Genomic DNA, 115,343 nt, shown 5'->3' with positions numbered 1-115,343 from the left:
ATAATAGAAAAATATATGATGCTATGTATTACAGTCTCAATTTAGGAGGAAAAAGAATAAGACCTTTATTATTTTTAATTACATATGGTATGTATAAAAATAATTATGATGAAGTTATTCCAGTGGCAGCTGCCATTGAAATGATACATACTTATTCTTTAATTCATGATGATTTACCTTGTATGGATAACGATGACTTTAGAAGAGGAAAGCTATCAAATCATAAAGTCTTTGGAGAAGGTATTGCTGTACTTGCAGGCGATGCTTTGTTAAATGAAGCAATGAATATAATGTTTGAATTTTGTGCAAAAAATGGTAAAGAAGAACTTTTAGCTTGCAGCAAAATAGCATTAGCAGCTGGAGCTGATGGAATGATAGGAGGACAAGTAGTTGATATATTAAGTGAAGGCAAAAATATTTCTAAAGATGAACTATTTTATATGCATAGTAAAAAAACTGGTGCTCTTATTACAGCATCAATAATTTGTGGTGCAATGCTCGGAAAAGCTCCTCATGATGAATTAATAATTCTTGAAGAATTTGGTGAAAAATTAGGTTTAGCATTTCAAATTAAAGATGATATTCTAAATGTAGAAGGAGATAAAGAACTTTTAGGCAAGAGCGTTAATAGTGATAAAAAAAATAATAAGACTAATTTCATATCTATTTATGGAATAGAAAAAAGTAAATATATGTGTATTACTCTTACAGAAGAATGTATTGAATTACTCAATAAAATTAATAAAGATACATCTTTATTAAAAAAACTTACATTATTTTTACTTAATAGAAATTTTTAAAAACAAATAAAACAACATTTTGAAAAAATTTTTTTATTATGATATACTATATTTGATAGGCTACTAATATTTTGAAATTAGTAGCCTTTGTTATGCTAAAATTTTGAAAAAAACTTTACATATACTATTTTTTAGTGCTAGTATAATAAAGAATATTAAATGAATATTATAAAAGGATAGATATTTATGTATAAAATATTAGATAATTATAAAGATTTTAATGATATAAAAAATATGAATTTTACTCAATTAGATCAATTTGCTCAAGAAATAAGACAATTTCTTATAGATAAAGTTTCTAAAACAGGAGGTCATTTAGCCTCTAATTTAGGAGTAGTAGAACTTACTTTAAGTTTATATAATGTATTTGACTTTAATAAAGATAAACTTATTTGGGATGTAGGGCATCAATCTTATGTTCATAAAATTTTAACAGGAAGAAAAGATAAATTTGATTCACTTAGAAAATTTGGAGGAATTAGTGGATTTCCTAAAAGAGAAGAAAGTATATATGATATGTTTGAAACAGGTCATAGTAGTACTTCTATATCTGCTGCTTTAGGTATGGCTAGAGCTAGAGATTTGTATGGCAAAAAATATGAAGTTATAGCTGTAATTGGTGACGGTGCACTTACCGGAGGAATGGCTCTTGAAGCCTTAAATGATGCTGGATATAAAAGAACTAAAATAATAATAATATTAAATGATAATGAAATGTCTATAGGCAAAAATGTAGGCGGATTATCTACTTACCTTAGCAAAATTCGTATAGATCCTAAATATAATCGATTTAAGCAAGAGATTGATTCGACCTTAAGAAAAATACCAAGTATAGGAAAAGGAATGGCAAATTCTATTGAAAGAATAAAAGGAGGTATAAAACAAGTTATAGTACCTAGCATGATTTTTGAAGACATGGGCATAAAATATCTTGGACCTATTAATGGACACAATATTAAAGATTTATCAAAAGTTATGTCTATGGCAAGAACTATAAATGGACCTGTTATAATTCATACTGTTACGCAAAAGGGTAAAGGATATAAACATGCAGAAGAAAATCCTGATAGATTTCATGGTATAGGTCCTTTTAATTGCGATAGCGGAGAAATATGTTCTAAAAATACTCCTACTTATTCTAGTGCATTTGGTAATTCTATAGTAGAGTTAGCTTCTGATAATAAAAATATTGTAGCTATTACCGCTGCTATGAAAGATGGAACTGGATTAAGTAAATTTGCTATGAATTTCCCAGATAGATTTTTTGATGTAGGAATTGCTGAACAACATGCAGTGACTATGGCTGCAGGAATGGCAAGCGAAGGGCTTAGGCCTATTTTTGCAGTATATTCTACATTTTTACAAAGAGCTTATGATCAAATATTACATGATGTGTGTATACAAAAACTTCCTGTAATATTTGCTATAGATAGAGCAGGAATTGTAGGAGAAGATGGTGAAACACATCAAGGTATATTTGATCTATCATACCTTTCTCATATTCCTAATATAACAATTATGACGCCTAAATGTATAGATGAAATTAGATATATGCTTAAATGGGCTTTAAATCAAAATTATCCTATTGCTATAAGATATCCACGTGGTGGAGATAATTATAATGTAAAATTAACGGCAATGAAAGATTATATAAAAGGGAAATGGGAAATTGTTTCAACTGTGCAAAATAAAAATATAAATAATACTAAAATTGCAATTATTGCTTCGGGTAAAATGGTTCAAAATGCAATATTAGTAAAAGAAAATTTAAAAGAAAAACCTATAGATATAATTATAGTAAATGCGTGTTTTATAAAGCCAATAGATAAAGGATTAATAAAAAAATTAGTTGAAAATAACTATAATATTGTTACAATTGAAGATAATATAGTTCATGGAGGATTGGGATCTTTAGTGATTGAATATATAGCTACTTTAAGTAAAGATAAAAATATAAAAATTTTAAATCTTGGATTTAAAGATGAATTTATTACTCACGGTAGTGTAGATATATTGTATAAATTATATGGATTAGATGTTGATGGGATAACAAAAAGTATATTAAAAATTATTTAACTATATAAAGAGAGGTTAAAAATGTCTGAAATAAAAGAGAGATTAGATTTACTTCTTGTAAATAAAGGAATATTTTCATCTCGTGAAAAGGCTAGAGCTAGTATTATGGCGGGAGAAATATTTGTAGATGGTCAAAGAATTGACAAATGTGGAGAAAAGGTAAAGCAAAGCTGTAATATAGAATTTAGAGGTGAAAAACTTCCTTATGTAAGTAGAGGAGGATTAAAATTAGAAAAAGCAATAAAAAATTTTAATATAAATTTAAATAATAAAATATGTCTTGATATAGGAGCGTCTACAGGAGGATTTACTGATTGTATGCTTCAAAATGGGGCTAAAAAGGTAATCGCTATAGATGTAGGATATGGTCAATTTGCATGGAAACTTAGAACTGATCCCAGAGTAGTTTGTTTAGAAAGAACTAACATTAGGTATGTAACTTTAGAGCAAATTGGAGAAACTAGTGATTTTGCAAGTATAGATGTTTCTTTTATATCTTTAAAAAAAGTAATAGATCCAGTTTTAAAATTATTAAACAATAATGGTGAAATAATGGCTCTTATAAAACCCCAGTTTGAAGCAGGTAGAGAAAAGGTAGGGAAAAAAGGTGTAGTTAAAGAGCCATCAATACATAAAGAAGTAATATATTCTATTGCAGAATTTATATTAAAGAATAAATTAAAAATAATTAATCTTGATTTTTCACCTATTAAAGGTCCTGAAGGAAATATAGAGTATCTTATTTATTTTACAAAAAATGAAGATTATGAAACAAAATTTGAGTTAAGCTATATAGATAAAGTAGTTGATTCAGCACATAAATTTTTAAGTATCAAATAAGGTGAATAATTATGAAAAATATAGGTATAAATATAAATAAAATTAAAGATAATCAAGGAATTATTTTAGATTCTTTGATTAATATAATAAATAGAATAATGATACAGACTAATATTAAAATTTTTAATAACACAGAAAGTCTAGACGAAAAATTTGTAAAAGATTTGGATTTTATTATTTCATTAGGTGGAGATGGAACATTATTAGGTACTGCAAGAGAAATAGCTAAATATGGTATACCTATATTAGGTGTAAATATAGGTAACTTAGGGTTTTTAACTGAAGTAGAAAGTTCTGAATTTGAATATGCTATAAACCGTATTAAAAATAAACAATATCGTATAGAAGAAAGAATGATGCTTAATTGCAGTGTAAAAAGAGGAGAAAAAGAAAAGAGTTTTTTATGCTTAAATGATACAGTTTTATCAAAAGGTACTTTAGCAAGAATGGTAAACTATGATATATATATTGATAATATGTTTTATTCTTCATTTACAGCTGATGGGGTAATTGTTTCTACTCCCACGGGATCTACTGCATATTCATTATCTGCTGGAGGACCAATAATATTTCCAACATTAAAGTTAATTTCTATAACTCCAATATGCCCACATTCTTTAGGAATGAGAACTATTGTTGTAGATAGTAAAAGCAAAATAAATATTTATATTAAAAAAAAGCATGAAAGTGTTTTTCTTACAGTTGATGGTCAACAATCTTTAGAAATAAACAATAATGATATAATTGAAATTAGTATGGCACCCTTTCAATGTAAACTTATAAAACTTGATAAATACAATTATTTTGATATATTAAGGAAAAAAATTACTTTAAGAACTAAAGAATGCGAAGGTGGTATAAAATGAAAATTTCACGTCATTCTAAAATATTGGAAATAATAAATACTAAAGATATTGAAACTCAGGAAGAATTAGCAGAAGAATTAAAAAATATAGGAATAGATGTAACCCAAGCTACAGTATCAAGAGATATAAAAGAATTGAAATTAATAAAAGTTTTATCAAATAACGGTAAATATAAATATGCGTCTATAGCTCCAGTAGAAAATTTTATATCAAATAAATTAGTAAATATATTTAAGCAAACAGTTGTTTCTGTGGAAAATATAGATAAATTTATAGTTATTAAGACTATTTCAGGTTCAGCTTCTGCAGCAGCAGAAGCAATAGATTCTCTTAATTTCCACGGGATTGCAGGTACTATTGCTGGAGATAATACAATTTTTATTTTAGTAAGAACAATTGAACAAGCTAATGAATTAGTTCAAAAAATAAAAAAAATGATTAATGAGGAGGAAGTATAATTATGCTCCTTCAATTAAACATAAAAAATTTTGCACTTATTGAAAATTTAAGTATTACTTTTGATAAAGGATTTAATGTATTAACTGGAGAAACTGGTGCTGGAAAATCTATTTTGATTGATGCTATAAATTATGTTTTAGGAGGTAAATTTAGCAAAGATTTGATTAGAACAGGAGAAGAAAAAACTTATGTTGAAGCTATTTTTAGTATTGAAAATAGTAAAACGGTAGAAGTACTTTCAAATTTAGATATAGAATTTGATGATATTATAATAATTAGTAGAGAAACATTTCAATCTGGTAAAAGTATAGCTAAGGTTAATGGAAAATCTTTACTTTTATCTAATATAAGGACTATTGCTTCTACTATATTAGATATTCATGGGCAACATGAAAATCAAAATTTATTAGATGTAAACAATCATATTTTTTATTTGGATTATTTTGCAGGAGAAACAATAAATAAATTACTGAAAGATTATAAAAATAAATATAAAAATTTTATAGAAATAGAGCAAAAAATACAAAAAATTCAAGGAAAAGAAGAAGAAAAAGATAAACTTATTGATTTTTATAAATATCAAATAGATGAAATTAATAAAGCTAATTTAAAGGAAGATGAAGATATTATATTGGAAAAAGAATATTCAATATTATCAAATGCAGAAAAAATTAACAGAGTACTATCAACATGTTATAAAATTTTAAAAAACAATAATGATAGTTCTTTTTCTGCATATGATGCCTTAAGTATAGCTATTAAAGAATTAAGAGGTATCGAAAAACATGCAGAAAAAGTTAAATTAATTGCAGATAATTTAGAAAGTATTTATTATAATCTTGAAGAAAATATAGAAGAAATTAGAGAACTTAAAGATAAAATTCAATATGATGAAAAAAAATTAGAATTTATAAATAGTAGAATTTATCAAATAAGTTTATATAAAAAAAAATATGGAAAAACAATAAAAGAAATTTTAGAATATAAGTGTAGAATTGAAGATTTATATAATGATTTAATAAATAGTACTGAAATTGTTGAAAAATTAAAAAAAGAAAAAGATATTATATTAGAAGAAATACAAAGTTTATCTGATAAAATTCATGAAATAAGAAAATCAGCATCTATAGAGCTTGAAAAAGCTGTAAAAGAAGAATTAAATTATGTAGGTCTTGAAAAAAGTACGTTTAAAATAGAAGTTATAAAAACAGATAATTTTACAGATATTGGAAAAAATAAAGTTCAATTTTTAATTTCTACAAATCCTGGAGAACCATTAAGACCATTAGAAAAAATTGTATCGGGCGGAGAATTGTCTAGAATAATGTTAGCTTTAAAAACTGTATTTATTGATAAAGATATGATTCCTTCAATAATTTTTGATGAAATAGATGTAGGTATTAGTGGAAGAGTTGCTCAAAGTGTTGCTGAAAAAATGTACATACTTTCTAATAAACATCAAGTATTTTGTGTAACACATCTTCCTCAAATAGCTTGTATGTCAGATGTGCATTATTTAATTTCAAAAAAAACCAAAAATAATAAAACTTATACTTGTGTTATTAAAATGAATGAAAGTGAAAAGCAAAATGAAATAGCTAGAATGATTGGTGGTGCTGAAGTTACCAAACTTACAATAGAGAATTCAAAAGAATTAATTAAAATAGCTGAACTGAAAAAAATGGAATTGAAAAATTTATAAATAATTTTATTATTTATATGAAAAAATAAAGCTATGGTTTATAAACCATAGCTTTATTTTTATGATAATTTATATTTTAAATTCAAACCATTAACTTTATATGAAATTTTATAATAGCATAATTAAATATTTAAAAGGGAAACTTAAAGTTAGATAATTAATTAAAAGACAGGAGGTAAAAGCATGAGAAAAAAAAGAATAGGACTAATATGCTCTTTTTTAACTCCTATCATTTTTTTAACTTTAAGTATATATCATATTGTTGGAAATATTCCTACAACTATTTTTATAAGAGAAGGTGCTCAGTTACAAAGTAATCATCTAATAAAACTTAAAGAAGAAGATAATATAAAAGTAAATAATTTGTTTGAAAATTCTAACACAAGAACAGCTAAAGCGAGTTTATTAGGAATAGTACCATTAAAATCTATATATGTAAAATCAGTTCCTTCAGAAATTTCTGTATATCCTGGAGGCCAGCCTATAGGAGTAAAACTTAATACCAAAGGAGTATTAGTTGTTGCTTTATCTGATATAGAAACAGAAAAAGGAAAATCTAATAGTCCTGCTGCATTAGCAGGAGTACAAATAGGAGATAATATTATAAAAATTAATAATATACCTATAAATAGTGCAGAACAAGTATCAAGATTAGTAAATGAATCAGATGGGAATGAACTTAATATTATTATAGATAGAAAAGGAAATGAATTAATGAAAAAAATTAAACCCATAAAAAGCATAAAAGATGATAAATTTAAAATAGGTCTTTGGGTAAGAGATTCTACTGCTGGAGTAGGAACATTGACTTTTTATGATAATGTATCTAAAAAATTTGGAGCATTAGGTCATCCTATAACAGATTCAGATACTGGGACTACATTAAATATAAGTTATGGAGAAATAGTATCTTCATCCATAGTATCTGTAAGAAAAGGAACAAGAGGGAATCCAGGTGAATTAAAAGGAATATTTGTTAATGAAGATGTAACTATTGGTAATATTTCTAAGAACACTGATTGTGGAATATTTGGAAGTAGTAATAAAGATTTAATAAACAAAAAATTTAATAAACCTATAAAAATTGGATTAAGAAATGAAATAAAAGAAGGCCCCGCTAAAATAATAACTACCATTGATGGAGAAGAACCTAGAGCATATGATATAAAAATTGAAAAATTGCTTGAGCAAGATATACCTGGTCCAAAGAGTATGCTTATTAGAGTAGTAGATCCAGAACTTTTACAAAAAACTGGAGGTATAGTCCAAGGAATGAGTGGAAGTCCTATAATACAAGACAATAAATTAGTAGGTGCCGTAACTCATGTTCTAATAAATAAACCAGATACCGGTTATGGGATTTATATAGAATGGATGTTAAAAGATTCTGATATTTTGACAAAATAAGTAGTAATTATATTAATATAATAGTATAATAAATAATAAATGAACATAAAATTTATTAAAGATATTTTATGTTCATTTATTATTTATTTTGCCCATATAAACCAAAAATTATAATATATAAACAAAAAATTATAATATAAGAAGGATTTATTTATTTCTTGTCGAATTTATTATTTGTTAAGATATGGAATTCAGTATGAGGGGAGTATTTAAATATGGAAGAATCAAAAATCAATGTAGTCATTGCAGATGATAATAAAGAATTTTGCAGTATTCTTAATGACTATTTATTAAACCAAAAAGATATAGTAGTTACGGGGATTGCAAAAGACGGGGTAGAAGCATTAGAATTAATTCAACTAAAAAAACCAGATTTGGTAGTACTTGATATTATTATGCCTCATCTTGATGGATTAGGAGTATTAGAAAGACTTAATAGCATGAATATAAATCCAATGCCTAGAATTATTGTACTTTCTGCAGTAGGTCAAGATAAAATAACACAAAGAGCTATAACTCTTGGTGCTGATTATTATGTTGTTAAACCATTTGATATGGATGTATTTATTAAAAGAATTAGACAAATGTTTAACAATACTATTTCTAGTAATGATTCAAAAAAAACAGTATCTATTTTGGATAATACGGATATTAAATTAAATAAAAACGAGTTTACAGATTTAGAATCTGAAATAACATCGATTATACATGAAATAGGTGTGCCTGCCCATATTAAAGGATATATGTACTTAAGAGAAGCAATAAACATGGTTGTAAATGACATTGAACTTTTATCAGCTGTAACAAAAGAGCTTTATCCATCTATAGCAGAAAAATATAATACTACAGCAAGTCGTGTGGAAAGAGCAATAAGGCATGCTATAGAAGTAGCATGGAGTAGAGGACAAGTTGATACTATAAATAAATTATTTGGATATACCATACATAACGATAAAGGTAAGCCTACAAATAGTGAATTTATTGCAATGGTGGCTGATAAACTTCGTCTAAAAAATAAGGTATCTTAAATTTAGAAAATTAATGTTTTTTATAGTATAATTGGTTAACTTTTATATAAAATAAAAATTTATGTACAAATATATAGAAATATATAGAAAAAACATGTAAACTTTCTTCATTTACTTATTAATGAAGAAAGTTTATTTTTTTATAAAAATTATTATTAAGGTATTTAATAAATTATTTAGTATAAATCTTCCTTTAAGTAATATGCATAATTAATTTTTAAAAATTAATTATGCATATTCTTTTTTTTTATATCATAAATATTAAAAGATGATTAACAAAGGGGGATAAAGTTATGTCCAACGGGAAAAAAATATTTGATTTTAACAAACACCTTCAAGATAATTTTTGGTTATACATAATAAGTATACTTTGTATATTTACTGGTATTGTTTTAGGAATATATGCCGTTAAATATATGGAAAATTTTGAAAATGAAAGTTTACTTAGTTATTTAAATAGTTTTACTCAAAATATATCTCAAGGTAATTTTAAATATAAAAGTATGTTCAATGATATATTAAAAAATAATTTTCCTATAATTATTGCTATATGGTTTTTAGGTTTAACGATGATAGGAATTCCAATAATATTAATTATAGATTTAATGAAAGGATTTACTGTTGGATTTACTATTAGCTTTGTTATAAAAGCATTTGGGGGGAAAGGTATAGAGATGGCTATATTAGGAATTTTACCTCAAAACATTATATATATTCTATGTATAATAATTTCTTCAGTAATAGCTATGGAATTTTCTTTAAACATAATTAAAGATAAATTAAATAGACAATGGTCAAATAGTATTTTTATAAAAGTATCATCATATTCATTAGTATTTATAATTATTTTTTTTATTCAATGCACAGGTTTTTTAATTGAAACTTTTATTATACCTAATATAATGAAATTAATTATGGTATAGGATGTGAATTTATTTGGATAATAACAATTCTTTTATTAAGGCTATAATTTTATTTTTCAAATGTTTTTTTATTTTAATTATTTTTGCTGACTTATTACCTAAAATAATTGATAAAATTTTGTATAAAATTTACTATTCTAATTTTTATTATAATAGTATTTTTGTAAATTATATAATAAACACCAATAGTAAAATAATATATAATTATATTTACATATTTAGATTATTATTTAATTTTTAATCTAAGTATAAAAGCGTGCAAGTTTAAAATAAATGCACGCTTTTATTATGTAGTAAAGGTAAAATATAATACAATTATAAAATTAAAATTTATATGGAAATAAAAATTTTAATATATGATAAAGAAAATAATTCCTATAATTTTATAATATAAATATGTGATAATTTTAGTTAAAGAGGTAAAACTATCTTTAGAAAGGAGGATTCTACATGAAAAAAAATATAAAAATAACAAGCATTTTAATGTCAATATTATTTACTACTCAAATATTTGTGACAAAAGTTAGTGCAGCGGATAATGATGAATTAAATATAGATGCAAAATCTGTATTACTAATGGAACCAGTATCTGGAAAAATAATTTATGAAAAAAAAGCTCATGATAAATATGCACCAGCTTCTGTAACTAAAATTATGACAATGCTTCTTGCTATGGAAGCCGTAGATAATCATAAAATTAAACTTTCAGATAAAGTTACTATAAGCGAAAATGCTAAAAAAATGGGTGGAAGTACTATGCTTCTAGATACAGGTGAGATTAGAACTGTTGAAGAACTTTTAAAAGGTATTGCAATTGCTTCAGGAAATGATGCCGCAGTAGCTATGGCCGAATATATAGCAGGAAGTGAAGATTCATTTGTAAAACTTATGAATGAAAAAGCAAAAGCATTAGGAATGAATGATACTACATTTAAAAATTGTACAGGATTAAGTGCAGAAGGACATTTAACTAGTGCTTATGACATATCAATAATGTCTAGAGAACTATTAAAGCATCCTACTATTTTAAAATATACTGGAACATATATGGAAACTATATCAGAAGGTAGAAAAACACCTATAGAACTTGTAAATCATAATAAGTTAGTTAGATTTTTTAAAGGGTGTGATGGATTAAAAACTGGTTTTACAAATGAAGCTAAATATTGTATTTCTGCTACAGCAGTAAGAGATGGAGTAAGAATGCTTACAGTAATTATGGGCTCACCTACTTATAAAATAAGAAATAAAGATGCTAGTATGCTTTTAAATTACGGTTTTTCAAAATATGAATCTAAAAAAATTATATCTAAAGATGAAGAAATAGAAAAAATTCCTATAAACAAACAAGGAGACAAATATTTTATAGCTAAAGCTGCAAAAGATTTAGAAATTATAATTGAAAAAGGTGTAAATAAAAAAATAGACAAAAAATGTATATTAAACATTGATAAAAATAAGAGAGAATATAAAAAAGGTGAAATTATAGGTTATTGTGAAGTGTATATAGATAATACTTTAGTAGGTAAAATAGAAATATATACTGATAGAGATTTTAAAATAGGAGGATTACTAGAGAATTTTAAAAGTAATTTAAAAAATATGTTTGAAAAAGCAATATAAATAAAAATAGAAGAACATAAATATTTTAATATTTATGTTCTTCTATTTTTATTTGTAAAATGTAGCATAAAGCTATAAAATATTTATATATTATTAAAACATTTATTAGGGGAGATTTTTATGGCTTTAAATATAAAAGTTGGTGATTTTGAAGGACCATTTGATTTGCTTTTACATTTAATAAAAAAAAATCAGATGGATATATATGACATAAAAATATATGACATAACTAATCAATATATTGAGTACATAAATCAAATGAAAGAATTAGATTTAGAAATTACATCTGAGTTTATATTAATAGCTGCTACATTATTAGAGATTAAATCAAAAATGCTACTTCCAAAATTAAAAGAAGAGGAGCTATCAATAGATGAAGAATCCGATCCTAGAAAAGAATTAGTTTCTAAACTTATAGAGTATAAAAAGTTTAAATATATAGCTAATTATTTAAAAGATAAAGAAGAATCTAGAAAAATAGTTTTTACTAAAAAACCAGAAATAATTGAAGATAAAAATAATAAAAATGATAATTTAGAAATACTTAATAGTTTAACTATAATTGATCTTTATAATATATATAACGAATTAATAGAAAAATATAATAATAAAATAAATAAAGAAAATGTTATAGAAAGGCAAATATCTTTAGATGCTTATAAAATAGAAGATAAAATAATTTATTTAAAAGAAAAAATATTAAAACATAATCATTTACTTTTTTCTAATGTAGTACAAGAGTGTAAAAATAAAATAGAAATAGTAGTAACATTTTTGGCTATGTTAGAGTTGATAAAACTTAAAGAAATAAAAGCAATACAAGAAAAGAATTTTACTGAAATTTATTTAGAAAGGATATATGACAATGAATAGTAAAACAGAAGAAAAAAATTTATCAAAAAAACAAAAATATTTTTCTATTATTGAATCTTTAATATTTGTATCAGGAGAGCCATTAAAGCTTAAAGAAATAGCTTCAATTATTGAACTTGATATCGAGTCAACAAAAGAAATAATGAAAGAATTGATTAAAAAATATGATAATTTAGAAAGAGGGATAGAATTAGTTAATATTGAAGATGGATATCAGTTTGTTACTAAATCTGAAAATAGTAATTATATTCAGAAACTTTTAAAAACAAACACAAGACAATCTTTATCTCAAGCAGCATTGGAAACATTGTCAATTATTGCATATAAACAACCCGTTACTAGAATTACTATTGATGAAATTAGAGGTGTTAAAAGTGATAAAGCTATTTCAACTTTGTTAGAAAAAGGACTTATTAAAGAATCAGGTAGATTGGAAGTTGCAGGAAGACCTATATTATATTCAACTACCGATAAATTTCTTTTATATTTTGGTTTAGAAAATTTGCAACAAATGCCTTCTTTAGATGAATTTCTAAAATTAGAAGATATAAATAATATAGATATATAAAAATAAAAACTAAGGAGAAAGTCCTTAGTTTTTATTTTGTTTAGATTTATTTGAAATATTTTTAATACTTTCTATTAACTGAGGTATAGAATCTATTATTTTATCTAAAGAATTATCGTATTCTACAGGAAGTAGTTTAACAGAATCATTTTTTAATACTAAAAAAGCTATTGGTCTTACAGTAACTCCAGCTCCAGAGCCTCCTCCAAAAGGAAATTTTGAATTTTCAGATTTACAATTAGAAGATGAAAATTCACTTCCTCCCCCAGCAAATCCAAAAGAAACTTTTGATATAGGAATAATTAAAGAACCATCTTTAGATTCTATTGCATCTCCCACTATTGTATTAACATCTACCATTTCTTTAATATGTGACATAGTAGTTTTCATTAAATTATCAACAGGATGATTTTCCATTATTTTCCCTCCGATTTGTTATATATTAAAATTAATATTTTTAGAATTATTTATATTATCGATATTTTTCTTTATTAAAATAATAATATAAATAATTTTAGCTAAATTTACAAAAACTATACTACTTAAATCAATATTTATAACATCATTTTTAAAATCCGGGTCTATATCTAATTTATAATAATTTATTTTAAATATTGTATTTAAAGAAGTATATATTAATGAAGATATAGAATTAAGTATTCCATAGATTAATGCAGTAGTAGATGCATCAAAAAATCCTATTTTTAATTTAATTGTTATATTTAATTTAGGTTTATATTTAAAAAAATTTATATTATTAAGTATATTTTTTATATTATCTGCATTATAATCAAATTTTTTTAAAAAATCTAAATTGTATTTTTTTTTATTTTTTTCCCTTTTTCTAAAGTTAATTTTAAAATTATATAAAAATAAATTTAAAGAAGAATTTTTATAATTTAAATTTATTTTTATTGGAATAGGTATAAACATTATTAATATTATTAATATAAATATGAAAAATATCCATAACATAACAAAATCCTCCAATATATAAATTATTATAACCTAATAAATATATTTTATTTATAAATATAAATTTTGTTTTTGATTAATCTATAATGGGTAAAATTTTCTTGATTAATAAAATAAAAAATGAAAAAAATAAAATAGAAGGGAGTGAGATTATGAAAAGTTTTAAAAAAAATAAACTTATTTTTTTAATGACTTCTTTTTTTATATTTATTAATATTTTTAAAATAAATACTAAAGCACAAGAAATAAATGTAGATGCTAGAAATGCTGTTGCGATTGACAGTAAAACTAAAATTATATTATATGAAAAAAATGCACATATGTTAGTTCCTATGGCTAGTACAACAAAGATAATGACAGCATTAGTAGCAATTAATTATGGAAATTTAGATAAAAAAATAGAAATATCAAGCAAAGCCGCCTCGATAAAAGGTTCAACAGTAGGATATAAAAAAGGAGAGTTGATTACTTTAAGAGAGCTTTTATATGGATTAATGTTGAGATCTGGAAATGATGCTGCTATTGCTATTGCTGAGGGAATAGCTGGAAGTGTAGATGAATTTGTAAAGCTTATGAATACTTACGCTGTTCAAATAGGTGTACTTAATACTCATTTTGAATCACCACATGGTCTTGATAGTGAAGAACATTATTCAACAGCTTATGATTTAGCTGTTATCACGTCTAAAGCAAAGGAAAATGAATTGTTTAATGAAATAGTAAAATCAAAAGATGTAGATGGGAATAGTCAAAATTTTTCTAGAAGCTTTCATAATATAAATAAAATATTATGGCAGATTCCTAATGCAAATGGAGTAAAAACAGGTTATACAGGTAAAGCTGGAAAATGTTTAGTTTCATCAGTAAATATTCAAGGGAATGATGTAATTATTGTTGTGTTAAATTGTCCTAATAGATGGAATGAAACTCAAAAAATTAATGATTATATAAATAAGAAGTATGAATTTAAAAAAATATTTTCTAAAAATGATATAGTAAAAGAAATTTTAATAAAAAATGGAGAAAATCCATTAAAAATTAAAGTTAATAAAGATATAATTTTACCTATAAAAAAAGATTCTGATTACAAAATTAAAATTAATATACCTAATTACAATTTATATGCTCCAATTAACAAAGGAAGTAAAATAGGGAATATAACTATATATTTAGATGATAAAAACATATATAAAGAATCTTTGGAATCTAATAATTATGTTAAAGACAAAAATATATTAAAAAAATGGCTTTTTAAAAAATAAAACCAAAAAACTCTAAGTTTAAATTATTATATATAGACTTAGAGTTTTTTGGTTTTTATTAAAATTTTTTAGAAATAGATTAAAATTTTATTTTAAATTATTGTAACAATTTTTTAATTAATAAATATTCTAATAATATAAGGATTTTTTAGTCAAAAGATAGTCTTAGGAGGTATTAATATGAATTATGAAATACGCGATTGTATAGATGCAGGAACTGAATATTGTCCTTGCCATTTAGCTGAAACTGGTGACTGTATATTGTGTTCTCAACTTTCTGGCAAAAATTTTTGTGATTGTATAAATTGGAAAGGAGTATGTATTTATCAAGAATATATATGGAATAATGGCAAAGCAAAATCAGGGAGAAAAATTTATAACTGTAAAATAGTAAAAAAAGAATATTTAGAAAAAAATGTAATATTATTAACAATATCTATACCACATAGTTTAATCAAAAATTTAGTACATCCTGGTAGTTATGTTTTTTTGCGAAATCCTAAAACATCCCAATTTTATGATGTTCCTATATCTATTATGGATTTAAATACTGAAGAAAATATTATATCTATTGTCATTGAATTAAAAGGAATAAAAACTAAAAGTATTAATATGTTAAACGAAGGTGATAGTGTTCTTATTAGAGGTCCTTATTGGAATGGTGAGCTTGGACTTAGGAATATATATAAAAGTAAAGAAGGTACTTCTATTATAATTACTAGAGGAATAGGTATGGCTCCTATGGTTCCAGTATTAAAAAAACTTTATTCAAATGGGAATAAAATTATAGTAATTATAGATAAAGTAAACTATAAAAATATATTTATAAAAAGTTATTTAGAAATGTGTAATTGTGAAGTAATAAATTGTAATACGTTGCAAAATGGCGATATTTCTGAAGAACTAAAAAAAATAATTGATAATTTTTTATTAAAAGAAAATATAAATTTAATCCATAGCTCAGGACCGGATATTCTAAATTATAAAATTTTAGAATATATAGGTGAAAAAGTAGATTTTTCTTGCTCTAATAATGCTAAAATGTGTTGTGGAGAAGGAGTATGTGGAGCTTGTGCTACAAGATATAAGGGACATAAAGTAAAAAAACTTTGTAAAGTACAAATAGAACCAAAATATATTTTTGAAGGAAGAAGACTAATATAAAAAATTGCTTGGAGGAATAATTATGAAAGTTATTGTTATAGGTGGAGGATGGTCAGGATGTGCTGCAGCTATTAGTGCTAAAAAAGCAGGAGCACAGGTTACATTATATGAAAAAACAGATATGCTTTTAGGTCTTGGAAATGTAGGCGGAATAATGAGAAACAATGGAAGGTTTACAGCAAGCGAAGAATTAATTGCTTTAGGTGGTGGAGATTTAATAAAAATAACAGATTCATGTACTAGGCATAAAAATATTGATTTTCCAGGTCATAAGCACGCATGGCTTTATGATGTAAACAAAATAGAACCTAAAGTAAGAAATTATTTAGAAGAACTTGGTATAGAAATTAATTTTATATCAAGAGTTATAGATATAGAAAAAGATGGCAATAAAATAAAGGGTATATATTTATCAGATGGCTCTTATATAGAAGGAGATGTATTTATTGAAACTACAGGATCTACCGGCCCTATGGGGAATTGTTTAAGATATGGGAACGGATGTTCAATGTGCGTACTTAGATGTCCTGCTTTTGGCCCAAGAGTAAGTATAAGCTCTAGAGCTGGAATTGATGATTTACAAGGTGAAAGAGATGATGAATCTTTTGGAGCGATGAGTGGTTCATGTAAACTTGCAAAAGAAACTTTATCAAATGAAATTGTAAAAGAACTAGATGAAAAAGGAGTTGTTGTTCTAAAAGTGCCTCCTGAAGATGTAAATTTAGATAAATTAAAAATTAAAGTTTGTCAGCAATATGCATTAAAAGAATTTGCAGAAAATATAGTACTATTGGACACAGGTCATGCAAAACTTATGACATCTTATTATAATCTTGAAAAGCTTAGAAAAATACCAGGACTTGAAAATGTAAAGTATATAGATCCTTATGCAGGAGGGAAAGGAAATTCAATTAGATATTTATCTGTAGCACCAAGAACTGATGATATGAAAGTTAAGGGATTAGAAAATCTTTTTTGTGCCGGAGAAAAAGCTGGATTATTTGTAGGACATACTGAAGCTATATGTACTGGTGCTTTAGCAGGACATAATGCAGTAAGAAATGCATTAGGTATGCCTCTTTTGATTTTACCTAAGAGCATTGCTATTGGAGATATAATTTCTTATGCAAATTATAAAATGATGACGAAAGAAGGCCGTAGAAATAGATATACATTTGCTGGAGCAGAATATTTTGAAAGAATGAAATCTTTAGAATTATATACTACTAATATTGATGAAATAAAATCAAAAATTGATAAATTAAATTTATCAAATATTTTAAGCGAAAAATTAATTTAAATAAAAAACACTTAATTACAATTTAAAAGAATTTATATAAATCCTTTTAAATTGTAATTAAGAAATATTATTATGTAGATAATTTTTGAACATCATTATTGTTTGTTTATTTTAATAAATTATATATAGCTTTAGTATATATTTCAAAAGCAGTAAATATATCTTCTAATATAATATGTTCATTAGGTTGATGAGCTGTTTTAACTTTACCAGGCATAATTGCACCAAAAGCCACACAGTTATCTATTGCTCTTGCATAAGTAGCTCCTCCTGAAGAAATAGGTTTAGATTTTATATCATGTGTAACTTCTTGATATACATTTGTAAGAGTACGAATTAAAAAGCTATCTTTAGGAATATAAATAGGTTTTAACCAATCATATTCTATGTAATCAAGTTCATACTTACAAGCTGTTTTAATTATTTTGTCTACTATATCAGATTTATTTATAGTTACAGGTATGCGTACATCTATAAATAAAGATTCACGTTCTTTTAAGCTTATTTTACCTATATTAAATTTAAGTTTTCCAGAATCTTCATCTTCACAATTTCCAAAAATATTTACAGCAAAAGGATCTTCTTTAATTTCATTTGAAATAAAGTCAATAACTTTTGAAGTAACTCCTATATTTTTTAAAGCTATAGCAAGTCGATTTATTGCATTAATTCCATTTTCAGCAACTTGAGCATGAGCAGATTTCCCTAAAATTTTTATTCCTGATTTTAAAATTTTATAATCGTATTTTAGTCTATTAAGTTCATTTTCTAATTCAAATTGTTTTTCTCCATTATATATAATATTATCAGGTACAGAATTAAAGGTAGTTCCTCCTTCTAAAAAAATTCCACTATCATTTTTACATTCTAAAATAAATTGAAGAAGTCCTTTTTCTGCATAAATAACAGGAAATACAGAATCGGGAGAAAATCCTATATTAGGCCTTTCCTCTTTTTTTATATATTCTTTCATATCTCGCCATAAATTTTCTTCATCAGTTCCAAATATAAATCTTATTCTTTTATTAAATACTATTCCTAAATTCATAAGGGCTTTAACTGCATATAAAGCGGTAAGAATAGGACCTTTATCATCTTGACTCCCTCTTCCATATAATTTACCATTTTCAACTACAGGGTAAAATGGATTATAATTCCAAAGATCTAAATTACCAGGAGGAACTACATCTATATGTCCCAATATTCCTATTATTTCTTCACCTTCTCCAACTTCTGCATATCCATAATATCCCATTGGATCATAATAAATCTTAAAACCTAAATTTCTACATATTTCAAGTGTTTTTTTTAATGCTTTATCAATATTTTCACCAAATGGATATTTACTTGAATTTTCGCTAAGTATACTAGGTATACTCACTAATTCCTTAATAGAATCAATTAAATTAACTTGTAATAATTTTAATTCTTTTTTTATGTCTTCATTTTTTAACATAAAAAACATCACCAACTTTCATAAATATAATTATATTTTGTTCATTAATAAAATTTTTATATTATTATTTTATACTTATTTAAATAAATTTGGATATTATATTTTTATAGTCTATAATGTAAATAAGTAAAATTTTTATAAACAATAAAATATTATTATTTATATTTGTAGGAGGATACTATGCTGGAAAGATTACAAAAATATATGGCTGAATGTGGTATAGCTTCAAGAAGGAAATGTGAAGAAATTATAATTTCTGGTAGAGTTAAAGTAAATGATAAAATAATAACACAATTAGGATATAAAATAGACAGAAAAAAAGATATTATAGCTATAGATGGAAAAATAATAAAACCTGAACAAAAAAAAATTTACATAGCTTTAAATAAACCAACAGGTTATTTATCTACTGTAAAAGATGATAGAGGGAGAAAAACTATTTTAGATTTAGTAAAAACAAAAGAAAGGATATATCCTATAGGTAGATTAGATTATGATACTTCAGGACTCATTTTACTTACTAATGATGGTGAAATTTATAATAAAATTATTCATCCTAGGCAAATAATAAAAAAAACATATATTGCAAAGCTTAAAGGTATACCTACAAATTTAGAAATAAATAAATTTAAAAATGGAATTGATATAGGAGGATATATTACAGCTACTGCAGATTTTAGATTAATTAATATACTGGGAGAAAATTGTGAAGTAGAAATAAAAATTCATGAAGGTAAAAATAGACAAATTAGAAGAATGTGTGAAAAAATAAATCATCAAGTAATTAGCTTGAAAAGAATATCTATAGGTGAAATTAAACTTGGAAATTTGGAATTGGGTAAATTTAGAAATTTAACTCAAGAAGAAATTCAATATTTAAAAACTTTATAAAAAATATACAGAATCAATTATTAGTGTTTTTATGCCATTTATTAATATAAAATGATAAAAATTAACGAATACTTATGTTGAATAAATGAAAGATATGTTGATTAATTTTTCATTAAATGATAAAATGAAATAAATTATTCATTTATCTGTCAAATATGAAGAAAGGATTGGAGTAAAATGGATGAAAACAAACAAGATTTGATGAGAATAATACAAATGAAGTTTCCGCGGCTTAGTAAAGGCCAAAAATTAATAGCAGAATATATTTTAAAACATTATGATAAAGCTGCTTTTATGACTGCAGCTAAACTTGGTACAAGTGTTGGGGTTAGTGAATCAACCGTAGTACGATTTGCAAACGAATTAGGATTTAGTGGTTATCCCAAACTTCAAAAAGCACTACAAGAACTTATCAAAAACAAATTAACTACAGTTCAAAGAATAGAACTTTCTAATGATTTTGTAAGTCAAGAAACAGCTCTTAAAGGAGTATTAAAATCCGATATGGAAAATATAAGAGCTACTTTAGAAAAAATAAATCACAAAACTTTTGAGGAAGTTGTAAATAGCATTTTTAATGCTAAAAAAATTTACATAATAGGGCTTAGGAGTTCAACTGCTATTGCAGAATTTTTAGGATTTTACTTAAATCTTATTTTAGATAATGTTAAAGTTGTTACTTATGGAATTAGTGATATATTTGAACAAATGATTAATATATCAAAAGAAGATTTAGTAATTGGTATTGGATTTCCTAGATATGCAGCAAGAACTATAGAAGCACTTAATTTTGCGCAAAGCAGAGGTACAAAAGTTGTAGCAATAACTGATAGCTTACTATCACCATTAGCTTCAAGAGCCGATTACACATTAATTGCTCAAAGTAATATGGCCTCTTTTGTTGATTCCCTTGTAGCACCTTTAAGTGTAATTAATGCTCTTATTATTGCTGTAGGATTAAGAGAAAAAGAAAAAATAGCTTCAACTTTTAATGAATTAGAAAATATTTGGGGAGAATACAGAGTATACTCTAATAGAAATAAAGATGAATAATAATTTATAAAAGAATCTAATATTTTATATTTTTAAAATTGCAATAATACATGCATTAAATATATTTTAAATAAATTGTTGTTGCAAATATAAAAAATAAAGAAAAGTTTATTAAAAGCTTTTTCTTTATTTTTTATATTTGTATTGAATAAATTATAGTAATATATTAAATTTATAATATAATAAATACAAATGGTGGTGGTGCTATGGCCAAGGTTATAGTTATTGGTGGCGGACCTGCAGGAATGATGGCAGCAATAACAGCTGCTAAAAAACATGATGTAATATTAATTGAAAAAAATGAAAAGTTAGGAAAAAAATTATTTATTACAGGTAAGGGAAGATGTAATATTACTAACGCAAAAGATATAAGTGATTTTTTTGATTATATACCAAGTAATCCTTATTTTTTATATAGTTCGTTATATTCTTTTACAAATGAAGATACTATTGAATTTTTCAATAAATTGGGAGTTAAACTAAAGATAGAAAGAGGAGATAGAGTTTTCCCTGAATCAAATAAATCTTCAGATATTATTAATGCTTTTAATAATGCAATTAATAAAAATAATGTGAAAGTATTATTAAATACTAAAATAAAAGAAATAATTGAAGAAAATAAAGTTATAAAAGCAGTAAAGCTTCAAGATAATTCTATCTTAAAAGGAGATTATTTTATTATTTGCACTGGAGGATTATCCTATCCTAAAACTGGATCTACTGGAGATGGATTAATTTTTGCTAAAAAATTAGGACATAATATAATCCTTCCTAGACCTTCTTTAGTACCAATAGTAATTGAAGAAGAATGGATTAAAGAATTACAAGGCTTATCATTAAAAAATATAGAGTTTAATGTAAAAAACGAAAAAAATATAACTGTATTTAATGACTTTGGGGAAATGATTTTTACACATTTTGGAATTTCAGGACCGTTAGCTTTAAGTGCAAGCAGAATGATTTGTGAAAATGGTAAATTTAAAGTAATCATTAATTTAAAGCCAGCTTTAAATTCAGAAGAATTAGATAAAAGGGTTCAAAATGATTTTTCTAAATATATCAATAAAAGTTTTAAAAATTCTTTAAATGATTTATTACCACAAAAATTAATTCCTATTATTGTAAAATTATCCAATATAAATCCTGATAAAAAAATTAATTTAATTACAAAATCAGAAAGAAAAGCTCTAGTTAATCTTCTTCAAAATTTTACTTTAACAGTAAAAGGATTAAGACCAATAGAAGAAGCTATAATAACTTGTGGTGGAATTGATACTAAAGAAATTAATTCATCAAATATGAAATCAAAGATTATTAAAAATCTTTCTTTTGCTGGAGAAATTATAGATGTAGATGCTTATACAGGAGGCTTTAATATACAAATAGCATTATCCACAGGGTACCTTGCTGGTAAAAAAGTAGATGAAATATAATTTAAAATTTATGTATAGTTTTTAAAAGAAGGTGAATAAAACATGAAATTATCTGTAGCAATTGATGGACCTGCTGGAGCAGGTAAAAGTACTATTGCTAAAATGTTAGCAAATAGATTTAATTTAATATATATAAATACTGGTGCCATGTATAGAGCTATAACACTAAAAGCTATAGAAAAAAATATTTTGCCGCAAGATAAAATTAAGTTATTAAATTTAGTAGAAAATTTAAATATGATTTTTAAAAATGATGAACTTTTTATTGACGGAGAAAATGTTAATAATAAAATTTATTTGCCTAATATAAGTAATAACGTTTCTAACTATGCGGCAATTCCAGAAGTTAGAGAAAAATTAGCTGCTATGCAAAAAAAAATCGCTGAAAAATATAATGTAGTAATGGATGGAAGAGATATTGGAACTGTTGTTCTTAAAGATGCTCCAATTAAATTTTATTTAACTGCTAGTTGTGAAGAGAGAGCCAAAAGAAGATATAATGAATTATCTTTACAAGGAATATCAACAAATTATAATGAAATATTAAATGAGATTATAAAACGAGATTATATGGATTCAAATAGGGAAAATAATCCATTAAAAAAAGCAGATGATGCTATTTTAATAGATTCATCTAATTTATCTATTGATGATGTTGTTAATAAAATGTCATATTATATACAAGAATTTATAAATAAAAATAATAATATAGATATCTAGCATAAAAACTAAATGTGATATATCAATCAGTAGTTTGTTTTTAACACAACAAGAGATAATCAGTATTTTACTAAATCTCTGAATTAAATTTTGAATATTGATATCTATAATAATTTTTAATATAAAAAAATAAATGAATTTTTAGGAGAGTGTAGAATATGGAAAAAAATAGAGATATGGAAATTAGTGAGCAAGTTGATTTTATGAATAAAAATGATTTTATAATTTCAGTTGGACAAATTGTAAAAGGCAACATAATTTCAATTAATGATAAAGAGATATATATTGATTTAGGAACAAAAACAGAAGGATATCTTCCTATAGAAGAAGTTACTAGTGAAAATGATGTAAAGCTCATAGATATTTTTAAAGTTGGTGAAGAAGTAGAAGCAAAAGTAATTAAAATAAGGAATGAAGATGGATACATAGTTTTATCTAGAGTAGAAATTGAAAGGGAAGAAGCTTATAAGGAAGTAGAAAATGCTTTTAATAATAATATTTCGTTAAAAGTAAAAATTGTTCAAGTGGTTAATGGAGGATTAATTACAAACTATAAAGGAGTTAAAATATTTATACCAGCTTCTCATGTAGAACTTACTCATGTTGATGATTTGGAAGAATATATAAATAAAGAATTCAATATAAAAATTATAGAATATATTAAAAATAAAAAAGGATTTAAAATTGTAGGTTCAAGAAAAGAATTACTTATAGAAGATAAAAATAAAAAAGAAGAAGAAATATGGGAAACGTTAAAACCCAATACTGTTATAAACGGAAAGGTAAAAAGACTTACAAATTTTGGAGCTTTTATAGATGTTAATGGAATTGATGGGCTTTTACATGTATCCGAAATATCTTGGGGAAAAGTTAATAAAGCTAGTGATATACTAAACATAGGAGATGTAATACAAGTATATATATTAGATGTTGATAAGGATAACAAGAAATTATCTTTGAGCATGAAAAGACTTGTAGAAAATCCATGGAAAAATGTTGATATAAAATACCCTGTTGGCAATATAGTTTTAGGAAAAATAGTAGGACTTACTGATTTTGGTGCATTTATTGAATTGGAACCAGGTGTTGACGGATTAGTGCATATATCTCAAATAAGCAATAAAAAAATTAATAATCCAAAAGATGTTTTAAATATAGGACAACAAATAAAAGCAAAAATTATAGATGTTAATAAAGAAAGAAAAAAAATAGAATTAAGTATAAAAGAAGTTGAAAATATTTAAATAAGAATAAATTCAAATAAAAAAGGCTATTTTAAAAATAGCCTTTTTTATTTGAAAATAATATTGGTGGAGGAAGATGGATTCGAACCATCGAAGTCAGAGACAACAGATTTACAGTCTGCCCCCTTTGGCCACTCGGGAATTCCTCCTTATAAAAAAATACTGGAGCTGGCAATAGGAATCGAACCTACAACCTGCTGATTACAAGTCAGCTGCTCTACCGTTGAGCCATGCCAGCATACATGGTGGACCTTCAGGGACTCGAACCCCGGACCAACCGGTTATGAGCCGGTTGCTCTAACCAACTGAGCTAAAGATCCAAATTACAATATTTATTATATATTTATTTAAGTATATTGTCAATAAAAAATTATTAAATTATGATTTAAGATAATGTTTTAATATATCACAATTTTTGTTGGTAACTGTACAAAAATAATTAAAAAAAGCAGAAATAAAACTGGTGCTAATATTTTAAAAATTCTGAAACATTTTTTAAAAATTGGTGACATAAAAAATATTAAATTTGATTTATTTTATTTGACTTAATACTTTACAAGAATTATACTAATAATGGAAGTAAGTATATAAATTTATGAGGATTATTCTATGAAAAATTATGATTTATTAAATAAAAAAAATATAAAAGACTTTTTAATATTGAATGATTTGAGAAAACATTTTAATGTTTTAAATGAAGATTTTTATGAATGTTATACAAATAAAAATTTTGCAAGACAAATTATAATGCGTAAAAATATTAGACTTTTAAAAAAATATGATAATGTAGTAGGATATATATGGATATCAAAATATAATAAAAAATATTATGTAATCAATTCTATGTATGTAAATGAACAGGAAGATATTGTAAATAAATACAAAGATCTTATTAATTTAATACCTTATAAAAAAATTTTTATATATACATGTGAAAAAAATGATTTTAATTATGATGTATTAAAAAGCATAGGTTTTAAAAAATTAGATGGTACTTATGAAATGAATGTAGACATTTCTTCTATTTTGATACCTTTTATTACAAACGATTTACAATTTGAAACATTAGAAAAGGGAAAACATGAACAAATTAGATGTAATATTCAGAATGAAGTATTTAAAAACGATACTAGAACACCATTGAATGTAAATGATATATATTTTGATGAAATGCAAAAATACTATTTTAAAGATGGAGCAGTTTTAATGAAAAAAAATAATAAATACATAGGATATGGCCAAATAATTATAAATAATAATATTCCAACCATAGTTAATGTTGGTGTATTAAAAGAGTATAGAGGAAAAGGTTATGGGAAAAATTTAATATATTATTTATTTAAAATTCTTAAAAAACACAATTTTGAGCAAGTAAATTTAAAAGTTTCTTCCACTAACTATGTTGCTATAAATCTTTATAAAAGTATAGGATTTACAATAAAAAAAGAAATACATAACTGGGAATACGAAAAATAAATCGACACAAATTAGTGGCGATTTATTTTTCATTTTTTTTGTAGAATTAAATATTTTTCAAGTCCAAGTGATAATATATTTATTGCTTTTTTCAAATCTTCACAATTTATACAATATGATAAACGTATTTTATCTTTTCCAAGCTCTTTAGAAGCATAAAATCCTTCAGCAGGAGCTACCATTATTGTTTCATTATTATAGCTAAAATCAGTTAAAAGCCATTTTGCGAAATCTTCTGCATCTTGAATTGGAAGCTTTACTATTATATAAAAAGCTCCAGATGGTTTTTTGCAGACTACTCCTGGTATTTTAGAAAGATTATTATACATTATATTCCTTCTAGTTTCATATTCTGCTTTTACTTCATTAAAATAACTTCTAGGAGTATTTATCAAACTAGCTGCAGCTAATTGTTCAATAGTAGCACAACTTAATCTAGCCTGACATAATTTCAATATTTCTTTCATTAAATCTTTATTTTTTGAAGCAATTAAACCAATTCTAGCCCCACAAGCACTATAGCGTTTTGATATGCTGTCTATTAAAATTACTCGGTCTAAGATGTCTGACATAGATAACATAGATGTGAATTTCAAATCATCATATATAAATTCCCTATATACTTCATCTGCAATAATATATATATTATATTCTTTTGCTATATCTGCAAGCATTCTTATTTCATCATAACTATAAACAACACCGGTAGGATTTCCAGGATTTGAAATAAGTATGGCTTTAGTTCTATTTGTTATTTTATCAGTTATTGTTTTTTTATCAGGCAGGTGAAACCCATCTTCAGGATTAGTAAGAAAAGAAACAACTTTTACATTAGCAATACTTGAAAAACTGTTGTAGTTAGTATAAAATGGTTCCGGAATTATTATTTCATCATCTACATCACAAATTGACATTAATGCAAAAGTTAATGCTTCACTGCCACCGTTAGTTATCATAATTTCATCTTCCTCAAAATCAATATTCAAAGTTTTATAATATTTTATAAAACTTTGAATAAGTTCTGGTATTCCTTGAGAGTTAACATAAGATAAAATAGATTCATTAAAATTCTTAATGGTTTTTAAAAAAATATCTGGAGTTTTTATATCAGGCTGACCTATATTAAGATGATATATTTTTATGCCTTTTTTTTGGGCAGCTTCAGCAAAAGGTGCTAATTTTCTAATTGGAGAAAATTGCATATTTTTAATTCTATTAGAAAAATCCATAATTATCCTCCTAATTATTAAGGTATGTATATTATATTCATATAGTGAAATTTAATTTACAGTTTATTGTGATTTAATCATAATATAAATTCATAAAAATACAATAAGATTTGAATGAAAATATAATAATAAATTCAATATTCAAATAATTTGTTCTTTTAAAATTAACTGAATATATACCGTTAATTTTACAACAATTTTTTATTTGTGTCTACTATTTTGTGGATGTAAATAAAAATTACTTTTAAAAAAATAATAAATTATATATAATATTACTTATGGTATATTGCTTAAAAATTATATAATACACATTATAAAAAAGGAGAATTAAAATGAATAAATCAAATATTCTTAAATATTTTATAGAAACTTGGGGATGTCAAATGAATGAAGAAGATTCTGAAAAATTATCAGGTATGCTTAAGTCATTAGGATATATAAGAACAAATAAAAAAGAAGAAGCTTCTATTATTATATTTAACACTTGCTGTGTTAGAGAGAATGCAGAACTTAAAGTTTATGGTAATCTAGGAGCGTTAAAAAATTTAAAGCAAAAAAATCCAGACATAATAATAGCCGTTTGTGGTTGTATGATGCAACAAGAAGGTATTGCTAATAATATAATAAAAAAATATCCTTTTGTTGATATTATATTTGGAACTCATAATTCATATAAATTCCCAGAATATTTAAATAGAGTTAAACAAGAAGGAAAATCAATAATTGAAGTTACTAACAAAGAAGAAGGAATTATAGAAGGAATTCCTATAGATAGAGAAAGTAATATAAAAGCTTTTGTTACTATAATGTATGGTTGTAATAATTTTTGCACTTATTGTATAGTGCCTTATGTAAGAGGGAGAGAAAGAAGTCGAAAGCCAGAGAATATAGAAGCAGAAATAAAAGATTTAGTTTCTAATGGATATAAAGAAATTACTTTACTTGGCCAAAATGTAAATTCTTATGGTAATGGACTTACTGAAGATATAAATTTTGCAAAATTATTAAAAAGAATTAATAATATTGATGGACTTGAAAGAATTAGGTTTATGACTTCTCATCCTAAAGATTTATCTGAAGAATTGATAGAAACCATTGCTCAATGCAATAAAGTTTGCGAACATATACATCTTCCAGTTCAATCTGGTTCATCTAATATATTAAAAAAAATGAATAGACAATATGACAGAAAGCAATATCTAGATTTAGTAAAAAAAATAAAAAAAAGTATTCCTAATATATCTTTAACCACAGATATAATTGTAGGATTCCCTGGAGAAACCGAGAAAGATTTTGAAGAAACACTTAGTTTAGTAAAAGAAGTTGAGTTTGATTCAGCATTTACTTTTATATATTCTAAAAGGAAAGGTACTCCTGCATATGATATGGATAATCAAGTTGATGATGAAATTAAACATGAAAGATTTAACCGTTTAATAGAAGTTGTTAATGAAATTAGTTATAAAAATAATAAATCTTATTATGGTAAAGTTGTTGAAGTTTTAGTTGAAGGACGAAGCAAAAATGACATAAATAAATTAACAGGTAGAACTAGGACCGGAAAATTAGTTAATTTTACAGGAAGTTTTGACAGCATAGGTAAATTAGTAAATGTAAAAATAACTGAACCGCTTTCATTTTCATTAAATGGTGAGCAAATATAATTAATTTTATAAAAGTAAACAAAAGAGGTGATACCATGGCACTAACTCCAATGATGCAGCAATATTTAGAAGTAAAGGATAAATGTAAAGATAGTATTTTATTTTTTAGATTAGGTGATTTTTATGAAATGTTCTTTGATGATGCTATAATCGCATCTAAAGAGCTTGAACTTGTTTTAACAGGAAGAGATTGTGGCTTAGATGAAAAGGCACCTATGTGTGGAGTGCCTTTTCATGCTGCAAATTCATATATAACCAAGCTTATCGAAAAAGGATATAAAGTAGCTATTTGCGAACAGTTAGAAGACCCTGGTTTAGCCAAAGGAATTGTAAAAAGAGATATAGTAAAAATTATTACTCCTGGAACTTATACAGACTCAAGTTTTTTAGAAGAAAGTAAAAATAATTATATAATGAGCTTATATGTAGATAATGATAAAAATGAAATAGGTATATGTTTTGCAGATATTTCTACTGGTGATTTTTATTGTACTGAAGGTGAATTTAAAATTTCTTCTATAATAGATGAAATTTCAAAATACTTTCCAAAAGAAGCAGTGGTTGAAAAAAACATAAGCGAAGATTTAATAAAAATTATTAAAGATAATTTTGGTATATTATGTACACTAAAAGAAAATGATTTTTTTACAGAAAATTGTTTTTATAATTTAGAAACTAAATTCAATAATTTTAAAAGAGATTATTATAATTTAAGTTTAATATATGCTAGTAATGGATTGTTAAATTATATAATGGAAACTCAAAAAACGAATCTTTGTAATATTAATGATATGCAATATTATAATATTACTGACTATTTAAGTATTGATGTAAATTCAAGAAAAAATTTAGAAATTACTGAAAGTTTAAAAGATAAAAGTAAAAAAGGGTCTCTTTTATGGGTGTTAGATAAAACTTCTACTGCCATGGGAAGTAGACAACTTAGAAAATGGATAGAACAACCTTTAGTAAATAAAGATAGAATTGAATTTAGGCTAAATGCTGTTGAAGAACTTTCTAAAAATATGGATCTTCAATTAGATTTAAAAGAAGCATTAGATAAAATTTATGATATTGAAAGAATTGTAGGTAAAATAGCTATAAAAAGTATTAATGCAAAAGAATTAATAACTTTAAAAAATTCTATACAAAAGATTCCTAATATCAAAAATATATTAAAAAATTTTAATTCTCCTATGTTAAATGAAATATATAATAATTTAGATGAATTAAAAGATATATATGAACTCCTTGATAAATCAATAAATGAAAATCCATCAATTTCATTAAAAGAAGGGAATATTATAAAAGATGGATACAATTCTGAAATAGATGAATTAAGGAATATAAAGTTAAATGGCAAACAATGGATATCATCTTTAGAGAATAAAGAACGAGAGATTACAGGGATTAAATCTTTAAAAGTAGGTTATAATAAAGTTTTTGGATATTATTTAGAAATAACAAATGCTAATAAAAATATGGTTCCAGAGGGAAGATACATTAGAAAACAAACCCTTTCAAATTGTGAAAGATATATAACACCTGAACTTAAAGAAATGGAGTATAAGATATTAGGTGCAGAAGAAAAATTAATTAATCTTGAATATGAATTATTTGTATATATAAGAGAAAAAATAGAAAAAGAAATATATAGATTAAAGAAAACAGCAAAATTAATAGCTGAGTTAGATTGTCTTAATTCATTAGCATTAGTAGCTTTAGAAAATAATTATTGTAAGCCTAAAATAACAGAAGACGGAAGAATAATTATTGAAGAAGGTCGACATCCTGTTGTAGAAAAGATGCTTCCTCCAGGTACTTTTGTAGCAAATGATTCTAATATTAATAATTATGATGAAAATTTAATATTAATAACTGGCCCTAATATGGCAGGTAAATCTACATATATGCGTCAAATTGCACTTATTACTTTAATGGCTCAAATAGGATCTTTTGTTCCAGCTAAAAAAGCATCAATTTCAATATGTGATAAAATTTTTACTAGGATAGGGGCTTCTGATGATCTTTCATCTGGTAAAAGTACTTTTATGGTAGAAATGTGGGAAGTTTCAAATATATTAAAAAATGCTACTAATAAAAGCTTAATTTTACTTGATGAAATTGGTAGGGGAACAAGTACTTATGATGGATTAAGTATTGCTTGGGCTGTTGTAGAATATATATGTACTACACCTACTATAAAATCTAAAACTTTATTTGCTACTCATTATCACGAATTAACAAAATTGGAAGATCTACTTGATGGTGTAAAAAATTATTCAGTTGCAGTTAAAGAAATAAACAATGAAATTGTTTTTCTTCGTAAAATTATAAGAGGAGGAGCAGATCAATCATATGGAATTGAAGTTGCAAAGTTAGCTGGCCTTCCAGAAGCAGTTATAAAAAGAGCAAAAGAATTATTAATAAGTTTTGAAAAAAATAAAACTGAAAAAAATAAAATTGATAATAAAAATATTATTAACGTAAACCAATCAAGTGATGTTTTAAAAGAAACTGCTGTAAACAGTGATAATAATTTTAAACAAATTAAGTTTAACGATATTGAAAAAGAAAATTTATTAAAAGAGCTAAAAAATATAGATATATTAAATCTTACGCCAATGGAAGGATTTAATAAACTTTATGAATTAATAAAAAAAGCTAAAGCTTTATAAAATGAAGGTGATAATTTGAAGAGGATAAATATACTAGACTTAAATACATCTAATAAAATTGCAGCAGGTGAAGTAGTAGAAAGGCCTTATTCTGTAGTTAAAGAATTAATAGAAAATAGTTTAGATGCTAATGCTAAAAATATAATTATAGAAATATTTGACGGAGGGCAAAAAACTATAAAAATTACCGACGATGGAGAAGGAATCCATCCTGAAGATATAGAAAAAGTATTTTTACCACATGCTACAAGTAAAATAGCGTATGTAGATGACTTATTTAATTTAAACACCTTTGGATTTAGAGGAGAAGCTTTAGCTAGCATCGCAGCAGTTTCAAATGTAATATTTAGAAGCAGGACTTATAATTTTGAATATGGCAGAGAAATATCTATTTCTGGAGGTCACAAAAATTATATTAAAGATGTAGGATCAAATATTGGAACCTATGTAGAGGTTAATGATTTATTTTTCAATGTTCCTGCTAGATTAAAATTTTTAAAATCTCCTCAAAGAGAAGCTGCTCTTATAACAGATATAGTAGAAAGACTTGCTATGATTAATCCTAATATATCTTTTAAATTATACAATAATAATAATAAAGTTTTTTTTACTTTTCCCACCGAAAATTTAATAGATACAATTAGGATTATATATGGTAAAAATGTAGCTAATAATATTACTTATTTTGAAAAACATTCTGATATAGCTTCCATTTATGGATATATAGGTAATGCCGAAATCAGTAGAGGAAGTAGATTAAATCAAAGTATTTACGTAAATAAGCGATATGTAAAAAATAAATTAATAACAACTGCTGTAGAAAATGCTTTTAAATCATTTTTAACTATAAATAAGTTTCCTTTTTTTATTGTATTTATAGAGATATTCCCAGAATTTATTGATGTAAATGTACATCCTACAAAATCTGAAATTAAATTTAAAGATGATCGTTTTATATATAAGTTTGTATTTGATGCTGTTCATGAATCTATACGAAATAATTTTAAAAAAACATTTAATTTTCATATAATAGAAGATGATACTACTAATGCATTAAATAATAATTATATTTATGAAGAAACTTCTAATTCATTTTCTTCTGTACAAATTCCAATAGACTTTAAACAGGATAATTTATTAAATAATATATATAATGAAAGTTCAAATAATGATTATATTTATGGAGAAAAGCTCCCTTTTGATAATGATAGAATTAAAATTAAAGAAGATACAAATAAAGAGGATGTAAATGATATAAATGATAAAGCAAAATTTCCTCCTCTTACAGTAATTGGCCAGTTTAATAATACCTATATACTTGCACAATATAAAGATGAACTTTATATTATTGATCAGCATGCTGCTCATGAAAAAATTAATTTTGAAAAATATATAAAAGATTTAAAAAACAAAAAAGTAGCTGCTCAAATATTGATACCTTCAGAAATAATTGAATTAACTCCTCAAGACTTTATTATATATCTTGAAAATAAAGAAATATTTAAAAATGCAGGATTTAATATTGAAATTTTTGGAGAAAATACTATAAGTATAAGAGAAGTACCTATAATATTAGGAGACATTGAAGTTAAAAATTTATTTCTTCAAATAATCGATAATATCAAATCTTCAGCAAGTATACAAACAGAAGATATTAAATATGATAAAATTGCTAAATTGTCTTGTAAAGCCTCTATAAAAGCAAATAATAAGTTATCTAATATAGAAATGCAAGCTTTAATTGATGAGTTAAGATTTATACAAGATCCTTTTACTTGTCCACATGGTAGACCTACAATTATTAAAATAACTTTAAATGAGCTTGAAAAACGATTTAAAAGAATACAATAAATAAATCACTAGAAAGGAGAGAATACAATGTGAAAGATTTACTAATAATTGCTGGGCCTACAGCTGTAGGTAAAACTTCTATATCTATTGAATTAGCTAAAAATTTAAATGGTGAAATAGTTTCAGCTGATTCTATGCAAATATATAGGTATATGGATATAGGTTCGGCTAAAATAAAAAAAGAAGAAATGCAAGGAATTCCTCATCATTTAATTGATATTATAGATCCTGATGATACTTTTAGTGTAGCACAATATAAAGAAAAAGCTACATCTGTAATTAATGATATTTTATTAAGAAATAAATTACCTATAGTTGTAGGGGGAACTGGATTATATATAAATTCACTTATATGTAATTTAAATTTTGCAAATACAAGCAAAGATGATGATTATCGAAAATATTTAGAAAAACTGGCCAAAGAAAAAGGTAATGAATATGTACATGGAATGCTTCGTGATATTGATATTGAATCTTTTAATAAATTATATCCTAATGATTTAAAAAGAGTCATTCGAGCTTTAGAAGTATTTAAAGTTACTGGTAAAAAAATAAGTGAATTTAATAATGAAGAAAATTTATATGATATTCCTTATAAAATTTATTATTTTGTGCTTAACCTAAATAGAGAAAAATTATATGAAATAATAAATAAAAGAGTAGATGAAATGATAAAAAATGGTTTAATTGAAGAGGTAATTAAACTTAAAAAACTTGGATATACTTCTAATATGCAGTCCATGCAAGGAATAGGATACAAAGAAATACTTTCTTATCTTGATGGAGAAATCAGCCTTGAAGAAGCTATTGATAAAATAAAACAAGGTAGTAGAAATTATGCTAAAAGGCAGTTAACTTGGTTTAAAAAAGATAAAAGAGCTATATGGATTAATAAAGATTCTTTTGCTAATGATAATGAAATAATAGAATTTATAATAAAGAAAGTTAATTTATTAAAAAATAATAAAAATTAAAAGGATTTTTATTATATATAGAGAATATCTATTTATCTAAATTTTTACATGGAGGGGATTTTAATGAACAAAACAACGAATAATTTACAAGATATTTTTTTAAATGGTGCAAGAAAAGCTAAAATACCTGTAACCATATATTTGACTAATGGTTTTCAAATAAAAGGAAATGTTAAAGGATTTGACAGTTTCACAGTTGTTTTGGACTGTGATGGTAAACAAATGCTTATATATAAACATGCAATCTCTACGATAACTCCTTTAAAACCAATTTTATTTAATAATCAATCTACAGAAGAAAATATGTAATATAAAATTTTTAAATTTTAAAAAAGATAGGTAATTAATTTGCCTATTTTTTTTTTACATGTTAATATAATTAAGTTAATATATTTTTGAGGAGGATTTATATATGCTAGATAGTACAATATCTTTTTTAAAAAATAAGTACAATATTAATGATAAAGTGTTTGATTTATGCAATCAAGCATTAATAGATATTAAAAATGAATTTGAATATTATGATAATATAAAAGAATATAATCAAATTAAAGTACTTAATGCATTTCAAGAAGAAAGAATAAGTGACTCACATTTTACTAATTCAAGTGGTTATGGTTATGGAGATATAGGTAGAGATGCTTTAGATAAAGTGTATGCAAAAGTTTTTAATTGTGAAAGTGCTATAGTAAGACCTCATTTTGTTAATGGAACTCATGCTATTGGTGCTGCATTATTTGGTAATTTAAGACCTAATGACACTATGCTTTCAGTATGTGGTACACCATATGATACTTTGCATAATATTATTGGATTAGGGGATAATAAAAATTTAGGTTCATTAAAGGAATATGGTATTAATTATAAACAATTAGATTTAAATCAAGATGGAAAAATAGATTTAAATTTAGTTAAAGATACTATCTTAAAAGATAAAAGTATTAAACTTATCCATATTCAGCGTTCAACTGGTTATGGCTGGAGAAAATCTTTATTAATTTCTGACATAAAAGAAGTAATTAATATTGTTAAATCAATTAATCCTAATATAATATGTTTTGTAGATAATTGCTATGGAGAATTTATAGATAAATTAGAACCTACTGAAGTAGGCGCAGATTTAATTGCAGGATCACTTATAAAAAATATAGGAGGAGGTATAGCACCTACAGGTGGATATATTGCAGGCAAGAAAAAATACGTTGATCAAGCTGCTTATAGATTAACTGTACCTGGAATCGGAGGAGAATGTGGTTCAACATTTGGAATTATGAGACTTTTATATCAAGGTTTATTTTTTGCTCCACATGTATCTATAGAAGCACTTAAGGGAGCTATATTTTGTTCAAGAATAATGGAACTTGCAGGATTTGAAGTTCTCCCTAAATATTCTGATAAAAGAAGTGATATTATTCAAGCTATAAAATTCAATAATAAAGATATGTTAATTAATTTTTGCAAAGGCATACAAGCTGGTTCACCAATTGATTCATTTGTAGAATGTGAACCATGGGACATGCCTGGATATGAAGATCAAGTTATTATGGCTGCAGGTGCTTTTATACAAGGATCTTCTATAGAATTATCTGCAGATGCACCTATTAGAGAGCCATATATTGCGTACCTTCAAGGAGGACTTACATTTGAACATGCAAAAATCGGTATATTAATTGCTTTGTCTAAAATATTAACATACTAAAAAATAAGGTTTATAATTAAACCTTATTTTTTAGTATGTTCTATAAATTCCTGCTAATTTACCGAGTATTTTGCAATTATCTACAATTATAGGACTCATATAATTATTTTCTGGCTGTAATCTTATATAGTTTTTTTCTTTAAAAAATCTTTTTAATGTAGCTTCATTATCAATAAGAGCTACTACAATTTCTCCATTTTCAGCTACGTTTGTTTTTTCTATTATGGCTAAATCTCCATCAAATATCCCGGCATTTATCATGCTATCACCTGATACGTGTAAAATAAAAAGTTCTTTATTGCTTTTTATATAATTTAAAGAAATAGAAAAAATATCTTCAATATTTTCAACAGCTAAAATTGGTTGACCTGCGGTAACTTTCCCAATTACAGGAATATCTATCAACTCATTTTTAGTTACATTATCTTTCAATAATTCAATTGCTCTAGGTTTGGTAGGGTTTCTTTTTATAAGGCCTTTTTTTTCTAATCGTTCTAGATGACCATGAACAGTAGAGGTTGATTTTAATCCTACAGCATTACAAATTTCTCTAACAGAAGGAGGATATCCTTTATCTATTATATATTTTTTAATAAAATCGTATATTTCTTTTTGCTTATTACCGCTAACTTCCATCACTATGAATCACCTCTCAATTAATATAAAAATTATAGCATAATATTTTATTAATATCAAACTAGTGTTCTGGGGCAGGGATACATTATACAAATATAAAAAAGTTGATAAGATAGAAGATATTAGTAGGTTGATTTTAATTACTTGATTTGATATAATTGCTTATACAAAATAATAGGTGGTGAATTTATAATGAAAAAATGCATTTTTAACAAAAGTAAACTTTGCAATAATTGTGGAGATTGTTATGTATGCGATTTAAATTCAGATAAAAAATGTAATAATTGTGGTAAATGTATTGAACTTGAAGGATATGATCTTAAAGCTATAAAAATTGATGAAATATTTTATGATAATAAAGAACTTTCCCAATATGAGGAAATGAATAAATTACATGATGAAGCAAATAAAATTTTAAATGAAGATAACGAATTATGGGACTATATTGATGATATTAAAGAAATTAAATCATTAATAGAAGAAGATAAGCTTCAATTATATGAAGAATTCCCTGGATTAATAAATATAAGCAAAAAAAATAATGAGTAATTAATTCATATTTTTAATTACTCATTTAAAGGATTTGCTTTTATAGCATTTCTAAGTCTTTCTTCATCCACATGTGTATATATTTGAGTAGTAGATATATTTTCATGTCCTAATATTTGTTGAAGACTTCTTATATCTACATTAGCGTGTTTGTACATAAGTGTTGCTGCAGTATGTCTTAATTTATGAGGAGTGTATTTTTTTATATCTAGACCAGCATTTAATAAGTGCTTTTTTAGCATAAGTTCTACTGCTCTTTTAGATATCCTTGTATATTTGTTACTTATAAAAAGTGCTTCTTTATCAATAATTTTATCCAAATTTTTATTTCTAACAATGAGATAATTATTAATAGCACTTAAACATGCTTGATTTAAATATACAGTTCTTTGCTTATTTCCTTTACCTATAACAGAAAGAACATCATCTCTTATATCTGATATATTAATATTGCATAATTCAGAAATTCTTAAGCCACAATTTAAAAAAATTGTAATTATACAAAAATCTCTTTCTTTATATTTCCCATCAATAGAATTTAGTAATTTTTTGCTCTCTTCTAAATTAAGATATGCAGGATGTCTTTTGCTTATTTTAGGAGATTCTAGGTCTAAAGCAGGATTTTCATTTATTATTTTAGCTTTATTTGTCAGATATTTAAAAAAAGACTTTAAGCTAGCAACTTTTCTAGATCTTGCGTAAGAACTATTATTCCTATATTTTTCTACAAAAGATAAAAATGCATAAAGATCTGTTAATTTTATTTTATTCATAAAATCATCGTCAATATCATCAATAGGAATATTATTAAATTCAATATTACTATCGGTAGGTATCATTTTTTTATATATTTTTAAAAATCTAAAAAATAAGACCAAATCAAATTTATATGCTTGTATTGTATTGGGAGATTTACCTTTTATAATTTCTAAATAATTAAGGAATCCTATCAAACAGGAAGGTAATTCGTTATGTATTATAATATCATCGATATTATGTTTATATTTCATATAATTCATTTTCCTTTCTTGTTTTATTTACTAATTATAATATATTTAATAATATACTATAATTAATTTTATCAATATGGGTTACTCCTGTCAACCACTTCGCGAAATGTATATTTCGCGAAGTGGTTGATTTTAATGATAAGCATAAGACTTTTAAATAATTAAAGTTTTATGCTTATCATTAATTAATTACAATTCAATTTTAATATCAATCATATTCTCTTCTAAATTATTTTTTTCTAATATAGGTTTTACATATAAGTCTAAAAAATCAGTAACTTGTTGAGGAGCTCTTCCTGTAAATTTTTGAGGGTTGATAAAGCTTATTATTTCTTCTTTAGTCATATTAAAATCAGAATCTTTAGCTATTCTATCTATTAAGTCATTTTCTAGTCCAAATTCTTTTACTTGTTTTGCAGCTTCCATAGAATAACGTCTAATTTTTTCATGTAATTCTTGTCTATCTCCACCTCTTTTTACAGCTTCCATTAGTATATTTTCTGTAGCCATAAATGGTAATTCGTTATTTATGTGGGATTGAATAACTTTTTCATATACTACCATGTTGCTAGCTATATTAATATATAAGTTTAAAACTCCATCTAATGCTAAAAACGCTTCTGATACTGCTATTCTTTTGTTAGCAGAATCATCAAGTGTTCTTTCAAGCCATTGAGTAGAAGCTGTTATTGCAGGATTAAGAGAATTAATTATTATGTATCTACATAATGCGCCCATTCTTTCACTTCTCATAGGATTCCTTTTATAAGCCATTGCCGAAGAACCAATTTGATTTGTTTCGAACGGCTCTTCTATTTCTTTCATATTTTGAAGTATGCGCAAATCATTGGAAAATTTATATGCACTTTGAGATATTTCAGATAAAGTATTTAAAATTATAGAATCAACTTTTCTTGGATAAGTTTGACCAGTTACTGGAAAAGCTTGTTCAAATCCCATCTTCTTTGTGACAAGTTCATCTAATTTTTTTACTTTTTCTGTGTCCCCATTAAATAGCTCCATAAAACTAGCTTGAGTTCCAGTAGTTCCCTTTACTCCTCTAAATTTAAGATTTTTAATAACAAAATCAAGATTTTCTAAATCCATTAGCAAATCTTGAATCCATAGTGTTGCTCTTTTACCTACTGTCGTTAATTGAGCTGGTTGAAGATGTGTAAACCCTAATGTAGGCAAATCTTTATATTTTAATGCAAATTTTGAAAGATGTTGAATAACAGTAATAATTTTTTTTCTTATTATAAGCAAAGCTTCCTTCATAATAATTAAGTCAGTATTATCACCAACATAACAACTTGTTGCACCTAAATGAATTATTCCTTTTGCCTTTGGACATTGAAGACCATAAGCATATACGTGGCTCATAACATCATGTCTTGTTATTTTTTCTCTATCTTCTGCATCTTCATAATTTATATTATCAATATTTTCTTTCAATTCTTGTATCTGTTCATCTGTTATATTTAAACCTAATTCCTTTTCACTTTCTGCTAAAGCCACCCAAAGTTTTCTCCAAGTTTTAAACTTCATCTCATCAGAAAATAAAAAGCTCATTTCTTTTGAAGTGTATCTCTTAGTTAAGGGAGTTACATATGTATCTCTTGAGTAGTTCATGGGTATCCTCCTTAAAATAAGTATATTTTAAAATTAATGTAGATAAAAATAAAATGTAAACAAAAAGGCTCACTTGTTTGAGCCTTTTGTCTATTCTTCTAAAGAATCAATTAATTTAACAATTTCTTCAACTGCTAGATTTTCATCATCTCCAGATGCTATAACTTTAACAGTTGAGTTTTTTGTAACTCCTAATGATAAAACTCCAATTAAGCTTTTTACATTAGCTTTTCTTCCATTAAATTCTATACTCACGTCTGATTTAAATGATGATGCTTTCTTTACTAATAAAGTTGCCGGTCTAGCATGCAGTCCTGTTGAATTTTTAACCAAAACTTCTTTAGTTACCAATTTTATCACCTCTAAACATTTATAATAGATTATCATCATTATTATATCATTATCTACATGTAGATTACAATGATAAAATTATTATTTTATCATTGTAATCGTTAAAAGAGTTTCACCTACTTTACTAGCTTTATAATTTATATCTATATTATCAATTAATTCAGAGTTTGTTATTACAATTGGAATTATAGGCGAAACATTCATTTCTATAAATTCCTTGTCAAAAAACATAAGCTTATCTCCACATTTTACTTTATCACCTACTTTAACGTAATTAGCAAACCCTCGTCCTTCTAATTTTACAGAATCAATACCTACATGTATCAAAATCTGAATGCCTTCTTTAGTTTTTATTGCAATAGCATGTTTATACTCATAAACTAATGTTATTTCTCCATCTGCAGGAGAATATATAAAATTGCCTTCAGGGTAAATAGCAATTCCTTCACCCATAATTTTTTTATTAAATAAATAATCATTAACTTCCGATAATGGCATAACTTTACCATCTACAGGGAGTATTAGTCTAATCAATTCATTCATTATTTTTATTAACCTCCTTATAAATTATTTAAAAAATGTTCAATTCTGTCTAACCCTAATTTTATATTTTCAAATGAAGTAGCATAAGAAAGCCTTACATAGTTATCTGCTCCAAAAGCAATACCAGGTACAACAGCAACTTTTTCTTTTTCTAATAATATATCAGAAAATTCTAAAGAATTATTAATAATAAAATTATTATTAATTCTTTTGCTTAATAAATTTGATATATTTACCATAACATAAAAAGCTCCATCTGGTTTTATAGAAGATATGTATTTCATGTTGTTTATTCTATCAACCATATAATCACGTCTTTTTTTGAATTCATTTTTCATATTAATTACATAGCTTTGAGGGCCATTAAGTGCTTCTAATGCAGCATATTGTGCTATAGAGTTTGGATTTGATGTTGTATGACTTTGAATATTTGACATGATTTTAATTAAATTTTCATTTCCAGAAGCAGCATATCCAATTCTCCAGCCAGTCATAGAATAGGATTTTGATACCCCGTTTATAACTACAGTTCTATTAAAAGCATCTTCAGAAATACTAGCAATGCTTGTATGATTTTCATTACTATATATAAGTTTTTCATAAATTTCATCTGATATAATTATTAGATTATATTTTTTAGCAAATAATGCAATATCATTTAATTCTTTTTTTGTATAAATAGTTCCTGTAGGGTTATTAGGACTATTTAATACTATTGCTTTAGTTTTATTTGTAACTACTTTTTCTAATGAAATTTTATCATATTTAAATAAATTATCTTCTTTTGTATCAACAAATACTGGTACTCCACCATACAATTTTACAAGTTCTGGATAACTCACCCAATATGGAGTAGAGATAATAACTTCATCACCAGGGTTTAAAATTGCTTGAAATACATTAGATAAAGACTGTTTTGCACCAGTAGAAACTATAATTTGTTCTGAAGAATAATTTAAACTATTATCAATTTTAAATTTTTTTGAAATTGCTTCTTTTAATTCTTTTATCCCTGATGTAGCTGTATATTTTGTGAATCCATTTTTTATTGCGTTTATAGCTGCTTCTTTTATATTAGAAGGAGTATCAAAATCTGGTTCACCTGCTCCAAATCCAATAACATCTATACCTTCTGATAACATTTTTTTAGCTTTTGCGTCAATAGCTAATGTAATAGACGGTGATATTTCCATAGCTTTTTGTGAAAAGGTCATTTTATATTCCTCCAATACTTACATTTATTTTTAACATAACCTTAAAATTAAATACAATATTTTATATTTAATTTTATTTTAAATATTGTTTTATAACTAACATAATATAATGGCAAAAGTATATCTATTATATAATTATAATAATGATATTATTAATAATATATCATTTAGTATTTCTTATGTAAATAATTTTATAAATAAAAAATTATAGGACTTGAATTAAATATCAAGTCCTATAATAAAAATATTATCTAGGTTGAATAAGAAGTTTAATTGCAGTTCTTTCTTCACCATCAATTTGTATATCTGTAAAAGCAGGAATGCAAATTAAATCGATTCCAGTTGGAGCTACAAAACCTCTAGCTATGGCAATTGCTTTTATTGCTTGATTAAGTGCTCCTGCTCCTATAGCTTGAATTTCTGCATTCCCACGTTCTCTTAACACTCCTGCAAGAGCTCCTGCTACTGAATTAGGACTAGATTTTGCTGAAACTTTTAATACTTCCATAAATAAATACCCTCCTGTGAATTTTATAACTTAAATTTCTTTATTATATTTATTCTACATATAAATAAAAAATCCTTTTTTATTTATAAAAATAATCTGCTGATATAAAATCAGCAGATTATTTTATTTTGCATATTCAATTGCACGAGTTTCTCTTATAACATTAACTTTTATTTGACCTGGATATTCTAATTCACTTTCTATTTTTTTAACTATATTTCTTGCTAATTCTGCTGCACCTGCATCATCTACATCTTCAGGCTTTACAATAATTCTTATCTCTCTTCCAGCTTGAATTGCATAAGATTTTTCAACCCCTTCATAGAGATTGGCAATTTCTTCTAATTTTTCTAGTCTTTTAATATAAGCTTCTAAAGTTTCGCGCCTTGCTCCTGGTCTAGCTGCAGAAATAGCATCTGCTGCTTGCACAAGTATCGCTTCTAAGCTTTGAAATTCTATATCACCGTGATGAGCGCCAATTGCATTAACTATTATAGAAGACTCATGATATTTTTTTGCAATATCTGCACCTATTAAAGCATGTGGCCCTTCTATTTCATGATCAACAGCTTTACCTATATCATGGAGCAATCCAGCTCTTTTAGCAATTGTAACATCTAATCCTAATTCCGAGGCCATTAATCCAGCTAAATAAGAAACTTCTATAGAATGTTTTAGTACATTTTGCCCATAGCTAGTTCTATATTTTAATCTTCCTAAAAGTCTAATTAGCTCAGAATGTAATCCATGTATTCCAGTTTCAAAAGTGGCTTGTTCTCCTTCTTCTTTAATATGATTTTCAACTTCTTTTTTAGCTTTTTCAACCATTTCCTCAATTCTTGCTGGATGAATTCTACCATCTACAATTAATTTTTCTAAAGCTATTCTTGCAACTTCTCTTCTTATAGGATCAAAACCAGAAAGTATCACTGCTTCTGGAGTATCATCAATTATTAAATCAATACCAGTAAGAGTTTCTAGAGTTCTTATATTTCTTCCTTCTCTTCCTATAATTCTTCCTTTCATTTCATCATTAGGTAAAGATACCACATGAACTGTTGTTTCTGCTACATGATCTGCAGCACATCTTTGAATTGCACAAGTTATTATTTCTCTAGCTTTTTTGTCTGCTTCTTCTTTAGCTTTATTTTCTATTTCTTTTGCTAATAAAGCAGCATCATGTTTAACTTCTTTCTCTACTTTATCTAGTAATAACTGTTTTGCTTCTTCAGAAGTTAATCCAGATAACCTTTCAAGTTCCTCTCTTTGTTTAATATAAAGAACTTGTATTTCTGATTCTAAATTTTCAATTTCTTGTTGCTTTTTATTAAGATTTTCTTCTCGTTTTTCTAACGTATCACTTTTCTTATCAAGCAACTCTTCACGCTGAATTAATCTTCTTTCAAGTCTTTGAATTTCATTTCTTCTATCCCTTAATTCTTTTTCAAAATCAGTTCTAATTTTATGAGCTTCTTCTTTAGCTTCTAAAACAGCTTCTTTCTTTAAAGATTCTGCTTGCTTAGAAGCTTCTGCTAAAAGTTTTTTAGCCTCTTCTTCAGCTTGTGAAATTTTTGCTTGAGATATATTTTTTCTTACATATATTATAGCGCAAATAATTGCTATAATAACTAATATAACTCCAAAGATTAATAAATATATTCCTTGTTGCCCTTTCATACAAACACCTCCTTTGCTTTTTACATATAAAATAATCAAATATAAAAGCCAAAAAGGTGTTGTATTTATTTAATTTACAACATTTAAATATGCTAAACCAGTATTTGTATTTTATTGTATAATATTTTTATTATACTGTCAAGGTACAAAAATATTCAATTACATAAATAAAAATATAAATTTATTTTTTTGATTCATCCTTTAAAGTATCTTGATTTTTATCTTTTGATTTTACATTTGTAATTAATGGAAGAGAATACTTTTCTCTAATTTTGTTTTCTATTTCAATAAGTATCTCATTATTCTCTTTTAAAAATTGTTTTGCATTCTCTCTTCCTTGACCTAATTTAGAATCATTGTAAGAAAACCAAGCTCCACTTTTTTGAATTATTTCTTCTTTAACTCCAACATCAAGAACATTTCCTTCTCTAGATATACCATGACCATACATTATATCAAATTCTGCTTGTTTAAAAGGTGGTGCTACCTTATTTTTAATAACTTTTACTTTTGTTCTATTTCCAATAATATCTTCACCTTGTTTTATAGAATCTGTTTTTCTAACATCTAATCTAACAGATGCATAAAATTTTAATGCTCTTCCTCCAGGAGTAGTTTCAGGATTACCAAACATTACACCTACTTTTTCACGAAGCTGATTTATAAATATAGCAACACATTTAGATTTATTTATTGAACCTGCAAGTTTTCTAAGAGCTTGAGACATTAGTCTTGCTTGGAGACCAACATGCGAATCGCCCATCTCTCCTTCAATTTCTGCTCTTGGAACTAAAGCTGCAACAGAATCAATTACTACTACATCTACTGCATTAGATCTAACTAATGCTTCTGTAATTTCTAAAGCTTGTTCTCCTGTATCAGGTTGAGAGACTATCAAATTATCAATATCTACACCCAAAGCTTTTGCATAAGTAGGATCTAAAGCATGTTCAGCATCAATAAACGCTGCAGCTCCTCCGTTCTTTTGTGCTTCTGCAACAATGTGAAGAGCAACTGTAGTCTTACCTGAAGATTCTGGCCCAAAAATTTCTATAATTCTACCTCTAGGTACTCCTCCAATTCCTAAGGCTATATCTAAATCTAAACAGCCTGTTGATATTGAATCAAGGTTTAAAACACTGTGTTCTCCTAACTTCATAATAGAACCTTTTCCAAACTGTTTTTCAATTTTATTCATAGCATCTTCAATAGCTTTTAATCTTTCATTATCCATAATATCCCTATGATAGGGTTCACTTCCTTTCTTTTGTACGAACATTTGTTCTATATAATTATATACTAATAATTTTATTTGGTCAACGTTATATTAATAAAAAGTCCATTATATATAGCCTTTATATATAATGGGAACTTTTTATATGATAGCTAAATTATAGCCTTAATTTTCATATAATAATCATTTGTCTATCTTTATTACTTCTTTATTTTTTATAAAATAATCTATTCCTGACAAAATAGTTATTACGACAGCAACATACATAACTATTTTTGAAAAAATTATAAAAAATGTATTGCTATAAGTCAAATTAATTAAACTAAGTATTATAGCTATTATTTGAGTAAAAGTTTTAATTTTTCCCCACCAGCTTGCAGCAATAACAATTCCTTCAGAAGCTGCAATAGAACGTAACCCTGTTACGGCAAATTCTCTTGCAATAATAACCATTGCAATCCATGTTGGTATAATTTTAAATTCCACAAGAGATATTAAAGCTGCTGTCACTAATAATTTATCTGCTAAAGGATCCATGAATTTACCAAATCGAGTTATTTGATTTCTACTTCTAGCTATGTATCCATCAAGTTTATCAGTAAGAGCGGCTAAAATAAATACGGCTGTGGCTATTATTGTTCCATATGGTATTTCTTTAACAGCTATAAAAATTAAAAAAACTGGTACAAGAAAAATTCTAATAATTGTAAGTTTATTTGCAAGATTCATTATATACAACTCCTATTAAATCATATTCTAAAGCTTTTGTTATTTTAATAGGTATTATCTCACCTATTCTAAAATTTTCGTTAGAAGAAAGGAATACATTACCATCTATATCAGGAGCCATTTCATAACTTCTTCCATAATATATTCCATTTTCATATTTTTCAATTAAGACATCATATATATTGCCAATTTTATTTTCATTTAGTTCTCTAGAAATTTGTTGTTGTAAAAGCATTAATTCTTCTTTCCTTAACTTTTTAATATTTTCATCAATTTGATTACTCATAGTTGCAGCCACAGTACCTTCTTCTTGAGAATATTCAAATACTCCAAGTTTATCAAATTTAAAATCTTTTATAAATTTTTTTAATTCATTAAATTCATCCTCAGTTTCTCCTGGAAACCCTACTATTATGGAAGTCCTTAAACAAATATCTTTAATTTCTTTTCGTATCATATTAATATTATTTATTATATCTTCTTTTTTACCTCTTCTATTCATTCTTCTTAAAACACTATTGCTAATATGTTGAATAGGCATATCTATATATTTACAAACTTTTAAATTATTTTTTATTTCTAATATTAATTCTTTTGTAATTTCTTCAGGATATGCATACATCAGTCTTATCCATTCTATGCCCTCTATTTGAGATAGTTTTTTTATTAAAAAAGGAAGTTTTTTTTCATTATATATATCAATGCCATACATAGTAGTATCTTGTGCTACTAATATAAGCTCTTTAACACCATTATTAGCAAGTATTTTAGCTTCGTTAATTATATCTTCAATTTTTCTACTTCTGTATTTACCTCTTATTTTTGGAATTACGCAATAAGTACAAAAATTATTACATCCTTCACTTATTCTTAAATAGGCTAAATGTTTATTTGTAGTTAAAACTCTTTCACCATCATATATAAAATTATCATTATCTTCACAATATAATAATTTATTATTATTTTTTAAAAAAATATCAATACTTTCTAGTAATTTATCATAGTTATTTACTCCTAAAATAATATCTATTTCAGGCATTAGATCTAATAATTCTTCCTTGTAACGTTGACTTAAGCATCCGGTAACAATTAAAATTTTACATTTATATATTTTTTTATATTTAGCCATTTCAAGTATAGTATTTATAGATTCTTGTTTAGAAGATTCTATAAATCCACAAGTGTTAATCAGTATAATGTCTGCTTCCTTAGGATCAATAACTAACTCATACTTTTTGTTTAATTTTGCAATAACAAGTTCTGAATCAATTCTATTTTTATCACATCCTAAACTTATAATACCAAACTTTAGTTTTTTCACAAAATTTCCTCCTATTACTATAATACATATTTATTTTAGTTTTAAATTGAAAAATTAACAAGTTATTTATTAAATAAAATTTATTTATTTTATTTATAGACATATATTTTAAAAGTTACTTTATTTCTTTATAATTAAATTTTTAAAACGAATGTAATTATACATTTAAATTTATTATTCAATTAGAAACTTTATAGTTAAAATTTTCTATATTATTTTTATCCGCTAAAATTTGTCTTGGTTTACTGCCATCTCTAGCAGATATTATTTTTAATTCTTCCATTTGTTCAATAATTCTTGCTGCTCGATTATAACCAATTCTTAATTTTCTTTGAAGCAGAGAAGTAGATGCTTGTCCTGCTTCAAATACTATTTTTATTGCTTCATTTATTAATCCATCAAGTTCTTCAGAATTAGATTTATCTGAAGAATTATCTAATTCTTCTAAAATTTCTGTTTTGTATTCAATTTCTGTTTTTTGATTTTTAATAAACGAAACTACTTTTTCCACTTCTTCTTCAGATATAAATGCTCCTTGAATTCTAATAGGTTTTGATTCGCCAAGAGGATAAAAAAGCATATCTCCTTTACCAAGTAATTTTTCTGCACCAGAACAATCTAAAATTGTTCTAGAATCTATTTGGCTTGAAACAGCAAATGATATTCTAGATGGTATATTTGCTTTTATAACACCAGTAATAACATCAACAGATGGACGTTGAGTAGCAATAACTAAATGCATTCCTGCAGCTCTAGCCATTTGTGCAAGTCTTCCTATATAATCTTCAATATCATTAGGGCAAACCATCATTAAATCTGCAAGTTCATCTATAATTATAACAATCCAAGGGAGTTTATCTCCTAATCCACTTTTAGATATTAATTCGTTATAACCTTCTATATTTCTTACATTGTTATCTGCAAAAAGTTTATATCTTTTTGTCATTTCATTTACAGCCCAGTTTAATGCTCCTGCAGCTTTTTTAGGTTCTGTTACAACTGGTATTAATAAATGAGGGATACCATTATAAATACTAAGTTCAACGACTTTAGGATCTATCATTAAAAGTTTTACTTCTTCAGGGGAATATTTATATAATAAACTAATAATTAAAGTATTGATACATACACTTTTACCTGATCCTGTTGCCCCAGCAATAAGAACATGAGGCATTTTTGTTAGATCTGCCACTACACAATTCCCAGAAATATCTTTTCCAAGACAAAAAGCTAAATTTTTATTTGGACTAATAAATTCCTGTGATTCTATAACCTCTCGAAGGAATACTGGCATTAATTCTTTATTAGGAACTTCTATCCCTACTGCAGATTTTCCTGGTATAGGTGCTTCTATTCTAACTCCTGAAGCCGCTAAATTTAAAGCAATATCATCTGCTAAATTGACTATTTTACTTACCTTTACTCCAGCATTTGGTTGAATTTCAAATCTCGTTACAGAAGGGCCTTTAGCTACTTGTATAACCTTAGCTTCAACTCCAAAACTAATTAAAGTTTCTTCAAGTTTATTAGCACTATTTATAAGTTCTTTTTTGTCTTCCTTATTTAATTTAGAAAAATTATTTATATTTAACAATTCTGAAGAAGGGACAATATATTCTGTTTCTAAATCATTAAAATTTTTATTTATTTGTTCTTCTAGTTCTTTATTTATTTGTTCATTAGAATTTTCATTATTTTGAACAAGTTTATAATCATCTGCATTATTAATCTCAGATGATTTCATAAAATCAATTATTTTTATTTTATTATTAATTTTATTTATAAATTTATCTTTATCTTCCAATACAAAAGAATCATCATTATTAAAATTTTCTTTTGTATCTATACTATTTTTATCATTTTTTTTAATTTTAACTCCTTTTTTAAAACTTAATTTTAAATATATTATAATATTATATAATGAAATTTGCCATATTAATATAAAAGATAAAATATATATAAAAATAAATATAACATAAGAGCCTATTGTTCCAAAAAATTTATTTAATAAAATGTCAATTAAATAACTAATTATTCCACCATGTATAATAGTACTAGAATTATACATTTTAATTATGCCAGATATTACATCATTATCGTAATATCTTTTTAAGTTAATCATTTGAATAGTTAATAAAATATTAAAATATAATAGCAAATATCCGTAAAGTTTATTATTAAAAATAATTTTTCCTTTTTTTATTATATAACAAAAACCTATAAAAATTATAAAAAAAGGGAATATATATGCTCCTACTCCTAATACAAACAAAAAAATTTTTTTTATATATTGTCCTACAATTCCCGAAGAAGAGGAGGAAAATAAACTAATTAAGGATAAAATACCAAAAGTTATATATATTAATCCTTTAATATCATTATTATAATTTTTTTTATTTTTTTTTGTAGTCAAATTATGCACCTCCATACTTTTATATTCTACATAATTAAAAAATATCCTTTAATCATATTTTAAAATTTATTTTAAAAAATAGCATAAAAAAACCACAGATCTAAATCTATGGTTTTTTTGTGCTATTTTTTTTATTACTTATAAGTTCTTCTAATTTTTTTAAAGCTTCACTTATTCCACCTATATCATCAATTAAACCATACTCAACTGCTTGCTTTCCAATAAGTATAGTTCCCATATCATTTAATAATTCATCCGTTTGCAGCATAAGCTCTTTTAATGTTTCCCTTTTTATTCTACTTGTTCTAATTATAAACTCAATAATTCTTTCTTGCATTTTATTAAAATATTCAAATGTTTGAGGTACTCCTATGACTAATCCATTCATTCTAATTGGATGAACTATCATCGTAGCAGTTGGTGAAATAAAAGAATAGTTTGCAGAAGTTGCAAGCGGAACTCCTATTGAATGTCCTCCTCCAATTACAAGTGAAACTGTAGGTTTACTTAAACTTGTAATCATTTCAGCTATAGCTAAACCTGCTTCTACATCTCCACCTACAGTATTTAATATTATTAATACCCCTTCAATTGAAGGATTCGTTTCAATAGCAATTAATTGAGGAATAAAATGTTCATATTTAGTAGTTTTTGTTTGAGGCGGAAGCATTAAATGGCCTTCTATTTGGCCTATAATAGGCAATACTTGAATTCTTTCATCAATTTTTGTTATATTTGTTACTCCTAACTCTTTTATGTTTTCAAAATCTTTTTTATCATTTTCTTCTGACATATTACATTCCTCCCAACACAAATTTAGTTTATGCAGAAGGAGATTTATATATACATGCTTTATCCTAATTTAAATTCTGAATGAAGAACTTTGATAGCATCTTCAGTAAATTTTTCTTCAACTAAACACCAAATAGTTGTATGTGAATCTGAGGTTTGAAGTACTTCTATATTAGCTTTTGTAAGAGCTTTTAGCACTCTTGCCATTACACCTGGAACACCTTTTATATGATTGCCAATTAAAGAAATTTTACTACATTTATAAATGCAACTATATTGTAAATTTAATGTTTTCATTATGTTTTTAAATTTATTTAAATCTTTTTCACTAATAGTAAATATATTTTGCTTTGGAAAAACATTAATTAAATCTATACTTATCATATTTTGTGCAAGTATGTCTAATAGTCTAAAATAGTTATCATTATTTTGGTTCTCATTTAAGCTAACTTTAACTTGAATCCTATTATTCATATAAGTTATTCCAGTTATAATATTATTAAAATTTAAAGAACCTGTATTATTTATTACAGTACCATTACAATTTTTTAATGTATTTTTAATTATTAACGGAATATTTCCCTTCATAGCAATATCTACAGCTCTTGGATGTATAACTTTTGCACCTTCATCAGCAAATTGAAAGACCTCATTATAGCTTATTTCTTTAATTAATGCAGCATCTGATACAATTTTAGGATCAGCTGTCATAATCCCGTCTACATCAGTATATATTTGAATTTCTTCAGCATTTAGAGCTACACCAAGTAAAGATGCAGTAACATCACTTCCGCCTCTTCCTAATGTAGTAATACATCCCGATTCAGTTTGACCTTGAAAACCTGCAACAACAGGTACTTTTTTATTATTAATTATATTTAAAATTTTTTTAATATCAACATTTATTATGGAAGGATTGTTAAAATTATCATCTGTAATAATTCCAGCTTGCCCTCCTGTAAGCGGAATTGCCTCTATCCCTGCGTTATTTAACTCATCACACATAACTACAGTACTTATAATTTCTCCACAACTCATAAGCAAATCTGTAGCTAAAGGATTTTTTTCTTTTAATTCATCACTTATTAATGATAATAAAGTATCTGTTGCATAAGGATCTCCTTTCCTTCCCATAGCAGAAACAACAACAACAGGTTGAAATCCAGTTTTTAAAGCATTTATTATTTTATCGATAACTAATAATCTTCTTTCATGCGTAGATACAGATGTTCCACCAAATTTTTGTACAAGTATTTTCATCATATACCTCCATTACATTCTAGTTCTTTTAAGGGTATTTTCTTCCGCATCTAAGATTATAGTTCTAGAACCAATTTTTTTTATATATTCCCAAGGTACTTCTATAAACTCATTCCCACCAAATAAAGAAAATCTTGTTTTTTGACTATTAAGTATTAAAAATTTTAAATTACCTTCTTCATCTACTACTATATCATTATTACCTAGATAGCTATATTTTTCTCCATCATTAATATTTATTATTTCATATTTTTCCATTTCGCTATAATATTTTATATTATCACTCATAGTTCTCCCCCTTTTAAATAAGGACATTATTATAATAAAATATTATGATAGCTATTAAATTTTTATTACTATTTCCCTGTTGACCCAAATCCACTAATTCCCCTAGTTGTAGAATTAATTTCATTAACTAAGTGGATTTCTGGAATTTCAATTTTATTGAATACCATTTGAGCAATTCTATCACCTCTTTTTACAATAAAATCTTCATTTCCAAAATTTATAACTATAACACTTATTTCTCCACGATAATCCCAATCTATTGTTCCTGGAGTATTTAACAAAGTTATACCATATTTTATTGCTAATCCACTTCTTGGACGTATTTGAGCTTCATATCCTTTAGGAAGCTCAATGCATATACCTACAGGTATTTTTTCCCTTTCAAATGGTTTTATAATAGCAACTTCATTAAGTGCTGCATATAAATCCATGCCAACTGAACCATCTGTCATAAATTTTGGTGTAGGTAAATCTTCAAATCCTCTTACTTTTTTAATTTTTAGAAGCAATCGTATCACCCCTTTATTATATTTATTATTGAATCTAAATTAACACTTTCTCCTACAAAAGCGGAATTTTGTATACCTTTTTTAAATGTTTTTTCCATAACATTATTTAAATTTTCTATGGTTATAATATCTATTTTTTTTATTATATCTTCAGGAGTATCAATTTTATTAAAAAAAAGCATTGATTTGCCATTACTAAACATTCTACTGCTAGTACTTTCTAATCCTAATATGTAACTTCCTTTTAATTGCTCTTTTAATTTAATAAGTTTATCATTTGTAATACTCAAGTTAGAAAATTTATATATTTCTTTTTTTATTAATTCAATAACTTGATTAGAATATCTCGGATTTAAACTTGTATAAATACTTATTATACCTGTATTTTTAAAAGAAGAAATATATGAATATATACTATAACAAATTCCAAGCTCTTCTCTTATTTTTTGAAATAATATTGACGAAGCCCCTCCACCAAACATATTATTTAAAATTAATAAACTATATATATCGTCATTACCTATTTCTAAACCATTAATACCTAAGTTTATGTGCAATTGTTCAATATCTTTTTGCTTAAATAAATGATTTTTTAAAATTTTAGGATATGTATATTGAGTTATTGTTTTAGATTTATAATAAGGCCATTTCCCAAAATATTTATTTACTAAATTTTCTATATTATTTGTAGATATTTTACCAGCTATAGATAATACACAATTTTCTGGAATATAATATGAATGAAGATATTCTAAAAGCTGTTTTTGTGAAAAAGATTTTACTGTTTCTATAGTACCTAAAATAGGCATAGATATAGGATCATCACCCCAAATAGCTTTACTATGAAGATCTGATAAAACATCTTCAGGTAAATCTTCACTCATATTTATTTCTTCAATTATAACCCCCTTTTCTTTTTCTATATCTTCATAATTAAATACACTATTAAAAATCATATCAGATAAAATATCAAAAGAAAGTTCTAAGTGGGTATCTAATACTTTTACATAAAAACAAGTTGTTTCTTTACCTGTAAATGCATTTATTTGTCCTCCTACATCTTCAATACTTTCTGCAATTTGTTTTGCATTTCTTTTTTTAGTTCCTTTAAACAACATATGTTCTATAAAATGAGAAATTCCATTATTATGTTTATCTTCGTTTCTTGAACCGTTTTCTATCCATAAACCAACACTTACTGAATTTACATATTCAATATCTTCAACTACTACTCTAAGGCCGTTATCTAAGATAAAATTTTTATACATTTTATCCTCCTTTCAATATACAAATTTTGTAAAAAATAAAAAGGCAATATTGCCCTTCTATTTTTTTGTTTCATTTTCATTACTTTCTGAATCCTTTATAGCATCTTTTCTAGAAAGATTAATTCTTCCTTGGCCATCAATTTCAGTTACTTTTACCAAAATTTCATCTCCAACAGACACAACATCCTCTACTTTATTAACTCGTTCTACATCTAATTTTGATATATGAACAAGACCCTCTTTGCCTGGAAGTATTTCTACGAAAGCTCCAAAATTTGCTATTTTAGTTACTTTACCTAAGTAAACTTCTCCAGCTTTCACCTCTTTAGTAAGATCGTCAATCATTTTTAATGCTCTTTTTGCACCTACAGCATCATTAGACATAACAAAAATTTTGCCATCTTCTTTTATATCAATTTTAACACCAGTTTCAGATATAATTTTATTTATAGTTTTTCCTCCTGTACCTATAACATCTCTGATTTTTTCTGAGTCAATAGTTATAGTATATACTCTTGGAGCGAAAGGTGATAATTCTTTTCTAGGCTCTGGAATACATTCTTTTATTTTATTTAATATAAATAATCTTGCTTTTTTAGCATCTTCCATAGACTTTTTTATACATTCATTAGATAAACCATGTATTTTTGTATCAACTTGTATAGCTGTAATACCAACTTCAGTTCCTGCTACTTTAAAATCCATATCTCCAAAAAAATCTTCAATTCCTTGTATATCCGTTAATATAACTTCTTCGCTTAAATCTTCACTTGTAACAAGTCCCATAGCTATACCTGCAGCAGGTCTTTTTATAGGAACCCCTGCATCAAGAAGAGCTAATGTACTTCCACATACACTTGCTTGAGAAGTTGATCCATTAGAGCTTAATACTTCTGAAACTAGTCTTATAGTATATGGAAATTCCTCTTCAGATGGTATTAGAGGCTCTAGTGCTTTTTCTGCCAATGCACCATGTCCTATTTCTCTTCTTCCAGGACCTCTTAAAGGCTTTACTTCTCCTACACTATAAGCTGGGAAATTATAATGATGTAAATATCTCTTAAATTCTTCATCACCTAATCCATCTAATATTTGTACATCTCCTAAAGCACCAATAGTTGCTACTGTCAATACTTGAGTTAGCCCTCTAGTAAATAATCCAGTTCCATGTGTTCTAGGTAAAATAGAAACTTCACAACTTATTGGTCTTATTTCATCAAATTTCCTGCCATCGGGTCTTCTCTTCTCTTTTAATATCATATTCCTTACTATATCTTTTTGAATTCTATACACTACATCAGCTATATCTGAATCACTATCAGGATATTTCTCAATAAATTTTTCATTAATTAATTCTTTAATTTTATCCATTGCTTCATTTCGTTTATCTTTATCTATTATATACATAGCATCTTTGATTTGATCAAAAGCAAATTCTTTGATTTCTTGTTCTAATTCTTTATTAACTTCATAAATTTCTGGTACTAACTTTTCTTTCCCTATTTTTTGTGTAACTTCTTCTTGAAACTTAACTATTTTTTTGCATTCTTCAAAGCCAAACATTATTGCATTATACATTACATCTTCAGGAATTTCATCTCCACCTGCTTCAATCATCATAACTCTATCTTTAGTTGCACAAACTGTTAAATTTAAACTACTTTGTTCTCTTTCTTTTAAAGTTGGATTTATAATAAATTTGTCGTTAATTAACCCTACTGATACAGCTCCTACCGGTTCATTATATGGTATGCTAGAAATACATAATGCTAAAGATGCTGCATTAATTGATAATATTTCTGGAAGATTGTCAGGCTCAACAGATAACACAGTACATACAATTTGAACATCATTTCTATAACCTTTAGGGAATAATGGTCTTAATGGTCTATCAATAGCTCTTCCTGCAAGTATAGCCTTCTCTGAAGGTTTACCTTCTCTTTTTATAAACCCTCCAGGAATTTTTCCAACTGCATATAGTCTTTCTTCATATTCAACACTTAAAGGAAAAAAATCAATTCCTTCTCTTGGCTTTTCAGATGCATTCACATTAACAAGTACTACAGTGTCTCCATAACTTACGAGCAAAGCACAATTAGATAACATGCCTACTTTTCCATAATCTACTTTTAATTTTCTACCTGAAACAATAGTTTCAAATATATTACTCATATATTTACCTCCTCTCAATATTTCTTTTTATTATTATCGACTTAATTTTAACATATTATAAATTATAATATGTTAAACCTAATTTTTTAAAACAATAGAGCGGTTTTTAGCCGCTCTATATTTATTATCTTCTTAATCCAAGTTTTTCAATGATATCACGATATCTTTGAATATCTTCCTTCATAAGATAATTTAAAAGACCTCTTCTTTTACCAACCATCATTAAAAGACCTCTTCTTGAATGATGATCTTTTTTGTGTTCTTTTAAATGTTCAGTTAAATGATTTATTCTTTCAGTTAAAATTGCAATCTGAACTTCAGGAGATCCTGTATCCCCATCATGTCTTTTAAAATTTTCAATAATTTCTTGTTTCTTTGCCTTATCCAAAATATACACCTCCAAAAATTATGCCTATATTCCAAGAAATACGTCGGCAATTCAAATTTCTTAGAATAAGGTTCACGAGTGTAATTATAACAGATAAAAATTAGATTGTAAATTGTTTTTTATTTTAAACTCAATATCTTCTATTTTTTGAATTTGCGCAAAATTTTTATCTTTTTCTAATTGTGTAGCTAATTCTTTTATAGAATTAAATTTTATTTCATCTCTTATTCTAGATATAAAATATATATTTATATTTTCACCATAAATATCTTTATTGAAATCCAATATATATGTTTCAACTGAAATATTTTTTTTTGAATTTTCAACTGTTGGATTATATCCTATGCTTGTAATTCCTTTATATATATTTCCTTGGTATTGTATTAAAGTAAAATATACACCTTTTCGTGGTAGTATAATATTAATATTATATTTTAAATTAGCAGTAGGGAAACCAATAGTTCTTCCTATTTGTTTCCCTTTTATAACTTTTCCACCAAGCATGAATGGAATTAAAAGCATTTTATTTGCAGTTTCAATTTCTCCATTTCCTATAAGATTACGTATTCTAGAACTACTAACTATATCTTTATTATAAACTATAGGATTTACTATATATAATTCAAATTTAAACTTTTTACTAAGTTTTTTTAATAATTCGACATCACCATTATTTTTATATCCAAATCTATAATTAAATCCAGCAATTATTCCTTTTACATTATAAAATTTTATCATATTGTAAATAAAATCTTCTGGAGATATTTTCATAAATTCATTGTTAAAATGAACTAAATTTACAATTTCAATTCCTAAGCTTTTTAATATATTTAATTTTGTATAATTATCCATTAATAATTTTGGAGTTTTATTTTTATTTATTATACTTAAAGGATGATTTTTAAAAGTGTAAACCATACTTTTACTGTTATTTAATTTTGATAATTCTATTGCTTTATTAATCAAACTTATATGTCCTATATGTAATCCATCAAAACTTCCTAGCGCAATATATGTTTTTTCTTTTATATATGTTTTAAAATTATCTTCTAATATTATCATAATAAATACTCCTAAATTAATAATTTAGTGATCTTAAATCCTTCATCATCCTTAATCCCTAGTCCAATAAATTTATCATTATCTATATATACCCTGTATAATTTATTAATTTTTATATTACCCAAAATATACTTATTATTTATTTTTACACCATTAATTAAAAGTTTTTCATATTTACTATTAAAAGAAAGTTTTTCATAATTGTTAAGTACTTTATCAATAGGTATTATATAATTAACAATATTTGTATTGTTAATTATATCCAAATGAACTGAATCTTCTAAATTAAAACTACCAGTTTTGATTCTTTCTAAATTCCATAAAGTTGCACCAACATTTAAACTTTTTCCTATATCATTACATAAACTTCTAATATAGGTTCCTTTAGAACATGTTACAGTAAATTTTACAAAAGGAAGTAAAATTTCTCTTATCTTAATATCATATATGAAAACTTTTCGTTTATTTCGTTCAATTATTTTGCCTTCTCTCGCTAATTCGTATAATCTTTTTCCATTAACTTTTAATGCAGAATACATAGGAGGTTCTTGCATTATTTCTCCAATATAAGATAAAATAACTGATTCTACATGTTTTTTATCAATATTTACATTCTTTTGAGAAATTATTTTCCCCTCTTTATCATAAGTATCAGTTTCTATCCCTAAAATTAATTCTGCATTATAAACTTTTGTATCACTCATTATAAAATCAACAATTTTTGTAGCTTTACCAATGCAAATAGGTAGCACACCTGAAGCCAGTGGATCAAGTGTACCAGTGTGACCTACTTTTTTGGTATTGCATACATTCATTATTTTTTTAACTGCTTGAAAAGATGTAATTCCAGAAGGTTTGTAAATATTTATAACTCCATTCATTATATCAACTCTTTTTCTATAGCTTTTATTATTAAATTTTCTGTTTCTTTAAGAGGTTTATTAATTAAAATACCTGAAGCCCTAATATGCCCACCACCTCCAAAATATTCTGCAATTTTTCTAACATCAACAATAGATTTTGAACGAAGGCTTACTTTTGTACCTTTATCCGTTTCTTTTAATAAAACAGTTACTTCAACGGTATCAATGTTTACACCAATTGATATAATATCCGATGTATCTGAAGCTTCAATACCAATTTCATCTAGCATTTCTTTTGTAAGCTTCATTATACATATATTTTTATCTTTTGAAAGATACATTGCATCTATAACTTTCCCATATAACTTTACTCTTTCGAATTTAACATTTTCAAACAGCATTCTATAAATCTCACTATGATCAATGCCTATATCAATAAGTTCTCCTGCTATCTTATGCGTTGTAGAAGTAGTATTTGAATGTTTAAATCCTCCTGTATCAGAAATAATAGATGTATAAAGACATGTAGCCATATCTTTATCTACAGGTACATATAATAATTTAAGAAGTTCATATATTATTTCGCCAACTGCGGCCGAAGTTGGCGAAATATAATTTAAATCTCCATATTTTTCATTAGAAATATGATGGTCAATATTTATCAAAGTGTATTCTTTATTATTTAAATCCAAATTTGCAGAAATTCGTGAAAAATTGCCACAGTCGAGTACAATAATGCAATCTATATTATTAATTTTATAAGAATCAACTGATAATTCTTTAATATAAGGCAAAAAATCATAAATATCTGGTATATTATCATTACAAATTATATATACATTTTTATTTATTTTTTTTAATCCAATCATTAAAGCTAATGCACTGCCTAAAGAATCTCCATCAGGTGAAATATGGAAAGTAATTCCTATATTTTCACTACACTTAATTTTATTAATAATTTCATTAAGCATTTTCATTATTCTCCTTTATTTTTTTTATTAGAGAATCTATATGCATGCCTTTTTCTATAGTATTATCTAATTCAATAATAAGTTCAGGAGTATATCTTAAATTAATTCTGTGTCCTAATTCTCTTCTTAAAAATCCAGCCGAATTTTTTAAAGCAACAATAGAATTGTTTTTATCATCTTCACTACCAAATACACTAACAAAAACTTTTCCATAGCGTAAATCTCGTGTTACTTCAACATTTGTTATACTAATCATAGCAGTTAATCTTGGATCTTTTAGATCATTATGAATTATATTACTTAATTCTCTTTTTATTTCTTCGTTAATTTTACCTCTTCTATAATTAACCACATAATCCTCTCCCTTTTCTATAATTGTTTTAATTTAACCTGCTCCATTGTATAAGCTTCTATAATATCTCCTTCTTTAATATCATTAAATTTTTCAATACTTAATCCACATTCATATCCTGCCGCTACTTCTTTTACATCATCTTTAAATCTTTTTAATGAAGCTAAAGTAGATTCAAAAATTACTATACCATCTCTAATTATTCTTACATTACTATTTCTTGTAATTTTACCATCAATTACATAGCAACCTGCAATAGTACCAACATTAGAAATTTTATAGATAACTCTAACTTCTGCTTTCCCAAGAATTACCTCTTTATACTCAGGGTCTAACATTCCCATCATGGCAGCCTTCACATCATCAATAGCATTATATATTATTCTATAAGTTTTAATATCTACATTTTCTTTTTCTGCTAATGCACTAGCATTTACATCTGGTCTAACATTAAACCCAATAATTATGGCATTTGAAGCAGCAGCTAATATTACATCTGTTTCGGTTATAGCTCCAACAGCTCCATGAATTACTCTTATTTTAATATTATCTGTAGAGAGCTTTTCTAAAGATTGTTTAATAGCTTCTATAGAACCTTGCACGTCAGCTTTAACTATTATATCTAATTCTTTTATTTTTCCTTCTTTCATTTGATTATATAAATCTTCTAAAGAAACTTTATGTGTAGATTGTAAATGTTCAGTTCTTTGTTTCTCTTTTCTTTTTTCTGCCATATCACGTGCAGTTTTTTCATCTTTTGTCACATTAAATTTATCTCCTGCAATAGGAACTTCAGAAAGACCAAGTACTTCTACTGGTATTGATGGACCAGCTGATTTTATTTTCTTACCTTTATCATCAAACATAGCTCTTATTCTTCCGTAAGTTGTTCCTACAAGTATTGAATCTCCAACATGTAAAGTACCATTTTGCACCAAAAGAGTAGCAACTGGACCTCTTCCTTTATCTAATTTTGCTTCTATAACAGTTCCTTTTGCGTTTCTTTTAGGATTACCCTTTAGTTCTTGCATTTCAGCTGTTAAAATAACCATTTCTAATAAATTTTCAATTCCTTCTTTTGTATGAGCTGATACAGGAACACATATAGTATCTCCGCCCCAATCTTCAGGAATTAACCCATATTCAGTTAGCTCTTGTTTAACTTTATCAGGGTTTGCAGACGCTCTATCTATCTTATTAATAGCTACTATAATTGGTACATTTGCAGCCTTACAATGATTAATAGCTTCAACAGTTTGAGGCATTATACCATCATCTGCTGCTACAACTAAGATAACTATATCTGTAATTTGAGCACCTCTAGCTCTCATAGCAGTAAATGCTTCGTGCCCAGGGGTATCTAAAAAAGTTATTTTTTCATTATTTATAGTTACGGTATATGCACCTATATGCTGAGTAATTCCTCCAGCTTCTGTTTCTGTTACTCTTGATTTCCTTATAGCATCTAATAATGAAGTTTTCCCATGATCTACATGGCCCATTACTGTAACTATAGGAGGTCTTTTTTCATTATCTTTATCATCTTCTAAACTTTCATCATCATCATTATCTATTTTAATTAAAGGTTCTTCTTTTTTTATAAGAGTTACATTAAATTTTTCAGCTACTTTTAAAGCAGTATTGAAATCTATTTCTTGATTTATAGCTGCCATTACCCCTGTAAATATTAATTGTTTTATAACCTCAGTAGAAGGTTTTTTTAATTTTTCTGATAATTCTTTTACTGTAATAGTATCTCCAATTTCTATAACTTTGTTTCCCTCATCATCTATTACATTATTTAAACTTGTATTTAGAATATTATCATTTGTTTTTTTCTTGTTTTTCTTTACTTTAATTTTTTCTTCCACTAATTCTTCATATTTTTCTAAGACATCATCATTTTTTTTGTTTTCGGATTTTTTGCTTTCTTCAATTAATTCTTTTATTAATTCAGCATCTTCTTGTTCTATAACACTCATATGATTCTTAACTTTTATATTAAATTCTTCTGAAAGTAAATTTATTAAATCTTTACTAGAAATTTCTAACTCTTTAGCTAATTCGTATACTCTTAATTTTGACAATATATACACCCCCGGTATTTTAACCTTTATTTATTATTTTGAGTAATTTATCACTCATATTTTTATCAGTTACGCCTAATATGTTGATTTCTTTTCTGCCTAGTATATTACCTAATTCCTCTTTAGAATATCTTTGTATATAATTAATATTAAATTTGTTACAATAATTAATAAACTTATTTTTTGTATTTTCAGAGCAATCATTTGATATAATTATAAAATGTAAAATATCTTTTTTTATTGCATCTTCGCATTTATTATAACCTTCTATTAATTTACCAGCTTTTTTTATTAAACCTAAGAATTGAAGAAAATCATTTTTCATTAATAATCTCTTCCTTTAATTTGTTATATATTTCTTCGCTTACTTTTACTTCTAAATTTTTTTCCAATCTTTTTGTTTTAAAAGCTTTAGTAAGACATTCTATATTATCACAAATATATGCTCCTCTTCCTGGCTTTTTCCCAGTTAAATCTATAGATACTTCACCTTCTTTATTTCGTACAATTCTTATTAATTCTTTTTTAGGTTTCATTTCCATACATCCTGTACACATTCTTTGAGGTACTTTTTTTATTTTCATAAATTTTCACCTACCTCCAAAACTTGTGATTTGCTTTTTATATCAATTTTCCATCCTGTAAGTTTTGCTGCTAATCGTACATTTTGACCCTCTTTGCCTATTGCTAAAGATAATTGATTGTCATCTACTACAACTTTAGCAGATTTATTTTCTTCATCTAAAGATACATCCAATACTTTAGCAGGGCTTAAAGCATTCGCTATATATTCTTCTGGCAGCTTACTCCATTTTATAATATCTATCTTTTCATTTTTTAATTCATTTACAATATTCTGAACTCTTATTCCTTTAGGACCGACACAAGCTCCCATAGCATCAACATTTTCATCATTTGAGTAAACTGCAATTTTAGTTCTTGATCCTGCTTCTCTAGATATACTTTTTATTTCAACTATTCCATTAAATATTTCTGGTACTTCTAATTCAAAAAGTCTTTTTACTAATCCTGGATGAGTTCTTGAAACAATAACTTGAGCACCTTTGGTAGTATTTTTTACCTCTACAATATATAATTTTATTTTATCATTGAAATTGTACTCTTCTCCTGGCATTTGTTCATTAGGTCCAAGAATTGCTTCTATTTTTCCTAAGCTAACAAATACATTTCCTTTATCTTTTCTTATAACAGTACCAGTTATAATATCATATTCTTTTTCTATAAATTCATTATAAATAATATTTCTTTCTGCTTCTTTTATTCTTTGAATAACAACTTGTTTTGCTGCTTGTGCTGCAACTCTTCCAAATTTTCTAGGAGTAACTTCAATATCTACTATATCTCCAATTTGTAATCTTGGATTTATTTTTTTAGCATCCTCTAATGATATTTGTTCTATTTCATTTTCACAATTTTCAACTACTTGTTTTTGAGAATAAACATGTGTTTCTCCATTCTCTTTATTAATTGTTACTTTAACATTTTGAGTACTTCCAGTTGTATAATTCTTTTTATATGCTGCAACTAAGGCGTCTTCAAGAGTATCAAATATTAAATCTTCGCTTATGCCCTTTTCTTTTACTATTTCTTTTAAAGCTTCTATAAATTCTTCATTCATTTATCTTTTAGCCTCCTTATAAATCCCCTTTTAAACTTATTAATTTTATTTTATCTCTCGGTATAATAATATCAATTCCATCATTACTAATAATAATTTCATTTGAATTGAAATTTTTTAATATACCTTCAAATCGCTTTTTACCATTATAAATCTTTGATAATTTAACATCTACAAGGTTATTTATATATTTTTTTAAATGAGCATCATTATAAAGTATTCTATTTATACCAGGTGAAGATACTTCTAAATAGTATGACTCTTTTATAGGATCTGCAGCATCAAGAATATCACTTACTGGTCTACTTACTTTTTCACAATCATTTAAAGAAATTCCATTAGGACTATCTATATATATTCTCAAATAATTTTCACCAAATTCTTTTACATATTCTAAATGATATAATTCATAATTTTGTTCTTCAACAATAGGTTTAACTAATTTTAATATTTTTTCCATAAGTAATTCATTATTCACTTCAATCCCTCCTTACATATATGTTTTACAATAATTTTAAAGTATATTACTTTTATACAGATAATTTAATTTTTATATTATTTTTATTTTGAAATAAAACGCAACAAAAGTTGCGTTTTAAAAATAGAAAAAGCGGGTTTTTAGACCCACTTATTTCGCAAAATTTATCTGTAAATATTATCTAAATTTATTCTAACATAATAAAAAATTTATTTCAAGGGAAAATTCTTTTATTTAAGAAAGAATAATTTAAGAAGAATAATTTAATAATTTTAAAAATATATAAGTATTATATATAAATACTTATATATTTTTCATATTTTCAACTTCTTTAATTAATTCTTCTACAAGATTTTCTTCTTTTACTTTTTTTATTATTTTACCTTTACTAAATATAAGACCTTCTCCATTCCCTCCTGCTATTCCTATATCAGCTTCTTTAGCTTCTCCAGGCCCATTAACAGCACATCCCATTATTGCAATTTTTAAATTTATATTTTTATTGGATAATTTTTCTTCTACTTCTTTTGCTATTTTAATTAAATCTATTTGAGTTCTTCCACATGTAGGACAAGAAATAAACTCTATTCCTTCTTTTAAATATCCTATAGATTTTAAAATTTCTTTTCCTACTTTTATTTCTTCTGCAGGATCTCCTGTAAGAGAAACTCTAATAGTATCTCCTATCCCTTCACATAACAAAGTTCCTATTCCTATACTAGATTTTATTGTTCCTCTCCATAAAGTTCCAGATTCTGTTACTCCTAAATGTAAAGGATAATCAATTTTTTGTGATATAATTCTATAACTTTCTATCATTTGCATTACATTTGAAGATTTAATAGATATTACAATGTCATAAAAATTTAAACTTTCAAGGATATTTACATGCCTTAAAGCACTTTCTACTAAAGCCTCTGGGCATACTTTCCCATATTTTTTTAAAATATCTTTTTCAAGAGAACCTGAGTTTACACCTATTCTAATAGGTATACCTTTATTTTTACATGCATTAGCAACAGCTTCAATCCTATCTTGGTTCCCAATATTTCCAGGATTTATTCTTAAAGCAGATACTCCATTTTCAATAGAAAGAAGAGCTAGACGATAATCAAAATGTATGTCTGCTACAAGAGGAATATGTATTTGAGAACAAATTGTCTTTAAAGCTTGTGCTGATTCTATATCGGGAACAGCACATCTTATTATATCACATCCTAATTTTTCTAATTTTAAAATTTGTGATACTGTAGATTTTATATCTTTAGTATCTGTATTGGTCATAGATTGAACAGCAATTGGAGAATTTCCTCCTATAAATATATTGCCTACTTTTATTTTTCTAGTCTTTCGTCTTTCCATTTTTATCTCCTTAAATTAATTCAAATTTATTGGATGAAGTATATCTTTGATAAGAACAACTATCATTAAAGCCATAAGTATAACAAAACCTATGTAATTTATAACTCCAACTTTATTATCATCAATTTTTTTTCTAGTTATGATTTCGAATAATAATAAAAATATCCATCCACCATCTAATGCTGGAAAAGGTATTATATTAAATATAGCTAATTGCACACTAATAAATGCAGCAAAAGTTATTAAAGGAACAATTCCTGCTTCTGCAACTTTAGTAGAAACTCTAATAATTGAAATAGGTCCGCCAAAGTCATCTGCACTTGCTTTCCCGGTAAATAATGATTTAAATGCTCCAAAAACTTGTTTTATTATGGTAATGGTTTGATTAACCCCATATTCTAAAGATTTGAATATTCCTGGATTTTCAAGTAAAGTTGGATAAATCCCTAATACAAATTTATTTTGATTTTCATCTTTTACAGGAGTAACATTTATAATTTTTATTTCATTATTTCGTTCTATTCCAATATTTACACTTTCTCCTTTTGACATATACATTTCTGATGAAAAATCTTCCCAATTTCTTATTTTTTTATTATTTATACTTATTATTTTGTCATTCTCTTTAATTCCAGAATAATATGCAGGAAGATTTTGATCCACTTTACTTACTACTGGAATAAAAAAACCTTTTATAGAACCTACAATAGCAAAAATCAAAATAGCAAAAATAAAATTCATTAATGGACCAGCCGCAATTATACTTAATCTTCTACCTGGAGATTTGCTTGAAAAAGATCTTTCATCTAAGCTTTTTTCTTCTTCACCTAGCATCTTTACATAACCGCCTATTGGTAAAGCCTTTATTAAATATTCAGTTTCTTTCCCTTTAATTCCTAAAATTTTAGGGCCCATTCCTATAGAAAACTCTTCTACTTTAACACCATTTAATTTAGCAAGAATAAAATGTCCAAGTTCATGTATAATTATAAGAACACTAAATACTAAAATAGCACCCAATATATAAATAAAATTCATTAATAATATACCTCCATTTATGTATTATACATTTTATAAATATATTCTTTTATATTTTTATCCATAATTAATATATCTTCAACTGTAAAATTATTTATATTAGGAAATTTATTAAGACAATCTTCAACAATATCACCAATTTGTAAAAATTTAATTTTATTTTTTAAAAATAAATTTACTGAAGCTTCATTAGCACTATTTAATATAGCAGGCATTATTCCTCCAGTTATGCCGGCTTCAAATGCTAATTTTAAACATTTAAAAGTATTTAAATCGGGCTTTTCAAAAGTTAAATTTCCTATATTATAAAAATTTAAAGGTTCAACTAATCTAGTAGTTCTTTTAGGATAATTTAATGCATATTGTATCGGAAGTCTCATGTCTGTACTTCCTAATTGAGCTATAACACTTCCATCAATATATTCTACCATTGAATGTATAATACTTTGAGGATGTATAACCACTTCAATGTCTTTGTAATCTATGTCAAATAACCAATGTGCCTCAATAACTTCTAATCCTTTATTCATAAGTGTAGATGAATCTATTGATATTTTTTTACCCATATTCCATTTAGGGTGTTTAAGTGCTTCTTCACAAGAAACATTAACTAATTCTTCTGTTTTTTTGCCTCTAAAAGGGCCTCCTGAAGCTGTTAATAATATTTTGTTTATGTAATCTTTTTTATTACTTTGAATACATTGAAAAATAGCACTATGTTCAGAATCAACTGGTAATATATTAATATTATGTTTTAAAGCTGCCTCTTTGATAAGATTACCACCAACTACCAATGTTTCTTTATTTGCTAAAGCTATATTTTTCCCTGCCTTTATTGCATTTAAAGTAGGTATTAGACCAATCATGCCAACAATAGACGTAACTACTGTATCAATTTCTTTAAGCGTTGATATTATATTTAAGCCCTCCATGCCATAAAAAATTTCTAATTTTTTATTTTTAATTTTACAATATTCTTTTACTTTATTATATGTAATCTTATCTGTTATACAAATATACTTAGGCATAAATTCGTTTATTATATCTACAATTTTATCAAAATTTGTATTTGCAGAAATTCCAATTAATGAAAATTCATCCTTTTGTTCCCTTATAACATCTAAAGTTTGAGAACCTATAGAGCCAGTTGCTCCTAAAATACTTATATATTTCAACTTTAGTTTCCTCCTAATAAAACATTATTAAAAATATAATAATTTTTAGTATAAAAGAATATAAGATATTACTATATTATATGTCCAATTCTTAAACTTTATTTAAAATAAATGTTAAATAATAATAAATAATAACTGAAGCAAAAAGTATACTATCAAATCTATCTAAAATTCCTCCATGTCCTGGTATTAAATTACTATAATCTTTTATATTGACATATCTTTTTATAGATGAGGCTACTAAATCACCTAACTGGCAAAATATACCGCATAGAATTCCAATTATTATATAATTATATACAGATATATTTATCCCTAAATTATAAATAATTATTCCAAATATTATACATATAACAATGCTTCCTATAAGTCCACCAATAGATCCTTCTATGGTTTTATTAGGACTTATTTGAGGGCATATTTTATTTTTCCCAAAGTATTTTCCGACGTAGTAAGCAGCTGTATCACATGTCCAAGAAGATAAAAATACAAGCCATATTAAATAATTACCATTATTTTTTTCATATATTAATATAATAAAACTAAAAAACACAGCTATATATAAAAATCCAAATACAGTTACAGCAATATCTATAAAATTATATTTATTATTTATTATAGATATGCACATCATAACAAACATAAAAAATATTAATAGTAAAAAAATATATTTAAAATTAATATTTTTATTTAAAAAAATATAATATATAATACAAAATGTATATCCTAAATAATTTAAACAATTTATATCTTTTTTCTTAGAAACATTATAAAATTCATGCATACCTATCAATGATATTATCATTAAAAAATATTTGAGATATATACCTCCAAGAAATAAAAAAATTAATAAAGGTGATAATAATATAGCTCCAACATATCTTTTATTCATAATTATCTTATTTTACTCCTCCAAATCTTCTATCTCTTCTTTGATAATCTAAAATAGCCTCGTGAAGATGCTCTTTTTTAAAATCAGGCCATTTTACATCTGATATCCAAAATTCTGAATAAGCACATTGCCATAATAAAAAATTACTTAATCTTTGCTCGCCACTAGTTCTAATGATTATATCCGGATCTGGCATACCTGAAGTATATAAATACTTAGAAAATATATTTTCACATATTTCTTCTTCTTTTAATTTATTATTTTTTAAATCTTTATACATTTGTTTAAAAGCATTTATTATTTCATTTCTTCCACCATAATTTAATGCCAAATTTAATATCAATCCAGTATTATTTTTAGTTACTTCATAAGCATGCATTAATTCTTTTTGACAAATTAGTGGAAGTTTTGAAATATCTCCTATAGAATTTATCACAACATTATTAGAATTAAGTTCTTGAATCTCTTTACTTAAATATTCTACTAATAATTTCATAAGTGTAGAAACTTCTTCTTTAGGTCTTTTCCAATTTTCTGTTGAAAAAGCATAAAGTGTTAAATAATTAATTTTTAGTTTACTACACTCTTTAACTATTTCTCTAATAGTTTCTACACCAGCTTTATGTCCTGCAGATCTTGGAAGCTTTCTTTCTTTCGCCCATCTACCATTTCCATCCATAATAATTGCTATATGTCTAGGTATTTTTTCAGTATCTATTTCGAAGTAATTTTTTTTATCTTTATTTATATGTAAATTAAAAAGTTTCCACACGCAAATTCTCCCCATTCATAAATTTCTCATTTTTAAAATTTATTGAACTAAAAACCTGCATAATTGCAGGTTTTTAATATGATTTAAATAGACATAATTTCTTTCTCTTTTAGTTCAATAATTTTATCAATTTCTTTAATATAATTATCAGTTTTCTTTTGAATGTCTTCTTCTGCTTTTTTCATTTCATCTTCGGAAATTTCATTATTCTTTTTTAAAACTTTAATTTTATCATTTGCTTCTCTTCTTATAGAACGAATTGCTACTTTACTTTCTTCTCCACTTTTTTTTACTGTTTTAACTAAAGCTCTTCTAGTTTCTTCAGTAAGTTCTGGAATTATAAGTCTAATAATAGATCCATCATTTGATGGATTTAAACCTAAATCAGACTTTAATATAGCTTTTTCTATATTTTTAAGCATACTTTTTTCCCATGGTTGAATCACTATTATTCGAGGCTCAGGTGCAGAAATATTTGCAACTTGATTTATAGGAACCATACTTCCATAATAATCTACCTCTACTTTATCTAACATTGTTGGATTTGCTCTTCCAGCTTTCATTGAAGCTAATTCTTTTTTTAATATCTGAATAGTTTTATTCATTTTTTCTTCGGAATTATGAATAATTTCTTTAATCATAGAATTACCTCCTTGTTTACTTTTAATGTTATTAGGGCTATTTAATATTATTGCTTTAGTTTTATTTGTAACTACATTATTTAGACACAATAGTACCAATTTTTTCTCCTAAAACAGCTTTTTTTATATTTCCAGGCTTATTAAGACCAAATACAATTATAGGTATATTATTATCCATACATAAAGATGTAGCAGTAGAATCCATTACTTGAAGTCCTTGTTCTAATACTTCAATATAAGTAAGTTTATCATATTTTTCAGCATCTTTGTATACATTTGGATCTTTATCATAAACTCCATCAACTTTTTTAGCAAGTAATATAGCATTTGCTTCTATTTCTGCAGCTCTTAAAGCTGCAGTTGTATCTGTAGAAAAATATGGATTCCCTGTACCTGCTGCAAATATAACTACTCTTCCTTTTTCTAAATGTCTCATAGCTCTTCGACGTATAAAAGGTTCTGCTATTTCTTTCATTTCTATAGCAGTTTGAACTCTAGTATTTACCCCCATATTTTCAAGAGAATCCTGTAATGCTAGTGCATTAATACATGTTGCTAACATTCCCATATAATCAGCAGTAGTTCTATCCATTCCTTTGCCGCTTCTTCCTCTCCAAATATTTCCACCTCCAACTACTACACCTATTTCAATTTCAAGATCAACAAGTTCTTTTATTTCTTCTGCTATTCTTTGAACAACATTAAAATCAATCCCAAACCCATTTTCTCCTGATAACGCTTCTCCTGAAAGTTTAAGTATTATTCTTTTGTAATTAATTGGTTCCATATATATTATACCTCCAAAATAATAAAAATTATATATAAAGTATATATTTTAAAATATAATTATCTTAAAAAAAGAGAACACAAGGTGTTCTCTTTTTAACTTATCCCTGTTTCATTTGTTTACGAACTTCTTCGGCAAAGTTCTCTTCTTTCTTTTCAATTCCTTCGCCTTTTTCGTATCTAACAAATCTTGTAACAGATATTGGTGATCCTACTTCTTTAGATTTTTCTTGAATATATTTCTTTATTGTATAGTCACTGTTTTTTATCCAAATTTGCTCTAATAAACAATTTTCTTTATAATACTTTTGAATTCTTCCTTCTACCATTTTTTCAGCAATATTTTCTGGTTTACCTTCATTTAAAGCTTGCACCTTATAAATTTCTCTTTCCTTTTGAAGTGTAGTTTCATCTACATCATCTTTACTTAAAAACAATGGATTAGCGGCTGCTATTTGCATTGCAATATCTTTTGCTACATCAAAAACAACTTCACTTTCTTTTTCGCAAGCTACTTCAACTAAAACTCCAATTCTTCCACCACCATGTATATAACTATGAATAACACCGTTTTTTATTGAAAACTTTTGGAATCTTCTAACTGTCATGTTTTCTCCTAATTTAGCAATTAAAGCAGTAAGAGCTTCCTTAATTGTTATATTTGGATCTTCTATGTACTTTTCTGCTATAAATGTTTCAATATCATTAGAAGAAGTTAAAGATGCTTGTTTAGCTATATTTTTAGCGAATGTTATAAATTCATTATTTGCTGCAACAAAATCTGTTTCACAATTAACTTCAATAATAGCTCCAGATTTTTTATCTTCACTAACGTACGTTTCTACTATACCTTCTGATGCTGTTCTTCCAGCTTTTTTAGCAGCTGCAGCCAACCCTCTTTCTCTTAAAATTTCAATTGCTTTTTCCAAATCTCCATTAGATTCATTTAACGCCTTCTTGCATTCCATCATTCCAGCACCGGTTCTTTCTCTAAGCTCTTTAACCATTTGTGCAGTAATCATAATAAATTCCTCCTATGTATAAATATTAGTTGTAAAAGGTAAATGAAATTTTTCATCTATCTTTTACAACTCTTATTAAAGTTAATAGTAAGTCTATTCAGCTAATTGCTCTCCTTGTCTTCCTTCAATAATAGCATCAGCAATTTTGGCAGTAATTAATTTTACAGCTCTAATAGCATCATCATTACCTGGTATTACATAATCAACTTCATCTGGATCACAATTAGTATCTACAATTGCAACTACAGGTATCCCTAATATTTTTGCTTCTAAAATTGCATTTTTTTCTTTTCTTGGATCAACTACGAATAAAGCACCTATATTATTGCTATCCATATTTTTAATTCCACCAAGATTTTTTTCTAACTTTTCTTTTTCACTTCTTAATTTTATAACCTCTTTTTTAGGAAGAACATCAAATGTTCCATCTTCTTCCATCGTATTTAATTCTTCCAATCTTTTAATTCTAGTCTTAATTGTTCTAAAATTAGTGAGCATTCCGCCTAACCATCTGTTAGTAACAAAGTGCATACCGCTTCTTATAGCTTCTTCCTGTATAGCTTCTTGTGCTTGTTTTTTTGTTCCAACAAATAATATATCTTTTCCTTCCGCTGATACAGTTTTTATAAAATCATAAGCTTCTTCTATTTTTTTTACAGTTTTTTGTAAATCAATAATATAAATCCCATTTCTTTCTGTAAAAATATATGGAGCCATTTTAGGATTCCATCTTCTTGTTTGATGTCCAAAATGAACACCTGCTTCTAATAATTGTTTCATTGAAATAACTGACATTATATTTTACCTCCTTGGTTTTTCCTCCATTATCGTCATACTTATAAACAACCTAATTGGCACCAATTTATAAGTTGGATAATGTGTGTATTTATTCCTTATGTAGTATATCATATGGTTTAATAGTATTCAATAATATAAATTAAATTTTTAATAATTTAATTTATATTATTTATATTTAGTGTAATTTCTGTAATCATTATAAAATATTTTTATCAACGTATCTTTTTTAATTCATCTAACAATTTATCATTTAATATTTTAATATGAGTTCCTTTCATTCCTAATGATCTAGATTCAATTACACCAGCACTTTCAAATTTTCTTAACGCATTAACTATAACAGATCTTGTAATTCCAACTTTATCAGCAATTTTAGATGCTACGAGCAACCCTTCGTTTCCTTCTAGTTCATTAAATATATGCTCTACAGCTTCAAGTTCAGAATAAGATAAGGTTCCAATAGCTAATTGTACAACTGCTTTTTTTCTAGCTTCTTCTTCTATTTCTTCATTTTTTGATCTTAAAATTTCAAGTCCTATAATTGTAGCACTATATTCAGCAAGAACTAAATCATCATCTGTAAAATTATTATCAAATCTAGCAAGTAAAAGAGTTCCTAATCTTTCTCTATTACCATTTATAGGTACAATAGTAGAAAGCTTATTATTTATAGTACAATTTTTTTCTTCATCAAAAACACAAATTCCTTCATTAGTAAGATTTGCTAAAGTTTCATGAATATTTAGTAATTTATTATTATAATTTTCTGGAAATCTCATTTCATTAATTATTTTATTTTGTACTATATCACATTCAAAATTTTCTCCAAAGTTATACCCTAGAATTTTACCTTTTCTACTTATAATATAGACATTACATGCTAAAACATCACTTAATAATTTACAAATATCATCAAAAACAACAGGTTCAGTACCAGACTTTTGTAGTATTTTATTAAGCATACGAGTTTTATTTAATAAAGATGACATTACTATTTTCCTCCTTAATTTTATATAAATAGCCTTATAAAGTATATATATTATTTCCTAGTAGTTATTATATAGTTAGATTTTTTTAAAAATTTAGAATTGTTTTTATGCCTTTATAAATGATATCATAACATATATAACTTTTCAACATTCTTTTTATATAATTCGACATATTAATAACATTGTATTTATTTGTCACCTTTATATATTTTATTTTTACAATTTTCGTTCATACATTCAAAAATCGTGCCCTTACTTTTTGAGTACTTTTTTACCATCATACTACCGCAATTAGGGCATTTATCATTTACAGGTTCAAACCAACTTACAAAATTACAAGAAGGATAATTGCTACATCCAAAGAATTTCTTGCCTTTTTTGCTTTTTTTTATTAAAATATTCCCTCCGCATTTTGGGCATTTAACATCTAATTGTTCTACTATAGGTTTAGTATTTTTACATTCAGGATACCCAGGACATGCTAAAAAATCACCAAATCTACCATGTTTTATTACCATATTTCTTCCACACTTATCACATTTTACATCGCTTACTTTATCTTCTATAGTTATTTTAGATATTTCTTTTTCTGCAATTTCTACAGATTTTTTTATAGGTTTAAAAAATTCATCTACAACTGCAATCCAACTTTCTTTTCCCTCTTCTATATTATCTAATTTACTTTCCATTGCTGCTGTAAATTCCACATCAACAATTTCTTTAAAATAATGACTTAACATACTATTTACTATTGTTCCCAATTCAGTTGGAATTAAAGTTTTTTTATTTCTTTCAATATATTTTCTATCTAGAAGAGTAGAGATAATAGGAGCATATGTGCTAGGTCTTCCTATTCCATTTTCTTCTAATGTTTTTACAAGCGATGCTTCCGAAAATCTCGGTAAAGGCTGTGTAAAATGCTGAACTCCATTTATTGAAATTTTACTTAAAATTTCTCCTTCTGAAAGTTCAGGAATATTGATAGCTTCTTCTTCTTCTTGAGATAAATATTCATATAATTTCATAAAGCCTTCAAATTTAATACTAGATCCATGAGCTTTAAAAGTATATTCACCATTTATTATATCTATAGATATAGTATTCAATATACATGAAGACATTTGACTTGCCATAAATCTATTCCAAATAAGTTTATATAATTTGTATTGTTCATCTTTTAAACTTTCTTTTACTATATCTGGAGTTAATTCTATATATGTTGGTCTTATAGCTTCATGTGCATCTTGAATATTTTTCTTTCCTTTAAAAATTCTTGGATTACTTGGTATATAATCTGCACCATAAGTATTTGATATAAAGTCTCTAGCTGATTTTTGTGCTTCACTTGAAACTCTTACTGAATCTGTTCTCATATAAGTTATTAAGCCTAAAGTCCCATGCCCTTTTATATCAATTCCTTCATAAAGCTGTTGAGCAATTGACATAGTTTTTTTAGTAGTATAATTTAATTTTTTATATGCATCTTGTTGAAGCGTACTTGTAGTAAATGGAGGAAGTGGATTTTTATTTTTTTGTGATTTTTTTATTTTGCTTACAATAAATTCTCCATTTTCAAGCTGTGAAATAATTTTATTACTTTCTTCTTCAGAATTAATTTCAATTTTATCATTATTTTTAGATAATAATTTTACTATAAAAGTTTTTTTATCTCCATTTTTATGTAATTTACATTCTATAGACCAATATTCTTTAGGTACAAATTCTTTAATTTCTTTTTCTCTATCGCAAATTAATTTAAGCGCTACGGATTGTACTCTGCCAGCGCTAAGTCCCCATTTTATCTTTTTCCACAGTACAGGACTTATTTCATAACCTACCAATCTGTCTAATATTCTTCTTGCTTGCTGTGCATTAACTAAATTAGAGTTTATAGTTCTTGGTGCTTTTATTGCATTCTTTACTGCATTTTTTGTAATTTCATTAAATTCAATTCTACATTTTTCAGCTTGATCTATATTTAATATTTGAGCTAAATGCCATGAAATAGCTTCTCCTTCTCTATCAGGGTCAGTAGCCAAATAAATTTTTTCACTTTTTTTAGCAACTTTCTTAAGTTTATCTAAAAGTTCACCTTTCCCTCTAATAGTTATATATTTAGGAGTATACTGATTTTCTATATCTACACCAAGCTGGCTTTTAGGAAGATCCCTTACATGTCCCATTGAAGCTTCTACTATATAATTTTTCCCTAGATATTTTCCAATGGTTTTAGCCTTAGCAGGTGATTCAACAATTACTAATTTTTGACCCATAATGCTCCTGATTTTCATTATTATAAATATAAATAATTTAAATCAGGATATTCACCCCCTTATGCTTATATATGAAATTAAATTTTGTGTAAAAACTATTATTTATTAATATACAATAAATTATTTACTTTAACAAATTATATTTAAAGTTAAATATTTTGCTGATTTTTTACATAATAACTTCCTGCTAAACATATTATCTCCTCTTTTAGTTGCAATTCAAATAATACCTCATATAAATGATTAATGTCAATATCAGTTATTTTAAGTATATCATCAATATGTATAGGTTCATCACTTAAAACTGAACATATTTTTTCTTGTTCTTTAGTAAATTTTTGTATTTTTTTCTTTTTTGTAGATTTATAATCAATATTTAAAATTCTAAATACATCCTCTATACATGTAACAGGATAAGCTCCATCTCTTATCAATTTGTTACATCCTTTACTTTGTTCTGAAAATATAGAACCTGGTACAGCCATTACATCTTTACCTTGTTCTAATGCCATACTGGCAGTAATTAAAGAACCACTTTTTATACCAGCTTCTACTATTATAACAATATCACTTAGTCCACTAATTATCCTATTTCTTATAGGAAAATTTATAGAAAGAGGTGGTGTCCCTGGCAAATATTCAGATATTAAACAACCAGAATAAGCTATTTGATTATATAATTCTTTATTTTCTTTTGGATAAATAATGTCTAACCCGCATCCTAAAATAGCACAAGTATAACCTTTGTTGTTTATGCAAGTATTTTGAGCACAACTATCTATCCCTCTTGCCATTCCACTTATTATATTTATATTATTTTTTGTAAGTTCACAAGATAATATTTTAGTGACATTTAACCCATAATTAGTAGAATTCCTTGAACCTACTATAGAAACATTATATTCTTCATTTAACCTGCTTATATCCCCTTTATAAAATAATGTAGTTGGAGCATTTTCAATTTCTTTAAGTTTATTGGGATATAAAATATCATTATAATGTACCATTTTAATGTTATTACTATTAATAATGTTTTTTATATCTTTTATAAGATTATTATTCCAACTATTTTTAATTTTATCTAACTTACAATTTTCCCATATGTTTTCGGTATTTTTATATTCTTTAATAAGGTCTAATTTGATTTTATTTGATAACTTAAGAGTAGAAAACCAAATATCATAATCTGTCATTTTACTTAACTCCTTAAACTATATTTTCATCTAAAAATTTTCTATATTGAATTGCTTCAATAACGTCGCTATCTTTTATATATTCGCTATCATTTAAATCTGCAATTGTACGTGAAAGTTTAAGTATTCTACTATAGGCTCTATTACTTAAATGATATTTATCATAAATTTTTTCTAATAAGCTATTACTTTTCGTACTTAATTTACAATATTTTTTTATTAATCGTTGATTCATTTCAGAATTACAATATATATTATCTTCTTTAAATCTATTTTTTTGTATTTCTCTTGCAGCTTCTACTCTTTTTCTTATAGTTTGGGAATTTTCTGTTTTTTTATTTTCATTTATTTCTTTATAACTTAAAGATGAAACAAATGTAAAAATATCTATGCGATCTATAATTGGTCCAGAAAGCTTATGTAAATATTTTTTTCTTTCATATTCAGTGCAAACACATTGTTTTATATTGCTCCCATAAAATCCACATGGGCATGGATTCAATGCAGCAACTAACATAAAATTAGCTGGATAAGTCACACTACCTATAGAACGAGATATAGTAATTTTTCTATCTTCTAAAGGTTGCCTTAACACTTCAAGTACACTTTTTTTAAATTCCAATAATTCATCTAAAAATAATACTCCATTATGTGCTAAGGATATTTCACCTGGAGTAATATTACGACCTCCTCCAACCAGAGCTACAGTTGAACTTGTATGATGTGGATTCCTAAAAGGTCTATTCCTTATTAATATTTCTTCTTTTAAATTTCCAGATACACTATATATTTTTGTTACTTCCAATGCTTCATCATAACTTAATTTAGGTAAAATAGAAGGTATTCTATTAGCAATCATACTTTTACCAGATCCAGGGGGACCAAATAATAATATATTATGCCCACCTGCTGCAGCTATTTCTATAGCTCTTTTACAACTTTCTTGTCCAAGTACCTCTTCAAAATCATAATTATAAATAGTTTCTGTATCTATACTGATTTCATCAGATTTATAAGGTAACATATCATTATTCTCTAAAAATGCTGCTACTTGATTTAAATTTTCAAACGAATATATGTTTGAATTTTTTACTATACAACATTCTTTTTCATTTGCTGAAGGAATTATAAAATTTACAATGTTATTTTTAATTCCTTCAATAACTATAGGTAATGCACCTTTAATTTTTTTTAATTCTCCAGATAATGATAATTCGCCCAAAATCAAATAATTATTTAAATTATTTGATTTTATTTGGTTAGTAGCTAATAATATTCCAATAGCTATTGGAAGGTCAAATTGAGAACCTTCCTTTTTTAAGTCTGCAGGAGCCAAGTTAATTGTGATTCTATTAATTGGAAATTCAAATCCAGAATTTATAATTGCAGCGCGTACCCTTTCCTTTGATTCTTTTACAGAAATATCTGCTAACCCTACAATATTAAAAGATGGTAATCCATTAGAAATATCTATTTCTACAGAAACAATAAATCCCTCTATTCCATAAAAAGTTGCAGTAGTTACGTGAATAGCCATAATATCACCTCTAAAAATAAATTATTGACAATAAGAGGTATTTATATAACTAATTTTTAATATATATTTTTATTTTGTAAATTATATATATTCATTAAATATGGATATAATTATTTATATAAAAATTTGGGAAAGAGTGATATATTTTGAAAAGATTAAATAAAGAAGTTGGATTCTTAGGAGAAGAAATTGCAGTTAAATATTTAAAAAAATATGGATATGTTATACTTGAAAGAAACTTTAATTGTAAAATAGGAGAAATAGATATAATAGGTAAGGATAAAGACTATATTGTATTTATAGAAGTTAAAACAAGGTATAGTAATATATATGGAAGTCCTGGAGAAGCTGTAACTCATTCAAAACAATATAAAATATATAAAATTGCACAATATTATATTATGAATAAAAAATTTTATAAATTTAATTTTAGATTCGATGTTATAGAAATTATGTTAAATAATAAAAATAATAAATATTCAATTAAATTAATTAAAAATGCATTTCAGATATAAGTACACTAAGTAATACTAGATGTACTTATATCTGAAAGTATATTTTTCAAAAAAGATTTTCTATGTATTTTACATATTCCATATTCTTTAATAGCTTTAATATGTTCTCTTGTGCCATATCCCGAATTTAGATCAAATCCATATTGAGGATATAATTTTGCATATTTTTTCATTAAATTATCTCTATATACTTTAGCAATTATGGATGCACAAGCAATACTGGCACTTTTTTCATCACCTTTTATAGCATAATCATTTTCTATATTAATATCTTTAATTCTATATCCATCAGAAATAACAAAATTAGGTTTTATATTTAATCCATTAACAGCCATTTTAAATACCATGTTATTGCACCATGTAATACCATTAGTATCTATTGATACATTATCTAATAAAGATATGTTATAACATATAGCTTTATTTTTTATTATAGAAGAAAGTTCTTCTCTATCTTTAGAAGATAATTTTTTTGAATCTTTAATTCCTAATATTAAATCATTATCATTCATTATTTCTAAATTTAATATTACTGCTGCAGCTACAATAGGACCAGCCAAAGGTCCTCTTCCTACTTCATCTACACCAGCAATATATTTAGATTTTAAATATTTTATATCAAAAGAGTACATTTTTTTTACTCTTTGCAATTCTTTATTTCTTATTTCTATTGATTTTAGAATTTTAAATGCCAGATTTTGTACATTTTTTCTATTATCTTTTTTCAAAACATTCGCTATATTACTAAGAACTTCCTCTTTTTCATTAAAAGAAGATAAATTTTGTTCTAATTCTTCTAAATACGATTTTATATTTAAATAACTCATATTCGAGAAGTTGTTAATTTCTTTATTAAATTCATTTAAAATTTTCATAAATTTTCTCCATAATATTATTAAATTAAGGTCTTTCTAAAGATATAGGACCCAATTTTCCACCTCTAAATTCATCTAATAATAAAATAGATACTCTGTTATAATCTATTTTGCCTCCAGATAATATAGTTCCTCTTTTACGTGCAATAGAATTTATATTTAAAACAGGATCATTGGTTAGTTCTTCAAGTTTATATCTTTGTATTAATCTATCAGGATAAAATTTTTGGAGTCGTTCAATTAATTTTAAAGCTAATTCTTCAATATCCATAATTTCATCTTTTATAGCACCTGTAAATGCTAAATTAAGCGCTACTTCATCATCCTCAAATTTAGGCCATAATATTCCTGGTGTATCCATAAGTTCAATTCCTAATTTAGTTTTTATCCATTGTTTGCTTTTTGTGATACCTGGTTTATCTCCAATTTTGGCTATGCTATTTTGTGCCATTCTATTTATAAAAGAAGATTTACCTACATTAGGTATGCCTACTACCATAGCTCGTGTTTTAATATTAACCATTCCTTTGGCTTTCATTTTATCATGTTTTTCTTTTAAGAGCTCATTAATCATAGGTTTTATATTATTAATTCCTAATCCAGTTAAACTATTGATTGATACAGCTCTCATATTATTATTTGAAAGTTTTTTTATCCATTGATTAGTTATTGTGCTTTCACTTAAATCACTTTTATTTAATAATATAATTCTAGGTTTATTCCCACAAATGTCATCAATTTCAGGATTACTACTAGATTTAACTATTCTTGCATCTCTTATTTCTATTACTATATCTACAAATTTTATATTTTCTTTTAATTCTCTCTTTGTTTTGGCCATATGTCCTGGAAACCAATTTATAGGCATATTTATCTAATCCTTCCTATTCTATTAAATGGATATATTCTAAATGAGGCTTTCCCTACTATAAGTTTATTATTAACAAAACCTACGTCTGGATAGCGGCTATCTCTACTATAATTTCTATTATCCCCTAAAACGAAAAATGTATTTTCAGGAACAACAACTTCATTATAAGAACCATTTATAAATTTTTCATTTAAATAAGGTTCATATACTTCTACTTCATTTACATATAGTTTATTGTTTTCAATTTTAACTTTATCACCAGCAACAGCAACAATTCTTTTTATAAATTTTTCTCTTGTATCAGAAGGATATTTAAAAACAATTATATCTCCTTTTTTAGGCTTACTAAAATAATAAGAAACCTTTTGAACAATAAGTCTATCTTTATGATTTAATGTTGGAAACATAGATTGGCCATCTACACTCACAGTTTCAAAAACAAAAGTAATTATAAGTATAGCTGCAATTATAGCTATTATGATAGATTTAATTAATTCTATTAAGCTTTTCAACAATGTTTACACCTTCTCATAAGTAAAAAAGGGCTTAGAAGCCCAATTTTTATATTATTTCTTTTACTTTTGCAGCTTTACCAACTCTATCTCTTAAATAGAATAGTTTAGCTCTTCTTACTTTACCTCTTCTTACAACTTCAATTTTTGCTATACTAGGAGAATTAACAGGGAATGTTCTTTCAACACCTACACCATAAGAAACTCTTCTTACTGTAAATGTTTCTCTAATTCCTCCGTTTTGTCTTTTGAGAACAATGCCTTCAAAAATTTGAATTCTTTCTCTGTTACCTTCTTTAACTCTAACATGAACTTTAACTGTATCACCTACATTAAACTGAGGTAAATCAGTTCTAATTTGTTCTGATTCTATAGCTTTAATAATATCTAACATTGTGCATTCCCTCCTTACATTTTTTTGACGTTCTTGACCGTTAACTTGTCAGAGGAACGCCCGTACTAGCACAAATACAAATTGTATTTTATCATATAAATTATGTATATGCAATATATAATTAGTCTTTTAATATTTTTTTATCTTCTTCAGATAATTTTATTTTATTAAAAAGATCTATTCGTTTTTCTTTAGTAATTTTAAGAGACTGCATTCTTCTCCATTTTTCTATATTTTTATGGTGGCCTGATAATAAAATTTTAGGTACACAATCTCCTTCAAAACATTCAGGTCTAGTATATTGAGGGTATTCTAGAAGGCCATTGTAAAAAGATTCATTAATATAACTTTCATTATTTGATAATACTCCAGGAACTAATCTGCATATACTATCAATTATAGGAATACAGGCCATTTCACCACCTGTAAGTATAAAATCACCAAGTGAAATCTCATCATCTATATATTTATAAACTCTTTCATCAATTCCTTCGTAGTGACCACATAAAAAAATTATTTCTGAATTTGAAGAAAGCTCTTTAGCTATATTTTGATTAAAAGTTCTTCCTCTAGGTCCTAAAAATACGACCTTACCTTTGTTTATAAGTTTTGTAGCTCTTATAGAATCTATAATTGGCTGTGGAGACATAATCATACCAGGACCTCCACCATAAGGATAATCATCTACTTTTTTATGCTTATCTTTAGAATAATCCCTTATATTTACAGTATTTATTTGAATTATATTATTTTTTATTGCTCTTCCTATTATACTAAATTTAAAAATATCAAACATTTCAGGGAAAATAGTTAATATATGTATTCTCATTGCCACTCCTCTAATGGTTTTATTATAATTTTATTTTCAATTATGTTAATATCTAATATTATATTTTTTAATGCTGGTACTAATATTTCCTTTTTACCTTTTACCCAATAAACATCATTACTACCTGTTTTAATCACATCATAAACTTCACCCAATTCAATATTATTTTTATCGAATACCTTACAACCTATTATATCAGCTATAAAATATTCTCCTTCTGAAAGTTCTACCGCTTCATTACGACTTACTTCAATATACTTATTTTTATATTTTTCCGCTTCTTCAATACTATCTATTCCTTCTATTTTTAATATTACTTTATTACTTTGAATTTTGCACCAAATTATATTTTTACATACACCATCAATGTATGCTGTTTTTACTTTTCTAAATCTTTTTATATCATCAGTTAAAGGATAGACTTTTACTTCACCTTTTATTCCATGTGTATTTATTATTTGACCTATTGCTAAAAATTCCTTCAATTTTTATCACCTTCTTATTATATATAATATATTACACTAATATTTCAAAAAAATTAATATATTATAGTCAAAAAAATAAAATAAGAGTTAGGCAGTACCTAACCCCTTATATAATTTCTACAACAACTCTCTTGTTTTCTTTAATGGCTGCTGCTTTAACAACAGTTCTGATAGCTTTTGCTATTCTTCCCTGTTTACCTATTATCTTTCCCATATCTTCTGGTGCAACTTTAAGTTCAAGTATTATGGACTGCTCTCCTGAAATTTCATTAACTTGAACGGCTTCTGGGTTATCAACTAATGATTTAGCTATAATTTCAACCAATTCTTTCATAGGTTACACCCCCAGTATTTACTTTGAAAGTTTTTCACTTATTCCAGATCTGTCGAAAAGTTTTTTTACTATATCTGATGGTTGAGCACCATTATTAATCCACTTATTAGCCTTTTCTTCATCTATTTTTATAGTAGCTGGCTCAGTGGTTGGATTATAGTATCCTATTTCTTCGATAAATCTTCCATCTCTTGGAGATCTTGAATCAGCAACAACAACTCTATAAAATGGAGCTTTTTTTGCACCCATTCTTCTTAATCTTATTCTTACAGCCATTTTTTCACCTCCTTTAAAAATATTAATGCATAAATGGCATTTTCCCAAATATTCCTCTTTTAAATCCTTTTTGCATATTTTTTGTTTGTTTCATAACTTTTTTCATCATTTCAAATTCTTTTAAAAATTTATTAATTTCTTGAATAGTTGTTCCAGAACCTTGAGAAATTCTTTTTTTCCTAGATGGAGAATTATTCACTAATGAAGGATTTATCCTTTCTTTTTTTGTCATAGATTTAATTATGGCTTCACGCCTTTTCATTTCTTTTTCTCCTTGACTTAAATCTATATTTTGAAGTTCTTTCGAATTTGCTCCTGGTATCATTTCTAATATTTTATTTAAAGGGCCTAATTTTTTCATTTGATCCATAAGTGCTAAATAATCATCTAAGTTAAAATCTTGATTTAACATTTTAGCACCTAATTCTTTTGCTTGTTTTTCGTCTATAGCTGATTGAGCTTTTTCTATAAGAGATAAAACATCTCCCATTCCTAAAATTCTAGAAGCCATCCTATCAGGATAAAATACTTCTAAATCATTCATTTTTTCCCCTACACCTATAAACTTAATTGGTTTGCCACTTATCGCTTTTATTGAAAGTGCAGCACCACCCCTAGTATCTCCATCTAATTTTGTTAATATTACTCCACTTATATCTAATTGATCATTAAAACTTTTAGATACATTTACCGCGTCTTGTCCTGTCATAGAATCAACTACTAAAAGAATTTCATTTGGCTTGACATTTTCTTTAATAGTTTTAAGTTCTTTCATTAATCCTTCATCTATGTGTAATCTTCCTGCTGTATCTATTATTACAACATTCAAATTGTTATTTTTTGCATATTCTATAGATCCTTTTGCTATATCTACTGGGTTAACTTTATCTCCCATTGAAAATACAGGAACGTCTATTTGCTTACCTACAACTTGAAGCTGTTTTATTGCAGCTGGCCTATAAATATCACACGCTACCAATAAAGGTTTTTTATTTTTTTTCCTTAGTTGAAGTGCTAACTTCCCAGCCATAGTAGTCTTTCCTGCACCTTGAAGTCCTACAAGCATAATTACAGTTATAGAATTATTTGAATAATTTATACTACTTTCAGAACTTCCCATAAGAGAAGTCAATTCATCATTAACAATTTTTATAACTTGCTGACCAGGAGTTAAACTTTCTAATACTTCTTTTCCAAGACATTTTTCACTCACATTATTTATAAAATCTTTTACTACTTTATAATTGACATCAGCTTCAAGGAGTGCAAGTTTAACTTCCCTCATAGCTTCTTTTATATCTTTTTCATTAAGTTTTCCTTTTCCTTTTAGCTTCTTAATAGTTTCTTGAAGCTTAGAAGTTAACCCTTCAAAAGCCATAATAATCCTCCTACATATTCTCAATTATATCCTTTTGCAACTCATTTATGTAATCTATAATTTCATCATTACAAATATTTTGCTTTATAAATTCTAATTTTTTTATAAGAGATTTCTTATATGTATTTAATTTGTCATTAGCATATTTAAGTTGTAACTTTTTTTCATAATCTATTAAAAGTTTATTACACCTTTTTATTATATCATGTATAGCCTGCCTGCTAATTCCATTTATTTCTGCTATTTCAGCAAGAGATAAATCTTCATTAAAATACATAGACATTATATCTCGTTGTTTATTAGTTAAAAGTTCTCCATAAAAATCTAAAAGAATAGAAATTTCAATTCTTTCCTCCATGTAATCACCTTGCAAACATAATTAATAATAACAGATGAAATTTAAGCTGTCAAGTATTTTTACTTAACAGCTTAAATTTAAAATAACGCGTCTATAAATTCATCTGCTTTAAATTCTTGAAGATCTTCAATATTTTCTCCTACACCTATTAATTTTACAGGAATATTTAATTGATGTTTTATTGAAATAACTACACCACCTTTAGCTGTACCATCAAGTTTAGTTAAAACAATACCATCAACATGACATACGTCCATAAACTGTTTAGCTTGTTGAATAGCATTTTGACCTGTAGTTGCATCTAAAACCAATAAAGTTTCTCTTGCCGCTTCTTTAAACTCTTTATCAATTACTCTATTTATTTTTGAAAGCTCTTCCATAAGATTTTTTTTATTATGAAGCCTACCTGCAGTATCACAAATTAATATATCTGCTTTTCGGGCTTTTGAAGCTTCTATTGCATCATATATAACTGCTGCAGGATCAGAACCTTCTTTATGCTTTATTATATCTACTCCTGCTCTATTACTCCAAATTTCAAGTTGGTCAATTGCCGCTGCTCTAAATGTATCTCCTGCTGCAAGAATAACTTTATATCCATCATTTTTAAATTTTGCTGCAATTTTTCCTATTGAAGTAGTTTTCCCTACACCATTTACTCCTATTGTTAAAATTACAATTGGCAATTTAGATCCTATTATAGAGTTACTTTCGCCATTCAACATTTCCTTTAAAACTTCCTTTAAACATACTTTTACTTCTTTAGGATCTTTAATTTTCTTTTCTTTAATTTTAACTTTTACTCTTTCTATAATTTCTAAAGAAGTCTCAACTCCTATATCTGAAGAAATCAATATTTCTTCTAATTCTTCATACATTTCGTCATCTATATTTACATATAAATTTAACATATCATTTATTTTATCTGTAAATTCATTTCTAGTTTTACTAAGACCAGATTTTAATTTTTCAAAAAAATTATTAAACATATATTTATTCTCCTTTTGTTTTTTATTTTAATTTATACAGCTTGTTTATTAAGATCTACAGAAACTATTTTAGAAACTCCTTTTTCTTCCATTGTAACACCATATAAAACATTACTAACCTCCATTGTACCTTTTCTATGAGTTATAACAATAAATTGGATATTATCAGAAAATTTTTTAAGAAATTCTGAATATCTTTTAACATTAGCATCATCTAATGCTGCTTCAATTTCATCTAAAATACAAAATGGAGTTGGCTTCATTTTTAAAATAGCAAATAAAAGAGCTATAGCTGAAAGAACTTTTTCTCCTCCCGACATTAAATTAATATTTTGAAGTTTTTTACCTGGAGGTTCCACATTTATTTCAATATTAGCTGTAAGCTCATCCCCTTCTGATAATATTAAATCTGAACTTCCACCTTTAAACAATTCTTGAAATGTTTCATTAAATAACTTTCTAAGAATTTGTAAATTTTCACTAAAAACATTTCTCATTTTTTCTGTCATTTCATCAATCATCTGTATAAGTTCTTGCTTAGCTTTCATTAAATCTTCCTTTTGAGAATTCATAAAATTATATTTTTCTTTTATTTGCTTATATTCTTCAATTGCACCTACATTAACAGTACCAAGAGAAGATATTTCTTTTTTTATTTTTGAAATATGTTTTTTATATTCTTCTATATTTTCTATTGGTTCTTTATAAGAAAGTGCTTCAGCATATGTCATAGACATTTCTTCATTTAATTTATAATATAATGTATTTTTTTCAGTTTCTAACTTAGCTAATGCAAGTTCATATTTATGAATATTTTCTTCTTTTTTATTTAAAATAAGGTTAATTCGTTCTAATTCAGTAGTATTTATTTCAATACTTTCTTTTATTTTTATTTTTTCTATTTCATTTTCTTTAAATAAAATTTCTAATTTATTTAAAGAATCTTTTATTAATTTCATACTATTATTATTATCTTCAATATTTTGTTTATATATTTTAATATTTTTTTCTGATTCTAATTTGTCAAAAGATAAATTTTTAATTTTTTCACTTAATTCATCTATTTCCTTAGCTAATCTTTCTTTTTCAGAAAGTTTACTTAAAATAATTTCGTCTACTTGAGCTTTTTTTATTTTTAAATTCGTGTGTTTATCTTTAAATTTAAAAATATCATTACTTAAATTTTTTATATTCATTTCTAATTCGCTAATTTCCTTTGAAAGAAACTTTTGTTTATCAATAATTTCTTTCAGTATAGTCTCTTTATTTAATATTTTTTCATAATTATTATTATGTTTATTTTTTATAACTATTATTTCATTTTTAAAATCATCTAAATTTTTTCTTAATCTATTATTTTCAGTAATAATAGAATCTATTTGAGCTTTTTTCTTTGTTTTTTCAATATTTTGATTATAAATTTCATCTTTTATATTTAAACATACTTCGTCTAACTTTTTTATAATTTTTTTATTATTATCAATTTTTAAATTCAACTCTGAAATATGTTTATTAATATCATTTATTTTTATTTCTAACTCTTTTATTTCTCTCTTTCTACTAAGTATATTGCTAGATTTATAGTTTAAACTACCACCCGTTAAAGCTCCACCTGGATTTATTACATCTCCAGAAAGAGTTACTATCTTGTATTTATAATTTATTTTTTTAGCTATTTCTAAAGCTGCTTCTAAATTTGAACTTATTATGGTTCTTCCCAATATATATTCAATAATATTTGTAAATTTATCATCATAAGAAATTAAAGAACTAGCAATTCCTATATATCCATTAATATTTTTTAAATTATCTGTATCATAAATTTTTTTACCTTTGATTATATTTAATGGTAAAAATGTAGCTCTTCCTAAATTATTTGATTTTAAATAATTAATCAATTTTTTTGCGACATTTTCATCATTAGTTATAATATCAGAAACTGATCCACCTAAAGAAATTTCAATTGCTGTTTCTAATTCTTTTTTTACTTTTATAATTTCTCCTAAAACAAAGCATTTTGATTTTAAATCAGATATTTTACCATTTTTTATATGTTGCATTATCATTTTTACAGCTTTATTATAGCCTTCATATTGATTATCCAAATTGGCTAATATTTGATAACTTGCTTCAAATTTATTTAAATCTGCATTAAATTTTTTTAATTCCATTTCATCTTTTAATATACAATTATTAATATTTAAAATTTCATGTTTATTTTTTTTTAATTCCTCTTCATATTTTTTTATATTTTTGTCTATATCATCAATATTTTCTTCAATTACAGACTGAGTATTAGAATTTATTTTTAAAGAATTTATAAAACTTTCACAAGAATTTTTTAGTTCTTTAAGTTTATCCTCCAATTGAAGCTGATCATTTTGTAAAAACATTAGTTCATTCTTAGTTTCTGAAATTTGATTTAATAAATTAGATTCAGCTTTTTTTAGTTCATTTACACTATAATTATATTTATTTAACAATTTATCTTTTTGTGTTATTTCTTTTTCTGTTATTTCAATTTCTGATTTTAAATAAAATTGTTGATTTTTATATTGTTTTAAATTATCTTCTAAATTGTTTTCAGATTCTTTTAAAGAATTTATCTTATTTTTGATATTACTAATTTCTAAAGAATTTTTTTCAATTAATGAATATAAATTTTTTAATTTTTCATTTAAAAGTTGGTTTTCAGATTCTTTAATTTGATAATTAGACTTTTGGTTATAATATTCTTGCTTGCTTTGTTGAATCTTTTGATCGCATTTTTCTAATTTTTCATTTAAATTTTGTTCTTTAAATTCAAATTTATTTTTATCTTCTATAAAATTATTTATTGATTTTTGTATTTCATTTATATTATTTTTAACTTCTACTATCTTATTTTGAACATCATCTATAAAATGTACTAAGAGATTTGATTCTTTTACTTTAAGTTCTTCTGAAAGTTTTAAAAATGTTAAAGCTTTTTCATTATCTATCTTAAGTGGTTCAAGTCTTTCCTCATAAGTGCTAATTATATCCGTAATTCTTATTAAATTTTGATTAGTATTTTCTAACTTTTTTTCTGCTTCTTCTTTTCTTGTTTTAAATTTTACAATACCTGCTGCTTCCTCTAAAAGACTTCTTCTTTCTTCGGGTTTCCCACTTAATATAGCATCAATTTTACCTTGGCCAATAATTGAATATCCTTCTTTTCCTATACCTGTATCCATAAAAAGTTCTTGAATATCTTTTAACCTGCAAAGAGTATTATTTATATAATACTCACTTTCTCCTGAACGATATAATCTTCTAGAAATTGTTATTTCAGAATAATCTATTGGGAGTTGTCCATCACTATTATCAAGACAGAGAGAAACTTGAGCGAGTCCTACTGGTTTCCTAAATTGTGTCCCTGCAAAAATTACATCTTCCATTTTACCGCCTCTTAAGCTTTTTACACTTTGTTCCCCAAGAACCCATCTAACAGCATCAGAAATATTACTTTTACCACTACCATTAGGGCCCACAATTGCTGTAATACCTTTTGGAAAAATTAGTTCAGTTTTATCTGCGAAAGATTTAAATCCTCTAATCTCAATAGATTTTAAAAACATAAATTCACTCCTTTATTTTATATAAAAAACATTGGAAGTAGTCCAATAATAAATATAAAAATAATTGCATATATAATTATTTTTGTATATTTCTCACGTTGTTTTTTGTTCATAAATACGCACTCCCTTATTATTTATATATATTGTCATTTTTTATTATTAAATTATATATTACTAAAGTAATTCTATACATAAGTTTATAAGAAATATTTAAAAATATCAATCTAAAAAATAAAAAAGCCGTACTTATAAAAATAAGTACGGCCTTTAAATTTTTTACCTAGGTTCTACAATAAACTTAATAGCAGTCCTTTCTTCTCCTTCTATTGTTATTTCTGAAAATGCAGGTACTACAATTAAATCTATTCCATTAGGAGCTACAAAACCTCTTGTTATTGCTATAGCTTTTACTGCTTGATTAACTGCTCCTGCTCCTACCGCTTGAACTTCTGCAGCATTGTTTTCTCTTAAAACAGCTGCCAAAGCTCCTGCTACTGATTTAGGCTGTGATTGAGCTGATACTTTTAATACTTCCATAAATATTCCTCCATATAATACTATTAATACAATTATATAAATTAATATTCTATAAATTAATTTAAAATCCTTCTTTATATTTTAGTAATGCATATTCATAAATCGACGTTTTTTTGCAAAATTGTTTGCATTCTAGTATAATTTCTCCTCTATTTAGTTGATTATTTTGAATAACTTTAATATTTATGGTTGTAAATTGTCTTTTTGTGTCGTTAAAAAATATTTTTTTATTACAATATAATTTAGATATATCTTTACTATTAATATGTATTATAAATTCTTTATCTCTACATAAAATAATGTTTTCCTTTATTATATCATTTAATATACTTCCTTCTATTAATTCTCTAAAAGCAGGATGAAACGGTCCTGATACAATATCCCCATCTATATTTATCTCTTTAGTAGGTTGAAGTCCTATTCTAATAATATTTATTCCAGCAGCTATAAGCATTCTATATAATATCTTAGTAATATATATTGTTTCTTCCAATGTATATGGTTTATATTCACCTTTATTATACATTAATTCCATGGGGGTATTTTTTATAACAAGTGCTGGATATATTCTACATATATCTGGAGATATTTCTATAAGTTTTTTTATAGTTTTAATATCTTTATCAAAATTATCTCCAGGTAATCCAATCATAATTTGATGACCTAATGTAAACCCAAATTTTTTTATTAAATTTGATGCTTCTATAACATCTTGGAGATTATGTCCTCTACCTGATTTAATTAAGACTTCCATATCTAACGATTGAACTCCTAGTTCAATAATATCTACTGAAAATTTTTTCAAATTAGAGAGAATATCAATATTAATATAATCTGGTCTAGTAGATAATCTTATGAAATTAATAATACCTAAATCTTTATAATATTTTGCAACTTCTAATAATTCTATTTGTTTTTTTATATCTATTGCAGTAAAAGTGCCTCCAAAAAATGAAATTTCTAATATCCTATTATTTTTAGGAATAGTTTTTAAATATTCTTCAACTATATTTTTTACATATTCAGCATCAACTTTAATAACATTGTTTCCTGTAATACTATTTTGATTACAAAAAACACAATTATGAGGACATCCTTCATGAGGAACAAATATAGGTATTATAAAATGATTTTTAGTCATTGCCTTCCTCCAAATATTTTAATGCTTTTTCAGCGGCCTTTTGCTCAGCTTCTTTTTTGCTATAACCACATCCATTACCAATAATTTCATTATTAACTGAAACTTGAATAAAAAATTTTCTTCTATGAGGCGGTCCTTCGTATCCAGTTAATTTATAATTTATAGAAATATTTTTTTCTTTTTGAATAGTCTCTTGTAGTTTTGTTTTATAATCCAATATAATTTTATTATTAATAGCTTTTTCAATAATCGATTTAAAATTTATTAAAATAAACTCATTTGCTACTGACAATCCTCTATCAATATATATAGCAGCTATAACTGCTTCAACACAATCTGCTAATATAGATACTCTTGTGCGACCGCCTGTTAATTCTTCTCCTTTACTCATTAATATATATTTACCTAAATTTAAATTTAATGCTACTTCATATAAAGAATTTTCGCAAACAATAAGAGATCTTATTTTGGTTAATTCACCTTCAGACTTATATATATAATTTTTAAAAAGATATTCCGATATACAAAGTTGAAGAACTGAATCTCCTAAAAATTCTAATCTTTCATTATATTTAATACCTTTATTTTCATTAACTATTGAACTATGAGTTAATGCTTCTATCAATAAAGATTTATCATTAAAGTTTATTTTTAACTTATTTTCTAATTCTTCTAAGAATTTTATATTCTGCATTTCTAAACCACCTTTTATAGAAAGTTTATTCTTCAATTTGTTTAATTTAAACATATTCAAGAATAAACACATAAATAAATAATTTTAAAGTCCCGTATTAATACGGGACTTTAAAATTATTATTCTTCTGTATGAGCTTTTATGTACTCTACAACATCTCCAACGCTGCTTATTTTTTCTGCGTCTTCATCTGGTATTTCCATATCAAATTCACTTTCTAACGCCATAATTAATTCTACTATATCAAGAGAATCTGCTCCTAAATCATCTACGAAAGATGATTCCATAGTTATTTCTTCAGCATCTATTCCTAATTGTTCTGATACTATATCTCTTACTTTATCAAATATCATACTTTCACCTCCTATAATATAAAACTATAATAAGATAATATTACATAACAGATTAAGCGTCAATATAATTTATAAAATAAAATTTATTTTATAAATCTTCATTTTCTAAATTTATATTTAATTTTTCTAGTTCATATTTAATTTTATTTATTATGTCGTTTTCATAAAAATTTATAGATTGTTTAATAGCATTTTTAAATGCTTTGGAATTAGAACTTCCATGTGCTTTAATAACGATGCCATTAGCTCCTAAAAAAGCTGAGCCGCCATATTCTGTATAATCAAATTTTTTCTTAAAATCTTCAAATACAGGTTTTAATAATAATCCTCCAATTTTTTTTCTTAAAGAAGACATAATTTCATCTTTTAGCATGCTAAAAATGCTTAATGCAACACCTTCATAAGTTTTTAATATAGTATTCCCTATAAATCCATCACATACAACTATATTTACATTTCCATTAGGAATATCTCTTGGCTCTATATTACCTATAAAATTAAAATTTGTTTGTTTGAGAAGATTATACGTTTTTTTGGTAAGCTCATTACCTTTTTCTTCTTCTGTGCCTATATTTACAAGACCTATAGATGGATTTTTAATATTTAATATATTTTCAAAATATATTTTACCCATAAGAGCAAATTGTATAAGATAAACAGCTTTACAATCCACATTGGCACCTGCATCTATTATCATAAAAGGTGCATTTTTCCCAGGCATAATCGGCGCTAATGCAACTCTTTTTATGCCTTTTATTCTTCCAACAATTAAAGATGCACCAGCCATAAGTGCTCCTGTGCTTCCTGCCGACAATATAGCATCCGCTTCTTTTAATTTAACTAATTCTAACGCCTTAACTAGACTTGAATCCTTTTTGTTTTTCAATGCTTTTAAAGGTTCTTCATTGGGAGTTATAATTTCATTGCTATCTAATAGTTTTATTTTTTCTTTAGGGTAATCATATTTTTTTAATTTATCTTTTAATATATATTCAGGTCCTGTTAAAATAATATCTATTCCAAATTCACGTACAGCATCAACACAACCTTGAACTACAGCATCAGGAGCAAAATCTCCCCCCATACCATCTACTGCTAATTTCATAATAACTCTCTCACTTCCTTTTTAAAGTTTTATTAAAAAATAAGAGAAAGTCATTTGACTTTCTCTTATTTTTTATTTTTCTAGAGAAATTACTTCTTTCCCTTTATAATATCCACAATTTTTGCATACTCTATGAGCAAGCTTCATTTCATGACATTGAGGACATTCAACAATTCCTGGTAAACTTAATTTAAATGTTTGTGCTCTTCTTGAGTCTCTTCTAGCTTTAGAAAATCTTCTAGCAGGATTTCCCACTGTAAACACCTCCTTAATCAGCAGAAAACAAATCTTTTAATTTAGAAAGCCGCGGATCAATCTCATCTTTTGTACAATTACAAGAAGATACATTAAAATTTGTACCGCAATGCTGACATAAACCCTTGCAATCATTTTTACATAATTTTTTTATAGGCAAGGACATAATAATATTATTTTTAATAATATTTGTTATATCTATTGTATCACCATTAATAAAAATGACTTCGTCATCTTCATTATTTGGATTAGTAGAAAAACTTTCATGAATCGGGATATCTATATCTTTGTTAAAATCAGATAAACATCTAGAACAATTTAATCTTAATTCTGTTGTAAAATTACCATCTAAATTTATCAAATCTTCAGCAAAAGATAAATTACAATTTAAAGTAATAGGCTTTAAAAATTCTATTTTTTCTCCTTCATCATAAAAACTTTCCTCATTATAAACTAAATGCACTTTTTTATTTGAGCCTTTTCTTTTATTTAACTCTGAAATATTAATTATCATAGCATCACCTCAATGCATTAGCCACAATTTATTATATAAACAACTATACTAAAAGTCAAGTTTAATTTTATACTTGTTTTATAGTTATATAGTTCTATACTATTAAATTTTATTTATATATTTAAAGTTAATATTTAAACAAAATTATATTATTTTATATTTATTTACTTATTATTTCTTTTGTATCTCTTGCAATCATTAATTCTTCATTAGTAGGTATAACAAGTATTTTTACTTTTGAATCTTCAGCACTTATATCTGCTGCTTTACCTCTTACTTTATTTTTTGATTTATCCAATTTAATTCCCAAATAATCTAAATTATCGCATATAGCTTCTCGTGTTTCAGGAGAATTTTCACCAAGTCCTGCTGTAAATACTATACAATCTACTCCATTCATAACTGCAGTATAAGAGCCTATAAATTGTTTTACTTTGTAATTAAAAACATCAAGTGCTAATTTAGCTCTTTTATTCCCTGAATTTGCTGCATCTTCAATATCTCTAAAATCACTACTTACTCCTGAAATTCCTAATACTCCTGATTTTTTATTTAAAAGATTATCTACTTCATCTGTAGAATAATTTAATTCTTTCATAAGAAATGGAATTATAGCTGGATCAATACTACCACTTCTTGTACCCATAGCTAATCCTTCAAGAGGAGTAAATCCCATGCTTGTTTCTATACATTTACCATTTTTTACAGCAGCAACACTAGAACCATTCCCTAAATGGCAAGTTATTATTTTTAAATCTTCAATATTTTTATCTAACATTTTAGCAGCTGCTTTAGATACATATCTATGTGAGGTACCATGAAATCCATATTTTCTTATTCTATATTTAGTATATAATTCATATGGTAATGGATATATATATGCATGATCAGGTATAGTTTGATGGAAAGCTGTATCAAATACCGCTACCATGGGAGTATTGGGCATTAGTTCTTTGCATACATTTATTCCCATTAAATTAGCTGGATTATGAAGAGGACCAAGAGGTATATATTCTTCAATTACCTTAGTCACATCATCTGTAATTAAAACTGGATCTGCATATTTTTCTCCTCCATGAAGTACTCTATGTCCTATAGCTGATATTTCTGACATATCTTTGATTACACCATTTTTACTATCTACAAGAGCATCTAAAACTAATTTAATTGCCTCTTTGTGTGTAGGCATTGGCTTATTTACAATATATTTTTCTCTTCCTTCTACCTTTTGAGTAAGAACTGAGCCTTCTATTCCTATTCTTTCTACAACTCCTTTAGCTAATACAGATTCATTATCCATATTAATAAGCTGATATTTTAATGATGAGCTTCCACAATTTACAACAAGTATATTCAATTTAAAGTCCTCCCTACTTAATAATATTTTGTGCTTGAACAGCAGTTATTGCAACAACATTTACTATATCTTCAGCACTACATCCTCTTGATAAATCATTAATTGGTTTTGCAAATCCTTGACATATAGGTCCTATTGCTTCAGCTTTTGCAAGTCTTTGAACTAATTTATATCCAATATTTCCAGATTGTAAATCAGGAAATATCAATACATTTGCTAATCCTGCTACAGAACTTTCTGGAGCCTTTTGAGCAGCAACTTTTTTAACTAAAGCTGCATCTAATTGAAGTTCTCCATCTATTTGTAAATCAGGTCTTAATTCTTTAGCTATTTCAGTAGCTCTTCTAACTTTATCAACAAACTCATGTTCAGCACTACCTTTAGTTGAAAAAGATAACATTGCAACCTTAGGAGCCATATCAAATAAATTTTTAGCTGTTTCTGCTGTAGAAATAGCAATAGATGCTAATTGTTCCGCTGTAGGATTAGGATTTACAGCACAATCTGAAAAAAGGAACATTCCATTAGAACCATATTCACAATCAGGAACAAGCATTACAAAAAAACTTGAAACTGTTGTTATACCTGGTGCAGTTTTAATTACTTGAAGTCCTGGTCTTAACAAATCTCCTGTTGTATGAATTGCTCCTGAAACCAATCCATCGGCATCTCCAAGTTTTACCATCATTGTTCCAAAATACATAGGATCTTTAACCATTTTTTCGGCTTTTTCCATTGTAATACCTTTATTTTTTCTTAATTCATAAAATTCCTTAGTATATGTAGAAAATTTTTGCGAAAATGCTGGATCAATAATTTGTATTCCTTCAATATCTACATTTAACTCTTTTGCTTTACTTTTTATTTTTTCAGCATTACCTAATAAGATTAATTCTGCTAATCCTTCTTTTTTTACAATAGCACTAGCTATGATGTTTCTTTCTTCTTCACCTTCTGGAAGAACAATTTTCTTAACATCAGCCTTTGCTTTTTCCCAAAACTTCTTCATTAGTTCCATAATCATATCTCCCTTCAGTATTTACAATACATATATACCATACACTATATTAACTCATTTAATATATACTTTTCAAGCCAAATATAAATATTTTTCACATATTATAATAATCATATTAATTTTATATTTGAATTTTATTAAATTTAATGTATAAAATATATTATAAAATATTATTTTATTTAAAAGGAGGTATACTTAGAGATATGAAAATAACTTCTATAATAGCAGAATATAATCCTTTGCACAATGGTCACATTTATCATATAAACAAAACAAAAGAAATTACTTCTTCAGATGCTATTGTTTGTATAATGAGTGGAAATTATGTACAACGTGGTATTCCAGCATTAGTAGATAAGTGGAGCAGAACTAAAGCAGCTTTAGAAAGTGGAATAGATTTAGTGATAGAACTTCCAGCTTTATATGCTTTATCATCCGCAGAGTTTTTTGCATTTGGAGCAATAAGTCTTTTAGATAGCTTAAATATAATTGATAGTATTTGTTTTGGAAGCGAAATAGGGAATATAGATTATATTCTTGAAATTTCTAATATTTTAAATAATGAGACAGAAGCATTTAAAAAATCTCTTAAATATTATTTAAATAAAGGTTTTACATATCCAGCAGCTAGAAGTAAAGCTTTATATAATTATATTTTGGATAAAAATATATATTTTGAAAATAATCTACATGAAATTTTAAATTCTTCTAATAATATACTAGCAATAGAATACTGTAAAAGTCTTATTAAATTAAATAGCAATATAAAGCCATACACAATTAAAAGGGAAGGTAGCTCATATAATAGTACTAAATTAAGCAAAATTTTTTCAAGTGCTACTTCTATAAGGCGGTACATAAAAAACAATAATAATTTTAATGAATTAAAAAATCATATTCCTGATGCTAGTTTTAATATGTTAAATTTATATAAAAATAGTGGTGTTCAATTTGTTTTTGAAGATTTAATGTTTGATTTTATAAAATATAAACATTTTAATTCAGAACACGAAATAGAAAATCTCCCCGATGTTTCTGAAGGATTACATAATCGAATTAGTAAAGCTTTAAAATCTGCTAAAAATTTTGATGATTTAATAGAAAATATAAAAACTAAAAGATATACTTATACTCGTATAAACAGAATTCTTTGTCAATATTTTATAGGATTTGAAAAATTTAATACTAAAATATTAAGAACTACACCTTGCCCTTACGCTAGAATTCTTGGATTTAATGAAATTGGCATAAAAATACTAAAAGAAATGAAAGAAAAATCTTCTATTCCAATATATACAAAACTCCCAAAGAATGCTGATGATATATTACTTTTAGATATTCAATCCACTAAATCTTATAGCATTTTAAATAAATATATTGATCATAATAGCGATTATATAATTAGTCCAATAAAAGTATAAAACTATGTGTAATATTCTAAAATATAAAAAATAAAATATACTAGTACAGAATATTTTATTAAGGAGAATATAAATTGAAAATATTGCTATATTTTTGTATGTTTTTAATACCTCTACTAGTATATAAACTTTTGAAAAACTTTGAAAAAAATATTTTTATAACTATAATATGTTCATTAACAATAATACAAATTATATTAACTCCAAAATTATGTATAGATTCGGCACTACTTGGAGCCAATCTTTTTATTACAAAAGTTTTTCCATCTTTATTTCCTTTTTTAGTTATTTCTGGAATTATGATTGATTGTGATGGAGTTACTATTTATTCTAAAATTTTAGGGAAATTTTTATGCAAACCTCTTAGATTACCTATAGAATGTACATTTGCAATTGTAATAAGTATGTTTTGCGGATACCCTCTTGGTGCTAAATATTCATGTGATCTATATGAAAAAGGTATAATAAACTATAAAACTTGTCAAAGGCTAATAAATATAGCTAGCAATGCAAGTCCTTTGTTTATAATCGGTTCTGTCGGAACTGCTATGCTTAAAAATTTTTATATAGGTTATTTTCTTCTTTTATGTAATTACATATCATGTTTTATAATGGCTTTTATAATTCCTGCTGATAATACATATATAAGCCGTAATCAAAATATAAATTTATCTTTTTCAAATAAAAATATAGGAGATATAATAAAAAGTAATATTGAAAATGCAATAAAAACTTCTTTTTCTGTTGGTGGCTTTGTTATAATTTTTTCTGTAATAACAAATATAATTAAAAGCAATATCTTTTTTGATATTGCTATAAAAAATGTAACCAATATATTACAAATAAATAAAAATTTAATTGAAGGATTATTGTTAGGAATTATAGAAATGACTAATGGCTGTTATTTAATATCTTCATTGTCAACAGATATATATATTAAAATTATAATCATAAGTTTTTTATTGGGTTTCAGTGGATTTTCCATAGTTTCTCAAGTATATTCATTCACTTATAAGTATAATTTATCTATGAAAAAATATATATTAAGAAAATTTATGCAAGGACTTATTTCTTCAACAATTGCTGCTGTATTATATAAAATTCCATTTTTAAATTTATCTATGCAAGTTTTCAGCAATAAATATAGTTTTAATCAGCATGTTATTATGTTAATGTTATTTATAATATTTCTTATAGTACCTTTTATATTAAGTATAATAAAAAAATTATTTCATGCCTCTTAATTCTTTAATATTATCTCTTATTGTATCTAAATCTGTAGTAACTTCATTGCTTAAAGACTGAATAAATTCTTCAACTTCTTTCTTTATATTTATTATCATACTTTGTCCTTTTTCATTTATTTCTTTTTCTAATTCACAAAGTATTTTATCAGCATAATCACGTGCTCCTAATCTCATCGACTTTGCATCTCTTTGAGCTGAAGCTATTATTTCTTCAGCTCTAATTTTTGCTTCTTTAGTAATATCATGATTTTCTATTTGTCTTTTTAGCATATCTGCACTTTCTTTTTTCATATTTGATGCTTCTTCAATAGCTTCACTTAATATTCTTTCTTTTTCTTCTACAACCCATTGAGCTTTTTTTAATTCATCTGGCAAAGAATTTATTATTTGATCTACTATACTCATAACTTCTTTTTTATCTACTAATATTTTACCCATTACTGGAACTTTTGAAGATGTTTCAAATATTTCTTGAAGATACTCAAGCAAATTTATTACTTCCATAACAGCTTATCCCCCTTTTGATTTATTTTTCTCATTATATCCTTAATTATCACATCAGGTACTAAATCCTTAATACATCCTCCAAACATAGCAACTTGTTTAACAGAAGAAGAACTTAAATATGAATATTTTGCGTTTGTCATCATGAACACTGTTTCTATTTTAGGATCAAGTTTATTATTCATAAGGGCCATTTGAAATTCATATTCAAAATCTGATACAGCTCTTAATCCTTTAACTATAACAGTAGCTTCATTTTCTTTCATGAAATTTATTAAAAGACCACTGAAACTTTTCACACTAACATTTTCTAATCCAATTATAGATTTTTTAATTAAATCTACTCTTTCTTCTGTGCTAAATAATCCTGTTTTACTAGGATTTATTAGTACTCCAACAATAACTTCATCAAATACTTTTGAAGCTCTATTTATAATATCTAAATGACCATTTGTAATTGGATCAAAGCTTCCTGGATATACAGCTCTCTTCATATTAGTCCTCCCTATATTTATAAAGGCATACAATTGTATTACCATATTTACGGCTATCTACAAGCATTATTTTTTCATTACCTTCATATATCTTTTCTGAAGAATCAATTTTAGTAACTATAATACCATTACTTTCTAATAAACATTTTTGGGAAATTATATCTATAGCTGGAGGTATCATATTTTTTAAATATGGAGGATCTATAAAAATTAGATCAAAAATTATACCCTTGTCACTAAATTCATTAAGTGCTTTATAAGAATCAATATTATAACATCTACATATATCATTAAATTTTAAATTTTCTACATTTTGTTGTAATAATTTAAATGTGTTAAAATTTTTATCAACAAGATGGCATTGAGATGCTCCTCTGCTTGCCGCTTCTAATCCTAAGCTTCCTGTTCCAGCAAATACATCTAAAACAATAGCTCCGGGAATTCTATTTTGAATAATATTAAAAATAGATTCTTTCACTCTATCTAAAGTAGGCCTTGTTTCCATACCTTCTGGAGATAATAGTTTTCTACCTTTTGCAATACCTGATATAATTCTCATTTATATCCTCCTCTTTAGTAAAAATATAACATTTATATACATAGATTAATACATAATTCACCAATTTTCAAGGAATATGCTCTTTTTAATTAATATGTGTTTTTTTTATTTTATAAAATTCACATATTAAATTCATATTTCAACAATTTATACCTTTTAATACATCTAATTTTATTTAGTTAAAACAAATAAATTTAGATGTATTATCTAATTTTTTTATTATTTCTTCTTTTATTTTAATATCTTCACTATCATTACTCTTTAATAATCTTCTTGCTTCTATGTTTGCAATTTTAAATAAATCTATATCTTCAACTAAATCAGATAATATTAAATTATCTTCCCCATGTTGTTTAAATCCTAATAACTCTCCACTTCCTCTAAGCTTTAAATCTTCTTCTGCAATATAAAAACCGTCATTACTTTTTTGTAATATATTAAGTCTTTTCTCTACAATTTTATTATTAATTTTTGCTATTAAAATACAATAAGATTTAAATTTCCCTCTACCAACCCTTCCTCTTAATTGATGTAGTTGTGCAAGCCCAAATCTTTCTGCATTTTCTATTATCATAACAGTAGCATTAGGTACATTAATTCCTACTTCTATAACTGTAGTGGAAATTAAAACTTTTATATTACCAGATTTAAATTTTTGCATAATTTCGTCTTTTAATTTATTAGGCATTTTACCATAAAGAAAAGCAACTTCTTTGGGTGAAAAATATTTTTGAGTTAATTCTTCATATAATGTTTCAACTGAATTTAATTCTAGTTCATCATTATTTTCTACAAGAGGACATACAACATATACTTGTCTTCCTTTTTTTACTTCTTCTATAGCAAATTTATAAACTTTATCTTTATTTTTGTAATCTACATAATATGTATCTATTTTTTGTCTTCCTGGTGGAAGTTCGTTTATAATCGATATATCAAGATCTCCATAAAGAGTTAATGCTAAAGTTCTAGGTATAGGTGTAGCTGTCATTACAAGCACATCTACATTGTTTCCTTTATTAAGTAAAATATTCCTTTGCATTACTCCAAAACGATGCTGTTCATCAGTTACAATCATACCTAAGTTTTTAAATTGTACATCTTCTTCTAATAATGCATGAGTACCTATTAAAATATCTATTTTACCAAATTTAAGTTCTTGTTTTATTTCTAATTTTTGTTTTTCGGACATACTCCCACTTAACATTTTTATATTTATGTTAAAAGATTTTAATATATTGTTAAATTCTTCATAATGTTGATTTGCAAGAATTTCTGTTGGTGCCATAACGGCAACTTGATATCCATTTTTTACTACATTAAATACAGTGATTATAGCAACAATTGTTTTACCACTTCCTACATCACCTTGAACCAATCTATTCATAGCTTTATTCTTTTTTTGATCAATTAATATTTCTCGTATAACTTTATTTTGAGCAGTAGTTAAATTAAAAGGTAACGTTTCTTTTAATATTTTTAATTCAGGTGAAATTTTAAAAGAAATACCTTGATTATTTCTTTTTATAAAATCTTTTAGCATAAGTATTTTTAATGAATAAGTAAACAATTCTTGAAATTTCAATCTTTTTTTAGCTTCATTTAAATCTTCAATATTATGTGGATTATGAATATTTTTTATAGCTTTATCTAGCGACATTAAATTATATTTTTTTATAAACCATTGAGGCATATTTTCTTCTATATATATTTTACTTAAAACTTCAGATAAAATTTTTATAATAAATTTATTCGTTAATCCTTCCTTTAAAGAATAAATAGGGATAAGCAAATATTCTTCTTTATTTTTACATAATGATTTATTTTCATTATTAATATAAGTTTTGTTTACTATAATAGGATTTAACATTATTTTCTCGCCTTTAAATATTTCTATTTTTCCTGCTATAGTATATTGCTTTAATAGCATAAATTTATCTTTCATATATGGCTGATTAAACCATCTTCCTTTTATAATATTGTCTTCATATTTAAAAATAACAGTAGTTAATATTTTATTAGTCTTAGTTTTTATATCTTTATCAATTTTTATTACTGTACAATTAAAAATAGATTTTTGACCTAATTTAACATTATTAGATACATTTTTTGAAATTTTTTCATAATCTCTTGGAAAATATAATAATAAATCCATTATTGTATAAATTCCACATTGGTTTAATATTTTTTTAGTTTTAGGACCAATCCCTTTTATAATTTCTATATCACTATATACATCCATTATAAAACACTCCAAACATAGAAATAAAAAAGCCTTAAGGCTTTTTTATTCAACAGATATTATAAAATAATACAAAGGCTGCTCGCCATTGTAACTTTGTATATCTTTTTCAGGATATTTTTTTTGCAACGAAGTTACAATTTTTTCCACTTCATTTTCATTTGTATCTTTACCATAAAAAATAGTAATTAATTCACTATCTTCTTTTATCATATTGTCAATTGTGTTTTCACAAACTTTATAAATATCTCTTCCTACTTCATTAATTTTACCTTCTATAAGACCTAATATATCTCCTTTATGTATCATTTTCCCATCTATTTCTGTATCCCTTACAGCATAAGTTATTTGTGCACTAGATACTTTCTTTATTGCTTCACTCATAGCTTTAATATTTTCTTCTAAAGACATATTAAAATCAAATACAGTAATACTTGTTATACCTTGAGGAATAGTTTTAGTTGGTATTACAATAATATTTTTATCAGTGAGTTTTGCTGCTTGTTCTGCTGCCATAATAATATTTTTATTATTTGGAAATATAAAAATATTTTTAGCATTAATCTTTTTTATGCAATCAAGAATATCTTGCGTACTAGGATTCATTGTTTGACCACCTTCTATAACATAATCAACACCTAAATCCTTAAATATATTCTTTATTCCTTCACCCATAGCTACAGATATAAAACCAAATTCCTTTTTATTTTCTTCTTCATCTAAATTTACAATATCTTCTTTTTTTGTAATTGAAAATTCATCATTTAATAAATGTCTATGCTGCTCTCTCATATTATCTATTTTTATTTTAGAAAGTTCACCTAGTTTAATAGCTTTAGATATAATTACTCCAGGGTCATTAGTATGAATGTGCACTTTTACTGCATCTTCTACTCCAACTACAATCATAGAATCTCCATATGGTTCTAAATCTTTTTTAAAATCTTCAATATTTATATTTCTACCTAATACAAAAAATTCAGTACAATATCCAAATTTTATATATTCTTCATTTATATATGATATGGAATTAAATGAAACATTATTGTCATTTAAGTTAATTGGCATTTTAGCTTTTAAATTATACTTTAAAGCCTCATGCATACCTTTTAATATTATTAAAAGTCCCATTCCACCGGCATCTACCACTTTAGCTTTTTTTAATACAGGAAGCATTTCAGGAGTTTTATTTAAAATTGATTCGCTATAAGAACATACTTCTTCCATAAGCATACTTATATCATTATTAGTACTTTTTACTGCAACATCACCCGCAGCTTTAATAATAGTAAGTATTGTTCCTTCAGTAGGTCTCATTACAGCTTTATAAGCTAATTTAGCGCCTTCTAAAAGACTATTGGCAAATTCTAAGGCATCAACTTCATCTTTATCCTCAAGTGCTTTAGACATTCCTCTAAAAATCTGAGACAATATAACTCCAGAATTGCCTCTTGCCCCCATTAATGCTCCTCTTGATAATTTTTTTGCTACTTCTCCTATAGAATTACTATTAATATTTTCAATTTCTGATATTGCACTTTTAAATGTCATAGACATATTAGTGCCAGTATCTCCATCTGGAACAGGGAATACATTTAATGAATTTACAAAATCCTTTTGTTCTTCAAGTCTATTAGATGCATTTACCATCATATTATAAAACTGTAATCCGTTAATTTTTAAGTATTCCATTAAAAAGTACCCCCTTAAACTCTTACACCTTGAACATTAACTGTTACGCTCGAAACATTAAGTCCAGTATAATTTTCCACATTATATTTTATATTTTGAATTATATTATTAGCAATTACAGAAATTTTAGTTCCATACTCAACAACTATATATAATTCAACAGAAACTTCATTTTCTTTTGAATGAATTTTTACACCTTTACTTAAATTTTCTCCTTTTATTAGTTCCCATAATCCATCTTTAGCATTTTTTGAGGCCATTCCTACAACCCCATAACATTCCATAGTAGAAACACCTATTATATTTGCAACTACTTCTTCTGAATAATCAATATATCCATTTTTATTTAAAATATTACCTATCATAATAAATCCTCCTCATATTAATAAATAAACAGTTTAATAAATATTTAAAGATAACAATTTTATTATCTTTATTTTATATTAAATAATAAATTTATTCAATAAAATAAATTTTTAATTATGCTAAAAAACAAAAATATAATTTTACAAAAGTTATTACTTGAAAAATTTTTATATTTTCCTTGCAAAAAATATATCTTATATGATAAAATAATAAATGTTTGGATTGAGAAGACTTTTTCTTCACAATTTCTAAGGAGGTGTTTTTCGTGTCAAGAAGATGTGAGATTTGCAATAAAGGTGTTATATCTGGATTACAAGCAAGCCATTCAAATCGTAAATCTAAGAGAAAATGGGCGCCAAATTTAAAGAAGATTAAAGCTATAGTTAATGGAACTCCAGCTACTATACATGTTTGCACTAGATGTTTACGTTCTGGTAAGGTACAACGTGCTGTATAAAAATAAAAATGCAGTTGCTAAGCAATTGCATTTTTATTTTTATATATGTTAAAATCTTTATACTTTTTTTCTTTTGAAAAATTTTATAATTGCAGATATGAACTTAGGCAATTTTATTGCAATTATTTTCATTATATATCAACTCCTTTTTAATGATGTGAGTTTTCTATTAAATACCATCCTATATAAATTAATCCTCCACCTACAGCTATAATCCATCCCCAAATAGGTATTATAAAAGTTATAACCATTCCTATACCAATAGCTACTATTATCCATCCTACATTTTCTCTCAATTTATGTTTTCTAGACAAAATGTTATCCCTCACCCACTAATACTTTACTATTATTATATGATATTAAAGTATTTTTGTGAACAAAAAAGGATGCTTATGCATCCTAATCTATACTTTTCATTATAATTAAGTTTCCACTTTCAAAATCTATTTTGACTTCATTATTTACAAATTCATTAGATATAGTAACATTATCCCCTATTTTTAAAATATATTTATTTAAACTGTACTTAGCACCAAAAATGCTTAAATTTATAATTGGTTTATTATATGCAAAAATAGAAAATTTATCGCCCTTTTGTCCTTTTATTATAACGCTGTGATTTACCATTGTAATTATATTATTATTATCTTTAATAAATGCTTCAGTATTATTATCTAAACATTTATATAATAAAGCTAGATTTCCAAATGTATGATCTAGTCTAGTACCTGTACATCCTAAAAAAACAATTTTATCAACTTTAAGTTCTAAAGCTTTAATAACTGCAAGTTCAGTATCCGTATAATCTTTTTCTATAGGATAGGTTTCAATTATAGATTTCTTATTTAAAAAAAATTTCAATATATAATCATCTGTTGAATCAAAATCTCCTATTATATAATCAGGTATAATTTTATACTCGTAGGCACATTTTGCACCGCTATCAGCACATATAAGAACATAATTCCCAACTAATTCATCTTTTAAAAGTTTTTCTGAAGGAGGTGTCCCTCCAGATATTATAACAGCTTTCATACTTAAAGTCCTCTTCTTAAATCTATAATATTTTCTTTTATTTTATTATTCTTAAATACTGCTGATCCTGCTACTATAATATCCGCTCCACATTCTGTTACTTCTGATATATTATAAGTATCAATTCCACCATCTACCTCTATTAATATATTGTTATTTATATTTTCAATTAATTTTTTTGTTTCTTTAACCTTATTAGAACAATATTTAATATATTTTTGCCCTCCAAATCCAGGATTTACTGTCATAATTAATACAATATCAACAATATTAATCAAATCTTTAATTAACGAAACTGGACTTCCAGGATTTAATGCTATACCTGCCTTTATACCGAAGCTTTTAATATAGTTTATTGTTCTATCTATGTGTTTATCAGCTTCATAATGTATTGTAATTATATCAGCACCTGCTTTTATAAAATCATCTATAAATCTGCTTGGTTCATTTATCATAAGATGAACATCAAAAGGTATGTCTGCGTATTTACGTAAACTTTTTATTATAGGGGCTCCAATTGTAATATTAGGTACAAAATTTCCATCCATAACATCTATATGAATTAAATCTGCACCACATTCTTGTAAAAATTTAACTTGTTCTCCTAAATTAGCAAAATCAGCTGATAATATAGAAGGAGCAATTTTTATCATTTTTTATACCTCCTATTCGTCAATTCTTGTAACATTTTAATATAAAATTTATATCTATTCTCATCAATTTTACCTTCTTCAACCTTTTGTTTAATTGCGCATTCAGGTTCTTTGTAATGAGTACAACCTCTAAATTTACATAAACTTAAAAAAGGTTTAAAATCTGGGAAACAATATTGTAAATCTTGAGCAGACATAAAATTCATTTCTAAGGAAGTAAATCCAGGAGTGTCAACTAAAAAACCTTCTTCAATTTCTACTAATTCACTATGTCTTGTAGTATGTTTACCTCTCCCAATTTTTTCACTAATTTCCCCAGTTTCCATTAAATTTTTATTAAGTAATTGATTTAAAATAGTTGATTTACCAACACCCGAAGGTCCGCATAATACGGTTATGTTATTTTTTAATTTATCTTTCAATAAATCTATACCATATCCTAACTTAGCATTTAAAAATAAAACCTCATATTTTGCCTTTTTTATCATATTGACTATATCTTGAAATTCATTAATTTCAATTAAATCAATTTTATTAAAACAAACTATTGCTTTTAAATTATTGTATTCACATAATATAAGAAATTTATTAAGTAATTCTAAATTTAATTTAGGATTTAAAAAAGTAAAAATTACAAAAACCTGTGTTACATTAGCTACTGAAGGTCTAATCAATTCACTTTTTCTAGGATATATTTTATTAATAATACCTTTATTATTAATTATATCAATTTCTACTTTATCACCAACTATAGGGGTAAGTTCATTAAATCTAAATTTTCCTCTTGCTTTACACTCAATAATTTTATTACCCGATTTTACATAATAAAATCCAGCTATTCCTTTTATTATAGTTCCTTCCATATTTCCTCCTTTGCAATATTTTTTAATTATTGATTTACTTGATCGTTTTGACTTGTTTGATTTGGTTGATTTATATTTTGATTTTGTTCAATAGATTTTGTATTTAATTTTATCTTTTCTCCTTTAGATACTTTTGTGTTAGGAGCAGGATTTTGTTCAATTACAATATCATTATCCTTACCTTTAACATCTAAATTTAAACCTAAAGAAGCTGCTTCAGTTTTAGCTTCACTTAAAGTTTTATTTATAAAATTAGGCACGGTTATTTTTTCTTCTTTATATACATAGTAACTTACATCAACTTGGCTTTGTTCTTTTATGTTTGAAGCATTAGGCGCTGGATTTTGATTTACAATTTTTCCATCAAGATTTTTATCTGTAGTTTCTATAGGAGTTTTATTTCCTAACCTTAAATTATTACTTATCAAAAGATTTTCAGCATCTTTTAATGTTAAATTAAATAAATCTGGTACTTTGGTATAAATTATCTCTTGACCTTTACTTATAACTAAATCAATTTTAGAACCTTTCTCTAAAAAAGAATTCGCTTCAGGAGTTTGACTTATTATAGAATTTTCTGGAATAGTAGTGCTGAATTCATAAGTTTTTTCTCCAACTTTAAATCCGCTATTTTCAATTATACTAATCGCCACATTAACATCTGTTCCCTTGACATCAGGTACTTTAATTTCCATCATACCCGAACTAACATAAATTGTAACTTTCGAACCAGATTTTACATTTGTATTTTCTGATGGATTAGAAGCTATTACAATACCTGCAGGTTTATCACTTTTTTCTCTTGAACCTATAACAGGCTCTAATCCTTTGTCTCTTATTGCTTTTTCTGCTTCATATTCCGTCATCCCAACAACAGAAGGTACTGTAACCGTTTCTGATACTGTATTTTCATTAGTTTTAGATGAAATTGAGCTTTTACTCATAATATACCAACCTGCAAAAAAGAATATTATAACTATTAATATACCAAGAGGTACCAAAATTAAAGCTGATTTTAATTTTGGTTTCTTAGAATTTTTCTTCTTAACACTATTTTCATCTTCTTTTTCTTCTATTTCACAATCAGTTACTGGATTCATTATTTTAGTATGATCTGAATATGAATCAAAAGTATCAATTTTATAATCTGAGTTATTTTTTATTTGCTGTAAGTCAAGTAACATATCCTTTATATTTTGATATCTGCTAATTGGATCTTTTTCCATTGCTTTTAGTATAAGATTATTTAATCCATCTGGCAAATTTCCATTTATATGTTTAGGCGGAATAACAGGTTCTTGTAAATGCTTTAACGCAACAGATACAGGGCTTTCAGCATCAAAGGGTACTTTTCCAGTAACCATTTCGTAAATTACAACTCCTAATGAATATATATCTGTTCTTCCATCTACAAAACTTCCTTTAGCTTGTTCTGGTGAAAAATAATGTGCCGATCCAATAACTTTATTAGTATTTGTTATAGTTACAGAATTAGAAACTTTAGCTATCCCAAAATCTGTTACTTTAATATTTCCTTCACTAGTTACTAATATATTTTGAGGTTTAATATCTCTATGTATAATATTATTTTTATGTGCACATTCTATTGCTTTTGCAATTTGAATTGCAATATCTATAGCTCTATTATAATCTAATCTCCCATTTTGAATTATCAATTCTTTAAGAGTTATTCCTTGTACATATTCCATAACTATATAATTTAAAGTTCCTTCAGAACCAACATCATATATGTTAACTATATTATTATGAGAAATACTTCCTGCAGATGCAGCCTCAGCTTTAAATTTATTTACAAATTCTTTATCTTTAGAATATTCTTCCTTTAAAATTTTAACTGCAACAAATCTATTTAAAAGTCTGCATTTAGCTTTATATACTTCTGCCATCCCTCCTTCCCCAATTTTTTCTATAATTTCATATCTATTTCCCAGCAAAGTTCCTATCATTCTTGCACTCTCCTTCAAAAATAATGACAGTTATATTATCTTTTCCACCTCTTTGTTTACTCAATTCTACTAACTTATAACATGCTGTATCATTATCATTATTTAATATAATCTCGTACATTTCATCGTCTGTAAGTGAATTAGATAAACCATCAGTGCACAACATAACCTTATATACATTTTTTAAATCTATTAAACATGTATCTACTTTAACATCATAAAATGTACCTAATGCACGAGTTATTATATTTTTGTTAGGATGTACGTAAGCTTCTTCTTCGGTTATAGTTCCAGCATCCAAAAGTTGTTGCACTAAAGAATGATCTTTTGTAACTTGGCGCATACTATTATCATCAATAATATAACATCTACTATCTCCCACATTAGCAACAGCCATCTTTCCTCCACTTATTAAGCAAGCAGTTATGGTTGTTCCCATTCCATTTAAATAATCTTTTGTTTTGGAAATATTATAAATTTTTTTATTTGAAAATTGTATAGCTTCTTTTAATACTTTTTCTAAGTCATCTAATGAACAAATAGAATTAATATATTCTATAGTTGTATCTACAGCAAGTTTGCTGGCAATTTCTCCAGCATTATGTCCGCCCATTCCGTCCGCAATAACATATATTCTTTTTTCTATGTCTTCATGATATCCTAAATAATCTTCATTTATTTCACGAACATTTCCTAGGTCAGTTAACATCCCTGCCATTTTTACACCTCTTTTTCATTGTTTCTGTTTTGCAAATATCTTCTTCTAAGTTGACCACAAGCAGCATTAATATCTGATCCCATTTCTTTTCTTATAGTAGTTTCTATCCCTAATTTTGTAAGTGTATTATAAAAAGTTTTTATATTTTCTACAGATGGCTTTTTATATTCTTTTTCCTTTACTTCATTAATAGGTATTAAATTTACATGACATAACATTCCTTTAAGTAATTTAGCAAGTTTTTCAGCATCATCTTTTTTATCATTTACATTTTCAACTAAAGCATACTCAAATGTAATTCTTTTATTAGTTTTTTTTATATAATAATTACAAGCTGATATTATATCTTCTATTGAATATTTATATGCTATAGGCATTATTTTTTTTCTTAATTCATTATTAAAGGCATGAAGAGAAATAGCTAAAGTTATTTGCATATTTCTATCTGCAAGTTTTAATATTTTAGGAACAATACCGCAAGTAGACAAAGTTATATGTCTTTGACCTATGTTAAGTCCATAGTCTGCATTTATAACTTCTATAAATTTAATAACATTATCATAATTTTCAAGAGGTTCTCCGCTTCCCATTAAAACAACATTAGAAATTCTTTCTCCTATTTCTTTAGAAGAAACTAATACTTGAGCTAAAATTTCACCACAGGTAAGATTTCTAACAAGTCCCTCTATAGTTGATGCACAAAACTTGCATCCCATTTTACATCCAATTTGTGTTGAAACACAAATTGAATTTCCATGATTATATTTCATAACTACACATTCTATAATATTTCCATCTTCATATTCAAGTAGCATTTTTTTTGTTTCATCTAATTTCGATTTAAAAACCTGTATTATTTTAGGAATTCCTATATAAAATGAATTTTTTAATTTAGTTTTTAATTCATTTGGGATATTCTTCATATTTTCAAAATCCCAAATATATTTTTTATAAATCCAATCAAAAATTTGTTTAGCTCTATATTCATTTTCATTATTTTCTTTCATCCATATTTTTAATTCTTCAAGAGTTAGATCAAGAATATTTATCATATAAGCACCTACCATAATCTTTTTAACTTAGCTATAAAAAATCCATCCATAAAATTGTTTGGCAATATAGTAACTCCATAATCAGTATATATAATATTGTCCAATTTACCGTAAAATAATGGAATTATTTCATAGTTTGTAAACTTATTTAAAAACCACTTAATATTTTCTTCATTTTCTTTTTTATTTATAGTACAAGTAGAATACAATAATATTCCACCTTTTTTTACATATTTAGACGCATTTTCCATAATATTTCTTTGAATTTTTTGAATATCTTTAAATTGTTGTATAGTTTTATTCCACTTAATTTCTGGTTTTTTTCTTATAATTCCAAGACCTGAACATGGAACATCTATCAATACTCTGTCAGCACTATCTATAAATTTTTCATCAAACACAGTAGCATCTTTAATTTTACAAGTAATATTAGTAATACCTAATCTTTCTGCAGTATTCTTAATTAAAGATAATTTATCTTCATATATATCAAAGGCATAAATTTTCCCACTATTATTCATAAGTTCCGCTATATGCGTTGTTTTCCCTCCAGGAGCACTACACATATCTAATATAAAAATGTCAGATACTATATCCATAGAATGTGCTACAAGCATAGCACTTTCATCTTGTACTGTTATAAATCCCTCTTTAAATAATGGATTATTTTCTATACTTTTACCTTTTATTATTCGTAAGGCTTCTTTACATATTACACCTCTTTCTATATTATATCCATATTGTTTTAGCTTTTCAAAAGCTTCATTATAATTTGTTTTTAAATTATTTATTCTAACAGTTATATTAGGTATAGAATTTAATCCTTTAAATATTTCTTCTGCATTACTGCCATACTGATTTATAATCATTTTTACCATCCATGGTTCAAAAGAATATTTAAAACATAATTCTTGAATTTTATCATTTTTATCATAAAAAACTTTATCCTTATTTCTTAAATAATTTCTTAAAACACCATTAACCAATTTAGAAGCATTTATAGATTTGTATTTTTTGGCAATTTCAACACTTTCATTAACAACTGCAAAATCAGGTATTTTAGATAGATATCTAATTTGATAAATTGATATTCTTAATATATTTAATATAGTATTATCTTGTTTTTCAATAGAAGATTTTAAAAAACTTGAAAGTATTTTATCTATAGTGTATTTATATTTTAAAGTGCCATATACAATCTCTGTAGTTAATGCTTTATCTTTATCATTTAGATCTGATTTTTTTAATTTTAAATTTAACACTATATTGGAATATGAATTATTATTAATTACTAAATTTAATACTTCTACTGCTATCTCTCTAGAATTATTCATTAAATTATCTACCCCTTATTTTATAAGGTTTTTATATAAATTATTAACTTATACATGCACAATAATAAATTAAAATTATTATAAGTACATGTATAAGTTAAATTTTTATAAAAACTTTATTTTAATCTCTATTTCTATCACTTATAACAATAAGTCTTAAAAGTTGAGAAATTGCTACTAAAGCAGCAGCCACATAAGTCATAGCTGCAGCCTTAAGTACAGCTTTAGCACCATTTAATTCTTCTTCATACAGTATAGCTCTGCTTTTAAGTGACTGTAGAGCTCTTCTTGAAGCATTAAATTCCACTGGAAGAGTAATAAGCTGAAATAAGACTACTGCACTAAAAAGTATTATCCCAAGATTGATTAAATCTGCAAACCCGAGTATAATTCCTAAAATAAATAAAATCCATGATAAATTTGAACTAATATTAACTATAGGTACTATGGAATTTCTTATAGTTAAAGGAGCATATCTTTCTTTATGTTGTATTGCATGACCAGTTTCATGTGCTGCTACTCCTATAGATGCCACGGAAGTACCATAAAATACATCTCTAGACAATCTCATAACTCTACGTGAAGGATCATAATGATCCGATAATCGTCCATTAATTACTTCAACTGGAACATCATATAAACCATTTATATCTAAAAGCATCCTAGCTACTTGTGCTCCAGTATATCCATTAATACTATTAATCTTTGAATATTTACTAAAAGTTGAATTTATTTTTAATTGAGCCCAAAATGATATTATTAAAGCTGGTACTAAAATTATATAAGTATAATCATAAAACATTTATATCCTCCTTTCATACAAAAATTATTATAATAATTTTTATGATAATATAACTCCCTCTTCAATAGTATTACCATTAATATATTCTTCAACAGACATTGGCTTACCTCCAGGAAATTGAATTACTTTTATGCACAATATTCCCTCTCCTGAAGCTACTTCTATTCCTTCTTTGCTTACTTTAAGTATATATCCTGGTTTATAATTAGCTTTTTTATTTATTACAGTACTTTTATAAACTTTCATAATTTTATCTTTATATTGTGTAAATGCAACAGGATAAGGATTTAAACCTCGTATTAAATTTTTAATATCATTAGCTTTTAAATTCCAGTCTATTTTTGCTATTTCTTTTGAAATCATAGGAGCATAGCTACTTTCAGAGTTGTCTTGTTTCTTAGGTGTAATTTTCCCTTCAACAATACCATTTATAGTTTTTATTAAAAGCTCTGCACCGTCTTTCATTAATATATCATGTACGTCACCAGCAGTCATATCCTCAGTAATATTGTATTCACTTTTTAAAAGTATGTCTCCTGTATCTAATCCTGAATCCATAAGCATGGTGGTATTACCAGTTTTATTTTCTCCATTTATAACCGCCCAATTTATTGGAGCAGCACCTCTATATTTGGGTAAAAGTGATGCATGCAGATTTATACATCCATATTTAGGAATATCAAGTATTTCTTTTGGAAGTATCTGACCAAAAGCAACTACTATAATAAAATCAGGATTTATTTTTTTTAAAACATTTATACTTTCCATATCTTTTTTTATTTTATTAGGTTGATATACAGGAATATTATACTTTAATGCCTCTTCTTTTACAGGAGATATACTTAATTTTTGTCCCCTTCCTCTAGGTCTATCTGGTTGAGTAAATACAG

At 25.6% G+C, this 115,343-nt stretch carries 114 protein-coding genes and 3 tRNA genes (2 of these 117 only partly in view); 32 read left to right on the top strand and 85 right to left on the bottom strand.

All coding sequences use genetic code 11. The features are described from left to right. The 12 genes from B5D11_RS03610 to scpB form a co-directional block, all read left to right on the top strand. On the top strand, positions 1-800 hold the 3' portion of the coding sequence (locus B5D11_RS03610; RefSeq protein ID WP_078681681.1) for a polyprenyl synthetase family protein. It extends 70 nt beyond the left edge of the window; 800 of the gene's 870 nt are visible here — the last part of the coding sequence; its start codon lies off the left edge, out of view; its stop codon occupies positions 798-800. 186 nt (positions 801-986) lie between these two features. Further along, positions 987-2,876 (top strand): 1-deoxy-D-xylulose-5-phosphate synthase, encoded by a 1,890-nt coding sequence (gene dxs / locus B5D11_RS03605; RefSeq protein ID WP_078681680.1) that lies wholly within the window; start codon positions 987-989, stop codon positions 2,874-2,876. A gap of 21 nt (positions 2,877-2,897) precedes the next feature. After that, entirely contained in the window at positions 2,898-3,716 is an 819-nt protein-coding gene (locus B5D11_RS03600; RefSeq protein ID WP_078681679.1) for a TlyA family RNA methyltransferase, read from the top strand. Between the two features lie 11 nt (positions 3,717-3,727). Beyond that, positions 3,728-4,582 carry an NAD(+)/NADH kinase gene (locus B5D11_RS03595; protein WP_078681678.1) on the top strand — a complete coding sequence of 285 codons (855 nt, stop codon included), beginning with the start codon at positions 3,728-3,730 and terminating at the stop codon, positions 4,580-4,582. Beyond that, the gene (locus B5D11_RS03590; RefSeq protein ID WP_078681677.1) at positions 4,579-5,040 is read left to right on the top strand and encodes an arginine repressor; all 462 of its coding nucleotides are present in this window, start codon (positions 4,579-4,581) and stop codon (positions 5,038-5,040) included. The genes B5D11_RS03595 and B5D11_RS03590 overlap by 4 nt, the downstream gene beginning before the upstream one ends. A 2-nt stretch (positions 5,041-5,042) precedes the next feature. Further along, positions 5,043-6,743: a DNA repair protein RecN gene (gene recN / locus B5D11_RS03585; protein WP_078681676.1), complete on the top strand. Its 1,701-nt coding sequence runs from the start codon at positions 5,043-5,045 to the stop codon at positions 6,741-6,743. A gap of 183 nt (positions 6,744-6,926) precedes the next feature. After that, the gene (gene spoIVB / locus B5D11_RS03580; protein ID WP_078681675.1) at positions 6,927-8,150 is read left to right on the top strand and encodes a SpoIVB peptidase; all 1,224 of its coding nucleotides are present in this window, start codon (positions 6,927-6,929) and stop codon (positions 8,148-8,150) included. A gap of 215 nt (positions 8,151-8,365) precedes the next feature. Beyond that, complete coding sequence (gene spo0A, locus B5D11_RS03575; RefSeq protein ID WP_078681674.1) at positions 8,366-9,178, top strand: sporulation transcription factor Spo0A; 813 nt, start codon at positions 8,366-8,368, stop codon at positions 9,176-9,178. 293 nt (positions 9,179-9,471) lie between these two features. Further along, complete coding sequence (spoIIM, locus tag B5D11_RS03570) at positions 9,472-10,101, top strand: stage II sporulation protein M (RefSeq protein WP_078681673.1); 630 nt, start codon at positions 9,472-9,474, stop codon at positions 10,099-10,101. A gap of 450 nt (positions 10,102-10,551) precedes the next feature. Next, positions 10,552-11,724: a D-alanyl-D-alanine carboxypeptidase family protein gene (locus B5D11_RS03560; protein ID WP_078681671.1), complete on the top strand. Its 1,173-nt coding sequence runs from the start codon at positions 10,552-10,554 to the stop codon at positions 11,722-11,724. A 120-nt stretch (positions 11,725-11,844) separates the two neighbouring features. Further along, entirely contained in the window at positions 11,845-12,597 is a 753-nt protein-coding gene (locus tag B5D11_RS03555) for a segregation/condensation protein A (RefSeq protein WP_078681670.1), read from the top strand. Continuing rightward, positions 12,590-13,165 carry an SMC-Scp complex subunit ScpB gene (scpB, locus tag B5D11_RS03550; RefSeq protein WP_228201953.1) on the top strand — a complete coding sequence of 192 codons (576 nt, stop codon included), beginning with the start codon at positions 12,590-12,592 and terminating at the stop codon, positions 13,163-13,165. The genes B5D11_RS03555 and scpB overlap by 8 nt, the downstream gene beginning before the upstream one ends. 24 nt (positions 13,166-13,189) lie before the next feature. Here the strand turns inward: scpB and ytfJ are convergent, their stop codons facing one another. Both ytfJ and B5D11_RS03540 read right to left on the bottom strand, forming a co-directional pair. Next, a complete protein-coding gene (gene ytfJ, locus B5D11_RS03545) occupies positions 13,190-13,582 on the bottom strand; it encodes a GerW family sporulation protein (RefSeq protein ID WP_078681668.1) in 393 nt (130 codons plus the stop codon). An 18-nt stretch (positions 13,583-13,600) separates the two neighbouring features. After that, positions 13,601-14,140 (bottom strand): DUF2953 domain-containing protein, encoded by a 540-nt coding sequence (locus B5D11_RS03540; RefSeq protein WP_078681667.1) that lies wholly within the window; start codon positions 14,138-14,140, stop codon positions 13,601-13,603. Positions 14,141-14,292: 152 nt separating this feature from the next. Here B5D11_RS03540 and B5D11_RS03535 point away from each other — a divergent pair, with 152 nt between their 5' ends. The 3 genes from B5D11_RS03535 to B5D11_RS03525 all read left to right on the top strand — a co-directional run bounded on the left by B5D11_RS03535 (position 14,293) and on the right by B5D11_RS03525 (position 17,866). After that, a complete protein-coding gene (locus B5D11_RS03535; protein WP_078681747.1) occupies positions 14,293-15,402 on the top strand; it encodes a D-alanyl-D-alanine carboxypeptidase family protein in 1,110 nt (369 codons plus the stop codon). 180 nt (positions 15,403-15,582) lie between these two features. Next, positions 15,583-16,566 (top strand): sulfide/dihydroorotate dehydrogenase-like FAD/NAD-binding protein, encoded by a 984-nt coding sequence (locus tag B5D11_RS03530; RefSeq protein WP_078681666.1) that lies wholly within the window; start codon positions 15,583-15,585, stop codon positions 16,564-16,566. Positions 16,567-16,588: 22 nt separating this feature from the next. After that, positions 16,589-17,866 (top strand): FAD-dependent oxidoreductase, encoded by a 1,278-nt coding sequence (locus B5D11_RS03525; RefSeq protein WP_078681665.1) that lies wholly within the window; start codon positions 16,589-16,591, stop codon positions 17,864-17,866. Positions 17,867-17,972: 106 nt separating this feature from the next. On the opposite strand, the gene B5D11_RS03520 is transcribed toward B5D11_RS03525, so the two are convergent. Next, positions 17,973-19,322, bottom strand: a complete 1,350-nt coding sequence (locus B5D11_RS03520; RefSeq protein ID WP_078681664.1) for a M20 family metallopeptidase — start codon at positions 19,320-19,322, stop codon at positions 17,973-17,975. A gap of 180 nt (positions 19,323-19,502) precedes the next feature. Between B5D11_RS03520 and B5D11_RS03515 the strand changes: the two genes are divergently transcribed. From B5D11_RS03515 to rpsA, 5 genes are all read left to right on the top strand, one after another. After that, positions 19,503-20,213, top strand: a complete 711-nt coding sequence (locus B5D11_RS03515) for a pseudouridine synthase (protein WP_078681663.1) — start codon at positions 19,503-19,505, stop codon at positions 20,211-20,213. 177 nt (positions 20,214-20,390) lie between these two features. After that, entirely contained in the window at positions 20,391-21,266 is an 876-nt protein-coding gene (locus B5D11_RS03510; RefSeq protein WP_078681662.1) for a MurR/RpiR family transcriptional regulator, read from the top strand. 206 nt (positions 21,267-21,472) lie between these two features. Next, entirely contained in the window at positions 21,473-22,699 is a 1,227-nt protein-coding gene (locus B5D11_RS03505; protein WP_078681661.1) for an NAD(P)/FAD-dependent oxidoreductase, read from the top strand. Between the two features lie 42 nt (positions 22,700-22,741). Beyond that, on the top strand, positions 22,742-23,419 hold the full coding sequence (cmk, locus tag B5D11_RS03500) for a (d)CMP kinase (protein WP_078681660.1): 678 nt from the start codon (positions 22,742-22,744) through the stop codon (positions 23,417-23,419). Between the two features lie 158 nt (positions 23,420-23,577). Next, positions 23,578-24,663: a 30S ribosomal protein S1 gene (gene rpsA, locus B5D11_RS03495; protein WP_078681659.1), complete on the top strand. Its 1,086-nt coding sequence runs from the start codon at positions 23,578-23,580 to the stop codon at positions 24,661-24,663. A gap of 64 nt (positions 24,664-24,727) precedes the next feature. On the opposite strand, the gene B5D11_RS03490 is transcribed toward rpsA, so the two are convergent. The 3 genes from B5D11_RS03490 to B5D11_RS03480 form a co-directional block, all read right to left on the bottom strand. Then, positions 24,728-24,812, bottom strand: a tRNA-Tyr gene (locus tag B5D11_RS03490). A 14-nt stretch (positions 24,813-24,826) separates the two neighbouring features. Next, a tRNA-Thr gene (locus B5D11_RS03485) sits at positions 24,827-24,901 on the bottom strand. Between the two features lie 5 nt (positions 24,902-24,906). Continuing rightward, a tRNA-Ile gene (locus B5D11_RS03480) sits at positions 24,907-24,983 on the bottom strand. 289 nt (positions 24,984-25,272) lie between these two features. On the opposite strand from B5D11_RS03480, the gene B5D11_RS03475 reads away from it, so the two are divergent. Beyond that, positions 25,273-26,139 carry a GNAT family N-acetyltransferase gene (locus B5D11_RS03475; RefSeq protein ID WP_078681658.1) on the top strand — a complete coding sequence of 289 codons (867 nt, stop codon included), beginning with the start codon at positions 25,273-25,275 and terminating at the stop codon, positions 26,137-26,139. Between the two features lie 29 nt (positions 26,140-26,168). On the opposite strand, the gene B5D11_RS03470 is transcribed toward B5D11_RS03475, so the two are convergent. Beyond that, positions 26,169-27,368, bottom strand: coding sequence for a pyridoxal phosphate-dependent aminotransferase (locus B5D11_RS03470; RefSeq protein ID WP_078681657.1), 1,200 nt, complete (start codon positions 27,366-27,368; stop codon positions 26,169-26,171). Between the two features lie 332 nt (positions 27,369-27,700). On the opposite strand from B5D11_RS03470, the gene miaB reads away from it, so the two are divergent. The 6 genes from miaB (at position 27,701) to B5D11_RS03440 (ending at position 36,234) form a co-directional block, all read left to right on the top strand. Then, the gene (gene miaB, locus B5D11_RS03465; RefSeq protein WP_078681656.1) at positions 27,701-29,032 is read left to right on the top strand and encodes a tRNA (N6-isopentenyl adenosine(37)-C2)-methylthiotransferase MiaB; all 1,332 of its coding nucleotides are present in this window, start codon (positions 27,701-27,703) and stop codon (positions 29,030-29,032) included. A 35-nt stretch (positions 29,033-29,067) separates the two neighbouring features. Continuing rightward, positions 29,068-31,710, top strand: coding sequence for a DNA mismatch repair protein MutS (mutS, locus tag B5D11_RS03460; protein ID WP_078681655.1), 2,643 nt, complete (start codon positions 29,068-29,070; stop codon positions 31,708-31,710). 15 nt (positions 31,711-31,725) lie between these two features. Continuing rightward, positions 31,726-33,561, top strand: coding sequence for a DNA mismatch repair endonuclease MutL (mutL, locus tag B5D11_RS03455; protein ID WP_078681654.1), 1,836 nt, complete (start codon positions 31,726-31,728; stop codon positions 33,559-33,561). 29 nt (positions 33,562-33,590) lie between these two features. After that, positions 33,591-34,535, top strand: a complete 945-nt coding sequence (gene miaA / locus B5D11_RS03450) for a tRNA (adenosine(37)-N6)-dimethylallyltransferase MiaA (protein WP_078681653.1) — start codon at positions 33,591-33,593, stop codon at positions 34,533-34,535. Positions 34,536-34,598: 63 nt separating this feature from the next. Next, positions 34,599-34,844 carry an RNA chaperone Hfq gene (gene hfq, locus B5D11_RS03445; RefSeq protein ID WP_078681652.1) on the top strand — a complete coding sequence of 82 codons (246 nt, stop codon included), beginning with the start codon at positions 34,599-34,601 and terminating at the stop codon, positions 34,842-34,844. A gap of 103 nt (positions 34,845-34,947) precedes the next feature. Further along, positions 34,948-36,234 (top strand): methionine gamma-lyase family protein, encoded by a 1,287-nt coding sequence (locus tag B5D11_RS03440; RefSeq protein ID WP_078681651.1) that lies wholly within the window; start codon positions 34,948-34,950, stop codon positions 36,232-36,234. A 30-nt stretch (positions 36,235-36,264) separates the two neighbouring features. Here B5D11_RS03440 and lexA read toward each other — a convergent pair whose 3' ends face one another. Then, positions 36,265-36,870 carry a transcriptional repressor LexA gene (gene lexA / locus B5D11_RS03435; protein ID WP_078681650.1) on the bottom strand — a complete coding sequence of 202 codons (606 nt, stop codon included), beginning with the start codon at positions 36,868-36,870 and terminating at the stop codon, positions 36,265-36,267. Positions 36,871-37,062: 192 nt separating this feature from the next. On the opposite strand from lexA, the gene B5D11_RS03430 reads away from it, so the two are divergent. After that, entirely contained in the window at positions 37,063-37,419 is a 357-nt protein-coding gene (locus tag B5D11_RS03430; protein ID WP_180376945.1) for a hypothetical protein, read from the top strand. Positions 37,420-37,436: 17 nt separating this feature from the next. Here the strand turns inward: B5D11_RS03430 and B5D11_RS03425 are convergent, their stop codons facing one another. The 40 genes from B5D11_RS03425 to B5D11_RS03230 all read right to left on the bottom strand — a co-directional run bounded on the left by B5D11_RS03425 (position 37,437) and on the right by B5D11_RS03230 (position 78,658). After that, entirely contained in the window at positions 37,437-38,438 is a 1,002-nt protein-coding gene (locus B5D11_RS03425) for a tyrosine recombinase XerC (RefSeq protein WP_078681648.1), read from the bottom strand. Positions 38,439-38,618: 180 nt separating this feature from the next. Beyond that, entirely contained in the window at positions 38,619-40,061 is a 1,443-nt protein-coding gene (gene purB / locus B5D11_RS03420; protein WP_078681647.1) for an adenylosuccinate lyase, read from the bottom strand. 90 nt (positions 40,062-40,151) lie between these two features. Then, complete coding sequence (locus B5D11_RS03415; protein WP_078681646.1) at positions 40,152-40,412, bottom strand: HPr family phosphocarrier protein; 261 nt, start codon at positions 40,410-40,412, stop codon at positions 40,152-40,154. Positions 40,413-40,493: 81 nt separating this feature from the next. Further along, positions 40,494-40,955: a PTS sugar transporter subunit IIA gene (locus B5D11_RS03410; protein ID WP_078681645.1), complete on the bottom strand. Its 462-nt coding sequence runs from the start codon at positions 40,953-40,955 to the stop codon at positions 40,494-40,496. Positions 40,956-40,972: 17 nt separating this feature from the next. Then, positions 40,973-42,169, bottom strand: a complete 1,197-nt coding sequence (locus tag B5D11_RS03405; protein ID WP_078681644.1) for a pyridoxal phosphate-dependent aminotransferase — start codon at positions 42,167-42,169, stop codon at positions 40,973-40,975. 247 nt (positions 42,170-42,416) lie between these two features. After that, entirely contained in the window at positions 42,417-42,677 is a 261-nt protein-coding gene (locus tag B5D11_RS03400; RefSeq protein WP_078681643.1) for a stage V sporulation protein S, read from the bottom strand. A gap of 123 nt (positions 42,678-42,800) precedes the next feature. Further along, a complete protein-coding gene (rny, locus tag B5D11_RS03395) occupies positions 42,801-44,354 on the bottom strand; it encodes a ribonuclease Y (RefSeq protein WP_078681642.1) in 1,554 nt (517 codons plus the stop codon). A gap of 181 nt (positions 44,355-44,535) precedes the next feature. After that, positions 44,536-45,588 carry a recombinase RecA gene (recA, locus tag B5D11_RS03390; protein ID WP_078681641.1) on the bottom strand — a complete coding sequence of 351 codons (1,053 nt, stop codon included), beginning with the start codon at positions 45,586-45,588 and terminating at the stop codon, positions 44,536-44,538. Between the two features lie 183 nt (positions 45,589-45,771). Beyond that, positions 45,772-46,317: a CDP-diacylglycerol--glycerol-3-phosphate 3-phosphatidyltransferase gene (pgsA, locus tag B5D11_RS03385; RefSeq protein ID WP_078681640.1), complete on the bottom strand. Its 546-nt coding sequence runs from the start codon at positions 46,315-46,317 to the stop codon at positions 45,772-45,774. After that, a complete protein-coding gene (rimO, locus tag B5D11_RS03380; protein ID WP_078681639.1) occupies positions 46,301-47,638 on the bottom strand; it encodes a 30S ribosomal protein S12 methylthiotransferase RimO in 1,338 nt (445 codons plus the stop codon). The genes pgsA and rimO overlap by 17 nt, the downstream gene beginning before the upstream one ends. Positions 47,639-47,816: 178 nt before the next feature. Further along, entirely contained in the window at positions 47,817-50,066 is a 2,250-nt protein-coding gene (locus tag B5D11_RS03375) for a DNA translocase FtsK (protein ID WP_078681638.1), read from the bottom strand. A 91-nt stretch (positions 50,067-50,157) separates the two neighbouring features. Beyond that, on the bottom strand, positions 50,158-50,844 hold the full coding sequence (locus B5D11_RS03370; protein ID WP_078681637.1) for a ClpP family protease: 687 nt from the start codon (positions 50,842-50,844) through the stop codon (positions 50,158-50,160). Positions 50,845-50,903: 59 nt separating this feature from the next. Further along, positions 50,904-52,103, bottom strand: a complete 1,200-nt coding sequence (gene dapG / locus B5D11_RS03365; RefSeq protein WP_078681636.1) for an aspartate kinase — start codon at positions 52,101-52,103, stop codon at positions 50,904-50,906. 12 nt (positions 52,104-52,115) lie between these two features. After that, positions 52,116-52,391: a YlmC/YmxH family sporulation protein gene (locus B5D11_RS03360; RefSeq protein WP_078681635.1), complete on the bottom strand. Its 276-nt coding sequence runs from the start codon at positions 52,389-52,391 to the stop codon at positions 52,116-52,118. Positions 52,392-52,459: 68 nt separating this feature from the next. Further along, positions 52,460-52,909: a dUTP diphosphatase gene (gene dut / locus B5D11_RS03355; RefSeq protein ID WP_207651095.1), complete on the bottom strand. Its 450-nt coding sequence runs from the start codon at positions 52,907-52,909 to the stop codon at positions 52,460-52,462. Beyond that, positions 52,906-54,168 (bottom strand): M16 family metallopeptidase, encoded by a 1,263-nt coding sequence (locus B5D11_RS03350; RefSeq protein WP_078681633.1) that lies wholly within the window; start codon positions 54,166-54,168, stop codon positions 52,906-52,908. The genes dut and B5D11_RS03350 overlap by 4 nt, the downstream gene beginning before the upstream one ends. A 57-nt stretch (positions 54,169-54,225) precedes the next feature. Next, a complete protein-coding gene (locus B5D11_RS03345; protein WP_078681632.1) occupies positions 54,226-56,340 on the bottom strand; it encodes a polyribonucleotide nucleotidyltransferase in 2,115 nt (704 codons plus the stop codon). A gap of 124 nt (positions 56,341-56,464) precedes the next feature. After that, entirely contained in the window at positions 56,465-56,728 is a 264-nt protein-coding gene (gene rpsO, locus B5D11_RS03340) for a 30S ribosomal protein S15 (protein ID WP_078681631.1), read from the bottom strand. An 84-nt stretch (positions 56,729-56,812) separates the two neighbouring features. Continuing rightward, positions 56,813-57,790: a bifunctional riboflavin kinase/FAD synthetase gene (locus B5D11_RS03335; protein WP_078681630.1), complete on the bottom strand. Its 978-nt coding sequence runs from the start codon at positions 57,788-57,790 to the stop codon at positions 56,813-56,815. Between the two features lie 11 nt (positions 57,791-57,801). Next, complete coding sequence (gene truB, locus B5D11_RS03330) at positions 57,802-58,671, bottom strand: tRNA pseudouridine(55) synthase TruB (RefSeq protein ID WP_078681629.1); 870 nt, start codon at positions 58,669-58,671, stop codon at positions 57,802-57,804. Further along, entirely contained in the window at positions 58,671-59,624 is a 954-nt protein-coding gene (locus tag B5D11_RS03325; protein WP_228201956.1) for a DHH family phosphoesterase, read from the bottom strand. Before B5D11_RS03325 ends, truB begins: the two co-directional genes overlap by 1 nt. Beyond that, on the bottom strand, positions 59,617-59,976 hold the full coding sequence (rbfA, locus tag B5D11_RS03320; protein WP_078681627.1) for a 30S ribosome-binding factor RbfA: 360 nt from the start codon (positions 59,974-59,976) through the stop codon (positions 59,617-59,619). Before rbfA ends, B5D11_RS03325 begins: the two co-directional genes overlap by 8 nt. Positions 59,977-59,993: 17 nt before the next feature. Next, on the bottom strand, positions 59,994-62,063 hold the full coding sequence (infB, locus tag B5D11_RS03315) for a translation initiation factor IF-2 (RefSeq protein ID WP_078681626.1): 2,070 nt from the start codon (positions 62,061-62,063) through the stop codon (positions 59,994-59,996). Between the two features lie 19 nt (positions 62,064-62,082). Further along, positions 62,083-62,388, bottom strand: coding sequence for a ribosomal L7Ae/L30e/S12e/Gadd45 family protein (locus tag B5D11_RS03310; RefSeq protein WP_078681625.1), 306 nt, complete (start codon positions 62,386-62,388; stop codon positions 62,083-62,085). Then, entirely contained in the window at positions 62,378-62,647 is a 270-nt protein-coding gene (locus B5D11_RS03305) for an RNase P modulator RnpM (protein WP_078681624.1), read from the bottom strand. The genes B5D11_RS03310 and B5D11_RS03305 overlap by 11 nt, the downstream gene beginning before the upstream one ends. Then, positions 62,644-63,702 (bottom strand): transcription termination factor NusA, encoded by a 1,059-nt coding sequence (gene nusA / locus B5D11_RS03300; RefSeq protein WP_078681623.1) that lies wholly within the window; start codon positions 63,700-63,702, stop codon positions 62,644-62,646. Before nusA ends, B5D11_RS03305 begins: the two co-directional genes overlap by 4 nt. A gap of 16 nt (positions 63,703-63,718) precedes the next feature. Beyond that, a complete protein-coding gene (rimP, locus tag B5D11_RS03295) occupies positions 63,719-64,180 on the bottom strand; it encodes a ribosome maturation factor RimP (RefSeq protein ID WP_265936964.1) in 462 nt (153 codons plus the stop codon). 303 nt (positions 64,181-64,483) lie between these two features. Next, entirely contained in the window at positions 64,484-65,542 is a 1,059-nt protein-coding gene (gene ispG, locus B5D11_RS03290; protein WP_078681622.1) for a flavodoxin-dependent (E)-4-hydroxy-3-methylbut-2-enyl-diphosphate synthase, read from the bottom strand. Between the two features lie 15 nt (positions 65,543-65,557). Continuing rightward, a complete protein-coding gene (gene rseP / locus B5D11_RS03285; protein ID WP_180376944.1) occupies positions 65,558-66,580 on the bottom strand; it encodes an RIP metalloprotease RseP in 1,023 nt (340 codons plus the stop codon). 17 nt (positions 66,581-66,597) lie between these two features. After that, positions 66,598-67,755, bottom strand: a complete 1,158-nt coding sequence (locus B5D11_RS03280; protein ID WP_078681621.1) for a 1-deoxy-D-xylulose-5-phosphate reductoisomerase — start codon at positions 67,753-67,755, stop codon at positions 66,598-66,600. A 91-nt stretch (positions 67,756-67,846) separates the two neighbouring features. Then, complete coding sequence (locus B5D11_RS03275; RefSeq protein ID WP_078681620.1) at positions 67,847-68,647, bottom strand: phosphatidate cytidylyltransferase; 801 nt, start codon at positions 68,645-68,647, stop codon at positions 67,847-67,849. Between the two features lie 7 nt (positions 68,648-68,654). Beyond that, positions 68,655-69,419: an isoprenyl transferase gene (locus B5D11_RS03270; protein ID WP_228201957.1), complete on the bottom strand. Its 765-nt coding sequence runs from the start codon at positions 69,417-69,419 to the stop codon at positions 68,655-68,657. 83 nt (positions 69,420-69,502) lie between these two features. Next, positions 69,503-70,060 (bottom strand): ribosome recycling factor, encoded by a 558-nt coding sequence (frr, locus tag B5D11_RS03265; RefSeq protein WP_078681744.1) that lies wholly within the window; start codon positions 70,058-70,060, stop codon positions 69,503-69,505. Between the two features lie 76 nt (positions 70,061-70,136). Beyond that, positions 70,137-70,847, bottom strand: coding sequence for a UMP kinase (gene pyrH, locus B5D11_RS03260; RefSeq protein WP_078681618.1), 711 nt, complete (start codon positions 70,845-70,847; stop codon positions 70,137-70,139). A gap of 100 nt (positions 70,848-70,947) precedes the next feature. Then, a complete protein-coding gene (tsf, locus tag B5D11_RS03255; protein ID WP_078681617.1) occupies positions 70,948-71,868 on the bottom strand; it encodes a translation elongation factor Ts in 921 nt (306 codons plus the stop codon). Between the two features lie 93 nt (positions 71,869-71,961). Continuing rightward, positions 71,962-72,663: a 30S ribosomal protein S2 gene (gene rpsB, locus B5D11_RS03250; RefSeq protein ID WP_078681616.1), complete on the bottom strand. Its 702-nt coding sequence runs from the start codon at positions 72,661-72,663 to the stop codon at positions 71,962-71,964. Positions 72,664-72,878: 215 nt separating this feature from the next. After that, positions 72,879-73,655 carry a GTP-sensing pleiotropic transcriptional regulator CodY gene (gene codY, locus B5D11_RS03245; protein ID WP_078681615.1) on the bottom strand — a complete coding sequence of 259 codons (777 nt, stop codon included), beginning with the start codon at positions 73,653-73,655 and terminating at the stop codon, positions 72,879-72,881. 188 nt (positions 73,656-73,843) lie between these two features. Beyond that, complete coding sequence (topA, locus tag B5D11_RS03240; RefSeq protein ID WP_078681614.1) at positions 73,844-75,928, bottom strand: type I DNA topoisomerase; 2,085 nt, start codon at positions 75,926-75,928, stop codon at positions 73,844-73,846. Between the two features lie 149 nt (positions 75,929-76,077). Further along, on the bottom strand, positions 76,078-77,121 hold the full coding sequence (dprA, locus tag B5D11_RS03235; RefSeq protein WP_078681613.1) for a DNA-processing protein DprA: 1,044 nt from the start codon (positions 77,119-77,121) through the stop codon (positions 76,078-76,080). Between the two features lie 13 nt (positions 77,122-77,134). Then, a complete protein-coding gene (locus tag B5D11_RS03230) occupies positions 77,135-78,658 on the bottom strand; it encodes a YifB family Mg chelatase-like AAA ATPase (RefSeq protein ID WP_078681612.1) in 1,524 nt (507 codons plus the stop codon). A gap of 146 nt (positions 78,659-78,804) precedes the next feature. Here B5D11_RS03230 and B5D11_RS03225 point away from each other — a divergent pair, with 146 nt between their 5' ends. After that, positions 78,805-79,173 (top strand): YraN family protein, encoded by a 369-nt coding sequence (locus B5D11_RS03225; protein WP_078681611.1) that lies wholly within the window; start codon positions 78,805-78,807, stop codon positions 79,171-79,173. Positions 79,174-79,178: 5 nt separating this feature from the next. Here B5D11_RS03225 and B5D11_RS03220 read toward each other — a convergent pair whose 3' ends face one another. The 21 genes from B5D11_RS03220 to pta all read right to left on the bottom strand — a co-directional run bounded on the left by B5D11_RS03220 (position 79,179) and on the right by pta (position 97,047). Beyond that, positions 79,179-80,048: a ribonuclease HII gene (locus B5D11_RS03220; RefSeq protein WP_228201958.1), complete on the bottom strand. Its 870-nt coding sequence runs from the start codon at positions 80,046-80,048 to the stop codon at positions 79,179-79,181. 25 nt (positions 80,049-80,073) lie between these two features. Beyond that, positions 80,074-80,916 (bottom strand): ribosome biogenesis GTPase YlqF, encoded by an 843-nt coding sequence (ylqF, locus tag B5D11_RS03215; protein WP_078681610.1) that lies wholly within the window; start codon positions 80,914-80,916, stop codon positions 80,074-80,076. A 2-nt stretch (positions 80,917-80,918) separates the two neighbouring features. After that, positions 80,919-81,434 (bottom strand): signal peptidase I, encoded by a 516-nt coding sequence (gene lepB / locus B5D11_RS03210; protein WP_078681609.1) that lies wholly within the window; start codon positions 81,432-81,434, stop codon positions 80,919-80,921. Between the two features lie 46 nt (positions 81,435-81,480). Continuing rightward, positions 81,481-81,825, bottom strand: a complete 345-nt coding sequence (rplS, locus tag B5D11_RS03205) for a 50S ribosomal protein L19 (protein WP_078681608.1) — start codon at positions 81,823-81,825, stop codon at positions 81,481-81,483. Between the two features lie 121 nt (positions 81,826-81,946). Continuing rightward, entirely contained in the window at positions 81,947-82,654 is a 708-nt protein-coding gene (trmD, locus tag B5D11_RS03200; RefSeq protein WP_078681607.1) for a tRNA (guanosine(37)-N1)-methyltransferase TrmD, read from the bottom strand. Beyond that, on the bottom strand, positions 82,651-83,139 hold the full coding sequence (gene rimM, locus B5D11_RS03195; RefSeq protein WP_078681606.1) for a ribosome maturation factor RimM: 489 nt from the start codon (positions 83,137-83,139) through the stop codon (positions 82,651-82,653). Before rimM ends, trmD begins: the two co-directional genes overlap by 4 nt. A 106-nt stretch (positions 83,140-83,245) precedes the next feature. Continuing rightward, positions 83,246-83,473, bottom strand: coding sequence for a KH domain-containing protein (locus B5D11_RS03190; RefSeq protein ID WP_078681605.1), 228 nt, complete (start codon positions 83,471-83,473; stop codon positions 83,246-83,248). An 18-nt stretch (positions 83,474-83,491) separates the two neighbouring features. Further along, a complete protein-coding gene (gene rpsP, locus B5D11_RS03185) occupies positions 83,492-83,749 on the bottom strand; it encodes a 30S ribosomal protein S16 (protein ID WP_078681604.1) in 258 nt (85 codons plus the stop codon). Positions 83,750-83,771: 22 nt separating this feature from the next. Beyond that, on the bottom strand, positions 83,772-85,127 hold the full coding sequence (gene ffh, locus B5D11_RS03180) for a signal recognition particle protein (RefSeq protein WP_078681603.1): 1,356 nt from the start codon (positions 85,125-85,127) through the stop codon (positions 83,772-83,774). Between the two features lie 10 nt (positions 85,128-85,137). After that, on the bottom strand, positions 85,138-85,485 hold the full coding sequence (locus B5D11_RS03175) for a putative DNA-binding protein (RefSeq protein WP_078681602.1): 348 nt from the start codon (positions 85,483-85,485) through the stop codon (positions 85,138-85,140). Between the two features lie 77 nt (positions 85,486-85,562). After that, positions 85,563-86,474, bottom strand: coding sequence for a signal recognition particle-docking protein FtsY (ftsY, locus tag B5D11_RS03170; RefSeq protein ID WP_078681601.1), 912 nt, complete (start codon positions 86,472-86,474; stop codon positions 85,563-85,565). A 32-nt stretch (positions 86,475-86,506) separates the two neighbouring features. Continuing rightward, positions 86,507-90,073, bottom strand: coding sequence for a chromosome segregation protein SMC (smc, locus tag B5D11_RS03165; protein ID WP_078681600.1), 3,567 nt, complete (start codon positions 90,071-90,073; stop codon positions 86,507-86,509). Positions 90,074-90,349: 276 nt separating this feature from the next. Next, on the bottom strand, positions 90,350-90,610 hold the full coding sequence (locus tag B5D11_RS03160) for a stage V sporulation protein S (protein ID WP_078681599.1): 261 nt from the start codon (positions 90,608-90,610) through the stop codon (positions 90,350-90,352). 61 nt (positions 90,611-90,671) lie between these two features. Continuing rightward, positions 90,672-91,751, bottom strand: a complete 1,080-nt coding sequence (locus B5D11_RS03155; RefSeq protein ID WP_078681598.1) for an elongator complex protein 3 — start codon at positions 91,749-91,751, stop codon at positions 90,672-90,674. Continuing rightward, positions 91,744-92,445, bottom strand: coding sequence for a ribonuclease III (gene rnc / locus B5D11_RS03150; protein WP_078681597.1), 702 nt, complete (start codon positions 92,443-92,445; stop codon positions 91,744-91,746). Before rnc ends, B5D11_RS03155 begins: the two co-directional genes overlap by 8 nt. A gap of 119 nt (positions 92,446-92,564) precedes the next feature. Beyond that, a complete protein-coding gene (acpP, locus tag B5D11_RS03145; RefSeq protein WP_078681596.1) occupies positions 92,565-92,798 on the bottom strand; it encodes an acyl carrier protein in 234 nt (77 codons plus the stop codon). Positions 92,799-92,886: 88 nt separating this feature from the next. After that, positions 92,887-93,903, bottom strand: coding sequence for a phosphate acyltransferase PlsX (plsX, locus tag B5D11_RS03140; protein ID WP_078681595.1), 1,017 nt, complete (start codon positions 93,901-93,903; stop codon positions 92,887-92,889). A 72-nt stretch (positions 93,904-93,975) separates the two neighbouring features. Further along, complete coding sequence (gene rpmF / locus B5D11_RS03135; RefSeq protein WP_078681594.1) at positions 93,976-94,158, bottom strand: 50S ribosomal protein L32; 183 nt, start codon at positions 94,156-94,158, stop codon at positions 93,976-93,978. A gap of 13 nt (positions 94,159-94,171) precedes the next feature. Then, on the bottom strand, positions 94,172-94,672 hold the full coding sequence (locus tag B5D11_RS03130) for a YceD family protein (RefSeq protein ID WP_078681593.1): 501 nt from the start codon (positions 94,670-94,672) through the stop codon (positions 94,172-94,174). A gap of 160 nt (positions 94,673-94,832) precedes the next feature. After that, positions 94,833-96,029, bottom strand: a complete 1,197-nt coding sequence (locus tag B5D11_RS03125) for an acetate kinase (RefSeq protein WP_078681592.1) — start codon at positions 96,027-96,029, stop codon at positions 94,833-94,835. 13 nt (positions 96,030-96,042) lie between these two features. Further along, positions 96,043-97,047 carry a phosphate acetyltransferase gene (pta, locus tag B5D11_RS03120; RefSeq protein ID WP_078681591.1) on the bottom strand — a complete coding sequence of 335 codons (1,005 nt, stop codon included), beginning with the start codon at positions 97,045-97,047 and terminating at the stop codon, positions 96,043-96,045. Positions 97,048-97,250: 203 nt separating this feature from the next. Between pta and B5D11_RS03115 the strand changes: the two genes are divergently transcribed. After that, the gene (locus tag B5D11_RS03115; protein ID WP_078681590.1) at positions 97,251-98,468 is read left to right on the top strand and encodes a nucleotidyltransferase; all 1,218 of its coding nucleotides are present in this window, start codon (positions 97,251-97,253) and stop codon (positions 98,466-98,468) included. Between the two features lie 98 nt (positions 98,469-98,566). Then, positions 98,567-99,712 carry a sporulation integral membrane protein YlbJ gene (gene ylbJ / locus B5D11_RS03110; RefSeq protein ID WP_127836445.1) on the top strand — a complete coding sequence of 382 codons (1,146 nt, stop codon included), beginning with the start codon at positions 98,567-98,569 and terminating at the stop codon, positions 99,710-99,712. Here the strand turns inward: ylbJ and B5D11_RS03105 are convergent. From B5D11_RS03105 to B5D11_RS03080, 6 genes are all read right to left on the bottom strand, one after another. Then, positions 99,695-100,219, bottom strand: coding sequence for an ATPase (locus B5D11_RS03105; protein WP_078681588.1), 525 nt, complete (start codon positions 100,217-100,219; stop codon positions 99,695-99,697). The two genes, ylbJ and B5D11_RS03105, sit on opposite strands and share 18 nt — an antisense overlap. After that, the gene (gene coaD, locus B5D11_RS03100) at positions 100,210-100,713 is read right to left on the bottom strand and encodes a pantetheine-phosphate adenylyltransferase (RefSeq protein WP_078681587.1); all 504 of its coding nucleotides are present in this window, start codon (positions 100,711-100,713) and stop codon (positions 100,210-100,212) included. The genes B5D11_RS03105 and coaD overlap by 10 nt, the downstream gene beginning before the upstream one ends. A 1-nt stretch (position 100,714) precedes the next feature. Further along, entirely contained in the window at positions 100,715-101,272 is a 558-nt protein-coding gene (gene rsmD / locus B5D11_RS03095; protein WP_078681586.1) for a 16S rRNA (guanine(966)-N(2))-methyltransferase RsmD, read from the bottom strand. A gap of 175 nt (positions 101,273-101,447) precedes the next feature. Beyond that, on the bottom strand, positions 101,448-103,514 hold the full coding sequence (recG, locus tag B5D11_RS03090; protein WP_078681585.1) for an ATP-dependent DNA helicase RecG: 2,067 nt from the start codon (positions 103,512-103,514) through the stop codon (positions 101,448-101,450). A gap of 45 nt (positions 103,515-103,559) precedes the next feature. Beyond that, positions 103,560-105,206 carry a DAK2 domain-containing protein gene (locus tag B5D11_RS03085; RefSeq protein ID WP_078681584.1) on the bottom strand — a complete coding sequence of 549 codons (1,647 nt, stop codon included), beginning with the start codon at positions 105,204-105,206 and terminating at the stop codon, positions 103,560-103,562. A gap of 14 nt (positions 105,207-105,220) precedes the next feature. Beyond that, the gene (locus B5D11_RS03080; protein WP_078681583.1) at positions 105,221-105,571 is read right to left on the bottom strand and encodes an Asp23/Gls24 family envelope stress response protein; all 351 of its coding nucleotides are present in this window, start codon (positions 105,569-105,571) and stop codon (positions 105,221-105,223) included. Positions 105,572-105,837: 266 nt separating this feature from the next. On the opposite strand from B5D11_RS03080, the gene rpmB reads away from it, so the two are divergent. After that, on the top strand, positions 105,838-106,029 hold the full coding sequence (gene rpmB / locus B5D11_RS03075; protein WP_078681582.1) for a 50S ribosomal protein L28: 192 nt from the start codon (positions 105,838-105,840) through the stop codon (positions 106,027-106,029). A 149-nt stretch (positions 106,030-106,178) separates the two neighbouring features. Here rpmB and B5D11_RS12625 read toward each other — a convergent pair whose 3' ends face one another. The 10 genes from B5D11_RS12625 to fmt all read right to left on the bottom strand — a co-directional run. After that, on the bottom strand, positions 106,179-106,343 hold the full coding sequence (locus B5D11_RS12625) for a hypothetical protein (protein ID WP_164850139.1): 165 nt from the start codon (positions 106,341-106,343) through the stop codon (positions 106,179-106,181). An 85-nt stretch (positions 106,344-106,428) separates the two neighbouring features. After that, positions 106,429-107,064: a thiamine diphosphokinase gene (locus tag B5D11_RS03070; protein ID WP_078681581.1), complete on the bottom strand. Its 636-nt coding sequence runs from the start codon at positions 107,062-107,064 to the stop codon at positions 106,429-106,431. A 2-nt stretch (positions 107,065-107,066) separates the two neighbouring features. Beyond that, positions 107,067-107,717 carry a ribulose-phosphate 3-epimerase gene (gene rpe, locus B5D11_RS03065; protein ID WP_078681580.1) on the bottom strand — a complete coding sequence of 217 codons (651 nt, stop codon included), beginning with the start codon at positions 107,715-107,717 and terminating at the stop codon, positions 107,067-107,069. Then, positions 107,714-108,580: a ribosome small subunit-dependent GTPase A gene (gene rsgA, locus B5D11_RS03060; RefSeq protein ID WP_078681579.1), complete on the bottom strand. Its 867-nt coding sequence runs from the start codon at positions 108,578-108,580 to the stop codon at positions 107,714-107,716. Before rsgA ends, rpe begins: the two co-directional genes overlap by 4 nt. A 26-nt stretch (positions 108,581-108,606) precedes the next feature. Next, entirely contained in the window at positions 108,607-110,547 is a 1,941-nt protein-coding gene (gene pknB, locus B5D11_RS03055; RefSeq protein ID WP_078681578.1) for a Stk1 family PASTA domain-containing Ser/Thr kinase, read from the bottom strand. Continuing rightward, the gene (locus B5D11_RS03050) at positions 110,522-111,265 is read right to left on the bottom strand and encodes a Stp1/IreP family PP2C-type Ser/Thr phosphatase (protein WP_078681577.1); all 744 of its coding nucleotides are present in this window, start codon (positions 111,263-111,265) and stop codon (positions 110,522-110,524) included. The genes pknB and B5D11_RS03050 overlap by 26 nt, the downstream gene beginning before the upstream one ends. A 2-nt stretch (positions 111,266-111,267) precedes the next feature. Continuing rightward, on the bottom strand, positions 111,268-112,317 hold the full coding sequence (gene rlmN, locus B5D11_RS03045) for a 23S rRNA (adenine(2503)-C(2))-methyltransferase RlmN (protein WP_078681742.1): 1,050 nt from the start codon (positions 112,315-112,317) through the stop codon (positions 111,268-111,270). A gap of 8 nt (positions 112,318-112,325) precedes the next feature. Beyond that, positions 112,326-113,651, bottom strand: coding sequence for a 16S rRNA (cytosine(967)-C(5))-methyltransferase RsmB (rsmB, locus tag B5D11_RS03040; RefSeq protein ID WP_078681576.1), 1,326 nt, complete (start codon positions 113,649-113,651; stop codon positions 112,326-112,328). Between the two features lie 121 nt (positions 113,652-113,772). Beyond that, positions 113,773-114,453, bottom strand: coding sequence for a zinc metallopeptidase (locus B5D11_RS03035; RefSeq protein ID WP_078681575.1), 681 nt, complete (start codon positions 114,451-114,453; stop codon positions 113,773-113,775). A 39-nt stretch (positions 114,454-114,492) separates the two neighbouring features. Next, a protein-coding gene (gene fmt / locus B5D11_RS03030) for a methionyl-tRNA formyltransferase (protein ID WP_078681574.1) crosses the window boundary here: on the bottom strand, positions 114,493-115,343 show its 3' portion. Its footprint extends 79 nt past the window's final position; the window shows 851 of its 930 coding nt (coding positions 80-930); its start codon lies beyond the right edge, outside the window; it ends in the stop codon at positions 114,493-114,495.

It is taken from the genome of Clostridium sp. USBA 49, assembly GCF_900167505.1.
Classification (GTDB): domain Bacteria; phylum Bacillota; class Clostridia; order Clostridiales; family Clostridiaceae; genus Clostridium_AT; species Clostridium_AT prolinivorans.
Note: the sequence above shows the minus strand (reverse complement) of the source record. Positions and strands in the feature narration are given on the sequence as shown.

Coding starts and splice junctions, on each gene's coding strand:
- dxs (WP_078681680.1), top strand. CDS start 987: ATGTATAAAATATTAGATAATTATAAAGATTTTAATGATATAAAAAAT.
- B5D11_RS03600 (WP_078681679.1), top strand. CDS start 2,898: ATGTCTGAAATAAAAGAGAGATTAGATTTACTTCTTGTAAATAAAGGA.
- B5D11_RS03595 (WP_078681678.1), top strand. CDS start 3,728: ATGAAAAATATAGGTATAAATATAAATAAAATTAAAGATAATCAAGGA.
- B5D11_RS03590 (WP_078681677.1), top strand. CDS start 4,579: ATGAAAATTTCACGTCATTCTAAAATATTGGAAATAATAAATACTAAA.
- recN (WP_078681676.1), top strand. CDS start 5,043: ATGCTCCTTCAATTAAACATAAAAAATTTTGCACTTATTGAAAATTTA.
- spoIVB (WP_078681675.1), top strand. CDS start 6,927: ATGAGAAAAAAAAGAATAGGACTAATATGCTCTTTTTTAACTCCTATC.
- spo0A (WP_078681674.1), top strand. CDS start 8,366: ATGGAAGAATCAAAAATCAATGTAGTCATTGCAGATGATAATAAAGAA.
- spoIIM (WP_078681673.1), top strand. CDS start 9,472: ATGTCCAACGGGAAAAAAATATTTGATTTTAACAAACACCTTCAAGAT.
- B5D11_RS03560 (WP_078681671.1), top strand. CDS start 10,552: ATGAAAAAAAATATAAAAATAACAAGCATTTTAATGTCAATATTATTT.
- B5D11_RS03555 (WP_078681670.1), top strand. CDS start 11,845: ATGGCTTTAAATATAAAAGTTGGTGATTTTGAAGGACCATTTGATTTG.
- scpB (WP_228201953.1), top strand. CDS start 12,590: ATGAATAGTAAAACAGAAGAAAAAAATTTATCAAAAAAACAAAAATAT.
- ytfJ (WP_078681668.1), bottom strand. CDS start 13,582: ATGGAAAATCATCCTGTTGATAATTTAATGAAAACTACTATGTCACAT.
- B5D11_RS03540 (WP_078681667.1), bottom strand. CDS start 14,140: ATGTTATGGATATTTTTCATATTTATATTAATAATATTAATAATGTTT.
- B5D11_RS03535 (WP_078681747.1), top strand. CDS start 14,293: ATGAAAAGTTTTAAAAAAAATAAACTTATTTTTTTAATGACTTCTTTT.
- B5D11_RS03530 (WP_078681666.1), top strand. CDS start 15,583: ATGAATTATGAAATACGCGATTGTATAGATGCAGGAACTGAATATTGT.
- B5D11_RS03525 (WP_078681665.1), top strand. CDS start 16,589: ATGAAAGTTATTGTTATAGGTGGAGGATGGTCAGGATGTGCTGCAGCT.
- B5D11_RS03520 (WP_078681664.1), bottom strand. CDS start 19,322: ATGTTAAAAAATGAAGACATAAAAAAAGAATTAAAATTATTACAAGTT.
- B5D11_RS03515 (WP_078681663.1), top strand. CDS start 19,503: ATGCTGGAAAGATTACAAAAATATATGGCTGAATGTGGTATAGCTTCA.
- B5D11_RS03510 (WP_078681662.1), top strand. CDS start 20,391: ATGGATGAAAACAAACAAGATTTGATGAGAATAATACAAATGAAGTTT.
- B5D11_RS03505 (WP_078681661.1), top strand. CDS start 21,473: ATGGCCAAGGTTATAGTTATTGGTGGCGGACCTGCAGGAATGATGGCA.
- cmk (WP_078681660.1), top strand. CDS start 22,742: ATGAAATTATCTGTAGCAATTGATGGACCTGCTGGAGCAGGTAAAAGT.
- rpsA (WP_078681659.1), top strand. CDS start 23,578: ATGGAAAAAAATAGAGATATGGAAATTAGTGAGCAAGTTGATTTTATG.
- B5D11_RS03475 (WP_078681658.1), top strand. CDS start 25,273: ATGAAAAATTATGATTTATTAAATAAAAAAAATATAAAAGACTTTTTA.
- B5D11_RS03470 (WP_078681657.1), bottom strand. CDS start 27,368: ATGGATTTTTCTAATAGAATTAAAAATATGCAATTTTCTCCAATTAGA.
- miaB (WP_078681656.1), top strand. CDS start 27,701: ATGAATAAATCAAATATTCTTAAATATTTTATAGAAACTTGGGGATGT.
- mutS (WP_078681655.1), top strand. CDS start 29,068: ATGGCACTAACTCCAATGATGCAGCAATATTTAGAAGTAAAGGATAAA.
- hfq (WP_078681652.1), top strand. CDS start 34,599: ATGAACAAAACAACGAATAATTTACAAGATATTTTTTTAAATGGTGCA.
- B5D11_RS03440 (WP_078681651.1), top strand. CDS start 34,948: ATGCTAGATAGTACAATATCTTTTTTAAAAAATAAGTACAATATTAAT.
- lexA (WP_078681650.1), bottom strand. CDS start 36,870: ATGGAAGTTAGCGGTAATAAGCAAAAAGAAATATACGATTTTATTAAA.
- B5D11_RS03430 (WP_180376945.1), top strand. CDS start 37,063: ATGAAAAAATGCATTTTTAACAAAAGTAAACTTTGCAATAATTGTGGA.
- B5D11_RS03425 (WP_078681648.1), bottom strand. CDS start 38,438: ATGAATTATATGAAATATAAACATAATATCGATGATATTATAATACAT.
- purB (WP_078681647.1), bottom strand. CDS start 40,061: ATGAACTACTCAAGAGATACATATGTAACTCCCTTAACTAAGAGATAC.
- B5D11_RS03410 (WP_078681645.1), bottom strand. CDS start 40,955: ATGAATGAATTGATTAGACTAATACTCCCTGTAGATGGTAAAGTTATG.
- B5D11_RS03405 (WP_078681644.1), bottom strand. CDS start 42,169: ATGACCTTTTCACAAAAAGCTATGGAAATATCACCGTCTATTACATTA.
- B5D11_RS03400 (WP_078681643.1), bottom strand. CDS start 42,677: ATGGAAGTATTAAAAGTTTCAGCAAAATCTAGTCCTAATTCAGTAGCA.
- rny (WP_078681642.1), bottom strand. CDS start 44,354: ATGAAAGGGCAACAAGGAATATATTTATTAATCTTTGGAGTTATATTA.
- recA (WP_078681641.1), bottom strand. CDS start 45,588: ATGGATAATGAAAGATTAAAAGCTATTGAAGATGCTATGAATAAAATT.
- pgsA (WP_078681640.1), bottom strand. CDS start 46,317: ATGAATCTTGCAAATAAACTTACAATTATTAGAATTTTTCTTGTACCA.
- B5D11_RS03375 (WP_078681638.1), bottom strand. CDS start 50,066: ATGGAGGTGCATAATTTGACTACAAAAAAAAATAAAAAAAATTATAAT.
- B5D11_RS03370 (WP_078681637.1), bottom strand. CDS start 50,844: ATGTCAGAAGAAAATGATAAAAAAGATTTTGAAAACATAAAAGAGTTA.
- dapG (WP_078681636.1), bottom strand. CDS start 52,103: ATGAAAATACTTGTACAAAAATTTGGTGGAACATCTGTATCTACGCAT.
- B5D11_RS03360 (WP_078681635.1), bottom strand. CDS start 52,391: ATGAGTGATAATATAAAATATTATAGCGAAATGGAAAAATATGAAATA.
- B5D11_RS03350 (WP_078681633.1), bottom strand. CDS start 54,168: ATGTATAAAAATTTTATCTTAGATAACGGCCTTAGAGTAGTAGTTGAA.
- B5D11_RS03345 (WP_078681632.1), bottom strand. CDS start 56,340: ATGAGTAATATATTTGAAACTATTGTTTCAGGTAGAAAATTAAAAGTA.
- B5D11_RS03335 (WP_078681630.1), bottom strand. CDS start 57,790: ATGATAATATTAGAAGATAATTTTAAAACATATATAAAAGAAAAAACA.
- truB (WP_078681629.1), bottom strand. CDS start 58,671: ATGAATGGAGTTATAAATATTTACAAACCTTCTGGAATTACATCTTTT.
- B5D11_RS03325 (WP_228201956.1), bottom strand. CDS start 59,624: ATGCTTAATGAAATTATTAATAAAATTAAGTGTAGTGAAAATATAGGA.
- B5D11_RS03310 (WP_078681625.1), bottom strand. CDS start 62,388: ATGAAAAATGATTTTCTTCAATTCTTAGGTTTAATAAAAAAAGCTGGT.
- B5D11_RS03305 (WP_078681624.1), bottom strand. CDS start 62,647: ATGAAAATAAAAAAAGTACCTCAAAGAATGTGTACAGGATGTATGGAA.
- nusA (WP_078681623.1), bottom strand. CDS start 63,702: ATGAATGAAGAATTTATAGAAGCTTTAAAAGAAATAGTAAAAGAAAAG.
- ispG (WP_078681622.1), bottom strand. CDS start 65,542: ATGGAAAGACGAAAGACTAGAAAAATAAAAGTAGGCAATATATTTATA.
- rseP (WP_180376944.1), bottom strand. CDS start 66,580: ATGAATTTTATTTATATATTGGGTGCTATTTTAGTATTTAGTGTTCTT.
- B5D11_RS03275 (WP_078681620.1), bottom strand. CDS start 68,647: ATGAATAAAAGATATGTTGGAGCTATATTATTATCACCTTTATTAATT.
- frr (WP_078681744.1), bottom strand. CDS start 70,060: ATGATTAAAGAAATTATTCATAATTCCGAAGAAAAAATGAATAAAACT.
- pyrH (WP_078681618.1), bottom strand. CDS start 70,847: ATGGAACCAATTAATTACAAAAGAATAATACTTAAACTTTCAGGAGAA.
- tsf (WP_078681617.1), bottom strand. CDS start 71,868: ATGATTACTGCACAAATGGTTAAAGAGCTTAGAGAAAGAACCGGTGCT.
- rpsB (WP_078681616.1), bottom strand. CDS start 72,663: ATGTCAGTTATTTCAATGAAACAATTATTAGAAGCAGGTGTTCATTTT.
- codY (WP_078681615.1), bottom strand. CDS start 73,655: ATGTCATCTTTATTAAATAAAACTCGTATGCTTAATAAAATACTACAA.
- topA (WP_078681614.1), bottom strand. CDS start 75,928: ATGGGTCAAAAATTAGTAATTGTTGAATCACCTGCTAAGGCTAAAACC.
- dprA (WP_078681613.1), bottom strand. CDS start 77,121: ATGACAGATTATGATATTTGGTTTTCTACTCTTAAGTTATCAAATAAA.
- B5D11_RS03230 (WP_078681612.1), bottom strand. CDS start 78,658: ATGGCTATTCACGTAACTACTGCAACTTTTTATGGAATAGAGGGATTT.
- B5D11_RS03220 (WP_228201958.1), bottom strand. CDS start 80,048: ATGAAAATTTTAAATGAATTTAATAAAGAAATTAACAACTTCTCGAAT.
- ylqF (WP_078681610.1), bottom strand. CDS start 80,916: ATGCCTATAAATTGGTTTCCAGGACATATGGCCAAAACAAAGAGAGAA.
- rplS (WP_078681608.1), bottom strand. CDS start 81,825: ATGTTAGATATTATTAAAGCTATAGAATCAGAACAAATTAGAACTGAT.
- trmD (WP_078681607.1), bottom strand. CDS start 82,654: ATGAGAATACATATATTAACTATTTTCCCTGAAATGTTTGATATTTTT.
- B5D11_RS03190 (WP_078681605.1), bottom strand. CDS start 83,473: ATGAAAGAATTGGTTGAAATTATAGCTAAATCATTAGTTGATAACCCA.
- rpsP (WP_078681604.1), bottom strand. CDS start 83,749: ATGGCTGTAAGAATAAGATTAAGAAGAATGGGTGCAAAAAAAGCTCCA.
- ffh (WP_078681603.1), bottom strand. CDS start 85,127: ATGGCTTTTGAAGGGTTAACTTCTAAGCTTCAAGAAACTATTAAGAAG.
- B5D11_RS03175 (WP_078681602.1), bottom strand. CDS start 85,485: ATGGAGGAAAGAATTGAAATTTCTATTCTTTTAGATTTTTATGGAGAA.
- ftsY (WP_078681601.1), bottom strand. CDS start 86,474: ATGTTTAATAATTTTTTTGAAAAATTAAAATCTGGTCTTAGTAAAACT.
- smc (WP_078681600.1), bottom strand. CDS start 90,073: ATGTTTTTAAAATCTATTGAGATTAGAGGATTTAAATCTTTCGCAGAT.
- B5D11_RS03160 (WP_078681599.1), bottom strand. CDS start 90,610: ATGGAAGTATTAAAAGTATCAGCTCAATCACAGCCTAAATCAGTAGCA.
- B5D11_RS03155 (WP_078681598.1), bottom strand. CDS start 91,751: ATGACTAAAAATCATTTTATAATACCTATATTTGTTCCTCATGAAGGA.
- rnc (WP_078681597.1), bottom strand. CDS start 92,445: ATGCAGAATATAAAATTCTTAGAAGAATTAGAAAATAAGTTAAAAATA.
- acpP (WP_078681596.1), bottom strand. CDS start 92,798: ATGATATTTGATAAAGTAAGAGATATAGTATCAGAACAATTAGGAATA.
- plsX (WP_078681595.1), bottom strand. CDS start 93,903: ATGAAATTAGCAGTAGATGGTATGGGGGGAGATTTTGCTCCTGATGCT.
- B5D11_RS03130 (WP_078681593.1), bottom strand. CDS start 94,672: ATGATAATTAATATTTCAGAGTTAAATAAAAGAAAAGGCTCAAATAAA.
- pta (WP_078681591.1), bottom strand. CDS start 97,047: ATGGAACTAATGAAGAAGTTTTGGGAAAAAGCAAAGGCTGATGTTAAG.
- B5D11_RS03115 (WP_078681590.1), top strand. CDS start 97,251: ATGAAAATAACTTCTATAATAGCAGAATATAATCCTTTGCACAATGGT.
- ylbJ (WP_127836445.1), top strand. CDS start 98,567: ATGTTTTTAATACCTCTACTAGTATATAAACTTTTGAAAAACTTTGAA.
- B5D11_RS03105 (WP_078681588.1), bottom strand. CDS start 100,219: ATGGAAGTAATAAATTTGCTTGAGTATCTTCAAGAAATATTTGAAACA.
- coaD (WP_078681587.1), bottom strand. CDS start 100,713: ATGAAGAGAGCTGTATATCCAGGAAGCTTTGATCCAATTACAAATGGT.
- rsmD (WP_078681586.1), bottom strand. CDS start 101,272: ATGAGAATTATATCAGGTATTGCAAAAGGTAGAAAACTATTATCTCCA.
- recG (WP_078681585.1), bottom strand. CDS start 103,514: ATGGATGTATATAGTGATATAGAAATTATAAAAGGGATTGGTCCTAAA.
- B5D11_RS03085 (WP_078681584.1), bottom strand. CDS start 105,206: ATGGAATACTTAAAAATTAACGGATTACAGTTTTATAATATGATGGTA.
- B5D11_RS03080 (WP_078681583.1), bottom strand. CDS start 105,571: ATGATAGGTAATATTTTAAATAAAAATGGATATATTGATTATTCAGAA.
- B5D11_RS03070 (WP_078681581.1), bottom strand. CDS start 107,064: ATGAAAGCTGTTATAATATCTGGAGGGACACCTCCTTCAGAAAAACTT.
- rpe (WP_078681580.1), bottom strand. CDS start 107,717: ATGATAAAAATTGCTCCTTCTATATTATCAGCTGATTTTGCTAATTTA.
- rsgA (WP_078681579.1), bottom strand. CDS start 108,580: ATGGAAGGAACTATAATAAAAGGAATAGCTGGATTTTATTATGTAAAA.
- pknB (WP_078681578.1), bottom strand. CDS start 110,547: ATGATAGGAACTTTGCTGGGAAATAGATATGAAATTATAGAAAAAATT.
- B5D11_RS03050 (WP_078681577.1), bottom strand. CDS start 111,265: ATGGCAGGGATGTTAACTGACCTAGGAAATGTTCGTGAAATAAATGAA.
- rlmN (WP_078681742.1), bottom strand. CDS start 112,317: ATGATAAATATTCTTGATCTAACTCTTGAAGAATTAAAAATATGGATG.
- rsmB (WP_078681576.1), bottom strand. CDS start 113,651: ATGAATAATTCTAGAGAGATAGCAGTAGAAGTATTAAATTTAGTAATT.
- B5D11_RS03035 (WP_078681575.1), bottom strand. CDS start 114,453: ATGTTTTATGATTATACTTATATAATTTTAGTACCAGCTTTAATAATA.